The sequence below is a fragment of the Microbulbifer regidiadema (SeqCode) genome (genome assembly GCF_052467605.1).
Genome location: NZ_CP174316.1, coordinates 4,607,501 through 4,722,843, shown reverse-complemented (window position 1 = coordinate 4,722,843; position 115,343 = coordinate 4,607,501). Strand labels below are relative to the sequence as shown.

The window sequence follows — 115,343 nt, the reverse complement described above, 5'->3', positions numbered from 1 at the left end:
TCTCTCGCATATATAGCTTTTTTACTCCTAGTTTGGAGATAGACATTCCTAGCCAATTTATTGGTGAAGACTGTCCGCTGTATGCGGTTATATACACTAGATTTTTACTTCGGCTTATATTTTCAATAGTTAGCTCTTGATAATCTTTCTCTATAGATCTTCTAGACAGACTATTTATGGTTTTATAGAAATCATATTCATTGCTCTTTGCTGCCGACTTCATGTTTTTAGCGAATACCTTTGCTTCGCTATCGCTTTTCATCTCCGCTTCTACACTAACATTAATTTCTGTCATTCATCCATTTCCATATCTATGAGTTCAGCTCGGTCAAATAACGTCGCTAGCAAGGGCAGCCGAAGCAACGCATAGGCTGTCCAGCCCAGCCCCGAAGGGGTTGGGCGAGCTTGACTGGCCTGGTTATGGCTGGCGCACTCGGGACTACCTACTGGCACTTTGCCAGCCATGGTTTGGCTGGCCGCTGCCCAATATTTAAGAGGGAAGAATACTGCACTTTCCCCGACCAATTCCTCTCTTACTGGCAATCCGAGAAATTGCAGCGGACTGCCTCTTTTTACAGCACCCGAGCGAACACTCTAGGAACGAAACTGCTTGAATAGTAATCAATAAAATTGCTCAACACCGGATGCTATTTAGTGGCACTAAACCTTCAGTTACCACGAAAAATCAATAAACCGACTGTCACAATAACGCAAAGCTTAGGGGCCGAAGCGACAGAACGGAGGTCCTAGCTGTGCTTTTTGCAGCGACTACAGCGTATTGTTATGTGATTTAGTGGCACGGTTTTAACTACGCCTCTGGCAGCGCTTCGAATTCTTTTCTTTTTGACTCCTGCCAGTTACTCATTTCTTCTGGATTTTTCATCAGTTCAGCTATCTTTTGCATCGCTTCTAAATGAGCAGAGTCTTGTGCCTTATGCATATCCATACCGTGCTGCTTGCTCAATTCAGCCATTTCTTCAAAGGTATCGGCACGGAACTCCAAATCACATGCGCCACCTAGTTGCTTACAGGTCATTATTTTCATCAGAATTAGACTCCTATCATGATTGGATTCACATAACGCCGCTAGCGAGGGCAGCCGAAGCAACGCGTAGGCTGTCCAGCCCAGCCCCGAAGGGGTTGGGCGAGCTTGCCTAGCCTGGTTATGGCTGGCGCACTCGGGACCGACTACTAGCACTTTGCCAGCCATAGCTTGGCTGGCCGCTGCCTAATATTCACGAGGAAAAAATACCGCACTTTCCCCAACCAATTCCTATCTTACTGGCACTCCGCGAAATTGTAGCGGACTGCCTTACAACACCTGAACGAACACTCTAGGAGCGAAACCACTTGAATAGCAATCAGTAAAATTGCTCAACACTGGATGCTATTTAGTGGCACTAGACCTTCAGTTACCACGAAAAATCAATTAAGCCTACCGCCACAATAACGCCGCTAGCAAGGGCAGCCGAAGCAACGCGTAGGCTGTCCAGCCCAGCCCCGAAGGGGTTGGGCGAGCTTGCCTAGCCTGGTTATGGCTGGCGCGCTCAGGACTACCTACTAGCACTTTGCCAGCCACAGTTTGGCTGGCCACTGCCCAATATTCACGAGGAAAGAATACCGCACCTCCCCCAACCAATTCCTATCTTATTGGCAATCCGCGAAATTGCAGCGGACTGCCACTTTTTACAGCACCTGAGCGAACACTCTAGGAACGAAACTGCTCAAATAGCAGTCAGTAAAGTTGCTCAATACTGGGTGCTATTTAGTAGCACTAAATCTTTACTTACCACGAAAAATCAATAAAGCCGACCGCCACAATAACATTTATATAGTGGTCATCATGACCATTATTATTTTGACTACTATTTCTGATGCAAATTTACGCCAACACGCCATCTTCTTCAATTAAATCAATAGATTACGACCACTTGGCACTATCGACCCACCTAGAAAAATGATCATCATGACCACTATCCCCAATTTCAGCCGCCCTTTCAATCCACTGATTTTAAAGCATTTTCCCGTAAGTTTGAGCAACTCAAAAAAATAACAATCACAATGATCATAAATCCTGCGCTGACCTACCCACTCAGGCTACCCATCCGCCGCCAGCCGCTTACGCACTCTATACTCCACACCACCCAGCGCAATCACCGCCCCTGAGTTGTAAGTACCCACTTCACTCACCAGCAGGCTCAACTCAACACCCCCTACCCGCAGCCGCTCATCTTCCTCAAACTCATCGATCTCCCGCTCAAAGACCACCCGGCAATCAATAGGCTCAGCGCCGCTACCGTCGTCATAGGTAGCGGCCCTGCCCCATTTGCAGAGCGCGTGTTCTGCGACTCTCTAGTCCAGGTCCATGAGTCACCTAGGCCTTAACGGTGCCCGGTACGCCGGTAAACTTGACGGCAAAACTAGTGACGCCATCCCCGGCAGCTTCGGCGGCGAAGGCCGTGGAGCCGGTGATATCACCAGTGGCGGCGTTATCATCGAATGAGCTGGAGGCGACCACCCAGGTGAGGGATTCACCCTGATTGATCTCTGCTGCAGATACCTTGGGCACGGTGAATACGCCATCAATGGCGAGCACGCCGGGCTCAGACTGAGGCGCTTAATACCCTCACCTTCCTGCACTACCACCCTGTAGCTTTGTACCGAGGTTGGGGTTTGACTACCGAGGGCTTCAAGCAGTTTATCTTTGGCTTTTCGGCGATGCAGTCCATATCATCCAGACGCGATTGCATTACCGTATTGTGCGCTTCGAAGCCTTTAAACACGGCCTTAATATCGTCTTTGCACTTTGGCATCGACAGTGATCTGCGCTTTCATTTCTGGGGTATCCCCGGCAAGGGCGATCACACTGCCCATACTGGCTGCGATGCCTTCAACCCAGGTTTCTACTTCAGCTGGCCGTTCTTTTCCAGAACATTAACTGATGCACTTCAGAGTTGAATGCAGGAGTTAAAGAAGCAAAGGCATTACCATGGCTCACCGACGCCCAGCTTAAAGAGCTGACCAAGAAGAAGCGGACAAGGAATCAAGCTGAGGAACTTAGGAAAACGGAAATACGATTCAGGATGATTCGGGACCGCCCTGTTGTTCTTACCCAGAGCTTAGCCCCCATATTTCCCGCAACCAACGATTACAACACTTCGGACAATTTTAGCCCAGTAACCCTGCGGCTTACAGCCATACAGGTCAGTTATCGGCAGCTCTGGGCCACCCTAAGACCTTTGATAAAGTAAGCCTCGGTAAGCTGTAATCTCATAAGTTAAGAGCACAAGCTTTCTAAAACTGTCCGAAGTGTTGAAAAATAAATAGCGCCCTTTAGCCAAGTGTACGAACGCTACGAACACCGACATACGGACGGCAAGCTAGCACTCAACATTCTCAAGCAATACCAGAGCATGCGCCCTCGCATTGAATATGGGTTTTCAGACTTCATGGCCGATATCAATCCTGCCGTTGGTATCAAACGATTTGAAGAGAAAAAGCGGGATCGCTATCTCACCGACGGTGGGCTTAAGGCAATTAGCTCCAAGGCCAACCCAACCATTAAGTTGGTGATGGATATGTGCTATCTGACAACCCAGCGCATATCAGAGGTGCTGGCAATCCAGCTACAGCGACATCAGCAAAGAGAACATTAAGCTCCAGCAAGGGAAGACGGGCAAACGGTTATTAGTGCAGGTGGAGCCCGAGCTGGAGCGGATTATTACTGAGGCCAAACAGCTGCATAAAGTGATGTGCCTCTACTTGTTCCACCCTCGTGGCAAGAGCACTCTATACAGCTATCGAGGTATTCGAGATGCTTGCGACAGGGGCAGAGCTAAAGCCGGGGTTGAGGACACCACTATCCACGATATCCGGGCCAAATCTCTGACTGATGCCGGGCGCGCAGGCATCGACTCTCAAGTGCTGGCCGGCCATGCCAGCCCGGCAATAACAGAGCGCTACATTCGCCTGCGCGAAACTGATAATGTAGCCGGCCCCAGCCTTAGACAGCTTTTAGACAACAGGCAGAAAATTGACGAAAAGTGTAGATAAATCAAAGACTTCCGCTCTCACTCCGATGATGCAACAGTACATGGGCATCAAAGCTCAGCACCCCCAAGAACTGGTGTTCTACCGTATGGGGGACTTTTACGAGCTGTTCTTCGATGATGCCAAGAAGGCCGCTGAGCTGCTGGACGTTACCCTCACCGCACGGGGGAAATCCGGGGGTGAGCCGATTCCGATGGCGGGTATCCCCTACCACGCGGCCGAGGGCTACTTGGCACGGCTGATTAAGGCCGGGGTGTCCGTGGCTATCTGTGAGCAAATCGGCGATCCGGCCACCAGCAAGGGGCCGGTTGAGCGGCAGGTGGTGCGCATCGTTACCCCGGGCACGGTCACCGATGAGGCCCTCCTTAACGATCGCCGCGACAATCTGTTGGCCGCGATTGCACATCTGGGCGATGTCTTCGGCTTGGCACTGCTGGACCTGGCCACCGGCCGCTTTGTGGTGCAAGAGACCGATACGCTGGAAGCCCTGGCCGAGCAGATACAGCGCCACAACCCCACCGAGCTGCTCGCACCGGAAGACCTCGCCCTGCCCGTAGAAATCGAGCGCCGCGCCGGTGTGCGCCGCCGCGCGCCCTGGGAGTTCGAGCTGGAAAGCGCTCTGCGCCTGCTCAACCAACAGTTCGGCACTATGAATCTGGAGGCCTTTGGTTGCAGCCATATGCACGGTGCGGTTGTCGCCGCCGGCTGTCTACTTCAGTACGCGCGGGACACCCAGCGTACCGAGCTGCCCCATATTCGCGGCCTGCTGACAGAGAGCGGGGATGAGACAGTTGCTCTGGATGGCGCCAGTCGCCGCAACCTGGAAATTGACCTGAACCTGAACGGCGGTGACGACAATACCCTGCTATCGGTCTTTGATAGCTGTAAAACCGCTATGGGTAGCCGCTTGCTGCGCCGCTGGCTGAACAATCCCCTGCGCCAGCTCACAACCCTGCGCAACCGCCAGGATGCTATCGCCACATTGATCGGCGACTACAGTTTTGAGCCCCTGCGTGATGCCCTCAAGCCTGTGGGCGATATGGAGAGAATCCTGGGCCGCCTGGCGCTGCGCTCTGCCCGCCCTCGGGATTTGGCCCGCCTGGGCCAGTCCCTGGCGCAGTTCCCGGAAATTCAGCAGCAGTTGGCGGAATCTGACGCAACACTGGTAAATGAGCTGTGCAACCAGATCGGCGAGTGGCCGGAAACGGTAGAGCTGCTGCAAGACGCAATTATTGAAAACCCTCCGGTCGTGATTCGCGATGGCGGGGTTATCGCTACCGGTTACGACAAAGAGCTGGATGAGCTGCGCGCTATCAGTGAAAACGCCGGCGACTACTTGGTGCAACTGGAGCAGCGGGAGAAAGAGCGCACCGGTATCCCCACACTCAAGGTGGGCTACAACCGGGTACACGGCTACTTTATTGAGATCAGCCGCGGGCAGAGCGACAAGGCGCCGGCCGAGTATATTCGCCGCCAGACCCTGAAGAATGCCGAGCGCTTTATCACCCCCGAGCTGAAGGAGTTTGAAGACAAGGCGCTCTCTGCCAAGAGCCGCGCTCTGGCTCGTGAGAAGGCGCTGTACGAGGAGCTGATCAACCAGCTAAATGAGTCCCTGGCTGAGCTGCAAGCGGCGGCGGCGGGTATCTCCGAGTTGGATGTGTTGGCCTGCTTGGCCGAGCGCGCTGACGATTTGCGCCTGTGCCGCCCGGAACTGGGCACTGAGCCGGGCCTGCATATTAGCGGCGGACGCCACCCGGTAGTTGAGCAGGTATTGGATGAGCCCTTTGTGGCCAACGATATCGAGCTGCACAACGACCGCCGTATGCTGGTGATTACCGGTCCGAACATGGGCGGTAAGTCTACTTATATGCGCCAGACTGCATTGATCGCTCTGCTGGCGCACTGCGGCAGCTATGTACCCGCAGACAGTGCCCAAATCGGCTTGCTGGATCGTATCTTCACCCGTATCGGCAGCGCCGATGACCTGGCCGGCGGTCGCTCCACCTTCATGGTGGAAATGACCGAGACCGCCAATATCCTGCGCAATGCCACCGAGCACAGCCTGGTGCTGATGGATGAGATTGGCCGTGGTACCAGTACCTACGACGGTCTCTCCCTGGCCTGGGCCTGTGCCCACTACCTGGCCGCTGAAGTGCGCGCTTTTACACTCTTCGCCACTCACTACTTTGAGCTGACCGACCTGCCCAACCAGTGCTCTGAAGCCGCCAATATCCACTTGGATGCCACCGAGCACGGCGAGGGTATTGTCTTCCTGCACCGCATCCAGGAAGGGCCGGCGTCAAAGAGCTATGGGTTGCAGGTGGCCCAGCTGGCAGGTATTCCCGGCGATGTGTTGACCGAGGCCCGCTCTCGCCTGGCAGCACTGGAGGCCGGTGCCCAGTCGGTAGATGTGCCGGCGCCCATGGCCAAACCGGCACCGGTGCCCCAGCAGGAGCCGGAAGAAGTCGCTGTACTAGTGGCCGCAGCCCCCGTCTCTCCCCAGCAGGTAGATTTGTTCGGCAGCCCCAGCCACCCCGCCGTGGATGCCCTGGAAGAGCTAAACCCGGACGATATGACTCCGCGCCAGGCACTGGAAGCACTCTACTCGCTGCACAAATTATTGAAGTAAAAGAGCGGGCGGCTCCGGTCGCCCAATACATCCTGTTATAAATAGTGAACTAAATCGACTGAAAAGCCACTACAATTCGCGCCAGTAATTGATAAAATCCGCTACACGAAGAATTCAGTGGCACTATCGAGGGACAAACATGACATTCGTAATTGGGGAAAACTGCATTAAGTGTAAATACACCGACTGTGTAGAGGTTTGCCCGGTAGACTGTTTTTACGAAGGCCCCAACTTCCTGGTCATTCACCCAGACGAGTGTATCGACTGCGCCCTGTGCGAGCCGGAGTGCCCCGCCAATGCGATTTTCTCGGAGGATGAGGTCCCCGACGATCAGCAGGAATTTATTGAGCTGAACGCAGAACTCGCCGAGGTTTGGCCCAATATTACCGAGAAAAAAGACCCATTGCCGGATGCCGAGGAGTGGGATGGCAAGCCGGGCAAGCTGGACCAGCTGGAGCGCTAAGTCAGTACAGAAAAAAAGCCGTCGATGACGGCTTTTTTTCTGTCTATAAGAAACCCAAAAATGAAAATAATAATTAGTACTATTTGCATTTGTTTATTTATTTTTTCAAGCTGGGCACAGGCGACAGCGGAAAAGAGTAAGTGGGTGGCACTTATTTTCGATAAGGGGCCCTCTGCGGATAAAACCGAGCCGCTGTTAGAGCGGCTTGAATCTCTCCAGATAACCGCCACTTTCTTTCCCTCGGGGCGGGAAATGGAACAGCTTCCCGAACAAACCCAAGCGATCATTCGAGCCGGGCACCAACTGGGCAATCGCGGTTACTCCCATCGGGACCTCGCCCAAATGCCTTTAAGCAGTGCCAAAGAGGAGATCAAGAAAACCTGCCACTTATTGCAAAGCAATGGCTATACCGATAAACCGATGTTCCTCCCCTCTCACGGAAAAGTCTCTGAAGAATTGGGCTCACTACTGAGTAAGCATCAGTTCAAGATCGCTCACTGGGATATCGATCCCAGCGAACAGCTGCAAACCGAAGGCGCTCAAGCCGCAGCAGACTACATATCCCAAAATGCCAAAGATGGGAGTGTGGTGTTACTCCAGCCGATGTATGACCAGCACCACCAGGTAATGGAGGCGCTCCCGCTGATTACTGCCCAGCTCAGACAACAGGGCTTCCAGTTTGCCACACTGGAGCAGTTAACCCTGATGACAGCGGGCGATCACTAGCAGCCCGCGCAATAGGTCGCAATTACATCACTATGCGAGGGGCCTCCGTGTCGGGTCCAAACTGAGCGCTTCGGCCAGGTGATTGAAACCGAGCACCAGCTCCATCACCCCCAGAGCCTCTAAGATTTCATCGTCACCGGCACCGAGCTTTCGCGCAGAGGCGATCAGGTGGCCTCGATGGTCATCCGGTGTCGTGTTTGCGTTGCGCGCCAGATCAAACAGGGCGTGCTCTTTTTCGGAGAAGTGCACATGCTTGGGGTCGGTGCGAATGCGCATTACCTCATCTGTATCCACACCGAGTACCTGCAAAGAGATACTGTGATGGTAGATACCGTAGTCGCAGCGATTATCAGCAGAGACCGCCAGGCCAATAGCTTCTTTTAGCTGTACCGATAAGCACCCGTGAATCATCACGGCCTTAAACTTGTACCAATTGGCCTCAAGCAGCCCTGGATGCTGGGCATAGACCCGAAACAAACTGGGAACTCCTCCCAGTTCATCCTCAATTTCAGTAAAAACCCTGGCCACATCACCGGAAGCCGGGCTCTCCACCAACGGAATACTGCTCATTGTTTACCTACCTATCATCACCAGATGCCCTAGTGACACAAATTACTTCCTGGCGCGGTAGAACACTGTATATAATCACAGCATGAGAAAGATTATCCACTGTGATTGCGATTGCTTCTACGCCTCGGTCGAAATGCGTGACGATCCCAATCTCCGTGGGCGCCCCTTAGCCGTAGGCGGCAGCAGCGATCGGCGCGGGGTTATCTCTACCTGTAACTACGAGGCCCGTAGTTACGGGGTGCGTTCTGCCATGCCCACCGCTCAGGCCAAAAAACTGTGCCCTGATTTGATTGTAGTACCCGGCAATATGGCCAAGTATCGGGAGGTCAGTGGGCAGATACGGGAAATTTTCCTCGACTACTGCGACGATATTGAGCCCCTGTCCCTGGATGAGGCCTTCCTCGATGTCAGCGACAGTGGCCGCTGCCACGGCAGTGCCACCCTGATCGCTCAAGAGATCCGACAGCGGGTGCGGGACACTCTGGGTATCACGATTTCCGCCGGGGTGGCCCCAAATAAATTCCTGGCCAAGATAGCCAGTGATTGGCAAAAACCAGACGGACTGACAGTCATCACGCCCAGCGAAGTCGATCAATTTGTTGTGCGCCTGCCCGTCAACAAGATACACGGCGTGGGGCGGGTCACCGCCGAGAAAATGCACCGTCAGGGCATTCGCACCTGCGCAGATCTACGCAACTTTTCACAAGTTGAGTTGAGCAAGCAATTTGGCAAGTTTGGCCGCCGCCTCTACGATCTCTGCCGTGGTATTGACGATCGCCCGGTGAGCGGCGATGGCTCCCGCAAGAGTGTCAGTGTCGAGCGCACTTTTCACGAGGATTTAGCCAATTTTGATGAGTGGTTAGAGCAACTAACCGAGCTCTATATGCGCCTACTGGAACGCCGGGAAAAACTCGGCGATCGCTACGAAGTAAACGGCGCCAGCGTAAAAGTGAAGTATGCAGATTTTACTACCAGCACTCACGAGCGCAGCAGTCGCGCCGGGCGAATCTCAGAATTCCGCCAGCTGCTGCAAGAGTGTCGTGAAAAACGTCCAGCGCCTATCCGCCTCTTAGGGGTCGGTTTGCGACTGACCGATCTGCGTGCGGAAAAAGGGCCCGTTCAACTACCGCTGCCCCTGCCGGAACAAGCCTCCTTCTGACTCACCCTGCTTTTATTTGTCACCCGAATGCAACCTGAGAAATCTGGCGCTGCCCCTTACCCCAAGGCAGTTTTCCCAATTTTGCGGCAACTATACTTCGGCCCGTAGATTCATATCTGTGGCGGGCTGACATCGGAAGTATTGACCTAAAAATAATTGCGACACAGAAGCAGACTACAATCATTCTTAATTGACGCGGTATAAACCAAATCCTCGGTCTGTGGCACGAGAATGAATAATTTGCGTACGGAGGCTTAAGGCTTTGTCTCGGAAAGAATTATGTCATCTATCTGATGAAGTGCTGTTCCAGCATTATAAGGATACGCGCAATCCCTCTGTGTTCCGCCTGCTTTACGATCGCCACAAGGATTCGTTATATCGCTACTGCCTGCAAATGGCACCCTCTTCCACCACACCGCTGCTGCAACAACTCTGGCGGGGCCTGCTGGAAAACCCGCCAGAACTTCACGGGCGCAGACTTAAAAATTGGCTTTTTATCCATATTAACAAACGCCTCAAGCAGGAATACTTTTCCAATCTCAAGGTGGCGGAGGAGGAAGTCCAAAGTCACAACCGCGTATTATTCGCTATACAAAAGTTACCGACACAATTGCGTAACGTGCTACTCCTACATATGGAGTGCAAACTGCCACTAGTCACCGTAGCCGATATCGAGCGCCTATCTCTACACAAGTGTCGCAGCCTGTATTACCAGGCCCGTGCCATGCTGGAAGAATATATTGACGGGGCTGAGCGCAAGCCCTGGCAAGTGGAAGTTATCGAAGAGTCGTCGAGGTAATGATATGAACAACTGGGAAAATCAGTATTTTGAGGAAGCCAAAAAGCTGACCTCCCCACAACAACTCGATGAGGCCATTTTCAAAGAGGCACAAGGCTACAAGCCCAGGATCAATTTTAACCGCCTCCTTTCCCGCGCAACGGTTAGTTGCAGTGTGGTGACGGCTATTTTACTGTTAATTCATCCCGCTCAACACTTGGGCGCACTGACGCACAAGAGCAGCAGTGCAGAAATTCTGTATGAGCCGGCACTCAGGGACTGGAAGGATATCGCCGAGTCAGCCGCTCTAAAGCCCGATCCCTGGCTACAGCTGCGCAGTCAGGTCGATCGGGGCGAGTACCTTGCTCTGTGCCACTACTGGCGCGCGGAACAACAAGCCGAGAGTGAAACGCCCCTGCCCGATACCCTGCGCAAAAGTGCCAAACGCCACTGTCGTATCTTATCGAGTAGCAATTCACAGCGTTAAACAGCACCCCCAGATAAGTACACTCGGGGCTTTACGGTTTTCCCGGGGAAATTATCGCCGATAAATAATCAACACCTGGAGTCCAGGGCGGATATTGAACGAGCTATTCGATCAGAGTCAAAGAGAGCGCTTGCACCCGGATCGCTGTATTGTGGCGGGTATTTACGGGGCCGGCGGCCCCTCGGCTGGAGATAATCCTACATTGAGGTCAGCTATTCAGCTGCTTCACGGCCGACTGTTCTATTCCTTCCAAAAAACCGCAATTAGCCACTATTTGATCGATGGGGTAGAACGCGGCAAGGCGGCCATACTCTTCGGCTATAGTCGGGGCGGTAGCATCGCAATCAAAATTGCCAACACCTTGGGACGCGCAAATATTCCAATACAACAGTTGGTAACTTTTGATGCCTACAGTTTGATTGACAGCCGTATTTTCAATCTCGAGTATGACAATATCCGCCGGGCATACAATTTCTTTCAGCGAAATCCGAGAACCGCAGGAAGATATGGCTGGTGGGGAACAAACCCCTATTGGGGCACGGCTGTACACTCAGCATTTATCAATGTTCAACAGTTTGACTTTACCGGCACAGACTACGAGAAGGGGATGGAGGTTTCCCATTTAAACATTGTCCGTATGGGGCTGAAATCTCTGCAAACAATAGAGCGATAAACAGGCCACTTGGCTTCAGGCTTTCAGCACAAGTGGCACTGGAAGCTTGCAATACGAATTCACGTCATTTGCAAGAAAATACATTCCGCCACAAGGGCGGGCTTCTGCTCTCCCTGAATTTCCATAGTCAGCAACAATTTTATTTGGTATTGAGCCTCTGCCTTTTCGACAATATCCAATATTTTCCCATAGACTCGCACCTTGCTGCCGGTTTTGACCGGATTCAGGAAACGCACCTTATCCAGTCCATAATTCACCGCCATATGGGCCCCCGCCACCGCTACCTGTAAAGAACCGACAAAATAAGGCAGCAGTGATAAAGAGAGGAATCCATGGGCGATTGTTCCTCCAAACGGCGTTTTAGCCGCAGCCTCGGGATCGATATGGATAAACTGTCGATCCAGGGTACACTCGGCGAAACTGTCCACTCTCTGTTGATCGATCTCAAGCCAGGCGGTGGGCGCGGTTTCAAAGCCGATATAGTGGCTGAGGTTATCAGGTGAAATCTCTATAGGCATCGAAGACTCCCTTTCGATTTTCCATGGGCATTTTCAGCAGTTGCCAATCTCAATAGGCCGAGAGGCCGCCATCTACCGCCAGTGCCTGCCCGGTAATGTAAGTCATTTTGGGGGACACCAGCATCAACATGGCCGCGACCACCTCTTCCGGTTTGCCCAGGCGTTTCATCGGACACCCCTCGGCGAGAAAGGCCTGAATCTGTTCCGGGCTGGCCTCTGCCGTTGCAATCTTTGTAACCATGGGGGTCAGGCAGTAGAAGGGGCAAATCGCATTTACACGAATACCGTACTTGGCATTTTCTATCGCCGCCGTTTTAGTCAGGCCAATTACACCGTGCTTTGCCGCTGCGTAGGAAGCGATTTTGGGAGCGCCACCGAGACCCGCCATAGAGGAAACATTGAGCACCACCCCGCCCGTATTTTGCATTAGGGGCAACTGGTATTTAAGCCCGAGGAAAACGCCTTTCAGGTTAACGTTGTACTGCTGATCCAGCATGGCCTCCTCTGTTTGCTTGAGAGACATCATCGGCGGCGCGATTCCGGCATTGTTAACCGCGATATCCAGCTGGCCAAACTCAGACTGGGCCCGCTGGGCCAGGGCAGCACAATCAGATGCCTGGGAAACATCGCAGCGCTGGGCGCGCACGACAATATCCTGGTTGCCCAGGTTATCCGCCAACTGCATCAGGGCCTCTTCATTGATATCGCCCAATACCAGGCGGGCGCCGCGAGCGCCGAGCTCCCGCGCCAGCAGCTCTCCAAAGCCACTGGCCGCACCGGTAATCAGCGCCACCTGACCGCTAAAATCGAGCATTGGATCCTGCATGGTCAAATCCCCCCACAAGAGGTCAAACCGCCATCCACCACAACACATTCACCGGTCGTATAACTGGACGCATCGGAGACCAGGTACAAAACGGTACCGGCCATTTCTTCCGGCTCCGCATGGCGGTGCATGGGAATATGGCCAACGGCGGTTTTATAAATATCCTCGTGGGAAAACAGCGCACCGGCGAATTTGGTTTTGGTGAGGCCTGGCAGCAGAGCATTCACGCGGATATTAAATTGCGCGCACTCTTTGGCAAATGCTTTGGTCATATTGACCACCGCCGCCTTGGTAATGGAATAGATCCCCTGTCCGACCCCCGGCTGCAAGGCATTCACCGAGGCGGTATTTACAATAACGCCGCCCCCCTGCTCGCGCATCAGCTTGCCGGCCTCTACCGACATAAAGAAATAGCCGCGTATATTGACCTCTACGGTTTTATCAAAGGCCGCTAAATCCGTATCGAGAATATGACCAAAATAGGGGTTGGTTGCCGCGTTGTTAACCAGAATATCCAAGCGCCCAAACCGCTGGCGAATATCGCCGATAACCTGTTGGATATTCTCCATATTGCCAATATGACAGGGGACCGCATCGGCAGTGCCGCCGGCGTCCACGATAGCATCCGCGACCGCCTGGCACCCCTCAATTTTTCTGCTGGAAACCAACACATGGGCGCCCTGCTCCGCCAGAAGCTTTGCTATGGCCTCGCCAATACCCCGACTGGCACCGGTCACCAGAGCAATTTTCCCCGAGAGATCAAAAATATTCTTCGCCATTTTTTATCCTTATACTTTCAAAAATTAACCTTTAGCGGCAATATCCAGTGCGGCCTGTGCCAGGGGCTCCACCAGAGCGCCCAGTTTCGCCGCATTTTTATTCGATGCATTGCCCTCTTTTGCCCGTTTCGCCACCCCCTGGACAATAGCCGCCAGGCGGAAAAAGCTAAATGCCAAATAAAACGGCCAATTATCGATCCCGTCGATACCCACCCGCTGGCAATATTTAGCGACGTATTCACTTTCCGAGGGGATGCCCAGAGCGTCGATATCCAGACCCAAAAGACCGGACATTTTGTCCTTGCCGGCGGGCATTCGCATCTGCATACACTGATAGGCCAGATCGGCAAAGGGATGCCCCAGGGTGGAAAGCTCCCAGTCCAAAAGCGCAATGACCTTGGGCTGCTGTGGGTGGAAAACCATATTGTCCAGACGGTAATCACCGTGCACCAAGGCGATACGCCCATCATCTTCCGGCAGAACCTCTCCCAACCAGGCCATCAACTCATCCATCGCGGCAATGGGCTCCAGCTCCGAGGCCCGATATTGGGTACTCCAGCGGTCCAGCTGCCGCTGAAAGTAATTACCTGGGCGGCCGTAATCCGCAAGACCCACGGCATTGATATCCAAGCTGTGCATGGCCGCTAATACGCGATTCATTTCATCGTACATAGCGCTGCGCTGCGCGGCGTCCACTTCCGGCAACGCGGCATTCCAGAATATTCGGCCCTCACAGTATTCCATCAGATAGAACATAGAGCCGATCAGCTCCCGGTCCTCGCAGAGGTGTAAGACCCTGGGCACGGGCACATTAGTCTCGGCGAGCGCCGACATTACCCGGTATTCCCGATCCACAGCGTGGGCAGATTTCAATAGTTTGCCCGGTGGCTGGCGGCGCAAAACATAGGTTTGCGTTGGGGTTTGCAATTTAAAGGTGGGATTGGATTGGCCGCCGGGAAATTTGCTGACCGTCACAGGCCCATTAAAGCCCTCAATCTTGCCTGACAAATATTCTTGCAGTTGCTCAAGCGGTAGCTCTTCCACCGAGCTGCGCATCGTATTTACCGTTTCAGTCACTGTGTCCTCCCTGATTTTCCGCAGCGGCATAGTGAGCAGCCAGGTTTCTACCCAGTTGCATCATATGGACTTGGTCGGGACCATCGGCCAGGCGGATAGTCCGCGCATAGGCATAGTGGTGGGCGAGACTGTAATCCTGCCCCAATCCTGCGGCGCCGTGAATCTGTATGGCGCGATCTATCACCTTACAAGCCATCTGTGGCGCAACAATTTTTATCATCGCAATCAAATCTTTGGCTGCTTTATTCCCCAGCCGATCCATTTGTGCGGCGGCCTTTAGGGTCAACAGGCGAGCCTGTTCGATTTCACAGGCGGATTTGGCAATATCTTCCCGCACAGATCCCTGCTTGCTCATCGGCCGGCCAAAAACAATGCGCTGCTCGGCGCGCGCCGACATCATTTCCAGTGCCCTTTGCGCCTGGCCAATCAAGCGCATACAGTGGTGTATCCTGCCCGGGCCCAAGCGCCCCTGGGCAATTTCAAAACCGCGCCCCTCACCGAGAATTAAATGGCTGGCGGGAACACGAACATTGTCAAAAATAACTTCTGCGTGCCCCTCCGGTGCATCGTCATAACCAAACACCGTCATCGGGCGAACAATTTTGACTCCAGGCGTATCGGTGGGTACCAGGATTTGCGATTGCTGCTGGTGGCGATTGGGATTGTCGGGATCGGTTTTACCCATCACGATCATCACTTTGCAGCGTTTATTCATCAGGCCACTGATATAAAACTTGTGTCCGTTAATAACGTAGCTGTCGCCATCGCGAACAATGGAGGTTTCGATATTGGTGGCATCAGAAGAGGCGACGCGGGGCTCGGTCATGGCAAAGGCAGAGCGAATTTTTCCATCCAGAAGCGGTTTTAACCACTGTTCGCACTGGGCCTCAGAACCGTATTGAGTTAAAACCTCCATATTGCCGGTATCCGGGGCATTGCAGTTAAATACCTCCGATGCAAAAAGCACCTTGCCCATTTCCTCGGCCAGGGGCGCATATTCCAAATTGCTGAGTCCGGCGCCATAGCGGGAATCCGGCAAAAACAAATTCCAGAGTTCCGCTTCCCGGGCTTTGATCTTTAACTCCGCCAGCACCGCCGGCTCACCCCAGCGATCCTCCTGCAACTGCTGCATAAATAGCGTTTCAGCGGGATAGATATGGGCCTGCATAAAGTTTTGCAGGCGCTCCAGTAGCCCTTTTACTTTGTCCGAGTATTCAAATTCCATCGCTAGCTGCCTTATCAACTGTAAGTGATATATTCGCGGCGCCCATCCCAATCCAGGTGTGGCACATGATTGAAGCTGTGCAGACTGATATTTTCTGCACTGAAAAATAAACGGCTAACAGCGGTGTTTTGGATTTGCATATTGAGATTGGCCACGGTGGAAACCGGGCCGCCCAATATTTGCGTCAACATCATGGCAATGGCACCGCCGGAGCTGACAACCAGAGTCCGGCTACCCTTGGGGCTATCGCAAATACTTTTAAGCGCATCTGCGATTCTGGCTTCAAAGTGCAACCAGGATTCCACCGGACTGATCTCGCCTGCGGCCCAGGCCAACATCCCCTGCTTGAGGAAGCGATAAAAATCGGCGCGACTGGCATGCGCCCCCGGCGCCCGCTGTGGATATCGCTCGCGATAGCACTGGGTCACCGCCAGAAAATCAAATTCGTTGAGTTGGGGGAGCACAGTGTGGGAATTTTCACTAGAGTTTCCGAGGCCCTGGCAAATACCATCCAGGGTTTGCCGGTGCCGGGTTAAGTTGCCGCATATCAGCCGGTCGAAATAAATCCCCTTATCTCGCCAGTACTCCCCCAGCCAGCGCGACTGCTGCCAGCCGGTATCAGAGAGGTTGTCATAGTCCTCAGCCCCAAACGAAGCCTGTCCGTGACGCACCAGGATAAATTCAGCCACCGAGCTTCCTCCCTTTTTAAGGCCCTAACCCTATCCCCCCCATTTGAATCATCAAAGTTTATTATGCGAATATCGAATCATTCATAAGGGTGATGATGGTGGCAGGAATGCAATTACAGCGAATCGATATGAACCTGTTTCCCGTGCTGGAGGCGATCTACACAACCCGAAACCTGACCCGCGCTGCCGAACAACTACATATCACCCAGCCCGCCGTCAGCAATGCCCTGGCGCGGCTGCGCCGCACTTTGGATGACCCGCTATTCACTAGAAGTCCCACCGGCATGGCGCCGACACCACTGACCGAAAGTATTATGCCGAGAGTTCAGGAAGCCCTGTCTCTATTGGGGGCCAGCCTCAGTGAACAGCGCCATTTTGTCCCCTGGGAGGCCCGTAAAACCCTGCGTCTCTCTATGAACGATATGGCGGAGACCCTCCTTTTACCCCGACTTTTAGAAGTACTGGAGCGGGAGGCCCCGGGGATTGCGGTCGAGTCCTTCCAAATCCCAAGGGAACAGCTGGTCAAAGAGCTCGCCGCCAACACCCTGGATTTCGCTCTGGATGTTCCCATCCCGACCTCCGCCCATATCCGGCAACAGCGGCTGATGAACGATCGCTACCTGTGTATGCTGCGCCAAGATCACCCCCTGGCAGATTCCGCCAGCCTGACCCTGGAGCAGTACCTGAAGCTTGAGCATATTCACGTATCCAGCCGCCGCAGCGGTCCGGGCCTGGAGGATATCGCCCTGAACAAGCTGGGGCGTCGCCGCAACATCAAGCTACGGGTCCAGCACTATAGAGTCGCGCCCCTGGTGGTTTTGAGAACCGATCTCGCCTTGACAGCCCCCGCCAGTTTGGCGCGGCAGTACTCGGCGCGATTGTTTGAACTTCCGTTCCAGATCCCCCAGCTGGACTGGCATCTGCTTTGGCACAAAAATCAACACGATGATCCGGCCAATCAGTGGCTGAGGAGCAAGTTGGTCAACTTGATCGAGGCGTAAATAAAGAAGGATTGGGAGATCGACAAAAACACTTTATTTATAGATGAGAATGGGACGCATCCAGGTTAAATAGAGCCCGTAATTGATCACTGATTTCGACCGGTTAAGTCACTGTTTCACCGTGGGCCCTCTTGTTATCCTGCGAGACAACGATATGCACCTTTTTGCATATACATAAATGAACCCGAAAGGTTACAAGAAGAGAAATTTGCCATGTCCCAAGCCTACCCTAATATGCTTGCCCCCCTGGACCTGGGCTTCACCACCCTGAAAAACCGGGTGCTGATGGGCTCCATGCACACCAACCTGGAAGAACACCCCAATGGCTTCACCCGTTTGGCGGCCTTTTTTGCCGAACGCGCCCGTGGTGGCGTTGGCCTGATTGTAACCGGTGGTATTGCCCCCAATGAAGAGAGTGGTGTATTCCAGGGCTCCTCGAAGATGACCACCCCGGAAGAAGCCCAGCAGCACCGACAAGTCACCGATGCTGTACACGCTGAGGGCGGCAAGATCTGTATGCAGATCCTGCACACCGGCCGCTACGCCTACAACGAAAAGCTGATTGCACCCTCTCCCATCCAGGCACCGATCAACCCCTTCACCCCGCGCGAATTGACCAGCGAGGAAATCGAAGGTCAGATCGACGACTATGTGCGCTGCGCCACCCTGGCCCGCGAAGCCGGCTACGACGGCGTGGAGATTATGGGCTCCGAGGGGTACTTTATTAACCAGTTCATCGTGAAACGCACCAACAAGCGTACCGATGAATGGGGTGGCTCCTTCGAAAACCGTATCCGCCTGCCGATCGAAGTCGTCCGCCGTGTGCGGGAAGCCGTCGGTGAGGACTTTATTATTATCTACCGCCTGTCCATGCTGGATCTGGTGGAAGACGGCAGTGATTTCGATGAAGTTGTGGCCCTCGGCCAGGCAATCGAAAAAGCCGGTGCCACGATTATCAATACCGGTATCGGCTGGCACGAAGCGCGCGTTCCCACAATTGCCACCAATGTGCCCCGCGCGGCATTTACCGAGATCACCGCCAAGGTGAAAAAGCACCTGTCGATCCCGGTCATTGCCAGTAACCGTATCAATATGCCGGAAGTGGCCGAAGAAGTGCTGTCTTCCGGCCAGGCGGACATGATCTCCATGGCGCGCCCCTTCCTGGCAGACTCTGACTTCGTCAACAAAGCCGCCGAAGGCCGCGCCGACGAAATCAATACCTGCATCGGTTGTAACCAAGCGTGTCTGGACCACACTTTCCAGCTGAAACTAACCTCCTGCCTGGTAAACCCCCGCGCTTGTCACGAAACCGAACTGAACTACCTGCCTACCGACAAGGTGAAAAAGGTCGCCGTAATCGGTGCCGGCCCTGCGGGCATGGCCGCCTCTACGGTTGCTGCAGAGCGCGGGCATGAAGTAACCCTATTTGAAGGCAGCGATAAAATTGGCGGCCAGTTCAATATCGCCAAACAGATTCCCGGCAAGGCGGAGTTCCAGGAAACCCTGCGCTACTTTAAGCGCCGTCTGGAAGTCACCGGCGTTACCGTAAAACTCAATACCATCGCCACAGCGGAAACCCTGCAATCATTCGATGAAGTAATTATTGCTACCGGTATCGAACCGCGCACGCCACCGATTCCCGGCATTGAGAGCGATAAAGTCCTGGGTTATCTGGATGTGCTCAAGCACAAGAAGCCGGTTGGCGAGAAAGTGGCAATTATCGGTGCCGGCGGTATCGGCTTCGATGTGGCTGAGTATCTGACCCACGATGGCCCCCACTCTACGGAAGACAAAGTGGTCGCCAGCGATAAAGAGGAGTTCTTCAACGAGTGGGGTGTCGATATTGCCCTGGAAAATCGCTCCGGCTTGAAGCCTCGCGAAGCAGTCAGCACCCCGCGCCAGGTCTACCTGTTACAGCGCAAAACCACCAAGGTCGGTGCCGGCCTGGGCAAAACCACCGGCTGGATTCATCGCGGTAGCCTGCAACACCGCAAGGTAGAGATGATTGCCGGTGCCCTTTACGACAAAATTGACGATAAAGGCCTGCATATCCGCATTGGCGAAGAAGAAAGAGTACTGGAAGTCGACAATATTATTGTCTGCGCCGGTCAGGAGCCCGCTCGCAAGCTATACGAAGCTCTGCAAGAGCGCGGCGTAACCACCCACCTGATCGGTGGTGCTGACGAAGCCGCAGAGCTCGATGCCAAGCGCGCTATCGACCAGGGCTCACGCCTCGCCGCTGAAATCTAAACTCCCGGCGATCTCTAGATAAAATACCCCCGTCAACTCCCGTTGGCGGGGGTATTTTTTTACCGCTGATTTCTATATCTCCCGCTAGGGTACATTGGCGACCCTGTCCACAACCACGGTTCCCTCGGGCTCGGGCCACTCGGGGCGAGACAGATATTCTGTAAGACGATAGAGCGCAAACACAATGCCACACAGCACCATCAACAAACCGTATAGCGCCGGGCCACTCCACCACTGAATAATCACTCCGCCAATTAATGGCGCCATCGACCAACCAATGGCATAAAAGGAAGCCGCTCCAAAGTAAGTGCCGCGCAAATGAGACGGTGCCAGGCGGTCAATTTGAATACTCATGGTGGGAAACAAAATTGCCTCAGCCAGACTCAGAATGAAAGTGGCTCCGAGCCAACCCCAAAACCAATCTACCGGGTTTAACCCATACCAAAGCTGGGACACCGACAAAATACCCAAGCCAATCACAATACGGGTATTAATCGCCAGGGACCCTATTAACTTCATAATAGGGAACTGCAATAACACTATCGTTGCCGCATTGACAAAGATCATACTGGATATCAGTTCCACCAACCGCGGCGCCTCGGTCCGGGTGAGGTATTGCACCAGGCTTGAATCCATATGCGCATAGATAAACAGCGTCAGAATATTCGCAATAATCACCACCAGGAATACCTGATCGCGGCGCAATACCGAAAGTGTATTCCCCAGTGACGCGCCTGCATCTTTTTGCTTATTGGCTAACCGGCCACTCTCGGTTTTGGCAAAGCCCCAAACAAAAGCCAGGGCCAAGAGTGCGTAGCTGAGAGAGGTCAAGCCAAAAGTGGACTGCTGCGCATTCAGCCCGGCCCAGACACCGATAATCGGCCCCAGTGCAGCCCCTACATTAATCAGAAAGTAGCGAAATTGCAGTGCCAGTTCACGGCTGGCCTGGTCGTCAATCAAATCGCCGATCAGGGCACTGGCCGGCGGCTCCCACACGGCGCGGCCGATGGCGCACAGAGTCATCGCACCGATAAACCCTGCCAGGGTCTGTGTTACAGCCAAAAGGGCAAAGGCAGTAACGCTCACTAAACAGCCCAGCAACATCATATTGCGACGCCCATAGCGGTCCGATAGCGCACCGGTAAAAAACCCCAATACGGCAGCGCCAACCGCAGATGCACTCAAGATCAAACCGATTTCAGCGGCATCCAACTGGAACTTTTCAAATAGCAGAATGGCCAGGAATGGCCAGACCATAAAGTAGGTTCCCCGGCTAAAAAAACTGCCAATTAAAATAATCCAAACTAACGGGGGAAAGCTCTTCAAGCTTCTCCACCACTTCCCGCTCATAGTTAACACTCCTATAGATTCACTGCCAATAAAATCGCTAGAGACACCTGCCCCTTACGTTTTAAATTGGCTTTTTCTCAAGAAAAAAGTGACGCAAAGGCCACTCGCTGAGTGCCCGCAGGATATTGCACCGATACAAACCCGGGAGTTTCTTACAGCCAAGGCGCTCCACTTTCCAGAGAGGACGTGTCAGCCGCCCCAGCAAAGGACAGGGCAGATAAATAGCAATTTAAGCTAAGCAAGCTGGAGTTGAGACAAACAACCTGTATTCACCGACAAAAACCCGGGGCAAAAACCCCGGGTTTCCTCGCTGGCAGGGAAAGCTCCTGCCCTATCGCTAAAGAGCCTCACGCAATTATCTAGAGACTCTAAACCTTGGCATTAACCCAAACGGCTAATAGTGGGGCAACAAAGAATAATTTAAGTGTATTGCACAGCAATCATTCTGAACGCGGTTCCCCAATACTATCTGAGAAGGTTTTATTTGAAAACCCAAACAGACAGATAAAATAAAAATATTTACCGCCTACCTATCCCCAGCGCAAGTGGGAAAAAGCAGAATCTTTCCCCGCGTCTATACTCCTTCAGGGAAGGTATCCAAGTCCTTCAGCAGGAAAAACACTGCTACTCTGTTTTAAATTTGAGAGATAAGTTGCGACATGTCCCTATCCAACATGCTCGTTCAGGTGCGCCCTCAAGTAGAGCAAGCACTGGAAAAGTTGCCGCCCCCCTACACCCTATTTTTCTCTATCACTGACGCCAAACAGCGCGCTATTGTCAAACATATAACCGCTCCGGATTTTCAGCAAACCTGGAAAGCTTTAGTGAAAGCGATACAGAGGGCGGAGAAATCCAGCAAGATAAACACTTGCTGGTTGCGGGTGGATTGGGTAACGCAAAAAAGTACCATGACGTTTGCGGGCCTTGAGGAAACACTTAAAGACACTAAAAGGTCTTATTTCCGCTACGGTCTCGCTCTGGATAGTGACTGTGAAATAGCATTTCTGGAGCAAGAGCTCAATGCTAACGCCATGCTCTATGGTGGAAGCCAGATCGACCATGCCGTTATCAACAAGAAAAACTTTATCCGCTACGCCAAGCAGCGCTTCGGTACCAATACAAAATTGGACTTTTCCGAGGATAAACCCGTTATCCTGTTATCGACAGAGGGGCTTTTTTGTGAACCTAAACGCAACCCCATTCGCCTGTATGGCCCGGGCCCCAATACTGGGCGGCGGGTGGTCGACAAGCTGGACAGCGTCAATGTCAGTAAGTTAATTAAAACCAGCAGCCGCTATTTAGGTTCTCAGGTCAAAAAAAGTGGCTCCTTCTACTATGGCTGGCACGCCTGTTTCGACCGGCAAATTAATACTTATAACAACCTGCGCCACGCCAGCAGCACCTACGCCATGATTGAAGCCTGGGAGGTGAGCGGGGACAAGTCGCTTGCGGGGGCCATACTCCGGTCGCTGAAGTATCTGATAACACAGCTTATCAAAACAGTGCGGCTTCCCTCCGGCGCGGTCGCAGCCTTTTTGGTAGAGGCCAATAATGAGATAAAGCTTGGGGGTAACGCCGTATCCCTGCTCGCTCTGGTCAAATACTCCGAGGTCGCCAAGAGCGATAAATATGCCGAGATCATGGAGCAGCTGGCGCTTGGCATCGAGTATATGCAGGACTCAACTAGCGGGCAGTTTTCCCATGTTCTCAACTACCCCGAGCTTACCGTCAAAGATAAGTACCGGGTTATCTATTATGACGGTGAGGCGGCCTTTGGCCTGATACGACTTTACAGCCACAGCAAAGATGACCGCTGGCTAACCTTGGTAGAGAGGGCTTTTAAATACTTTATCCGCGCCAATCACTGGCGCGCGCACGACCACTGGCTGAGCTACTGTGTCAATGAGCTAACGCGCTATCGCCCTAAAGGGGAATATTTCCAATTTGGCATTCGAAACTTTGCTAAATACCTGGATTTTGCCGAAAACAGAATCACCACATTCCCCACCCTACTCGAACTGATGATGGCTGCTGAGAAGATGGTCTCCCGCCTACGGGGCAAGCCTGAGTTTCAGTATTTACTCGATCAAGTGGATTTGGAGCACTTCTACTGCGCCTTACACAAACGCGCAATGTATCTATTAAATGGATACTTTTGGCCAGAATTCGCCATGTATTTCCGCAACCCCAGGCGAATTGTCGGAAGCTTCTTTATCCGGCACCAGGCTTTTAGAGTGCGCATTGATGACGTCGAACACTATCTATCCGGATTTATCGCCTACAGAAAATACCTCCTCAGCCAGAAAAATACCTTATCGGCAACAGCAGAAACAGGCCCTGAACTGGAAAACGAATCCTCTAACAAGCCGTATAAGTCTCTACCGGTATTGGCTTGGGGGGGCGATGTTAACCTATCCTGTAGGCAGCATTACCGCACCGCTCAATTGGGCGCAGACAAGGTACTCGATTCTATCACGGCGTTAAAAAATGCCGACCTCAGTGTCGTTAACCTGGAGTGCGTGGTCGCCACTGAGGGCGAACAGGGAATCAGTAAGGGAGAGGCGGCCCCCTATTACTACCGGGCTCGCCCTGAAATGCTGTCGATTCTGATGGAAGCGGGTATAGATATTGTTGCCACAGCAAATAACCATAGCGGCGACTACGGCCCTACAGCCCTTATGGAGCAACATCGCTGGCTCAACTCAACAGGTATCGGCCACAGCGGATCGGGAGTTAATATCGAAGCGGCCCTAACGCCAATTATTAGATCCGCAGGCCATCTAAATGTTGCCCTGTTCTCTATAGATGCAACCCAACCGCGCTTTGCTGCAGGCCCCAATACACCGGGCTGTGCCCACCTGCCCCTCACAATACCCAATCTCTGGTTTGATAATTTGAAACCCCGTATCGCCGCCGCCAGGGAGAAGGCACAGCTCGTGTTTGTCGCTGTACACTGGGGTAACAACAACGAGCCGGCACCGGGAGAGGATGAAATAGCCACCGGCCATGCCATTATCGATGCTGGTGCCGACGCTGTATTAGGCACCAGCGCGCACAATTTGCAAGGCGTTGAGGTCTATCGAGACAGGCCAATTATCCACGATGCCGGAGATTTACTGTCTGATACTATTCGCCAAGACTTTGCCGACAGCGGTATTTTTCGCCTCCATCTAAGCGAAAAAGGTGTCGAGCAAATCACATTTGTTCCCGTCGGAGTAGGCTTTGGCTTTAGTAAACAATTGAGTGGGGATAGCGCTAAAGAACTCACCCAGCGCTTTAGCGAAGCTTGTTCGGCCCAGGGCACAAAACTCAGCCTAAACCCGGATGCTAGTGGCACTATTGTACTCTCGCCTCCCGGCAGGCAGCAGCGCGAGCTTCCCCCCGTACTCAAAACCCAATACAAACGGGACCCAATCAAGGAGTTGCGGCCGTTAAACCCTGGCTGGACAGTCAATCAGGTTCCTGTAGACGCCCGTATTCCACCGGTTCAATGCGGGCCACTTAAATTGGTAGGGGTCAGATATTACCCCCGCGAGATCAAGTCCAGGCAGATGTTGTGGGTAGAATCCTTCTGGAGCGCCGATAAAAAAGTAACGGAAGATTTCCGACTCGATTTTCGAGCGATTCCCACTCGGCAAACTTCAATGCCCTATTGGGGCAAGTCGATGGATCACGACCCCTGTGACTGGCAGGTACCTACGACCCAGTGGCAACCCGGTGTCATTTACCGGGATCTCTATGGGCTGAGGGCACCGGCTAAAAGTGAACTGCAGCCGGTTCACCTTCATTTGGCGGTCGGGCTAATTTCAAATACCACACAAATCAAGCCAACGCCCGTCGGCGGAATGATTGCTCACTTGAACCTCGCCAAGAAAAAACCTGCAGTCCGTCCTAAGGTACCGGTCTACACAACAGACTTTCCTCCTGTTGCACATCAGAACCACCCAGGACAAACTTGGAATGCCAAGCAAATCGAAGCCATTTCTGGTGGAAAATGGCTGGTAGCCCCCCCGAAAGGCTGGTTCGTGCGCAGTGTTATCTCGGGAAGCAGTTTTATTGAAGAGTCACTTGATCCGATTCTCTTTGTTGCCTGCACCAGCCTCGATCGGGCCTATCATGAACAAAGCACCAAAAAACCGACTAAGCTGTGGGATTTACACCCCAAAATTCCACAGTTTGCCGATCAAATTGCCGGTGTGGTTGTGGCAAAACCCGTGGCTGGACTCCCCAAAGACCTTCCGGTCCTCCTGGTAGCCGACCCTATCAAACTGATCGTCGAGCTGGGACTAGCCGCTAGGCAGCGCTTTAGCGGTGATGTCATTGCTGTCACCGGTAGCGCAGGAAAATCAACCACCGTTAAAATGATCGCGCAGATGCTGGGATCGAAGGAAAAAGTCTTATCCAGTTTGGGAAATTACAACTCTCGGGTCGGCGCCCCCTCAATGATGGCCAGCCTGAATCGGGACCATGAAGCCGCAGTAATAGAAGTAGCGCAAAGCGCCCTGTGGATGAAGCGCGGCCCAATTACCCAACAAATAAAACCAACCGTAGCGCTAATCACCGAAGTGGGGATGTCTCAAACCAGCCACCACGTAAAGTGCCTGGAAGATACCGCCAGGTGGAAATCCCGAATTTACGATGGCCTCAGCGGTCCGGCAATTGCCATTGCCGGCGAACATTTAAAATGTTTTGAGCATGTCCTGGAAAAAGCGCAGCAACATGCAAAAAGAGTCATTGTCTTTGGAGAAAGCAGCAATGCTGAAGTGCGTATTTTACGGGTACGGACAGACGAATCAGGCAGTTGGGTTCAACTGAAATTCCCCAAACGAGAACTGGAATTGCGCGTTCCCGCTCCAAGTACCGGTATGTTACACAATGCAATCGCTTCCATCTGTGCGGTATATGCCCTCGGCCGAGACCTGGATGAAGCGGCATTGCGCCTGCAGGAATTCCAACTGGATGAAGGTCACTTACAGCGCACCAATATAAAAATACAGGGTAAATCCGTCAACCTTATTGATGACAGCTGGAATGCTACGGTCAGCTCAATGCTCAACGCCTTCTCGGTGTTTGCGCAAACAGAGGCTGAGGATAAAGGGCGAAAAATTGCTGTACTGGGCAGAATTGTACACCTGGGCGAGAAGAGCAAAGAGCTCCATGAAAGTCTCGCCGAGCCCCTTATGCAAAGTCGGGTCAACTGGGTAGTCACCCACGGAGAAGAAATGAAATATCTCCGCAAGATACTACCGAAGAAAATACTGGGGCCGCACTTTTCCAAGGCTCAACCCCTGGTAAGTTATTTAGAGGAATTCTGCCAAGACTCAGACCTGATTCTTTTAAAAGGCTCAAGGAGTAACTCAGATTTTGGCTCAATTCCCGCACTATTAGACAAACTCCAAAAGACTGATCAGACTATTGAAACTGATTAAAACCCAAAGTCCAACCATAGTCCCTATCGCCCCACTGGATAGGGACTATATACTTATCAAAACATTAAAACAGAAGGGGCATTTAGAAGGATGAGCATTTTTCCATCATACAAATTGCGTAATAAAAAACACTAGCTCCTCTCTCGCACGGCCTCGCCAACCCTATTTCTGGGCCGCTGAATAATTTTGCGATATCCCCAACTTAAAACTTCACCTCGAACCTGTTCGCGACTAGATTCACCAATACAGCAATCTGCAAATATTCTATAAGAAAAATCAGTAACACAATAATCCTCTTACCAGCACTACCTTTGTATGAATACGACTTAAAGTCTTTTAAGAGAGCGTTAAAAAACGGCAGAAGAAGGACGGCTTTTACATTAACTTCAGAGAGATTGGAAAGTTACAAATGACTATAGGCCCGAAGATCAAAAACGCCTTAAAATCGGACTCCACTCCCGTTGTTGATACACCTGCCGGGCCTATTATTGGAACCATCGACGAAGACACCGGCGTCTACAAATTTCTGGGGATACCATACGCCCAACCTCCCAGCGGAAATTTGCGCTGGCTTCCCCCGCAAAAACTAGAACGCTGGAAATCCCCTTTGCAGGCACACAACTTTGGCTCTCCCGCTGCACAAAATCCATCAACCCTGATAGAGGTGCGTGATCAAAGTGGAAATTTCCCTGAAAAAGAGGAGTGCCTCTATTTAAATATCTTCTCTCCTACAACCTCGCAGAATAATAGATTACCGGTGATGCTTTGGATTCATGGTGGGTCTTTCTACATGGGGTCGGGGTGTCAAGCTATCTATAATGGCCGATACTTAGCGGCCAGTGGTCGGGCTATTGTAGTCACTATTAACTATCGACTGGGCGCACTAGGCTTTTTACGCTTAAAAGATATCAGTGATATCCCTGCCACCGGCAATGAAGGCCTTTTAGATCAAATAGCCGCTCTACAATGGATTCAAGAAAATATTTCTGCCTTTGGTGGGGACCCTCAAAATATCACCCTCTTTGGTGAATCCGCCGGCGCCATGAGTATTGTCTCACTGCTTGAGATGCCACAATATAGAGGGCTTATACGACGCGCAATCGTTCAAAGTGGACACCCCAGAGCCTCACACTCCCCAAAAAGTGCCAATCATTTTGCGCAAAAATTTGTTTATCAGTTTGAGCAAATCTCCCATGGCGCCTCATTAAAGGACTGCTCAGCCAAGCTGTTACTTAAAACCCAAAAGGAAATACTCTCTAACACTACAATGGCCGCCAAATGGGGGCAACTGCCATTTAAACCTGTGGCAGATACAGAGCTCTTCCCCTCAAATAAAAATCCGAATCCTTCGCAAAACCACCCTTTACTACTGGGCAACAACCTGGAAGAGTGGAACCTATTTAGTGTTATAAATCCTGAAATTTTCACCATCAGCTATCGGGAAATCTGCACTCAACTGGAGTGGCTTATTCCCGAATCCGAACTGACTCCTCTGCTCAAGCACTACCATCAATTAGCAAAGACGATGGCAGCCAATCCCTGGCCAGAATGGAGTCGAGCCTGGAACCTGCTGCTCACCGATATGGTATTTACCTTGCCGGGACTGCGCTATCTACAACGGCACCAGGGACAGGCTTTCCACTATCACTTTGCTCAACCTCTTGCCGCACAGCCACTACTGGGAGCCTGCCACGGCATTGAGCTTGGCTATGTATTTGGGACCCATAGCGACCAGTCGCTACAAACCTTGTATGGCAAAGAAGAAAACCCCCACTTATTAAGTGCCACCATGCAGCAGGCCTGGCTGAGTTTTTCTGAAACAGGACAACCCGGAAGGAATTGGCCAGAATTTTCGGGCAAACATAGCAAACGATTTGGCAACCATTCCTCAGCCAGGGCATTTGACTCAGCGGAACTTCTCAGTTTGTGGCAACATATACCCGATGATAGGTTGAATGGTTATCTTTAGGGCCGAATAAATGGCAAGAATTCTTTTAATCAGGCATGGAGAAGCCGCCAAAGGGACATATATCTCTGACCCAACACTCACAGATAGGGGCTATAGACAAGCCAAAGAGCTAGCTCTCAAGCTCTCCACCCTCGATAGAGGGCAATTAATCAGTAGCCCCAAGTTACGGGCCCAGCAAACAGCCGAGCCTCTAGCCGAAGCCTGGAAACAGGAAGTCATTATTGAAAGTACAGTAACAGAGATACCGACACCCAAAGGCATAGCTCAAACACAGCGCCTATCCTGGATACGCACACTCCTTGACGGCAACTGGGACAGCTCTGACAAAACACAAAAGAACTGGCGCGACGGCATTATTAAATACCTGGAAAGTCGCTCTGAAGACACCATTATATTTTGTCACTTTATGGTCATCAATTCAGTGGTAGCTCACCTGCAAAAACAGCAAAAAGTGCGTCAATTTAACCCTGACTATACGTCAATCACAGAAATCCACAATCGGGGCGGGCAGCTACATTTGGTGGCACTGGGAGATGAAAAGAGCAGCGAAATTCTGTAAATATTGGGGCATGTATGACATGCCCCATGTCAATAATCGTGTTACAGCAAACTTTTGCTGACCACCTCAAATAAATCCTTGGACAATCCCCCCGAGTCAGAAACCCTTTGTAGCGCGCCTCTCATTTTTTCAGCCAAATCTCCGGAATATTTTTTCCAGCGTGTAATGGGTATCACTAGCCTTGCCGCTATTTGTGGATTGAGCTTATCCAAAGCAAGAACTTGATCGGCAACAAATTCAAATCCACTGCCATCACTCTTATGGAACTGTTTAAAGTTTCGATTGGCAAATCCACCGATAACAGATCTCACTTTATTAGGATTTTTCATCTCAAAAGCGGGATGCTGCATAAGTGCAATAATATTCTCCAACGTACCGCGCTTGGGGCTGCAACTCTGCTGGCTCAACCACAGCTCAACCACTTGCGTATCAGACTCCCAGCGCTGATAAAATTGGCTGATCGAATCCTCAGCCAATCTATCCTCCCCATAATTAATAATAACAGCAAGAGCGGCTGCGCTATCAGTCATATTCGCGGCCACTTCAAACTGACTCTTTGCCGACTCCAGGGCTTCTTCAGTCTCAGTCACACACATATAAGACAGACAGGTATTTTTAAGGCGCCGCTGAGCAATATCTATAGCATTGGGACTGTAGGGTTTGCTTAGATTCAGCTTCAAATAACGCTTGCGGAACTCTGCAAATAGCTCAACTGCAATGGCCTTACGCACAAACTCTCGAGCGACAATAATTGCTTCGGCATCGACAGCAACAGACTCCTCCGCAACAAATTGCTCACTTGGCAACTGCAAGATTTCCGCAACTAATGCCGGATCGAGGTCCGTATCCTGTAGAACCTCACGGTAGGCATTGATTAAGCTGGGCTGAACTTTCAGCGCTTCACCTTTACGGAAAGCCGCCTGAAGATCGCACAAAGCATTGAGTGCCAAACGCTGGCTTGCATCCCAGCGATTAAAGGTATCAGCATCCTTCCGCATTAAGAATAGAAGCTGCTCATTACTATAGTTGTAACGAACTTTTACCGGGGCAGAAAAGCCTCTCAGCAAGGAGGGCAAAGGTTTCTCTGCAAGTCCGCTAAATTCAAATACCTGCTCTGTCTCTTTAAGCTGCAAGACAATTTCAGTATCCCCCTGCTCATTGAGTGCTAAATCTGTACCATCATTCCCCAGCAGCCCCACTCTGACTGGGATATGGAACGGCAGCTTCTCAGTTTGTCCCGGGGAGGGTAAGCAGGATTGGCGAATAGTCAGCCTATAGATACCTTCAGATTGATCGAAGCTATCTGTCACATCAAGAACCGGTGTACCCGCCTGACTGTACCAACGGCGGAATTGCTGTAGATCAACCTGATTAGCATCCTCCATGGCCTTGACAAAATCTTCACAAGTTACCGCACAGCCATCGTGACGCTCAAAGTAGAGATCGCTGCCTTTACGGAATCCCTCAGCCCCCAATAGGGTATGAATCATCCTGACAACTTCTGCACCCTTTTCATATATCGTCAGAGTGTAGAAATTTGAAATTTCTATATAGGAGTCCGGTCTGATCGGGTGGGCCATAGGGCCGGCATCTTCAGCAAATTGGGTAGTGCGTAATAGCGACACATCCTCAATGCGCTTGACCGCCCGGGAGTTAAGATCTGCGGAAAACTCCGCATCGCGAAATACAGTGAACCCCTCTTTCAGACTTAGCTGAAACCAGTCACGACAAGTGACCCGATTGCCAGACCAGTTATGAAAGTACTCATGCCCCACAATAGATTCGATTCTCTGAAAAGCAGTATCCGTTGCGGTCTCCGGGCTAGCGAGCACACAGGCTGAATTGAAGATATTTAACCCTTTATTTTCCATAGCCCCCATATTGAAGTGATCAACCGCAACCACCATAAAAATGTCGAGGTCATACTCCCTTCCGTAAACCTCTTCATCCCAGCGCATCGCATTCTTAAGAGAGCGCATAGCGTGATCGCACTTGCCAATATTCTTTGCTTCCGTAAAGATCTGTAACTTTACGTTGCGTCCTGAGGCGGTTGTAAAGCTATCTTCAACCTGCTCCAAGTCCCCGGCCACCAGTGCAAAAAGATAGGCCGGCTTGGCAAAGGGATCTTCCCAGGTGACAAATTGGCGACCATCCTCACTCCTGCCCCGTTCAATTTCGTTGCCATTAGACAGCAATACCGGATGGTCCATCGGGGCTACAATCGTAGTTGTAAATTTGGACATAACATCTGGTCTATCGGGGTAGAAAGTGATTTTTCTAAACCCTTCAGCTTCACATTGGGTGCAATACATATCATTAGAGAGATATAGTCCCTCCAGTGAAGTATTGTCCTCTGGATTAATACGGTTCTGAATTTCCAGAAGAAATTCCGCCTTGCTGACAGGGATCGATAGCCCCTCGGGCAAAACTTGGTAATCTTCCGCAGAAAGCGGCACCCCATCCACAGCAACAGAGAGCAATTCCAATTCAACGCCATCGAGCACTAGCGGGGGCAAACCTGCACCCGCTTGCGGATTCCTGCGTATACTTAAGCGAGACTTTACCAGCGTCGCCTTTGGCTCCAGCTCAAAATGTAACTTGGTAGTATCCACCAGGTAATCTGGTACTTGATAATCTTTGAGGTAAATGGTCTTTGGCTGGCTATCTTTCATTATTGAAACATCCTCAGTCATTCTGTGCCTCTGTAGGGCAGTATGAATTCAATTGTTTGAACTGACACTGTCAGCTCCCAGGTTAATGCGACTTGCTACTGGATCAGAGGGACAGAATACACTGCACTGGAGATGCACTGCGAATACCCCCTGTAAGCTCGCACTCGGCAGCCATACGGCCCCGAGTGCAGGGTGCTTTCCTTCCGCCTTTTAGTATCACCCGGCTAAAAACTGGACTATAGCTGGCCTACACAATTGGCGCTACGCATAAGGGCCAAGGGGCCTCTGGCATATCTATTTCCGCCAGACAGGCAAGGTAACATATACGACCAAAAGCTATTACAGCAAACTCGACAATAGAGCATAGCTATACCAGGTTGGGTGAGCCCTTCTTCGCAGAAGTACAAATTACTCACTATTCACCCTCAGCAGAAGCTTTGAGCGAGCCACTGATAACCGGCAATCAGTATTATTTATCCAGTCTGATAAACTCGACTCTAAGCGATCTTATGGGGCCTCAACTTGGCCGAGAAAGCTTTTCACGAAGAACAATAGATGTAAATTCAAGCTAGCCTCCCACGGGAGTTCTGAGGTTCAGTGTGCGCAAACTCCGTATCAGTATAATGTCTCTGGCTTGCTTATTAGCCGTTCTTATTGCTGCCAGCTGGTGGAAAAAAGATATTGTTATCTCTCAGCTGGTCAATCTCTTCTCCGGTGAGGTCGTTATTCAAGAGCTGACGGGCTTGCGATTGGGCTTCAAACAGGTTTCCATTGAGGAAGTGCGCCTAAAATCCACTGTCAACAGCAACCTACTCCTTGAAGGCGTAACCATTGTATATCCTTTCCATATTATTTATGACCGAGACAACACTCAAAAAGTTGAGCTTTCCATACAAAAGCTAACTCGAAGTATGGACGTTGCAGAGACTTCAAACGAAAGCTCTGCGGATAAACAGCGCCGGGTAAATAATGCAACAAAAAATGTGGGACTATCGTTAAATGCTCTAAACCAAAATTTAACTCGCTTTTTGCCCGGTAAAGTATCAGTTAGGGAGGTCGTGTTCGATGGTCTATTGACCGCAGGCCCCCTGAGCATAGTGCGCAATAATGTCAACATTTACGCTCAAAGCCCTTTCCAACACCCCCAGCTTGGCGAGCTGAACTTAGATTTTCAGGCCGATTTAACCCCATCTGTCATTAAGCTAAATCCAAGAATACTATCGAGCGCTTCAAGAGTTCTGTCTGAAGCCAATATAACACTTAATAAAAAATCGACAGATACATGGGCCATCAATAGTAAAGTCGTATCAGACCTGGAAACGCTAGCCCCGTTTATAGACATCATTAATGCCCAAAACAATAGTAAGTCTAAGCTAACAGCATTTGGTCAAGTGCTAGCAACCGCCACCATGGCCGTACCCGACAACCTGCTGTCGACCCCAAACTACCGCGATATTAGTATTCAAGTTAGCGGACGCGAGTTAAAGGCTTCAACTTCTTACCCACCACTAAAGTCCGAGATAGAAGCCCGTCTATCCACAGACAAGCCTATTGAAATATATGCTAAAACCCTATTTCCATTTAAAGCTCAATCTATCAAAGGCAATGGCCAGCTCGAAATATTCTTAAGAGAAAATGGAGCCAATAGTAGCCCGCTAATTGATATAAAATTTGACTCAAGCACACCGGGAGCAAGCCCCGAACTGGCAATCGAAGGCATCCTCTATCTCAACACTGCAAACACCGTACTTCACTCACCGGAATTTCTCAGACACTTTCCAGCCCTACCGCTAAACATCACGAAAGGGAAAGTCGCATTCCAGGGGCATCTTCAATCGAGCTCGCTTAGCAGTATATCCACCCCAAGGTTAAATCGCTTTCGTCTAGATTTGACATCGAGTGAAACACTTTATCTGGATATTTCACTACCTATATCGCAAGAAGATTCACTACTGCACACTACCGGTTTACACCACAGCCGGGCTCAAGTAAATATTACAGAAGCCATCTCTATCACCGGCGATCTAACTGATTCAAGTCGCAGAGAGATTAAAGTTAGCAAAGGGGCTATAACTGGAAAAATAGAGGCTATTAACACGGAGTCTTCGGCCTTAATAACCGCTAGCGATATCCAGTGCCGCCACGCCAATACCACCAGCTGCCATTTTGAACTAGAGACAAGAGTCCCCAGGTTTATTGATCACACCAAAGAATTAACCGCTACCAATCTTTACTCAAGCGCCAAGGTGCAAATCCTAAGCGATCGTGTAGATAGGAATTTAAAGTTAGAAAACATCAAACTATCTGCCGGGAAAATAGATACTTCGACATTAGAGGTTAGCGATATTACCTTGGAAGCACCATCGGCATACTGTGAAATAGCAGGGCCTCTGACTTGTACCATCCGCACAATAAACAGTCAGCTCGGAACTGTTACTTCAGAACAAGCTTCCCTCTCTGGGACGCTTAACTTTATCGACAGCAAGGTTGCGCTCAACAATGAACTCATAAGCTTCGACAGCGCCTTTGAAACAAGCCACTTAGAGCTAGAGACTCCAGAAAAATACTCTGTTAGCGCTGCGGCCAAAGGCAAATTATCCCTGCAAAACAACCAGCTAGTCAGTCACAGTCAAATTGTGGCTGGCCCAGTGGAAATTGAGCTGAACGGCCATTACGACCTGTTAACCTCTTCAGGGAAACTAAAGTTCTCAATTCCCGACGTCACTTTCAATACTGGCAAAACGCTGAGCGAAACGCTTCAGGGCCTCCCTGCCGACATAGTGTCTGGCACTCTATCCGCCGGTGGCTCTTTGTCATTCCCCCCCCAGTCTGGGGATAATTTTTACATTAACCTGTTAGATATCGCCGTCATTTATAAAGAGAGTTTTGCCACGGGGATTGTGGGCAAGCTAGAGATAGAAAACAAAGATGGGCACTGGATCACACCAGTGCCCTCTCCCCTATCAATAGCATCCATTAATGCGGGATTACCGCTGGAAAAAATTCAGCTATCGCTACAACTAGATAAACAAAAGGATATTACTCTACAGCAATTTTCTGCTGATTTTTTGCGCGGCAGGGTCACTTCAGAGGCTCTTGTTTGGAATCTCAATCAAGAAAGCCGAAAAAGTACCTTGAGCGCTCAGGGGGTTTCTCTAGAGGCTTTGACTGAAGTAACCCATTCAGAGAATTTTGCAGCCAGCGGACATATCGATCTGACAATCCCCCTGGTGACGGGTGCGGAAGGTATCACCGTAGAGGCGGGCCATCTGCGCGGCGAAGCTCCAGGTGGTCAACTGCGTTACTACGGGGCCTTTTCTCCCCAGATGCTGGCAAGTAACCCACAGCTTAAATTGATAGCCAATGCGCTGGAAGATTATGAGTTCCGCACCCTCGAAGGCAGAGTAGACTACCCCGCCAGTGGGGACCTCCAGCTACAGCTCAAGCTGGTAGGGCGCAGCGATGCCATTGATTCCGACCGGGACCTGGTCATCAACCTTAATCTCGAAAACAATATCCCAGATATGCTGCGCTCACTTCAGGCCAGTCGTGACTTAACCAAAACACTAGAAAAGCAACTGGACCAATAGGTCTGGTGTGGAGTAGCCTTTATTTGCATATATATCCCTACCTGGTTCATCACCGGTTAAGGTTGACCCAATAGAATACTTGTGTCTGCCGCCATCCACTCTCTGGATGAACCAGGCTGGTAACGTAGATTAAAGGACTTCTGATTGCTCTATGCTGCCCCAGAGAGCCGCTATAGGCCCGCAGAGAGATTATGGGGTTAATCAGAGGCTTCTTGATACCCGGGTTCCAAAAAGTAAAAGGGTACCAAAGAGGTACTGTGAGGAGTGTCAAATGAAAGCCAGCCGACTGGTTCCTATAGGGCTGCTATACGCTATGGTTGCTACAGGGTGTACACCTACCGTAGCGGTAAAAGCGCCCAGCGAACCAATTACAGTAAACCTGAATGTAAAAATCGAGCACGAGATTCGGGTCAAGGTCGATAAAGACCTGGACAGCCTATTTGAAGACAAAGAAGGGATTTTCTGAGGAAGCGAGATATGAAGACATTAATCAACGTCTTTTTGACACTGAGCCTGGTCATCGCCCTTCCGGCAATGGCAATTTCCCTGAATGAAGCCAAAAATAAAGGGCTGGTTGGGGAGGCCAATAGTGGCTATATAGCGATTGTAGGTACCAGCTCACCAGAGTTGAAAAAGCTGGTTAAGGAAGTAAATACCAAGCGAAAAGCCGCTTACACCCGAATTGCTGAGCGCAATAAAATTGATATTGCCCAAGTGGCTACACGTGCAGCAGAAAAGCTGGAGGCCCGCCTGTCCCCTGGGGAGTACTACCAGAATAACCGGGGACGCTGGGTGCGAAAATAAGCAGCCCTCTTGCCGGAATCTAGGCTGAACAAAGCTAAATAACAAAACCCCGCAACCAGAAACTGGCTGCGGGGTTTTGTGGAGAGAAAACACTATAAGCCGCCAAACAGGGATTGACCGTCGAGCCCTTGCTTCTCCATTACTTCTCTTAACCGCTTGAGCGCATCCACCTGTATCTGTCTTACCCGCTCCCTGGTGAGGCCGATTTCCCGCCCCACTTCTTCCAGGGTGCTCGCTTCAAAACCACGTAAACCAAACCGCCTGGACACCACCTCGCACTGCTTATCGGGAAGTTCTCCCAACCAGCGGTTGATACTGTCAAACAGGTCACTGTCCTGGAGCAACTCTGCGGGATCGGACTCCTGCTGATCGGGAATGGTATCTACCAGGGTCTTCTCAGAGGAGGGCCCTATGGGGGTATCCACTGAGGTAACCCGCTCGTTGAGTCCGAGCATCCGCTCAACATCTTCGACCGGCTTCTCCAGCAGGTTGGCTATCTCTTCTGCCGAGGGCTCGTGATCCAGCTTCTGGGCCAATTCTCGCGAAGCGCGCAGATAGACATTCAGCTCCTTCACTACATGGATAGGCAGGCGGATAGTTCGGGTCTGGTTCATAATAGCCCGCTCTATCGTCTGACGTATCCACCAGGTAGCGTAGGTGGAAAAGCGAAAGCCTCGCTCTGGATCAAACTTCTCGACTGCTCGAATCAGGCCCAGATTGCCCTCCTCGATCAGGTCCAGCAGCGCCAGGCCTCGACTGACGTAGCGACGAGCAATCTTTACTACCAGGCGAAGATTGCTCTCGATCATTCGTTTTCGCGCCGCAGCATCTCCGCGCAGTGCCTTGCGCGCGTAATACACCTCTTCTTCTGCGGTCAACAGGGGGGAGAATCCGATTTCATTGAGATAGAGCTGAGTAGCGTCGAGATTTTTCTGCAAATGGCCATCGCCATCCAATCTGCAAACCCTACTTTTCTCTGCCTGGGAGGGTGCGGAAGTCTTTTTTGCTGTAGATTTCCGCTTGCGACTAACACCTGCTTCAGTTGAACCTAATTTCTGCTCATCATTTTCAACGTCTAACTCAGGAGGAAAGTCTTCTGCCTGGCCAGTCATAGACTGGTCTTGCCGTTGTGCTTCCATTTCCCCTGCTCCTTGTACTTTGCCAATTTCAGCCGCACGGCATACCCGAACACCGATAACACAACAATCAACGCCTCAGGTATGTGGCGACAGCCACTGAATCGGCTGACCCTGGGATGGCCACGATTACAGTGACTACCTCAAGTGGTATAGTTAAAAGTCCATTTTTATTTGCAGAGCTCCGCTGCCGCCGTGAACTTACGGTAAGTAGGCAAGAGGGTCTACTGGCTGACCGTTTTTACGAATCTCAAAGTGAAGCTTATCGCGGTCGGTACCACTAGAACCCAACTCCGCTATCCTTTGCCCCGCTTTTACCCTGCTGCCCTCCTTTACAAGCAACCGGTGATTGTGTGCATAGGCACTAAGGTAAACCTCATTGTGCTTGACGATCAGCAGCTTTCCATAACCTCTCAAGGCGCTTCCTGCGTAGATCACGGTGCCATCAGCCGCTGCCAGTACAGCCTCTCCCTTTTCTCCCGCGATATCAACTCCCTTGCGCAAGGGGTCTCCAGAGCGAAAGTGACTAATTACTTTCCCCTTGGCGGGCCAGCGCCAGCGAACCGACCCCTTCTGGCTGGATGATGCCGTTTGGCGTTTAACCTTAGGTGTTAAAGATTTTTTAGCAGTGGTCGTTTGTGTCGCTGCCGGCTTCGCCTTCGCAACTGGCGCTTTTTGCTTCTTGGCTGCACTGGTAACACTCTTGCTTGGCGCGGAGCCTGACAGCTTGATTCTCTGCCCCGGATAAATTTTATAGGGAGAGGGAATACCATTTATCGCCGCCAGCTGGCGAAAATTCTTGCCGTAACGCCACGCGATAGCATAGAGGGTATCCCCCTTGCTCACCGTGTGGTGGGTAATCTTGATGCCGGGGGGTTGGCGCAGGGAGCTTGATGGGGCCTTGTGGCTGGAACAGGAGGAAAGGGCCTGCATCAGTATGAGCAAGCCTAATATTTTAAACAGCCTCCACAAGCCATGACCCGTTTTAGAGAGCTTGTTCCGCCAATATTGGCGCTCAGAAGCTTGTAAGAAATGACATTTCATTATTCTCTTTTTACATCAGATCACGGCATTTATGGAAAAAGTGTCTAAAGAAAATCTCCAAAAATCCATGTAATCGCTTGATAAAAAGCTGCCATACCGAGATTTTCCAGACCTTATTGCTGTGTGGCGCAAGGCTTTTCTCTATGTCCCCTGCCAAAGAAGTCTACAGCGAGAACCAGGAGTATTGCCACTAGCGCTGCGCCGATAGCGCTGCCCAGATGCGCATTATCACCAGTTTGCTCCAAAAAAGTTAGCGGAGAAGTATTGGATAACAGGGGTGCCAACTTGCTGGAGGCCTCGATTTCCCCTGACGCCGGCAGCTTCCAGGGCCAGATAATCTTTAAACTCCCGAGCAGAACCCCGGCCAGAAATGCCAGCGTTCGGGCCATATAGTTGCGCATCAACCAGGACAACAAGCGGCTAAAAAGCATCAGCCCTATTGCCGCCCCTGCGGCAAAGCACAGCAGGTTTGCGATTTGCAAATTGTGAACTGCGGCCAAAACCTTGGGGTAGATACCGATAAGGAGCAGCAGGAAAGCACCGGAAATCCCCGGCAGGGCCATGGCGCATATGGCCAAAGCACCCGATAAAAACAGCGTTAGGGGGGTTGCCGGTATCTCTGAAGGTCGCATCTCACTCACGGTCACTGCAAGCGCGATACCCAGCACTAGAAATACCAGTACCGATGGCGACCACCGGGGAATATTTCTCACAATGGGAACAATTGAAGCGAGAACCAAACCGAAAAAGAAAGACCACACAACAATGGGATAATTTTGCAGTAAACCGCTAATCAGGTGGGCCAAGCTAAAAACGCTCAACAATACCCCGAGGAAAAGAGAGAGTAGAAAGCTCCCATTGATATAGCGCCAAGTGGATTGAAACCCCTCCTTCCGCCACACTGTAATACAGTGCGGGCCAATTCTACTGAGGGAGTCCAGAAGCTCCTGGTAAATGCCGGTAATAAAGGCAATAGTTCCCCCAGAAACACCGGGCACCACATCCGCAGCCCCCATCGCCATTCCCCGCAGTACCACCCCCGGGTAACGACTTTTTAGAACCTCAGAAAATTTCATCGAACCACACCACTGAGCAAAGGCACAAAGCGCACCGCTTCCAATTTTTCCACATCAAACTTATTACTGTCCTCACGGCGCGTCACCATCGTCAGGTATTGCTGCTCAGCACCCACCGGAATTACCAGAACCCCATTGGGAGCCAGCTGCTCTCGCAGCTCATCGGGAATCATTGCCGGTGCTGCGGCAGCCAGGATTGCATCGTAAGGCCCCTCTTCCTTCCAACCAAAACCCCCACTGCTGAGTTTGTACTCTATATTGTTGTAACCCAGCTCCCCCAAACGCTGACGAGCTGTTTGCAATAGGGGTTGGACACGCTCAACGGAATAAAGTTGTTCCACCAAACGGGCGAGAATGGCTGTCTGATAACCCGAACCGGTACCCACTTCTAAAACTCGCTGTAAAGACTTGGCTCTACTCAGCAAAAGCTCCGTCATACGGGCGACAATATAGGGCTGGGAAATAGTCTGGCCATACCCTATGGGCAGGGCAGTATCTTCGTAGGCTCGAATAGCTAAGGCTTCATCCAAAAAAAGGTGTCGAGGGGTGGATGCCATTACATCCAGTACTTCCTCGTTGGCAATCCCCTCTTCCCGCAAACGCTGGATCAAGCGGTTGCGGGTTCGCTGGGAAGTCATTCCCAGGCCTTCTTGTCTCAAGCGATCCATATTCTTTTTCTTGTCCATGGTTTGTACAACAGCGCCAGTTATCTAAGGAGCCTCTGACTTACAGAGCGGTTCACAATCAGGGCGCGGCTTCGCAGGAATGTCTAGACCTTTCAAGAAGTCGCAACGCGAAGTGTGAATCGCTCTGCAAGCCCCGCAGAGGTATTACGGAGTTGTTCAAAGGCTCCTTAACTTTATGTGCGCTGTTTAACATTGACCAGCTGCGCTATCTCCCGTAGCAAAGCTGTCGCAAAAGTACCCGGGGGCAAGGCAAACTCAACGATTAAATGATCACCTTCCCATTCATAGCGAAACGCCTCCGGGGATAAAATCATGGCCCGTCGCTCCTGACTGAGCCCGCAGTGCTCCAGCCAATTGCACCAGGGCTGCCACGGAGACAACACCTGCATCTCCAGTTCTCCCTGGGCATCTGTAGCCAGGTTTCTACCCCGCCCCCACAGAGGCCCAGTGGGGTAATCTTCCGGTTCGCCGGCAAGAGGGCCCCGCCAGGTTCCAGCGTTGACGCGTTCAGCGAGAACCTGATTGAACAGCCAGCTGCGAGCAGCGGACATGGCAAAAGCTTTTTCACTCTTGCGACAACGGCCGTCCTCTTCAGCGAGATTTTTCACCAGACTCAGATTGTTACCATCAATTCCAAAGCGCTGCTCACCGAAGTAATTGGGCACCCCTTCAGGAATCCGCTGAAGCACTTCCTCAGCTTTGTCCCTGTCACCTTCTACATTGCGCAGGCGAATCTTAAAGCGGTTCCCCATATGTTCGCCGCGACGCAGCTTGCGCGGTCCGCGAAATGTTTGCAGCAGCGAAATCTCATCGCTGTTAATTTGCGACCAGTCTGCTTCAGGCTTTTGCCCTAGCCATACGCTGAACCACTGAGTAGTCACTGCGTGCCGGTCTTTTAAACCATAAAAACTGACATCGCGGCTCTGCACCCCGGCCAATTTCGCCAGTTCCTTAGCGACCCAGGCAGTATTTGCCCCTCGCTTTTTAATCAGAAAATAAACGTGCTCACCGCTATTATCAGCCGGTGGCATAGCCAATTCATCGACAATAAAATCTTCCGGCTCAGTGCGGAAATCGCCAGAGATTACCGCACCCCCGAGCGCTCGGGGCCAATCCAGATTCCAAACTTCAGACATCTTTGCGCTCTAATAAAACAATCGCTTGCGCGGCGATACCCTCACCGCGACCAGTAAATCCAAGCTTTTCTGTGGTGGTGGCTTTGACACTGACCGCATCGCAATCAACACCACAGTCAGCGGCAATATTGGCTCGCATTCCATCGATATGCGGAGCCATCTTGGGCGCCTGGGCAATCAGGGTCATGTCCGCATTCACCAGGCGATACCCTTTGCTATCGATTAAGCCAACGACATGGCGAAGCAGTTTTCTGCTATCGGCGCCGGCAAATTGCTCGTCGTTATCGGGAAAGTGCTTACCGATATCTCCCAGGGCCAAAGCCCCCAGTAGGGCATCTGCGAGGGCGTGCAATAAAACATCCCCGTCAGAATGGGCTACCAGACCCTGCCCATGGGGGATTTGTACTCCGCCGAGCACTACATGATCGCCGGGGCCAAATGCGTGTACATCAAAGCCCTGGCCTATTCGAAAAGTCACTATCGCTTATCCTCAGTGGGGGAGTAGCGCAGACGTAAAATCGTTTCTGCAATTATGATATCGGCGGGGTGCGTCACTTTAATATTGTCACTATCACCCGCAACCAATTGCGGTGAATGGCCAAAAAGTTCCAGGGCACTGGCCTCATCGGTAACAGCCCCACCCTGCTCCAAAGCCTTGCCGAGGCAGGCGTGCAGAGTACTGAGAGGGGCCCGCTGCGGGGTTTGCGCCAGCCAAATAGTTTCCCGATCAACGGTCTCTTGCACACAGGCTACGCCATCAACCGGGTGACTGCGTTTTAATGTGTCACTGGCGGGGCGTGCCAAAAGCGCCATCGGCGATACATCTTCACCGAGCAGAGCGCAGATATCGCGCTCAGACACACAGGGCCGTGCCGCATCGTGGACTAAAACCGGAGTATCACCACTTTCGCGCTCCGCGAGGAAATCCAGTGCCGACAGGACCGAATCCGCTCTCTCTGCACCACCGGTCACCGTGTGTAGCAGGGGGTGACTCGCTTCTTTCAGGTGGGAGAAGTAACTGTCCTGCGCAGAAATCGATACGACCACACCGGCCAAACCCGGCCAGCCGAGAATATTTTTTAACGTCAGGGATAGCAGTGGTCGTCCGAGCAGCGGTAGGTACTGTTTGGGACGGTCGGCCCCCATACGTTTGCCCACACCGGCAGCGGGTACAATGACCCAATAATCCTTAATCAATTTTCAGCCTCTTCCTTATCCAGGAAGATAAACAGTGTTTCCCCTTCCTTGATCAGTCCCAAGTCATAACGGGCTTTGGCTTCCACACCATCGGTGCCAACTTTCAAACTGCGAACTTCCCTAAACAGTTGACGATTTTCCCGCACCAGCGCGATATTTTTTTCTTGCTGTTGGGCTAATTGATACTTGAGACGGGTAACTTCGGCGAGACTACCTTCACCAACCCAAAGTCGATACTGGGTGGCGAGGAGCATAGTGGTGAGTATTGCCAGCAGCCATTTCATACGAGATTACGATATTTCGCTTGTTCGTATTAATAGTACTACAAAGAGGGGCTGGCCCCTCCTTGTAGTGCTTGCACGCTAATTCAAATAATGGATTACTTGAATTCAGCGCGGCCGCGATAAGGCGCGGAACCATTCAGTTCGGCTTCGATGCGCAGCAGACGGTTGTACTTGGCTACGCGGTCAGAGCGGCAGAGGGAGCCGGTCTTGATTTGACCTGCGGCAGTAGCAACTGCCAGATCTGCGATAGTGGTGTCTTCAGTCTCACCGGAGCGGTGGGAGATCACAGCGGTATAGCCGGCATCTTTAGCCATTTTGATCGCGTCCAGAGTCTCGGACAGGGAGCCGATCTGGTTGAACTTGATCAAGATAGAGTTACCGACACCTTTTTCGATACCTTCTTTCAGGATTTTGGTGTTGGTTACGAACAGGTCGTCACCTACCAGCTGTACTTTGTCGCCAATCTTGTCGGTGAGAATTTTCCAGCCGTCCCAATCGCTCTCGTCCATACCGTCTTCGATAGACAGGATCGGGTAGTTGGCGGACAGCTCGGCCAGATAGCTGGCAAAACCTTCGCTATCGAACTGCTTGCCTTCGCCAGACAGGTCGTACTTGTCATCTTTGTAGAACTCGGAAGAAGCGCAGTCCAGAGCCAGGGTAATGTCATCACCCAGGGTGTAACCGGCCTTTTCTACCGCCTCGGCAATCACTTTCAGTGCCGCTTCGTTGGAGGGCAGGTTCGGAGCGAAGCCACCTTCATCGCCAACCGCAGTGTTCAGGCTGTTGCTGGACAGTACTTTTTTCAGCGCGTGGAAAATTTCAGCACCCTGGCGCAGAGCTTCGGCAAAAGACTCAGCTTTAACCGGCTGCACCATAAATTCCTGGATATCCACATTGTTATCGGCGTGTTCGCCACCATTGAGGATATTCATCATTGGCACCGGCATGGAGTACTCGCCCGGAGTGCCGTTTACCTCAGCAATGTGCTGGTACAAGGGGATTTTTTTGGAAGCGGCAGCTGCTTTAGCGGCAGCCAGGGAAACGGCCAAAATAGCGTTGGCGCCCAGATTGGCTTTGTTTTCAGTGCCGTCGGCATCGATCATCGCCTTGTCCAGGGCGCGCTGATCGGTAGCGTCCATACCTTTGAGCAGGTCGGCGATAGTGGTATTGATATTTTCAACCGCTTTCAGGACACCCTTGCCCAGGTAACGGCTTTTATCGCCATCGCGAAGTTCCAGCGCTTCACGAGAGCCAGTAGAGGCACCGGAGGGCGCGCAGGCAGAGCCAATAGATCCATCCTCCAGAATCACATCGGCCTCAACGGTTGGGTTACCGCGAGAATCCAGTACTTCAAAGGCTTTAACAGCGACAATCTTGCTCATTTACAATGGGCTCCGTATTGGTACTTACTGAAAGTAGGTAATTGGTCAATCAGACGTTATGCACTTTTTTCTACCGCGCTCAGTTAAATCACTGAGGGGGAAAGTGCCGCGCGCCCAGTCAGGGCGCGCAAAGGTCTCTCTTTTTTATTTCGTATCCAGCGGCTCAAAACCTTTGATCAGGTCATCTACCGCTTTCATTTGCGCCAGGAACGGCTCCAGCTTTTCCAGGGGCAGTGCACTGGGGCCATCACACAGCGCCTTGTCTGGATTCGGGTGCGCTTCCAGGAACAGGCCGGCAATGCCGATCGCCAAACCTGCGCGGCCCAGCTCAGTAACCTGTGCACGGCGACCACCAGAGGCTGCACCGGAGGGATCGCGCATTTGCAGTGAATGGGTGACATCAAAAATCAGCGGCGCACCGCCGGAGGCATTGATCATGGTGCTAAAGCCCAGCATATCGACAACCAGGTTGTCGTAGCCAAAGCAAGCACCGCGCTCACACAAAAGAATATTTTCGTTGCCACACTCAGCAAATTTCTCCACCACATTTTTTACTTGCGGCGGGCTCATAAACTGGGGCTTTTTGACGTTGATCACTGCACCCGTCGCCGCCATAGCAGCGACCAGATCAGTCTGGCGGGCCAGGAAGGCCGGCAGCTGAATAATATCCACGACCTCGGCAACCGGAGCGGCCTGGTGTATTTCGTGGACATCGGTAATCAGGGGAACCTTAAAAGTGTCTTTGATTTCCTGGAAAATCTTCAGGCCCTCTTCCATTCCCGGTCCGCGATAGGAATTGATGGAAGAGCGATTAGCCTTGTCAAAAGACGCTTTAAAAATATAGGGAATACCCAGTTTTTCGGTGACTGTCACATAGTGCTCGGCCACCTGCATCGCCAGGTCGCGGGACTCCAGTACATTCATACCGCCAAACAGCACAAAAGGCTTATCGTTGGCGACCTGGACATTTCCAACTTCAATTGTTTTCACAGCTTACTCCCTGTTATCTCCGCCTCAACTAACTTAGAGCTGAGGCGGAATTATTTTTTAGCCCTGGTTTTCACGCTGCTTCATTGCAGCGGCAACAAAGCTTTCGAACAGCGGGTGGCCGTCGCGCGGCGTTGACGTAAATTCCGGGTGGAACTGACAGGCAACGAACCAGGGGTGGTTCGGCAATTCAACCATTTCTACCAGGGTATCGTCTGCTGACCAGCCGCCAATTTTCAAACCGGCTTGTTGCAGGCGATCAACGTAGTTGTTGTTCACTTCGTAGCGGTGGCGGTGACGCTCTACGATGACGTCTGCACCGTAGATATCGCGAGCCTTGGTGTCTTTCGCCAAGCGACACTCCTGGCCGCCCAAACGCATGGTGCCACCCAGGTCGGACTGCTCGTCGCGCTTCTCGATATTGCCTTCGCTATCGATCCACTCGGTAATCAGGCCGATAACAGGGTGCGGGGTTTTAGTATTGAATTCAGTACTGTTGGCACCTTCGAGGCCGAGCACATTGCGCGCGAACTCGATAACCACAGACTGTAAACCGAGGCAGATGCCCAGGTAAGGAATATTGTTTTCGCGAGCGTAACGAACAGATTCAAGCTTGCCCTCTAAACCGCGCTCACCAAATCCACCGGGAACCAGGATTGCATCGGCATCCTTGATCAGGTCAATGCCGTTCTCACCTTCAACGTCTTCAGCGTTGATAAAGTCGATATCCACTTTGCAGCGATGCTTGATACCCGCATGGGTCAGGGACTCAATCAGGGACTTATAGGCATCCAGCAACTCCATGTATTTGCCAACCATGGCAATTTTCACTTCGTGCTGAGGATTCAGCTTGCCATCGACCACTTCATCCCACTCGGACAAATCGGGCGCCCGGCATTCCAGCTGCAGTTTTTCCACAACGATATCGTCGAGGCCGTAACTGTGCAGCAAGCGCGGTACACCGTAGATAGTCTTGGCATCGGGCAGCGGTACAACTGCACGCTCTTCAACATTGGTGAACAGTGCGATCTTGCGGCGGGAGTCCTCATCGATCTCACGCTCGGAACGGCACAGCAGGATATCCGGCTGCAAGCCGATAGAACGCAACTCTTTAACAGAGTGCTGAGTCGGCTTGGTCTTGGTTTCGCCAGCAGTGGCAAGGAAAGGCACATAGCTCAGGTGGATCAACAGGGCGCGGTTGGTGCCCATTTCCACACGCAGCTGACGCACAGATTCCAGGAACGGTTGGGATTCGATATCACCTACGGTGCCACCGATTTCAACAATAGCGACGTCGACATCGCGGCCACCTTCTACAACGCGGCGTTTGATCTCGTCGGTAATATGGGGGATCACCTGTACGGTGCCACCCAGATAGTCACCACGGCGCTCTTTGCGCAGTACGGTCTCGTACACGCGGCCGGTGGTGAAGTTGTTACGCTTGGACATCCGGGTACGGATAAAGCGTTCGTAGTGACCCAGATCCAGGTCAGTCTCGGCACCATCCTCGGTGACATACACCTCGCCGTGCTGGAAGGGACTCATGGTACCCGGGTCTACGTTGATGTAGGGGTCCAGTTTGAGGATGGTAACCTTGAGGCCACGGGCCTCGAGAATGGCGGCCAGAGAGGCGGAGGCGATACCTTTCCCCAACGAGGAAACCACGCCACCAGTTACAAAAATATAGCGCGTCATGCAAAACCTTGGTCAGTTGAGCGCTCGATGAATGTCGAGCTTACAGGGCTGGCCCGGGCGGATAATCCAGCTTCTCCCGGTGCCTTTGAGACGGGGCGCCAGGGTAGCAGAAAGCCCCCCAACACTCAATCGAAAAACCGCCAGCTGGGCGGTTTGTCCGGGATGGCGCGGCTTGCCTTACACGAAAAGAGCCCCGCGACAGCCACCAAATTCCCCTCCAAGAATACTAGTGGAACACGGTCCCTGAGCCAGGGCTCAAGGGCCCACTCCTGCAAAAGCTTCTTGAGCGCCTGTGACTTTGGGCGGCTTATTGGGTGGGCGCGCTCCCCTCCCCGGCGATAACAAACCTTATAGTCAGCCAGCGGCCAACCCGCTGGCGACTGAAGGACGCTGCCCCCGGGCAGTGGTAGATCGGCGCGGCCATCCCAGTGCCAGCAGTTATCGGTGCCACTGGCGACCGGCGCCAACTCAGGTGTCAGATAGAGACGATTGCGAAAACGCCGCACCACACGCCCACCCAAGTTGACTTCAAGCTGCGCATCCTCCGCCGCACAGGCCACCTGGCAGAGCGCCTGCTTTAGCAAATTAGACTCCGGCGACCGCCCCCCCTGACGCAGCACCCAGTGTCGCATCAGATTTTTACGGCGCCCCTCACTGAGGCTAAAAAAGTGTGGCAGGGCCAGACTTTCACCGAAACGCTCTTCCCTTAAGTTCGCCGCCACAAGGTCAGTAAGCGCCAACTCCGACAGCAGCTCTGCGGACTCCCTCAGGTTCTCCGCTGCCCGCGCAACCTGGCGACTCACCCCCCAGCGCTGATTGAGTAGCGGCATCACTCGATGCCGTAAAAAATTGCGCTCCAGGGCTTCATCCGCATTGCTATCATCCTCAATCCAATCGAGGCCGTGCATCTCCGCCCACTGCTCCAACTCTGCTCGCCCAACCTTGAGCAGGGGCCGCAGCAAGTGTTTGTCACGCCCGATAAGCCGGCTCTCTGACATACTGGCCAACCCCAGCACACCCGCGCCCCGCATCAGGCGCAGCAGGAAAGTCTCCGCCTGATCATCCGCATGATGGCCGAGCAGAATTTGATCTCCTGCAGACATCGCCTGGTCAAAGGCTCGGTACCTGGCGCGGCGGGCACCCTGCTCCAAACCGCCGTCCTTGCGATCAACCTCGACCTGAATTGCAGTAAAGGGTACCGCCAGACTTTCAGCAAACGCCTTGCAGTGAGCCCGCCAGACCTCCGCATTGGCATTTAGGCCGTGATGAATATGCAGTGCGCACACGGGGATCTGGCAGCTAGCCAGGAGATGTAAGAGCACCGTGGAGTCCAGCCCACCTGAAAATCCCACCCAGCGCTGCCCCCTGAGCGGGTGAGATTGCAGTGCATGCTTTAACAGGGTGGGGAGTTTTTCGGTAGGGCTTACATTTTTCACAGGGCATCGGGCAAGATCTGAGTTTCCGCCAGTATACCTCTTATCGCTAAAGAGGCAGATAAGCCGCCACCCCCAGCACTTGCGCACCGACTTGCTCGCGCAGACACAGCCTCAGACTTTGATGCCGAAAAAAGAGTCAGGCTTATTTGTCAGCGTATATATTTTTAATCGCCCAGAGACATCAAATAATATTGAAATCAAACCCGAGTGCTTCTTGCAGCAATAACCCTGTGGCAAGCAGCGCCCAGGAAGCAAATAGCACTCAATAAAATTTCGGCTGAGAAAATCTCCTACAGGAAATTAGCGGGGCGAAATAAATAGCGGAGATAAAATAGAAGCGCCAGGCAGGCAAAGAAATACCAACGGGAAAGAACATCTCGTTGGCACTGTTCCTGTGAGAACAAATTGTTTCAGCCTCCAACCGGCATCAAGCGTGATTGACGCCGGCTGGTGGCCCAGGTAATTACCCCTGTTATAACTTAGCCGTCACAACGAATATCAGCAGAAACTCCCGCCTCTGGGGTCAGCTTAACGTTGGCAACTGCAATGGCCATTGGCGCCTCACTCTCCAGACCGAAGGCACTAAACACCTTGCCAAAATCCGCACCCGCTTTTGCGAAGCACTGCAAGTCTACAGAAATCCGGGTCCAACTCTTCTGCTCCATGGATTTCAGTGCGGACTCCAACGGCACCTTGGCAGAACAACCATCACCACAGTTCATCGTGGCCAGTACTGGCTTTTCAACCGGCTGGTCGACACGGATATTCAGGGTCAGCGCAGACTTCTCTTCCAGGTAGACATTCAGGTCTTGCATATATTCAGCCGACAGCTGAACCGCACCGGAACGCAGGCCTTTCCAGGTAATCAGGCGGGCATCTTCCTGAGACGACATGTCGATAGAGCTGACAGTGATATTCTCATCCTCTCCACTCACTGCGTAGTTGCCGTGTACAGAGACAGCCTCGGCTCCGGCTTCAGCGATATTCAGCACCCAGGGAGCCTGCGGGCGGGAGACCAGCAACCAGGCTTCTTCCAGGCCACCACCGGCATGGGATTCGCTGGTTTCCGGCAACTCGCTGCTCACCAGGGACTCCTGCTCGGCAGCCAGGCCATAACCCAGCTCAAACAGTGGCTCGTAATTGTCGTGGTATGGATTCAGGACATTCTGATAGCTGTGCATCGGCCAGCTAAATGGCAGCTTGCCGGTAAAGTCGTAACGGGCTTCCCCATCAGCGCCTTTAATCAGCACATCCGCAACACCCGCCCCTTCAGAGCCAGGCAGCCAGGCGGCGACAAAGGCATCGGATGCATTCAATTCACTGTTAATCCAGAGGGGACGGCCGGACAGGAAAACACTCACTACCGGAACACCCTGCTCACGCAGTTTTTTCAGCAGCGCCAAATCCTTCTTGTTACCGCGCTGGTATTCCAGGTTGGTAATATCGCCGTGCCACTCTGCATAGGGCTCTTCGCCAAATACAACAACAGCAACCTTGGGTGCCTTGCCATTGGTAAAAGTGGACTCTGAGAAGCTGCCATCCGCACTCAACACCGCTTCACCGCCAGCGGCTTTAACCGCCGATGAAATACCTTCAAAGATGGAAGTCGCGCCGGGGAAGTCTGCGCGGGTATTACCGGTACCCTGCCAGGAAATTGTCCAGCCACCGCTCTGCTTGGACAGGTTGTCCGCACCGTCACCGGCAACCAGGATATTCTGGTCCGCAGCCAATGGCAGCAGCTTGTCGTTGTTTTTCAGCAACACCAGGGATTTGCGTACCGCTTCACGGGCGAGGGCGCGGTGCTCCGGGTTACCCAGGATGCCATCCTTACCTGCCAGGGGCATATTGCGATCAAACAGACCCGCACGAATTTTTACTCGCAGGATACGGCGAACAGCATCATCGATACGCTCTGCACCGATTTCACCGCTCTTGGCCTGGGCCAGGGTGTTGTTGTACAGCGCTTTCCAGTCCGCCGGCACCATAAACATATCGAGACCGGCATTAATCGCCGCCGCACAACTCTCTACAGTGCAACCGGGCACAAAGCCGTGACCATTCCAGTCGCCCACAACAAAGCCATCGAAGCCGAGGCGCTCTTTCAAAACGGTGGTCAGCAGGTATTTGTGGCCGTGGAGCTTGTCACCGTTCCAGCTATTGAAAGAAGCCATAACGGTCTGTACCCCCGCCGGCAGAGCCGTCAGGTAACCCGCCGCATGGACCTCTGCCAGTTCTTTTTCCGGAACCGCGTTGTCACCTCGGTCGATACCGCGTGTCGTACCGCCGTCACCGACAAAGTGCTTGGCAGTGGCCACCAGGTTTTCACCGCGCAGGAATTCAGCGCTGGATTTTTCACCCTGGAGCCCCTTCACCATTGCCTCGGCATAATCCGCAACAATCTTGGGATCTTCGGAATAGCTCTCGTAAGTTCTGCCCCAGCGGTCATCGCGAACTACCGCGACGGTGGGAGCGAAAGTCCAGTCGATACCGGTCACCGCCACTTCGCGGGCGGTAGCGCTGCCAATACGCTCGATCAGCTCCGGGTCCTGGGCGGCCCCCAGGCCAATATTGTGCGGGAACAGGGTCGCACCGATCACATTGTTGTGGCCGTGAACCGCATCGGAACCCCAGATCAGCGGAATCGCAACGCCGCCATCGGAAGTATCCATAGAAGCCTTAAAGAAGGCATCGGAGAGCGCGAGCCAGTCTTGCGGCGTGGCAAACTTATCGTTGTTCGGGAAGGCGCCACCGCCATTTAATACGGAACCCAGGTGATAGGTCTTCACATCTTCAGGGGTAACGCTGCGGATTTCCGCCTGGATCATCTGCCCCACTTTCTCTTCCAGAGACATGCGGGACATGATTTCACTAATTTGGGCTTCCAGCTTTCCATCGCGCGGTAAGGCTGGCTTTAGTTCAGGCCAGTTGTCGATACCCTCGGCGGCACTGGTGCCAGTGCCAGCCTGCGCTTTATCGGCTTTTGGCTCAGTTTGTTGACTCTCGGAATGGCACCCGGCGAGCACAGAGGCACAGAGCACAAAGCCCAGCGAAAATCGCTTACTAAAATTCACGAATAACTCCCAAAATTATTCCACGCTTGTTAACCGGCTCTACGGGCAACACCGGGCAAACCTTCGGGGAAAACTCTCCCAAAGCTGTGCATCCAGCGCGACCAACTATCGCCATATTTATTATGCCGCGCATCAACTGCCCTGACAGGCCCACACGGTCTGCTTCCACTGAACTGAAATATTGAGGATTGCCCCAAGCTCCAGCCATTATTGGAATCAAGCTCTAGCAGTGCCACATCACCAAATAGCCACAAAACTAACTTGTGGCTATTCTGTGGGCACAGTTCGCAATGGCAACAAATTGCAGCACTTGCTGCTACAGGCCAAGAGAAATCCGATGGACCGACCCAAATCACAGACGAGGCGGAAGGGAAAAAGGAGCGCTCTACTCCACCGCGCTACCGCGCAGAGTTCGCGAAAAAGCACCGTAGTAAACGATGTAGCAATAGCAAACCAGAGGTACCAAAAATGAATACTGGATGCCGGCACTATCCGCCAGCACGCCCTGGAGCAGAGGAATAATTGCACCGCCGACAATGGCCATACACAGGACACCGCTCCCCTGGCTGGTATGCCTACCCAGCCCGCGCAGGGCCAGACTAAATATGGTCGGGAACATAATCGAATTGCACAGCCCCACCGCAACAATGGACCAGACCGCAATTGGACCAGAAGCCATCATCGCAACGGCAATAAGTACCACCGAGCCCAGACCACACACCGCTAATGTTTTCCCTGCTGAGACACAGCGCAGCAAAAAGGCCCCGGCAAAGCGCCCGATCATCGCCCCGCCCCAGTAGTAGGAGACGTATTTTGATGCCTCAAAAGGGGCCATCCGCGCCACTGAAGGCTCGCCGAAGAAACTGACCAGGAAGCTGCCAATAGCCACCTCTGCGCCCACATAGGCAAAAATACCCACAGCCCCCAGAGTCAAGCGGGGGAAACGCCACAGGGAAAACACATCGTGACCACTCGCGCCCCCCTGCTGGTGCTCGGGAACCGCCGGCAGCCTGATCCAGGAGAAGAAAGCCACCATCACCAGGAGAAGTACTGACAGCCAGAAATACGGGGTCTCTACCAACGCCGCTTCGCGGGCCCTAAATTCGATGATACTCGCCGCCGTATCCGGATCTGCTGCAACGGTGAGCCCGGCAAAGAAGACTGCACCGCCAATCACCGGTGCCAGCGTGGTGCCCAGAGAGTTAAAAGCCTGGGTGAGATTGAGCCGGCTGGGGGCTGTGCGGGCACTGCCCAGCCCAATAACGTAGGGGTTCGCGGAGACTTGCAGCAGGGTAATACCGGAGGCGAGAACAAACAGGCCCAGTAAAAAGACTTCATAGATTTGCAAGCGGGCAGCGGGAATAAAGACCAGACAACCCGCACAGGCCACCAACAGCCCCAATACCAACCCAAGCTGGTAGCCAACCCGCCTTAACAGCATGCCCGCCGGCACAGACACGAGGAAATAGGCGGCAAAAAAGTAAAACTGCACCAAGACCGCCTTGGTGTAGCTCAGCTCAAAAACGTTTTTCAGGTGCGGCACCAGCACATCGTTTAGGCCGGTAATAAATCCCCAGATCAGGAACAGGGACGTAAGTGCAATTAAATTGATATGGCGCGGCGCAACGCCGGCCGCTGCTCCGGCGCGGGTATCAGTATCATATTTAGCCATCTCGCTCGAGGAAAACCCCGATTCCGGCAACATCTGGCTCATCGGAAACCGATCCCCAAAACTAAACTATTTCTAACCAGTGGCTATTACATTCACCCGGGATTTGTACGCCACCACATACTGCTCAGCAGAAGTCTGTTTCACTCCCGCGATTGTGGGCACATCAACACATCAAATAGGCATCGGGCACTGTATATTTTTACCACAATTAACGACAACTACCTATCTGCCCTGCCAAATTCCAAATTACTGTCATTGACCAGATAGACAACCTAATAGTATCCAACCGAACAAACAGAAGTACCACTGAAATTTGATATCGTAGAAAGCCAGGCCGATTAAATCGCCCTTAAAAAAGAGGGGGGAGTTGTCTTCTGAATCGAGATTGCCGAAAATTACTCGACTATTCACCCCGGAATCAGATAAAAAGGACTTTCCCAGGGGTAAGCCGGATGTATGGCGCTCTCCCCTCTGGCGGGTCACGTTTCAGCAGGGTAATATTTCGCGGATAATAATGAACGCGACGATGAGCGTCTATCCCGTCCTTTTCACAATACCAAATATGCGGGACACCATGCAGTACTCGACCCGTCTAGACACGAGACAGAACACTGAAATTCAGTCTACCCGCTGGTTTTGGAAACTACAGCTGGTCAGCTGGATTGGCATACTGCTGGTCACTTTTCTCTCCCTGACACTGTGGCACTCCCCTACCGAGTGGCCCCACTTCGAGCCAGTCAACACCCTGTTCCAGTGTGCTATTGCATTTTTGCTATCCCTGTTTTTAAAACCGATTTTTGATGTTGCCTGGGAGTCGGAGCTTGCCTTCCGCACCGTTATTTACCTGTTGGCGGTCGCGGTTATCTCGGGAATATGGACGCTAGTTCGCATGGAGGCCTATATACGCCTCAGCGGCGAACACTCAATCTGGTCCGAATTCGGCGGCTGGTATTACGCCTCTCTATTTGTATTTTTATTCTGGAGTGCCCTGTACTGCGGGGTAAAATATCACTTCCTATTGAATATAGAACACAAAAAAATGCTAGAGGTCGCGGCGGTACACGAACGGGAGCAGCTCCGCAGACTTCAGGCTGAGGCTATTGCCAATGAAGCGCAGCTCAAAATGCTGCGCTACCAGCTCAACCCACATTTTCTATTCAATACACTCAACTCCATTAACGCGCTAATTCGCTTTCAGCAAGCCGACGAAGCGCGGGAAATGGTTGTGCGCCTCAGCGACTTCTTAAGGCTCTCACTCAAGGAAGACCCGATGCAGAAAGTTGAGCTTGAGCGCGAGATCGAAGCGGTACTGCTCTACCTGGAGATCGAGAAAACCCGCTTTGCCGACAGGCTGTCTGTCGAGCTATCGATCGATGAAACCGTGCGCCGCGCACAAGTGCCCAGCATGTTGCTGCAACCACTGGTAGAAAACTCAGTGAAATATGCCATAGCCCCCAATGAAATGGGGGGCACTATCGGTATTTATGCACACAGCACCGATCATCGCCTGATACTGGAGGTCTGCGACACCGGCTGCCCAGACCAGTTGACGAGCGATTGTGACCCGGAAGCCTCCTCAACGGGGGTGGGCCTCAAAAATGTGCGCGAACGCTTATCCACGCTCTATCCGCAAGATTTTAAGATAGAGCAAAACCAAAATTCTGATGGCGGAATGCAAGTACTTATTAATATTCCACTGGAACTGTCCAATCAAACCACCCACCTGACACAGGGAGAAGTTCAATGAGCAAGCTCAGCGTCGTACTGGTGGACGACGAACCCCTGGCCTTACGGCTGCTAAAAAGTATGCTCGAAGAACGCAAGGATCTGGATATCCTCGCCTGCTGTCGCAATGGCCGGGAAGCGGTTCAGGCCGTCTCGGAGCACAGCCCGGACCTTCTTATTCTCGATGTGCAAATGCCGGGTATGAATGGCTTCGATGTGGTGCGCAACCTACAGGCCGACACCATGCCCCTGGTGATCTTCGCCACAGCTTACGACCAATACGCCCTCAAGGCATTTGAGGTCCACGCGGTTGACTATGTACTCAAACCCCTGGACCCGCGCCGGCTGGACACCGCCCTGGAGCGGGCGCAACAACGCCAGGCGCAGCTGTTGTCCAAGGGCGAAGATGGCCACCAGGAAGAAAAAAACCGCCTGCTGCGCTCCTTCGAAAACAGTGCCAAGCCAACCCCAAGCGGCGACAGCAGCGCCCCTGTGACCAATCAGCGCCTCGCCATTAAAGACCGGGGCAGTATTACCATGGTCAACCAGCCGGATATCGAGTGGATCGATGCCGCCGGGGACTATATGTGCGTACATGCCAAAGGGGAAACCCATGTTATGCGCAGCACCATTAAAGATCTGCAAAAACAGCTCTGCCCGGACACCTTTAAACGCATCCACAGATCCACACTGGTCAACCTGAACTTTATTGTCCATATCAAAGTTCTGACCAAAGGCGAATACTTCCTCACCCTGAGCAGCGGTGCAAAGCTGAAAGTCAGCCGCAATTACCGCCTGCCGATTAAAGAGTTTCTCGACACCAATAAGCAATCCGACTTGACCGCCCCCCAAGCCTCCTAACCCTTCTAATACTGGCAGGGATCGCCAGTACCTCCTCTCCCTACACCCCAGCACCCAGCACCCAGCACCCAGCACCCAGCACCCAGCACCCAGCAAGCTGACCCTTTTCTTGCGGGCATAAAAAAGCCGGCATAAAAATGCCGGCAAACGAGCTCAGAAGAGAAGATGAGAAAACTTAAGCGCGCTTATCTGTACGGTGTCCTGCGAGACCGTAGTAGAGAATATAGAGGTAGCAGAAGATCGGCAGAATAAACGCCAACTGGATACCAATTTGGTCAGCCAAGAGACCCTGCAACAGCGGCACAATGGCACCGCCCACAATGGCTAGGCATAAGATTCCGGAACCCTGACTGGTTGAGCGGCCCAGCTTGGCCAGCGCCAAGCTAAAGATAGTCGGGAACATAATCGAGTTGCACAGGCCCACCGCCAGCACCGCCCACATCGCCAGGTAGCCGCTACCCATAACGGTAATCAGCAGCAGAACACAGGAGCCGATAGAGCAGATTGCGAGCACCTTGCCGGCAGAAATAAAGCGCATGACCAAGGCGCCAGCAAAACGACCGACCATTGCGCCCCCCCAATACAGGGAGATATAGAAGGCAGCTTCAGACTCCTCCAAACCGGCGATGGAATCTTCCGCGATAAAGTTCACCAGGAAGCTGCCGATAGAAACCTCGGCACCTACGTAGACAAAAATAGCGATCGCGCCCAACACCAGGTGACGGTGGCTCCAGGCGGAAGCAGCTTCAGTGTTGGCAACAGACTCAGAAGTTGCACTGCTGACAATTGCCGGCAAATTCAAAAAAGCAAAAACGATAGCCAGGACCGCCAGCGCAGAGGCCAGGATCAGGTAAGGCACTTCAATCACGGCGGCACTGGCAGCACCCGCTGCAACGCCGGCAGCAGGTAAAATCAGCAATGCGCCAAATTGCGGGGCGATAGTGGTGCCCAGGGAGTTAAAGCCTTGGGTCAGGGTCAGGCGACTGGGCGCCGTGCGCTCATCACCCAACGCAGTCACATAAGGGTTGGCAGAAACCTGCAAAATAGTAATACCAGAAGCCAAAATAAATAGGGCACCGAGAAACAGTGCGTAGACTTCCATTCTTTCTGCGGGAATAAACAACAGGCAGCCCACTACCGCAATGCTCAGGCCAGTCACAATCCCTTTCTGGTAACCAATTTTACTGACCAGGGCGCCGGCGGGCAGAGAAACGAGAAAATAGGCACCGAAAAAGCAGAACTGTACCAGCATTGCCTGGGCATAGTTCAGGTCGAAAATCCCTTTCAAGTAGGGGATCAAAATATCGTTCAGACAGGTGATAAAGCCCCACATAAAAAATAGTGAGGTCAGCGCCACCAGGGCAAATCTGTGCCCCGACTGGTCACCGGTCGGTATCTGGGCAGCATCCGTTGCTGTATTACTCTGCATTATTGCCATAATTATTAATCCTGAGACTTCAACTCACCGGCGGATATTTTTATCCGGGCAAGCCTATGCCTATTGCACCAATCTTTATTGTCGGTACTTTCTATCACGGAGGCAGCGCCGCCTCAGAGGGCTTTTCGATAAGGGGGTTCAAAATGGGGGCAGCGTGGACACACCACTGCCGGCAAGCGCCAGACCAGCCACTGTTAGAATAGTCGGGCGTAAAAAAATTGGGGAAGCTTACCCCACAAAAGCACCCACTTTTTTGAGGCTTTATTTCCACTGGAACGCTTTCAACGAGCCTAAAATCTCACTTGTCAGGCGAACCGAACAACATCAACAATCGGTTTTCCAGCGCAGAAATGGCAAAAGAGCGCGCGCGGGTACAAATCGAATAAGAGGGGAAACTGCAACCGCAGCCGAGAGAATTAAAATTCATATTCTCGGCGCGGTTCGGGAAACTACTGCGGCAAAAAAGACCGTTTAAGAAATGATGTTGCCGTAGCTCATCAGGCGCTGGTAGCGTTTCTCCAGCAGCTCATCAATGGGGATGCCGCTCAGCTGATCCAGCTGCTCGCTGAGGCGATCTTTAAGGCTGTTGGCCATTGCATCCAGATCCCGGTGGGCACCGCCGAGCGGTTCGGGAATGGTCTCATCCACAATGCCCAGCTCTTCCAACACGCTGGAAGTCACCCCCATCGCCTCGGCGGCCAGGGGCGCCTTCTCGACTGTTTTCCAGATAATGTTGGCGCAGCCCTCGGGGGAGATCACAAAGTAGGTGGAGTACTGCAACATGTTTAGCTGGTCACCCACACCGATCGCCAGTGCGCCACCGGAGGAACCCTCCCCAATCACGGTGCAAATAATCGGCGTGCGCAGGCGGGACATCACCGCCAGGTTCTGGGCGATGGCTTCACTGATGCCGCGCTCTTCACTGTCGATACCCGGGTAGGCTCCCGGGGTGTCGATCAGGGTCAGCACCGGCATCTTAAAGCGCTCGGCCATCTCCATAACGCGCAGGGCTTTGCGATAGCCCTCCGGCTTCGGCATACCAAAGTTGCGCGCAACCTTCTCGTTAACGGAGCGGCCTTTTTCTTCACCGATCACCGCCACCGGCTTGCCGTTTAAGCGCGCAATACCGGCAATAATCGCCTTGTCGTCACCGAAGTGGCGGTCGCCGTGTAGCTCGTCCCAATCGGTAAACAGGCGCTCGATATAGTCCTTGGAGTAGGGGCGCTGCGGATGGCGAGCCACCTGTACCACCTGCCACGGGCTCAGGTTGGAATAGATGGACTCAGTCAGAGACCGACTCTTCTCCCGCAGCCGGGTAACTTCATCGGCGATATTCAGCTCGTTGTCATCGCCCACAAGCTGTAGCTCTTTTATCTTGCCTTCCAGCTCCGCAATTGGCTGCTCAAACTCGAGAAAATTGAAATTCATGAAATCTGCGCCTTTAACTCTTTTTAATGCCACCGGGCTATCACAGCCGCATAGCTTAACTGTACAGAACCAACCAGTCGAGCCCGGTGAACTTTAACGCCGTTGTGCGTATTGAAGCGCCACCTGCTCACGCCCCAGCAGCTCCCTGAGGGACTGGACCATCTGGTCATTCGGTTCTACATTCCACTGCTGCGGCAGTCGGTACAGGCCCCGGGCGTCGTGACGGGAAACCTCAAGGCTGACCCCACACTGACCACCGGTATAGGGCTGCAGGCAGGCGGCCAGCCGCTTGGCCAGCCCCGGCGCCACACCGCCGCTATCCACTCGCAAGTGCACCCCGGTCACCCGGCTCTGGCGCAACTCATCGAGCGTAGAAACACCGTTCACTGTCATCTTCAGGCCGCCACTGTAATCGTCAGTGGCAACCGGTCCATCCAATACCAGCAGTGCATCTTTGGCCAACTTATCGCGGTGTTCGCCAAAGGCCTCGCTGAACATGGCCGCCTCAATACGGCCGCTGCGGTCATCCAGGGTAACAATCGCCATGGAATCACCGCGTTTTGTTTTCATCACCCGCATCGCCACCACCAGGCCCGCAACTTTTTGCGCTTCGCGGCCGGGTTTCAGATCGGCGATTCGCGCCTTCACCAGGTGTTTTAACTCGCCGGCATACTCATCGATCGGGTGCCCGGTGAGATACAGACCCAGGGTGTTCTTTTCACCTTCCAGGCGCTCGCGGATACTCCAGCAGCGCGTGCGGCGGAAATCCTCGTACACATCGCCTTCAGATGCTTGAGGCACCACCTCGCCAAACAGGTCCATCATGCCCGCATTGGCATTGGCCTTTTGCTGCTCCGCCGCTTTTACCGCTTCATCCAGCGCGTTAAACAGCACAGCGCGGGAGTAATCCAGGCCGTCGGCACCATTGGTATCCGGGCCTATGCTGTCCAGTGCCCCTGAGCGCACCAGCGCCTCCAGCGCGCGCTTGTTCACCTTGCGCGGGTCAACCCGCGAACAGAAGTCGAACAAGTCGGTAAAGGGACCGCCCTCTTCCCGCGCCGCAATAATATTTTCAATCGGACCTTCACCCAGGCCCTTAATCGCACCGAGACCGTAAATAATGCGATTGTCGATATCCACCGAGAACTGGAAGCTACCCAGGTTCACATCCGGCGGCACCAGCACCAGCTCCATGGCTCGGCACTCTTCGATAAAGGTCACCACCTTATCGGTCTTATCCATGTCCGAAGACATGGTCGCCGCCATAAACTGGGCGGGATAGTGCGCTTTCAGCCAAGCGGTCTGGTATGACACCAGTGCGTAAGCCGCAGAGTGCGATTTGTTAAAACCATAGCCTGCGAACTTCTCTACCAGGTCGAAGATCTTAATCGCAAGTTCGGGGTCAATTCCTTGCTCTTTTGCCCCATTTTCAAAAGTGGCCCTCTGTTTGGCCATTTCCTCCGGTTTCTTTTTACCCATCGCCCGGCGCAACAGGTCGGCGCCACCGAGGGTATAGCCCGCCAGCTCCTGGGCGATCTGCATCACCTGTTCCTGGTAGACAATAACCCCGTAAGTGGGCTCCAGGATCGGTTGCAGTTTTTCGTGCTGGTATTTGGCATCCGGGTAGGCCACCTGGGCGCGACCGTGCTTACGGTTAATAAAGTCATCAACCATGCCCGATTGCAGCGGACCCGGACGGAACAGGGCCACCAGGGCGATCATATCTTCCAGGTTGTCCGGCTGTAGGCGCTTGATCAGGTCCTTCATACCCCGGGATTCCAGCTGGAATACCGCCGTGGTCTCTGCCCTCTTGAGCATTTTGAAGGTTTCTTCATCGTCCAGCGGCAGCGCGGCAATATCCAGGGGGGCCTCACCCTCGCGCGCACGGGTCTCGTCCACCATGCGCTTGGCCCAGTCGATAATGGTCAGCGTCCGCAGACCGAGGAAGTCGAACTTCACTAGGCCCGCATCTTCCACATCATTCTTATCGAACTGGGTTACCAGGCCCGCGCCGGTCTCGTCACAGTAGAGCGGTGCAAAGTCGGTGAGCTTGGTGGGGGCGATTACCACACCACCGGCGTGCTTGCCCACGTTACGGGACACACCTTCGAGTTGCAGGGCCATCTCCCAGATTTCCTGGCCCTCATCATCGTGATCGAGGAATTCCCGCAGGATCTCTTCCTGGTCGAAGGCCTTTTGCAGGGTCATGCCCACATCGGGGGGAATCATTTTGGACAGCTTGTCGGCGAGGCCGTAGGACTTGCCCTGCACCCGCGCCACATCTCGCACCACCGCCTTCGCGGCCATGGTCCCGAAGGTGATAATCTGGCTCACCGCCTGGCGGCCATAGTTATCCGCAACATAGCCAATTACCCGGTCGCGCTTCTCCATACAGAAGTCGATATCGAAGTCGGGCATCGACACCCGCTCCGGGTTCAGGAATCGTTCGAACAGCAGATCGTATTGCAGCGGGTCCAGATCGGTAATATCCAGCGAGTAGGCCACCAGGGAGCCGGCACCGGAACCCCGCCCCGGGCCCACCGGAATATCGTGGTCTTTGGCCCACTGGATAAAGTCCATTACGATCAGGAAGTAACCGGGGAATCCCATCTGGATAATGATATCCAGCTCAAAGCGCAGGCGGTCTTCGTAGACCTGGCGGCGCTCGGCATAGTCCGCAGCGGATTTGTCGAGGATAGTCGCGAGGCGCCGCTCCATACCTTCATAGGAGACCTTTTCGAAGAATTGGTCTTCGGTCATACCCTCGGGAATCGGGTATTCCGGCAGGAAGTACTTACCCAGCTGGATCGGTGCGGAGCAGCGCTTGGCGATCTCCACAGTGTTTTCCAGGGCTTCGGGAATATCGCCAAACAGCTCCCACATCTCTTCCGGTGTGCGGAAATACTGCTGCGCAGAATAACGGCGTTCGCGACGGGGGTCATCGAGAGCGCGGCCTTCGTGAATACAGACGCGCACCTCGTGGGCCTCGAACTCGCTCTCGTCCATAAAGCGCACGTCGTTAGTGGCGACCACTGGCAAGTTCAGGTTCTGGGCCAACTTCACCGCCGAATGCAGGTAGTCCTCATCGCCGGCGCGACCGGTGCGCTGTAGCTCCAGGTAGTAGCGGCCGGGGAATAACTCCGCCCACTCCCGTGCCAGCTCCTCCGCCTGGGCGCGGCGCCCCGCCACCAGTGCACGGCCCACATCGCCGTACTTGGCACCGGACAGCATCAGCACCCCCTCGCTGTACTCCTTAACCCATTCGCGCTTGATATAGGCGTTACCGTGGTACTGCCCCTCCATCCAGGCGCGGGAAATCAGCTCGGTAATATTGCGATAGCCATCGGCGTTCATCGCATAGAGCGTGATCAGCGTTGGCTTGCCCTCACCGCCTTCGCTGAGCCAAAAATCCGCTGCGGTAATCGGCTTGATACCGGAGCCCAAACAGGCCCGGTAGAATTTAATCTGCCCATAGAGGTTGCACTGGTCGGTAATCGCCAGGGCCGGCATTTCCAGCTCCTGGGCGCGGGCGATGGCCGGCTTGATTCTTACCAGGCCATCGATCAGGGAAAATTCTGAGTGAATTCTTAGGTGGACAAAGGGTTGGGTCATAGTCGCATTTAGTTCCGGGCCCTGCGAGGCCCGGCCCCGACAAAGCGCTATCGATTGTTTACCAGATTCGGCCCATTTGCCGCGCGCGCTCGGTGCAGAGCTTTAACACTGCACGGCGCTCATCATTGTTCATGGAGCCCCAGCGGCTGATTTCGTTACCACTGCGAAAACAGCCCTCGCACAGGTCCTGCTCATTCAGGGCACATACGGAGATACAGGGGGATTTCACCGGGCGCTCTTTCGGCTGCACGGTTTTTACCGGTTGTTCAGACATCTTTAGCCTCAAGCGGGACCAGCTCACTGGCGAAATGTTTGCCGTTGGCCGCATAGTGATCGCTGCTGGCTTTGAGCAGCTCGTAGGTGGCGGGATCGAGAGATTTTACTACCTTGCCGGGAGAGCCCAGCACCATAGAGTAATCGGGGATTTCTGTACCCTCGGTCACCAGCGCATTGGCGCCAATGATACAGCACTTGCCGATTTTGGCCCGGTTTAAGATCACGGCATTGATACCAATCAGGCTGTAATCACCAATGTCACAGCCGTGCAGCATCACTTTATGGCCTACGGTGACACCGGTGCCGATGGTTAATGGCACACCCACATCGGCATGCAATACCGAGCCATCCTGTACATTGCTGTATTCACCGATAGTGATCGGCGCACAGTCACCGCGCACCACCGCGTTAAACCATACGGAACTGTGCGCAAGCATACGCACATCTCCAATCACATGGGCACCGGGCGCAACATAGTGGCCCTCACCTTCCAGTTGTGGCTGCTTATCCCCCAATCTGTACAGCATTTGGCCTCCGGTTCAATATGGCTTTGAACCGCTTATTATCTCGCGCCAAAGAGGCCGTGGCTAGGGAGAGATGATTGCGCTTTTCCCAATATGACCCGCTAGAGCAGCTCGCCCTGCTGGACAAAGTTGGCACCCTCAAGGGTGAGCAAGCGCGCTTTCAAAGACAGGCCGCCGGCGTAGCCGGTAAGGCTGCCATTGGCTCCGATTACACGGTGGCAGGGAATAACGATAGCAATTGGATTCGCACCATTGGCCCGCGCCACCGCGCGAATAGCCCGTGGCTGGCCCAGCCACTGGGCTTGCTGGCTGTAACTGCGGGTTTCGCCAAAGGGAATTTGCAACAGCGCATCCCAAACCCGGCGCTGGAATTCAGTGCCCTTTGGCGCCAGAGGCAAATCAAAGCTTTTGCGCTGGCCAGTGATATATTCCCGCAACTGCTGGGCGGCCAAATCCGTCAGCTCCGAGGCTCCCCGCTGCCAACCGGCCCCCAAACGCAATGGCCGTTCATCGTCATAAAACTGGAGTGCAACTATACCTCGGGAAAGCCCCTCTCCCGCCTGCTCGCAGGCCGCGATGGCAACATCCCCCAATTCCGTGGTGTAACTCTCATAGACAATCATTTTTTCTCTCCAGATTTCAGGGACTGCCACAACAAAATGGCTCCATATGCCCGCCAGGGCCGCCACTGCTCTGCCCGCTCCAGGGCCTGCTTGGGTTTTGCCTTTTCACCATCACTGCCCAGGGCTTGTAGAATACCCAAATCCGACGCAGGGAAAGCATCCGGCATCGACAGGCCGCGCATAGCAATATAATGCGCTGTCCAATCGCCAATACCCGGCAGTGCCGTGGCTTGGCTGCACCAATCCTCCAGGGACTGATCGGCAAAACTCACACGGCCATCCAAAGTTGCGGCGACAAACTCCTGTAGGGTTTTCATCCGAACCCGGGTCAAGCCCAGATCGGCAAAGTCTGCCTCAGCGAGACGCTCCGCCGTTGGGAATAAAAACCGCTCTCTGCCAGCATCATCCACAAAAGACTCCCCGTAGCGGGCCACGATACGTCCGGCAATAGTGGTCGCCGCCGCGACACTGATCTGCTGACCGAGAATCGCCCGCAGTGCATATTCGAATGGGTCCCAGGCACCGGGCAAGCGCAGGCCCGGATTCTTCGCCAACTGATCTGCCAGCAGTGGATCTTCATTTAATACCGTCTGGATCTCTTCAATATCCGCATCCAGATCAAACAGCCGGCGCAGGCGCTGGTTCAGTAGATATAACCCTGCCCCACCTTCCTGGCCAAATATCTCCACCACCAGGCGATTGCGTTGCGGATCGTGGGAGACCTCCATCACGCCGCGACAGGCATCCAGCTCGAAACTGCGTGAATAGACCTCCCCCTCCACCTGCTCTACTCCGGCCAAAGCGCGGGTTCCCAAAAAAGCCAGGAGTTGTTGCCAATCTAATGGCGGGCGGTAATCCAGGTACAACCGTACCCGTGTGGCACTCGCCTTTTCCGCGCGCGCTGCGTGTGCCTCCCTGCGCACCTCGGATGGAGTGCGCTGATAGATCTGTTTGAATACGCCGTTAAAGCGTCTCAAGCTGTTAAAACCAGACTCGTAGGCAATTTCAGCAATAGGCAGGTCCGTATCTCGCAGTAAGCGAAAAGCAAACAGTGCCCGCTCGGTTTGCCAAACCGCCAAGGGGCTTACCCCCAGATGCTCAGAGAACAGACGGCGCAAGTAGCGGCTGCTGACTCCGAGACGCTCTGCCAGCCGCTCTACAGATTGAGGCTCGCGCTCACTGCGCATCAGTTTCAAAGCGCGCTGCACGGTGGTCGAAACCAACCCCCAAGCTGGGCTGCCCGGCGCAGAATCGGGGCGACAGCGCAGGCAGGGCCTAAAGCCCGCATTGGCCGCCTCCGCCGCAGTCTCAAAATAAGTGACATTGCGCTCCAGCGGTGGCCGAGCGGGACAGATCGGGCGGCAGAAAATGCCGGTTGTTTTCACTGCGGTATAGAAGCGCCCATCAAAGCGCCGGTCTCGGGCCAATCGCGCACTGGAGCAAACTGCTGCATCAATCTTCATAAGTCTCTCTCGTTTCTGACTACCAGTGTATGGATTGGACGGTATCGGAACTAGTCATAAACGGAACTGACCATTTTGGGCTGTAGACTTATAAGTCAGGAAAGTGGGGGCCAGAGGGAATGAGGCCAATTGGGCTCGCTTTAAATATCTCTCTAAGAATGCCTTGGTTGAGAAGTCGCACATAAGGAACCTCTGAGCAACTCCTTGATGCCTCTGACTTACAGAACAGTTCACAGTCAAGGCGCAGCTACGCAGAAATGTCTAGATCTTTAAGGAAGTCGCAATGCGGAGTTGAATCGCTCTGTAAGCCAGAGGCACCATGAAATCATTCAGTGGCTCTTTAGTTTTGCAAACAGCCAGGCCGTTGCTTTGCTCAACACCAGCTCTATATGTGTTAGCCCCGGCAAGTAATAAAAAGGCTGCACCGAGATATTTTTGATCAGTTTGACCATTATTTTTTTCAGAACGGCTTTGATAGGTAAAAATTTGTTGAAATATTATTGATTAATAGATGAGTCCATACTTGGGATATGTAACCAAAGTAATCATTTTTACATTTGTTACGATTGACATAAAAGCAGGTAGGTTTTTGATTTGAACAGCAACTTTTAGGCAAGGCGTAAGATTGATTCCAGGATGGTGATGAGGATAATGGTGATCAGAATTATTACTATATAAATGTTATATCACTTAAAAAGGAATGGTGCATTTTGGACATTGGCATAGATAGAACAAAATTAAAAAAACAAGATGTTAATGCAAGTGAGTTAATTGAACATATCTCAACAGGTCAAGCAATATTATTTACAGGGGCTGGCTTCTCTAGCCTGACAAAAAATGTAAATGACGAAGAGCCGTCTGCTGCTAAGGATTTGGCTAATGAAATATGTAAACTGGGAGGCTTCCCGATAGACGATGACCTTCGCTTTGCAACAGACTATTACATTGAAAACCACAATGTATCTAACCTAATTCAGTTCCTTAAAGAAAAGTACACGCTCACACAAACCAATAGAATTCATGACGAGATCTGCAGTGCTAAATGGCGTCGTTTTTATACAACCAATTATGATAAAAGTATCGAGATGGCATCAGCCAAGGCAGGAAACTTAGTTGAATGCATTGACGTTAGCTTCCCAACGGATACTTACTATAAAAAAGAAAGCTTGTGTATACATTTGAATGGTTCAATTGATAGTTTAAATGAAGATAGTATTGAATCCACTTTCAAATTATCCACCTCGTCTTACATTTCCCCTGATTCTTTTACAAAATCAGACTGGCATTATTATTTTAAAAAAGATCTAGATCGGTGTAGTGCAATAGTTTTTGTTGGTTACTCAATGTATGATCTTGAGATTCAAAAAATATTGTTTGAAAATAGTGAACTAAAAGAAAAAACCTATTTTATTACACGTGAGAACCCTAACCCTAAGACATCTTTTACCTTATCCAAATTCGGCAACATTATTCCTATTGGAGTAGAAGGTTTCGCTGAATTAATAAAAGAAAATTCAGAAAGTATTTCTGGGTATGATTCTGAGTATCACCTCCAGTCCCTAGCTCCATATGACTTATCTCACGATAAGATTGATGTCAGAGATGCTGACGTGGAAGCTATGATAATGTTCGGTCATATAAGTTCAGCTTCCATTGATGACGCAGTATTAAGTGAGCAAGTGATTCCTTCTCTTATAGTGAGGGAAAGTTTAGATTTGATTAAAGAGTTTGTAGTCGGTGGTAAAAACGTTGTTTTATATAGTGATATGGGTAATGGTAAAAGTATTTTAACATCTCAACTTCATAGTTATTTAACCGCAAGCTCTTTTGAATGTTATTTCGTAGATGACATCGAAGGTGATTATATTTCTGACATTGATCACCTTTCAAAATTAGGTAAAAAAGTCATAGTGACCTTAGATGGATATGAGCGATATCTTGACCTACTAAAACATTATTCACTTTCATTGCCTGATAACATTAATGTTATCGCTACATCTCGTACAGCAGAACATGAACGACTTCGCCCCCATTTAAAAGAAATAAATTTTGAATATAGTGAAATTTGCCTTGATGAACTAGCCAAGAATGAAATTTTAGCTTTAGTAGATATTATTGATAACTTGGGTATGTGGGGTGATAAAGCGGGGCTATCAAATCATCAAAAAGTCAGGTTTATAAGAACTAAAAATAACTCTCAGCTATCTTTAACCTTACTAAATTTGTTTAACTCCCCGCAATTTAGAGATCGAGTTTCAAACGAACTATTGCCACTAATGGATGACAATGAAATCAAGGATACTATATTTTCTATAGCATTAGCTGAAGTACTTGACATACCTTGTAAAAGCAGCATTATTTCTGATATATCAGGTAATGATAGGATATATTCATCAACCCTAAAAAACAATAAAAACTTCAAAAACTTATTCCATATGAATCGGGATGGGATAAAAACAAAATCTAGTTTGTTTTGTTTATCTCTTATTAGGCATCATTTTTCTCCTTCGTATGTCACATCTACTTTACAGAAGATTGCTAAACGGTTTAATGAATACAGAGTAAAAGATTATGAGCAGCGAACTATATTTCTTGCAACTTTAAGATTCTCCTTTGTTGAAAGATTATTGTCGGATACAAATAAGAAAGGTAACTTAAAGCGATACTATGAGAATTTAAAAGTTTCAGTTAATTGGCTTAAAAGTGACCCTCACTTTTGGCTACAGTACGGAATGGCCAATATAACTTTCAAAGAATACTCAAAAGCTCAGCAATTTCTAGACTCGGCGTATGCCCTTGCAAGGAAGAAAGATAGATACCATACAAGCAACATAGATAATCAACAGGCTAGGTTACACTTATTGGTCACAATGACGAAAAATGAGGCTCATAAAATTTTTGAAGGGTTTTCAAAAGCTCACGCTTTATTAGACAGATTAGATAACGATGTTTATAAATATAGGCAAGTAGATATGTACAGTGATTTCTACAGTTCTTGTTATGAAAAACTATCCAAGGGCAATCAAGTTGCATTTCAACGAGCCTGCCAAAAAATGGAAAAATCTATTGAAACAGCTGTAAGTAATGGTGAGATAGATTTATCTCAACAATTACCTATAAGAAAAACAAAAGAAAAATTAGCGCATATATTATCAAGCATCAAATAGTAACGTAATATAACACACAAATGGGACACCCATGGATCATGCCCAACAGGGTTGGCAACTTATGATTTTTGTTTGATGGGTGTCTAGATCTTTTGTTTAACAAACAACAGCACGATTGCCAGCAGAATTGCAGGCTAGACGGCCTCCGCTTTGCTTCGGCCGCCCGTGTACTGGGCGCTCAGGCTGTAGAAAAACTAATGTACATCTACGGCCCTTCAAGTATGATCAAAGATTGACCACATATAGTAATTCTACGTGAATTCTGATTTAGTTTTCACTGACGGTAGGCTATTTTTCACGTAGAAGCACAATACGAAAAGAGGACTGAATTTTCTACACCCTCGTCAACCAAAATGGAGCCTCAAAGATGAAAAAATTGTTAATTAGTTTTGTCCTTATTTCTCCTCCAGTGCACTCATCAGGATTTCCTGATGGATCTGAGTTAGGAACACCCGAAATAGCCAAGTGTGCAGCAGCGGCGTTAAAAATTGACATGAAAACGTGGAAGCAATGGTATGCAGGAACACAAATAGGACACCCATGAATCGTGCCCCGGACATGAAGGCCATTATATGATTGAACCAGAAACAACTATGTCTCTCAAAAAATATTTGGGGTTTATTGAGGAGTTCGGGCTTGATCGATCTAAGGTTGTTAAATTAAACGGAAAGGAGATTAAGAATGTCGGATAGAGGGATAAACCCAATTATCAGCGAATATAATATTCTTTGGGAAGCGCTTAAGCACTACGAGGAGCGCCTTGAAAAGATGTCAGAAATGACAACCGATGAAGAGCAGAAGTTAGTCTTCGATGAGAAACTCCAAGATATCGATGGAATTCTAAATTCGATTAAATTTGCAGCAAAGCGGGATTATGATTTGAACTTGTCATAATTGACGGTGAACACAAATAGCACAAATAGGACACCCATTGCACAAATAGGACGCCCATGAATCATGCTCATGAATCATGTAGGAGAGGGAGAAAACGGCAAAATAAAAAGCCATGCTCGCCAGAGGAGCATCGAAGCACGAATATGCGGAGTATTTTGTCTATTTTTGATGTGCAGAGCTTTCAGCACACAGGGCGGACGGGGATCGATCGGCGGGATAAAAAATGATTCAATTGAGTTGAGATGAAGGGTAAGAGAGAAACTTCTGGCAATCATGCACACCTTGGGCCCAGCGTTTATTCAACAAGTTACAGGCTTTCCGTACTGCTTCAACCGACCCGACCAAACCTTTAAATCGGCTTTCAAAATTTCGGTTCAGGTAAAGCCAGTGCTCAGGTGAAATACCCAGGCGTTCAAGGATGGGAGGGGTATTCTCAGCGATAGCGCCGCGCTTTCTGGGATCTAGATGCCGCCCACTCCAATCCACCAATTCGAAATAATGACCCAGCTGAAAAGGTAACCCTTTTGGCATACTTAAGCGCTCATCTCCCACAAACGGCAGTAAACTTTTGGGTTGCTCAGCGGTGATTGCAGAGCGAATACGCAGTTGAATAGAGGTGTAACCAGAGTCTTCTGGCGTTTTGGCAATATTAGCACGGATAGGGTTTAGGTCTACATAGGCCATGCAAGCGGCGAGGGCTTTTTCATCCAGTAAAGCCTGCGACGTAAATCGCCCCTCCCAAAAACGGCCTGTACACTTGTCTTCAGCATTGGCTTGCCGGGCGATAGACTCGTTTAAACAGCGCATAAACCAACTGATATCTGTTAAGCGTTCCCGCCATATAGCAGTGACTTCTTTTAGTTTTTTCAGCTTACAGTGATCGAGGGTATCGCCTTTGAGATAGCGCAGAGCCAGAGAGGGAGCCCGAAACAGCTTCTCCCAGAGGATAATTACCTCCGCAAGAGACCACTTATCAGCAGATTTTTTGTCGATGTAGAGTACTACATGGTAGTGATTGCTCATAACTGCATAGGCGGCAATATCCAGCGCAAAAATCCCGGCTAATTGCCGCATATGATTTTCAATCCATTCACGCCGATGTTCGTAATCTCTCCCTGATTCAGTATCCCGACCACAAAGGAATGCTCGCCGCACACAGCGGGATACGCAGTGGTAATAAGGGGTTGCATTAAGAGATATCTGACTGCTTCGGGGTAGAGTCATCAGCTGAACATACATTTATCTGGATTAATATCCAGTATTCTGTAGTGTTTTCGCCCTTTGTCAATAGGGCTGGCGGCTTATACCTTCTGTTCAGTGGGCGTCTAGATCAACTCGGGTGTCTAGATCAACTCGACAGTTTCACAGTAGCAAGCTAAACAGATCTCCCTAGATAAGAACGTGAACTTTCGCTACACAACTGCATCATTTACTCTACCCGTTAGACCACATGGCTTCGGTATCCTTGACTACCTCGCCTCCAGGCTAAGCCTTATATCATGTTTCTGTTTGTCAGCTCGTAGCTTTGCTAGTGGCTTCCTCCCCACAATACTTCACGGTCTTGCAGTTGCCATTCACGAGTAGTTAGCATTTAATGGAACCCATTAAATGGTGATCTTCCTACAGAGGACTTTCACCCCATTAGTTCACGCCCATGCTGGGCGTACCAACGCAAGGCATGGGACACAGTGATGCGTACTTCGCTCATACTCGCGGAATTATGCGTCATTAAACATAGAGTATTGATTGAAGAATGAGTAAAGAACAACCAAAAAATCTGCTACATGGTATTACTCTTGAGAAAGTTGTTACACGTTTGCAGGAGCATTATGGCTGGGATGGTTTGGCAGATAGGATTAATATCAATTGCTTTAAGAGCGACCCATCAATTAAGTCTTCGCTCAAGTTTTTACGCAAAACCCAGTGGGCGCGCGATAAAGTTGAGAGCCTGTATATCTCAACTTTTGAAAATAAATCTCCGTGGGCTAGCCGTAAATAAGTACTATTTGGTAACCACATAGATGTCGCTGTGATTAGGCAGGGACAGGCGCATAAATTGAGTAGCCGGTAGTTTCTAGCTATCGGCCCCCACACCACCCATCGTGCCAGTCCACAATGGCCGATTCCCCATCCGTTGAACCCCTACCCAACAATAGTGTCGAGCGGCTGCTCATCTGTAGCGCCATGACAGTGTGCTGCCTTAACTTTATCCGACTGGAAACATACCGGTAGGCAAACCCAGTCCTTTAACTCGTGGCAATAGGATATAGGACATCCATGAATCATAGGACTGTTATTCTGTAGAACAGCTTTATCAGACAAAAATCTGATGAAATACAATAAGTTACAAAGGCAGCCTTTATTTGAAATGGATAATAGTCAAAGTGACTATTTTTATACTTGGCACAGTCGACCCAATATTGGGCAAATTTTTTAGCTAAGCAATGTTTTCTAATCACGGCGTCGGATTGATTCCAGAATAGCAATCAGGATAATAGTGATCACGATGATTACTATATAGCTGTTAAGTCCCACAAGGTAGCCCCGTGTATAAATTAATTTTAACAATACTTTTTCTCGCCTCTTCTAGTGCACTTGCCAATAAAGCAAGTATTCATGATGAGCTGACACTTACCCTAGAAAATATTCGGATAAAAAATGATATCCCATCTATGTCCGTAGCAGTAATCACATCTGGCGAAGTAACTTACATTAAAGGTTTCGGCTTTATTGATGAAGAGCAGAAAAAAGCTACAAATTCAGAGTCACTGTTTCGCACAGCTTCAATTTCCAAGCTATTTACTGCTCAAGCCATAATGCAGTTAGTAGAAAAAAACGAGATAGACCTAAATGAAAAAGTAGGCCGATATTTGCCAGACTTTACAGATAGCAATATTACTGTTAAGCAGCTGCTTACTCATTCTTCAGGGTTAGATGACGCAATAAAGCCGGTGAATTTTGAAAAGCAAAGAACAATAAGCTCATACTTAGACACCGTCAAACAATCCTTACCAAAAAATACTGAAACCCAGGGTTTTGAATATAGTGACACCAATTATAATATTTTAGGTGCGATCATAAGTGCTGCTTCTGGAGAGAGTTATGAAAAGTATCTGCATGCCAATATTTTGATACCTGCAAAAATGAATAAAAGTGGTTATTTTAATGGTGCAAATACTTATTTTTCTGAAGCAGAACCAACATACAAGGGCAAATTAATAGATAAATTAGACCAGAGACCTTATGACTTATCTTTTAACCCAAGCGAAGGATTAATTTCAAGTGTACACGATCTAAGCCTGTGGCTTACATTAACACTTAGTGGCAATTCGTCTCTTTTGAGTAAACAAACATACAAAGATATGTTAGAGCCTCAAGTAAAAACCTCTTGGGGGGAAATATATATGGGGCTGGGGTGGCAAGTATATAAAAGCTCAAATGATAAAATCGCCAGACACCCAGGTAGCATTAGAGGCTATAAATCACTTATCCTTACTTACCCTGATAGTCAAAATGCGTTAATTCTCCTTACTAACTCAAGCAATACTCCACGATGGGAAATTGCACAATCCATTACAAAAATTTTAAAACAGAATGCTGAGTGGTAGTGGAACCTTGTAGTGGTCTAATACTTCCGGATACTTCGCTAAGATGGTAAAACCACCAAACGAGGTAAAGTATGACAACAAAAGGTACACGCCGGAACTGTTTTCCTACAGCCTCGTTAGCTAAAAACATAACCCAAATACCTACAAAAGGAAATATAATGAAACGGGTACATATCACAATGAACAAGCTTGGAGAAGGGTCACTGGAGTGCAGAGGGTACAAAACGTTTAGGTGCCTCGGTGAAAAAAATTAAAATATCCTGTAGACATGACCATTGATCCAAACAAGAAAGGAACAAAGGTTAATCCTTACTTTAGCCAGGAATATGTTTGTGATTATGACGGCGTTACTCTCCCTTGCCGCATGAATTATTCAATTCTGATATGGGGGCAAAGAGGGATTTTTATTCATGAGTGGCCTAATCCGGCTACCTACGCTGGCAATGGTGGTCCAACGGGAGGTTGCATCCACACCGAAATTGGTGACGCAAAACTCATCTACGATTGGGTAGACCAAAAAACAAGAATTACTATAGATTATCCTTGGTGAATAAAATGAGCTTTAAATATCTATCATTAATAGCTTTAACACTTTCTGTGCTGGCATGCACAAACACTAAAAATGAAGCGGATGTTGTTGGTGTATACAAACCCTCTTCTAAAAATTGCCTCGGAAACTCTTATGAAAAATCCTCCTGCGAGGAAATTAAGCTAATAGAAATTACAAAAGGTAATTTCTATAAAATAGAAGATCACGAGTATGCATTCGTTATTTGGAGTGGCGAGTCGAACTTAAATTACAATGCCAGAAAACTAGACGGACTTAGAAGCACCACCCAGCTACCATTAAAGCTATTTATTGAGAATAGCGAGAACTTTATTGAAAGTGTCGAATTTATTTCCGCTAAAAATGGTAAATACGAGTTTGGAAACCCTTCTTCACTATCAACGATTAACTTTGTTAAGGCTGACTTAAAAGATTTAAACAAATATACTAAGGATTATCCGGGTAACAATTAGCTAAATCGGATAGCCGGTAGTTTCTAACTACCGGCTATCACACCACCCATCGTATGGGTCCGCAATGGGCCGTTCCCTATCCGTAATGAATTTCTACCCAACGATAGTGTCGAGTAGGTCTTTATCTAAGCTAAGTGTCATGGCAGTGCCTCACCTCAAGTTTATCCGACAGGAAACATATCAGTAGGATAGCCCTACTAATGAGTCAGCGGCCACACTGACAGATTCACAGTAACAAGTTAAACCAATCTCCCCAGATAAGAACGTGAACTTTCACTACACAATTGCATCATTTGCTCTACCGTTACGAAGTTCTGGCCACCTCACCTCCAGGCTAAGCCTTATAGGATGTTTCTGTTCGTCAGCTCATAGCTTTGCTAGCGGCTTCCTCCCATAAGACCTCACGGTCTTGCAGTTGCCATTTGCTAGTAGTTAGCATTTAATGGAGACCATTAAACGGTGATCCTCCTACAGGAGGCTTTCGCCCCATTTGAAGATGGCCTTATTACAAAACAGGGCCAAGAAATTAATGCCCTCTTTTACTTTAGATCAGGCAAGGCATAATAAGTTTAGACAGGCAGACCTACCTGATCAGCGAGCCTAGCTAAAGGCGCGTGTAGCAGGCATGACTTTTAAGTAAATATCCCCCGGGGGCTTTAATTGTAAACCGCTCAAAGCGGTCTGTACGGAACTACGTTCCTCCCCCCCAAGGGGGCTACTTGTGTCTTTAAACTAAACTCAGCTGGTCTATTCGCTGATCTTCCTTTTCCTGATTACGAATATACTCTCTGATCACCTTTTCATCCCGGCCTACAGTAGAAGCAAAGTAGCCCCTAGCCCCAAAATACTGGCCTACGTAGTTCCTCTGCTTTCCTATAAATGTCCTCATTATACAGATTGCACTCTTTCCCTTTATATATCCCACTACCTGAGATACTGTATATTTCGGTGGGATAGAAATCATCACATACCCCTCCTCAATCAGACTCTTTTTCTGACGAGCCAACTAATGGAATACCGCAGGCGATTCTCTTCGTATCTGCCCAAATAAAGCTCTCCTGCGGAACTTGGAAATAAAGACTATATGGTACTTACACTCCCATTTCGTGTGACTTAAACTATCCACCTGTCTCATGGTAACTCCTTGTGTGTTGCTTGGCGGCTCACACATTGGAGTTACTATGAGACTTCCGGAACTGTCAAACTATGCGTGCCTCCCCGGCAAAGCCGGGGGGCTTCCTTTTGGACTAGGTACGCTAACTTTGGAGGGTATCAGCTTTACCAACGGCCATCAGGATGTATATCTGACCTGCACAAAAACTATTAACTAAGCGCACGCTAAAAAAGTAAAAGCCCCGCCCTCACAGAGCCTTTACGCTTGCCCAAATTCATAAATGAAAAGAGACTGTCTAGAACATGATAAAATGCGCCTACGTTTATGGCGCAAAACAAAGAGTGACTAGCACATAAAGCGCTCTAATGGACTACATTTTTTGCCTATATCAACTTAAAAGCCAAGTAGTTCCTGATTAAGCCATTGAACAAGACCAGCGAACCCAATTTCCACTACCTCTCCTATGCCCTGACAGCTGTCAGCTATATGACGCTGATGCTATCCATGCCTTTGAGCGATACCATCGCTAACAGCCTGCAAGTTAAGGTCAGCCAAGTTCACTTAGGTATCAGCACCCTCTACTTGATGTTCTCAATTTCTGCCATTGTGCTGAGTATGTTATCCGATATTTTTAGTGCTGAGCGTGTCCTAAAATACGCCCAAATGATGTCAATTGCGGGGCTTTTTACTATAGCCAATTCTCATAGCCTCAGCATATTTCATCTGGGTTGCGCTCTGGTGGGAGGTGGTACGGGCTGCTACTCATCTGTCGGCCGCTCTGTGATGCTGCGCCACTCAAACTCCCCTGCAACCATTAAAAAAAGGACTTCATTTATATCGCTGACCGTTATTGTCGCTCCAATTCTATCTTCCATTTTAGCCCGCACCTTTATCCCTATTGATTGGAGAATTGCCTACTACATAATGATTACCGTAGAAGCGGTCACACTGGTTATCTCGCAACTGGTTTTAAGGCGAGACCAACAGCCCTTATTGGCGTTAAACACCATTTTAAAAGTATGGAAACAGTGTCTGACCACAAAAACCTGCATGCTCAATATGCTTTCAACAGGCGCTGGCTACGCCCTCGTGATGCAGACCATTATCGGAAATATCCACGGAATACTGAAGCATGCAGCAACACTTTCCTACGCACAAATGAATCTGGTGGTTTCCGGATTGAGCGTTACCTATATCCTCGGCATATTCACCTTCCGGGCACTCGTTAACTCCGACAAGCTGCCAACACTGAGGCTATTGATAACACTATTTATCCCCCTAACCACCTTTATATTTTCGCAGTACCACAGCGACCTATTTCCCCTGCTAAGCTCTCTCTACCTATGCTGCTTTGTTGTAGGATTCCTCAACCCCTTGTCAAGCAGTTTTGCCATGGCAGATATAAAGGCGGGCCACGGAATGGCATCTGCATTGCTCACTTTTTCCTTCGCCTTTATTTCAGCCATTTATAGTTTCACCCAGGGATATCTGGAAATAGCGCCTATTCAATTTACCACTCTCTCAATGATTTTTTCTTTCAGCTTCCTTTTTATCCTGGCCATCGCCTTACGCTACAAAAAGTTCTAAGCCTATATTTCTACGTTTTTACCCCAACCTTAGCCCAAATGGAAAATCGCCAATTACTGCAAGAATCCACCAAAGAGGCAGCTACAATAGCTAGATTGAGTCAATCTCAGGCCGGTATGCATCCAACCGACACGACGTCATAGACCCCAAAAGCCAAGGAAGTCAGAGCATGGCTAGCCTGTCAGAATTTATTCTCTCGCGCCTTTCCACTATTGGCATTCAACATATATTTGGTATTCCTGGCGATTATGTGCTGCCCTTCTTTGAAACAATGGTAAAAGATGAAAGCCCAGTTACCCATATCGGCACATGTAATGAGCTAAATGCCGCCTACCTGGCCGACGGCTATGCCCGCATAAAAGGCCTGGGCGTTGTTGCCGCCACCTACGGCCCCGGAGCTTTTAACACAGTCAATGCCGTGGCAGGCGCCTTTAGCGAGCAGGTTCCACTACTGATCTTAGTAGGCGCCCCCAAAGAGATAGACTTAAACAGCCGGAAGCTGCTGCACCACGCTGTAGGTACTGATTTTGACGCCAGCCTGAGAGTATTTGCTCCCATTACTGCAAGCAGCGTGCGACTGCGGGAAGGCGACCCGCTTATCGAAGTGATTGACTCCAGCATTAAAACTGCGCTAACCGAGCTCAGGCCGGTCTACCTGGAAATCCCCTTTAACCTACAAACTCGACAACTAACGGATATTCCCCCCTGGCACTACTCCCCCCCAAGCAGCGATCCCAAGCAATTAATTAGAGCCCTGGATCACATTACACAAGCACTACATAACGCCAATAACCCCTGCGCACTTGCCGGCACTCTTATTGACAGAAATCAACAGGAAACCATCGCTGAAATTTTTCTGGCAAGCACTCGCATCCCTTTCGTAACTACTTTCGACGCCAAAGCGGGCTACCTGGAGTATCTACCCAACTGTATAGGATTTTATCAGGGCTGCATGTCTGAAAAGAGCGTAAGGGATAAAGTCGAAAATGCAGATCTACTGTTAAATCTCGGCATGCCGCTAACAGAATTCAACACCGGGGTATTCTCAGCTAAAATATCCCCCGAGAGCAATATTGCTTTAAATCAAGATTCCGTATCCGTTTTTACCAAAGAATTCCCCAACGTCTACTTTCGGGATCTACTTCCGGCACTTGTCGAGCGAGTGGCTGAAGTAGGCTTTCAAATGCCAGAGCGCAGCTATGCAGAAACCTTCCCCTTTACCTATACCAAGCCGCTAAAAATAGAGCGTAAGCTACCGATAACTATCAATAGTCTGTACCAGCAATTGGCACACTTTATTAACGATAACGACATAATAACGGGAAATACCGGAGGTTATATTAATCTCACGCGGATGCGTTTGCGCAAAGGTAATACTACCGCTGGGCTGGGCAACTGGGCCTCACTGGGCTCTGCATTCCCGGCAGCCGCAGGCATGGCTATTGCCAACCCGGAGAGACGTGTGATCTGTATTGATGGCGACGGATCTTTTCAAATGACCGGCCAGGAGCTTTCAACGCTAGTTCGCTTTAAAATTAAACTACTCCTTATTATTCTTAACAATGCAGAATACGGTTGTGAGCGCGCTATACACCCGGGGATTAAAGACCCCTACAATGATATCCAGCCTTGGAATTACCATCTTCTTCCCGAGGCTTTTGGTGGTAATAAAGCGCTAAATGGCTACGAGGTTCGTACCGAGCAAGATTTCGGTGACGCCTTAAAGGCCTTCTCTAGATTTGACGGACCGCTGATTCTCAATGTTCACTTAGAACAATCTGAGCCGGCAGCATTTTTTAAAAAACTCAGCCAAGCGATGCAGCATTGATGGGATTGCCCAATAAAAAACCATCAATATGGTCTTTTAGATATTACCAAGCTTCATTAAGCTCAGAGTAAAACATCAAATAGGCTATTAAAACTTTCGTGAAGACCATCCCCACAGTAGTCGCAGAGATTCGCTATTCACTTGACTGTATCAATCTCAGTGGTCGTTGGCAGTATTTTACTCCGCGACATTCGATTAACTACCGATATCTATACGTCAACCAATAAACTTAACCCTTATCTAGAACCCTTTGCACATCCCCCCTCTACAGAATCTTTTAACGTCAATAGAGTCATCTGGCTCAGAAATCTATTCAGATTTCGCTATACACGCGCCAGCGCAGGATTCGAATACAAGCTTGTCGATCAAGCCTTGTACTTCACTATTGCTAGCTGCACTAACTTCTAGCGACTTACAAACCCCATATAGACAAAAAATTTCGGCAATATATTTTAGTTAACATATACAATTTTGATTTCATCTTCGATATCCCTACCCTATTACTTTTATAGAATTTACGGTAATCTCATCTAATTGACTTCAGAGCCCGGTATCATCCGGCGACACTGGGCTCCCAGCTTTAAAAATTCAAACAAAGAGGGAAGTCTAAACGTTAGTATTCCATTAGCTTTAATAGAAAATCACTAACAATTCTAAAAATCGAATTTAATCGACACCAATACTTACTTAAAACAATCACACACTTACAGTCAAGTGAATCATGTTTTTAGAAGCCCTTATAAAAATAAGTTAAATCAACAGGTCGCCCAAGTCATTTATAGTTGCCCAGCACCCTCAGTTTGTCATGTATTTAGCCAGGTTATCCCTAAACGTGAATACTTAAGGAAATACAATGCTGATAAATATTGAAGATAAACAAGGTATTCAGTACGAAGTCCGTATGGGCTGGGCATCTCAAACTGGTACTCCCATCCAAGCCGATGCCGGCCATTTGCTTTCGATGTTTGACGATGCAGCAATCGAGAAAATTTACCAGCACTTTTTCGACCCGGGATCTAATTCCTATAACCTGCTCACTGCAAGTACCCCAGCTGACACCTCGGGCGCTCTTTCTCTGGGCCCCGCATCTGAGCCCCCGAGCCATTTATCCATCTATGGACGGGAAATTCACCGCGCCCTAATACAGAATCGGCTGATTATCGAGCAGGTGTCCAACGTAGCGACAGCTAGAGGCGGCCAGCAACAACAGGCATCCAACAGTGATGGCGCCAATTTCTTCGACTTTAGTTCCCTTGAGGTTGATATACAAGAGAGTTTAAGGAACGACGCTACCTCTTCAAGTAGCCTCGATATTTCGAATATTACTACCTCAAACTCCAATGAACACAGCAGCGACTCAAATGAAGCGCAAAATAACCCGGCGGACAATACTAACGAACCAGACAACGCCACTGGCGCACTGGGACAGACACCTGAAGGTGACGCCACACAGAGTGCTGAAGACTCCTATCACAGCGGTGACCCAATTAACTTAAAAACCGGGGAGGAGTTTTTATCCCTGGTGGATGCGGTGCTGGATGGCCCGCTGCCATTAACCCTGACCCGATCTTATCGCAGTAGTAATAGCGAAGATTTTGGTCTGGGCCACGGCTGGGCGCACACCTTAAACGAGCGCCTGGTCCCGGGTAATAAAACCGTAAAGTTTTATGATGCCGAGGGTCGGGTAATTAGTTTGCCGACACCGGGCAATAGCGGGCGCAGCCACAATGTGGTGGAAAAACTCTCCCTCACCCAAGTAAGCGATGAGCACTGGGTGCTAAGCCCCTACGGCGCCTTAAATGGCGTACAAAAACACTTTAAAGCGATAGGCGAGAGTGGCACTCTAAAACTCTCTGAAATTCGCGATGGCTACGGTAACTACTACCTGTTCCACTATATCGGCGAACGCCTGATTTGTATCGAGAGCAGTCTCGGCGAAGCCCTACATATCAGCCCACCGGAAGGGCAGCGCAACAGCCTGCGCATGGGTGAGCTAAAGAAAGAAACTCGCGATGGCCGCATTAAAATACTGGCTCAGTACGAATACAGTGACGAAGGCGACCTGATAAAAGCCACCGATGTGGATGGCTACAGTGAGCACTATGAATATCACCAGCATGTTATTACTAAGCGCACTTTAAAAACCGGCTACCGCTTTTACTTTGAATGGGATAGAGAGGGTCCCTCGGCCCGCTGTATACGCCAGTGGGGCGATCCCATCAATGGTCAGGCTACCTACAACTATACGTTTGCCTGGGACGAGGATGGCCACGGAGTTACGGTGACCGATACCCGTGGCGGGCAGGAACGCTACCGTTTTAATGAGCGCGCCCTACCCATTTATCACCGCGACCCCGAAGGCGCAGAGACCCTCTACAGCTACAACGAACTGGGCCAGGTGACCAAGGTCCAGCTGCCCAGCGATGATGGCAGCCTGCGTGAAGAGGTCTATCAGTACGACAATCAGGGGCGCCTGACCCAAAAGACCGATGCCGCCGGCAATAGCCACCGCATTGAATACAACAGCGAAGGCTTGCCTGGCAAAGTCACCGACCCATCTGGCAATACCTGGCAGCGCGAATACAACAAAAACGGCCAGATCGTTGCCACCACCAACGCCCTCGGCAACAGCACCCGCTACAGCTATAACCCGGTCGGCCTGATCGGCAGTGTTACCGACCCCCTCGGCAATGCCACCCGCTACCTGTGGAACCCGGAAGGTCGGCTCGCAGCAATCCAAGACCCCATGGGCCGCAGCCAGCACTATCGCTATGATATGGCCCGCCGCCTGCAAGAAGTACAACACGCCCCCGGCCAAGTCACCCGCTACGAATACGACAGCCAAGATCGTATCCATGCGGTTATTACCCCAGATGGTGCCCGCACCCAGTACAGCTACAACGCCCAAGGATTGCTTGCCGAAATTACTGACTCCGAAGGCCGCAGCACCTGCTACGCCTACGACGGGCTCAGCCAGGTTAAGGCGCGCACCAATCCAGATGGCAGCCGCCTGGAATACCACTACGATGGCGAGCGCAACTTAATCGGACTCACCAATGAAAATGGCGAGCGCTACCAGCTTAAATATGACCTCAACGAACGCCTTATCGAAGAAGTGGGCTTCGACGGCCGCGTAACCCGCTACGCTTACAACCGCGCCGGCCATCTGATCGCCTCAAGAGCGATCACGGATACAGAAACCGGCAAGGGTATCGATACGATCTTTGAACGCGACCCCTTCGGGCGTATGTTGGAGGAAGTGACTCCAGATGGGATTACCAATTTCCGCTACAACCGCAGCGGCCAGTTAATCGAAGCGGAAAATAGCCAGCGCAAACTGCGCTGGGAGTACGATGCCAATGGCCGCGTCACTGCGGACTGGCAGGGCAAAGAGAAGCTTACCCATCAATACGATGCCGCCGGCAACCGTATCGCCACAACCTTGCCCGATGGCGAAGTGCTCAACTTCGCCTTCAACCCCGCCGGCCAATTCCAGAGCCTGCACCGCCGCCCAGTGGGTGGTGACACCGATCAGCTGATCACCAGCATCAGTCACGATGAACAGGGCCGGGAGAGTCAGCGCCAGCACGGCAATGGGTTGGAGAGTCAGCGGGATTATGATCCTCAGGGACGGCTGCAAAAGTTGCGTCTAAACAAAGCCAGCGGCCCAGTCTCTGAACCAACCCAAAGTGCAAACTCCATATTGGAGCGCGGCTATCAATACAACAAAGCTGGCCAGATTTCTAAAATTGAGGATAGCCTGCGTGGCACACGCAGCTACCACTACGACGCCCTGGATCGCCTCACCCAGGTAGATGGCCCCAACCCCGAGTATTTTGTACACGATCCTGCACACAATATTCTGGCCGCCGCCAACTCAAAGGATGGAGCGAAACAGCAAGCCAGTGCCACTCAAGCCAAAGGCAATCGCTTAGCTTTCCGTGGCGATACCTACTACCGCTACGATATTCACGGCAACCGTATCGCCGAATTGCGCGGCAAAGGGCAGAAGCTGCAAACCCGCTATCACTACAACTGTCGCCAACAGTTGGTGCGAGTAGAAAAACTCAAACTGGAAGAAGGGGCAGAACAGCTTCAGCAGGAGATTCACTACCAGTACGATCCGCTGGGCCGTCGTATTGGTAAGAGCAGCAATAGTGAACACACCAATTTCCTCTGGGATGGGAATATCCTGCTTCGTGAAAATAAAGCTGATATCCACACCCAGCAAGACCTGAATACTCGGACTTACTACTTTGAACCGGGTACCTTCAAGCCGGTTGCACTAAAGGAAGGCAAGCAAGAGAAGGAACAGGTTTACCACTACCACCTGGATCATCTGGGAACGCCTGATACCCTTACCAATCAGGAAGGTGAAGTAGTTTGGAGTGTTGCCTATAAGAGCTATGGCAATATTGCCCTAGCCCACAAGAATCAGATAGAACAGCCGATCCGCTTTCAGGGGCAGTATTTTGATGAAGAGACCGGGCTGCACTACAATCGGTTTAGGTACTATGATCCACAGGTGGGGGAGTTTACTCAGCAGGACCCGGTTGGATTGTTGGGTGGGTCGAATAGCTATCAGTATGTGCCTAATCCGGTTGGGTGGGTGGACCCGTCGGGGTTAACTGCAACGAAGGAAGGTCCATATAGGCAAGTTAATGCGATTGCTCGGCCACAAGTACAGAAGGCTGCTGTTCCAAACGAAATACCTGAAACAAATTATGTGTATTTTAATAAGACGCATAAGGATTCCTTACCAAAGCCAAAAGGGAGAGGTCCGAATGATGGAAGGCTACAGTCACATCATGGGTTACAGCAGCAATGGGCTAAGGAAAATCTTACTGAGTTCGGGTATGACGCTGATTTAGCCCCATCAATCACCCTAGAAACTGGTAAAGATTTACCACATACAATCATCAGCAATGGACAAAATGCCCGTAGAAATGCTCGTGTAGATGCAGGGCAAGGAAAATGGAGTTCCAGTTTGCAAGATGAGTTGCAGTACATTGTCGACGATATGTCTCAAGCTGGTTTTCAGCCGAAAACCATAAATCAGGTACTTGAACAACAATATAAAATGTTAGAAAAGTTAAATGTGCCTTACCAAAAGTTGAATCAGTAACAGGTTATTTATGAGCATGCTTGGAAACTTAAATTCACGCTTAAAAATTGAAGCTAGTGAGGAAGCGGCAAGTTCGAATGATATTAATTCATTAAAAGAATTTAGTAGCATTGAATTACCATTGGATTATTGTGAAATAGTTGCTGAAATGACAGAGGTTGAGATTCTTGTCGATAGTGATAGATATTTTAGGATATGGAGCCCTGATGGTTGTATTGAGATGAATGAGGAATATCAAATACAAGAATATATTCCACAGTCGTTAGCTATTGGTGATGATGAAGGAGGGGGGGGCTTAATCATGATGACTGGGGCAAAAGGATTTGGGCTTTATAAAGTTGATTTTGGTGATTTAGATGTTGAAGATGCAGAGTATATTTCGGATTCTTTGAGGACTTTATTAGTCGATGGCATTGGGTTAGAAAGAATATAGTTTGTTGTTCCAAACAGCTCACTTGCAAATGTTGCAGATGATGTTCGTTTGTTGTCTGGTTCAGAAGGAGTAGTTACCGGCGGTAATTCGAGGATTCTAGGCCAAAATCTTCTTGAGTCTATGGGGGTTGATAAGAATCTCAAATGGACTGGCTATCAAGCGCAACACATAATTCCAAGCCAATTGAAAAGTCATCCTGTTTTACAGAAAGTAGGAATCAATTTGGATGAAGCTTCAAATGGCATTTTTCTACGTATCCCTGATGAAGGTATTAGTCCTATGGCTCGCCATAGGGGATTCCACTCCGTCTATAACCAAGTAGTTAAGAATCGTCTGGATTCAATTGATACAAACAGTTCTGGACACCCACGATAACACCTTGGTAAATCTTCTAGCGGACACGAAACTGGACAGGACACGAAACTGGACACCCACAGATTGGAAAGCGAAACTGGACGGAAAGCGTGGAGACAGTTCTGGACACCCACGGAGACGCCCACGGAGACGGAGACAGTTCTGCGGAGACAGTTCTGGACACCCATAGTTTGGAAAAGGGTTCTGACTTTCCACGAAACGGCAATAACATTTCTGGACACCCATAGATCAGGATCACGAAACTGGACACCCAAAGATTGGCAATCCTTGGACACTCTTCTGGAGAACAACAAAACAGGACATCCAAAGAATGGAGAATCGAAATCTAGGGGCAGCTGATAAGCGGATTTCTGTAATTTAGCAAGGGGTGGGGCTAAGAAAGCGCTGGCAATCGCGCAGCCCGTGCACCCAGCGTTTATTTTGCTGCGCACAGACCTGGCGTACCGCTTCCGCCGAGCCCACCAAGCGTTTAAAGCGGCTTTCAAAATTGCGGTTTAGATAGAGCCAGTGTTTTGGCGAAATACCCAGCCGATTTAAAATAGGTGGGATGTTTTCGGAAATAGCGCCGCGCTTTTTAGGATGAAGCTGCCGGCCACTCCAGTCTACCAGCTCTAAATAGTGATCCAGCTGAAAAGGCAAGCCTTTAGGCATATCCTGGCGCTCCCCGCCCACCAGTGGCAGTAGGCTTTTGGGCTGCTGGCCTGAGATGGCTGTGTGTATGCGTTGCTGGATCGAAGTGTAATCGGATTCTTCTGGAGTTTTAGCGATACCGGCACGGATAGGGTTGAGGTCCACGTAAGCGAGGCAGGCGGCAAGGGCTCTTTCATCCAGCAAGGCCTGAGATTTGAAACGCCCTTCCCAGAAACGACCGGTGCAGTTGTCCTCGGCATTGGCCTGGCGGGCGATGGACTCGTTCAGGCAGCGCATAAACCAGCTGATATCGACCAGGCGCTCGCGCCAAAGGGATGTCACCTCCTGAAGTTTTTCCAGCTCGGCGGCATCCAGGGCTTCACCGCGAAGATAACGTTGGCTCAGCGCAGAACCTTTGAAAAGTTGTTGCCAGCGTTCAATTATCTCGATAGTGGACCAGGAGTTTGCTGTGGAGGTATCGATATAGAGCACAATATGGGTGTGATTACTCATTACCGCATAGGCAGCGATATCGAGAGCAAAAATTGAGGCCAGCTTATGCATCCTGGCCTCAATCCACCGGCGCCGGTGCTCATAGTCTTTTCCGGATTTCGCATCCCTACCGCAAAGGAACGCTCTACGCACACAGCGGGAGACACAGTGATAATAGGGGGTCGCATCAAGAGAGATTTGCGTGCTGCGCGGAAGAGTCATGGACTTTCACCTTTTACTGTGTTTATATCCAGAATTTTGATCATTCTGCCTGTGCTGTGTCAATTGGCTTGACCCTTTAAGCTTCTACTTTGGTGGATGTCCAGAATTACTACTGTTTGATGTCCAGAATTACTACTGCCCATTTGACGGCCAGACTTACTCCAATTTGCTCAATTCAATGTAGAAGAAATGGATTAAGGGCTCTTTACGCAACACATCACTCAAACTTGAAGCATTAACAATATAAGCCGCGCACTTAAAAACTTGGAACCAATTAAGAAGCTGCTACTCTATTGCTCTGCAACAAATCACATCATCAAGGATTAATGAGTGAAACATACAATCTCTTTAATATTAACCTCCCTGCTCTGCGCCTCATGTGCCACCGTCAAGACAGTTAACCCAAGGGACAATCAGGTAGATATCGCCCATAGAGGCCACAAAAGCTATTGTGAAAGTATTCCAAGAGTTTACAGCGGCACCTCTTATTCCTTCTGTCTGCTAAATAGCGAGCCCAGCAAAACCACAAATACTGGATCAACACTCAATCGTGTTCCCCTAGTCGCCATAGACGCCGCCTTTTCTGTGGCAGCAGATACAATTATTTTACCCTATACCGTAGTGACTCAGGCACAACACGGCAACATCAAAGTAAATTGATAAAGCCCAGCTGTGAATTTAGGGCTCTGGAGCAGCTGTCGACAAAGCCTCCCTGAACACAATCCCTTTATTTACAAACAATCTATACCTTAAAAGGCCGAGATCACCGCCCCCATGGTCCGGCCTTCAGTAGAGCCCCAAAGAAAAATCAAATAATATCGTATACTGGGCAATAAAAATAACCTTGAATACCCCACCTGCACCACCGTTCCAACAAGATTCAATCCGAGCATTAGAAAGCAATTTCCACCTGCGGAATATAGATACAATATAGAGGGAAGCCAGCCCCCAGTAACAAGAGATAATGACCGAGAGAGATAGTATTAACAGCGCGCAATCGCCATACATGGCTCATACAGCCCAGAACGCAGTGTACTCTTTCCCTCTCCCTTCTCGGCAACCCCGATGCAAAATAAAAATCTCTCTATAAGGACACTTGAATATGAGCGAGTACGCTGAATTTAGAGACAAAAATTTTAGACTGTTAGTACTGGAAAAATTGATCTACGACTACAAAATAATACAACCTGAATTCGATATTTTTCAATTTACTGAAACTTACACGGAAAGAGAGATAGATATCGAAGAGGAGGGTTACGACCCCATCCCTGAAGCCCTACACTATTTCAACTCCATTCAAATCAGAAAAGAATGGCTAACGGACATCACCAACCTCCATCAGGAAGGCGGCAACCCTATTTGGCTACAAATCATTCCCTTCTGGTGTGGCACTACCGACGACTTTGACATTCAATCCAGCGATGACGCCGACCTCCTACCCAATCTGGAAGAGTTAACTATTTTTTATAATGAGAAAAACCCAGAAATCTTAGAAGAGTTCAAAGCAAAAGGCATTAAAGCCAAGTGGCCCTAGCTCAAGAAAAGCCTTATTGAAGGGGATGTTCAGGGCCCACGCCCAGATAGGGCTGTATGTAATAGCCGCCACTAAGTTGGGGCGACATACTCAAGATGCACCAAAAGAAACTACAAATTTCAATCGGAAGGGCGCAGCTTGAGCGCCGTATATTCTCTCCCTGCGGTATTCCACAGAAGAACCTCTCTCCAAAGGCTAGCTTTCTGTAACCCGTACTATGGAAAAACAAAACTAGCTTACTTGCACCATCGTTCCTTCATTACTCAGCCATACCCGTAAAAACCCATTGGTCACCTACACAATATAGGTACAATACAGAGGGACGCCAGCCTCTTTATCCTCAAGCAACAATAAACAACGGCCGAGAGAGATAATATTTATAGCTCGCCTTCTTATTCCACCAAGCCAATTTCAAGGCGGTCAAACCCTATAGAGGGGCAAGCCCTATAAAGTTCACTTACTGTGGAGATACCAACTTGCGATATCCGGCAATAGACATCACTAGAGGTATATTGGTGATCATTATGGCTCTCGACCATACTCGAGATTTTTGGACTTCAACTCAGTTTGACCCTTTAGATTTATCCCAATCATCCCTCGCTTTATTTTTAACCCGCTGGATTACACATATATGTGCCCCGGGCTTTATCTTCCTGACGGGATTAAGCGCATACTTCCACGGCAAGAAACTTAATTCCAAATCCGAGCTGGCAAAATTTCTGCTACTTCGCGGGATAGTACTCGTTATCTTCGAGCTAACCCTGGTCAATATCTCTTGGCAATTTGCCTATAATTTCGCTTTTGTGCAGGTCATTTGGGCTCTCGGAGTATCCATGATCATACTCGCTGGCCTAATCTATCTGCCAATGATAGGGACCACTATCGCCTGCCTAGCCATAGTCTCCTTGCACGGCTACCTAAATGACGACTTCATACGTCAACTACTCGGGGGCTATGAATGGCTTTGGATTCTTGCGCATGTGCGCACTGGTTTTAGGGTTTTTAACTTCGATATAGAGATCTTTGCTATTTACAGTATCATTCCTCTCTTTGCACTTATGTACCTGGGTTACGCCTTTGGACTGCTCTATGAGATGGCAAATAAGCAAAGAGAGCGTCTGCTTATGCTAACGGCGGCCGTCTTATCTTTGATATTTATTGCAGTCAGAATGATCGGCTTTGGAGATCCCAATGATTGGAACCCACAGCAGGGATTCCTGGGCTTTATCAATACCGCCAAATACCCCATGTCATTCAGTTACATCTTGATGACCATGAGTATCGTTCTGCTGATTATGGCGATCGTTGAAAAGCGACAAAATCGAATGCTGGATATCTTACTTCTTTTTGGCCAGGCCTCTTTATTCTTTTATTTACTACACATACCGCTTATCAATCTGTCCGCGCACTTATGGAGCTACTTGGAGTTCGGTGTTGCAACCAATTTCTTCAACGGCTCCAAAGTATGGCCTGAAGGCTATGAGCCTAATTTACTAAGAACTTATGCCTATTGGGTTGTTCTGATTGCGATACTCTACTACCCCTGTAAAAAATATCTTAAAAAGAAGAAAGAGAGCAGTTCAGTGATCTACTCCTACGTCTAGAGAGCGATACCTCTTTACTATATAGAATGGTCACCATCAGCCTGGAGGGGGCGCCCTCCAGGTTAATCGAAAGGAAATATAATAGATGTTAGAAAAGATAAACCAATGGATCGATCAGACACTTATTGACTTCAAGGACAAAAGGCAATCCTGCGATCGGTTCAGAGGAGAGTTTGCCGGGTATTACAGTGAAAGTTTTCTCTGCCGCAGCTACTTTGTTGTAGTTAATGATATCCCAAAACCAAAGTTCCCCGAATTGTACCAAATGGGCCTGGGCGATTTTGTCGATATGCAAGCAGCGGGTATCACCTATAAAGATACCTACTTTGTTAAAGCGCCCTATGCAGGGGATAGCTCCCTCCATTTTCACGAGCTGGTTCATGTCCACCAGTGGTCGCTATTGGGGGCAGAGGCGTTTATCAAGCGCTATATCACTGAAATCCAAACTTATGGCTACAATGATGCCCCCCTGGAACAAATGGCCTATAGACTGCAAGATAGATTTGAAGAGAGTACTGCGCCCACCGATGTTTTAAATTACGTGCAGAAGCACTTGTAAATAGTTTAGAGCCGCAGAGTTACTGTGTTCTAAAGTTAACTACCCTTAAAACCACTTAGGTTAGTAGTCTTTCTTCCACTGTAACTCTACACTGCCGGAACCACTATCGCCGTCATCGGCACTTTGGAACTCCAGATTGAGTTTATCCCGCAGCTCTATTTGCATTTCCGCTTGCCAGGGGCTGAGGGGATCGGTACTTCTCTGCAATTCGATATAAATTCGATTGGTAATATATTTACCCAAACTCAATGCGTACTCATCGCCTTCATCCCCCTCCTCCTGCTCGATATTGAGCGTATCCAAGTGCAATAATTCGCGCGTCTTGGCAATGGGGTCCAACACTGCGCGGCCTGACTGCAAACTGCGCACAACGCTGACTAGGCGAACAGCCTGTAGTGGTGAAATATCGGATAGCGACTTACCAAATAGCAGCTGCGCCAGTATCTCATCTTGGGAAGCCGAGGGATCAGAGCTAAATGTAATATCGAGGTCGGCAGCAGTACCGGATATCTCAGCCGTTATCTCACCATCGCTATATTCATAGATGCCCTTTACCAGAATTGCGACTTCATTATTTTCGAAACGCACTTCTCCATCGTCTAAATCGAACTTCTTACCGAACAAATCAAAACTGCCACGCACGATGGTCAATTCACCAGAGGCTTTTGGCTTGGCAGCAGTGCCCCGAATATCGATTTGCCCGTGCAATTGCGAATTTAACCCAAGCCCTCGCACATAGGATTGCTGGTCCAGTACAACCTCGACATCCAGTTCAATTGCACTGAACAGCGGGGGAGATTGCTGTACTTGCACGCCATCGGTTTGAACTTCCACTACCTGGATTTCCGGCACACTACTGCCAATCCACTGCTCGATCTGTACCGCCAGTGGCTGCAAAGTGAAGCGCCCGGTAATTTTACTATCCCGGGCAGAGCCCGACAGGCGGGCATCACCGGATATGGCACCGCGCACACCTGGGGAGTTAAGCAAGTGGGCCTTGCTGAGGCTTAACACCAGATCAAGACTGGGGGCGCTGTCTGGAGGCAAGAAAACGGCGCCCTCCAAATTGATGCTACCCCCATCACCGTCCGTAGCGCTCCCCTGTACAATTCGCCACTCCTGCGGAGATAGCTGTGCAGAGAAATTAATATCGTCGATACGAGTGTGGCTGGGGCGGTGTTCATAACTGCCATCACTCAATTCGATCCCCCCCACTAAAAGGGGGCGCTGCCAGTTGCCGCTACCTTTGACATTAAAACTGAGCAAGCCGCGCATTCGGTGGACACGGGGATCGATATATTCCGCAATCACTGACAAATCGGCAGTGCCGTGACCCTGCAACTGTAAGGGCACATTTTGCAGGCCGCCCTTGCGCTTACTGTCGGCAAATAACTGTGTGAGCAGTGGCGCGATCAATAGATTAATCTGGCTATTCACCGCATTGCTGCCACCGTGCTGGGCAAGCAGGGAGGTACGCAATTCCCCCTTGTCGGTTTGCCAGTCGAGCACTATCGATAGCGGTTGAACCTGAATCCCCCCCTGTCCTCGCCCCAGGGCTTCCCCGCTAATCCGCAGCTCACCGTCGAGTTCAGGCTGTTTTGGGCTACCGCCAATGCTCGCATAGAGGCTGACATCGCCATTGCTCGCCCTACCGCTGGAAAAATGCTTGGCCAGATCCGACAGATCCCCCTGACCGCGCAACTCTAAATCCAGACGCTCGGCATTCAGACTACCCAGTATCGACAACTGATTGCGACCGGCCCAGAGTAGTTCAATACTATCGGTTACCAGGCTCTTATCGCTGTAATCTACACTGCCCTGCAACTGCCAGGGTTCCTGGCGAAAATTGCCCTTGGCGACCAGATTGACCTTGATTTGTGGATTTGAAATTGCGCCATCAACCCTGCCATCCAGGCTCAATTCCCCCTCCAGCGAGTCGGGCAGTGAAACACCGGCGAGGTCAGCCAGAAACAGCGGCAGGTTGCGTGCCCCCATATCGATTTGCAATCGATCCTGTCGCGGCTCAATCGAGCCGTCGGCCTGTAGCAGTGCCACCCCCACCCGACCCAGCTGTTGGGCATCTTCGGCGAGGGCTGTCAGGCGGCTCTGGCTTTGCAGGGGTTTTGTCTCCCCTTTATCAAAACCCGAAGCAATCAGCGGAGACTGGGGGCCCCGATTAACGGGGGGGCCAAATAGATTGCCGTGACCATTGGTAAACAATTCCAGACGCAGATCGCTGACGGTAATTAGATCCATATCCCCACTGGCTTCCCCTTTCAAGTTAAAAGGGTAATCCTGCGCGACACCGTCGGACTCCAGGTGAATCTTGAGCTGGGGGTTACTCCACGCCCCCTGCGCCGTTACTGCGGACGATAAGCCCAGGCTCACCCCCTCAGCATCGGTCATTCCCAGATCATCCCGCAAGCTGATATCTCTGCCATCAAGCTGCCCGCGTACATCCAGCTGCTTCTGCTCAATATCGAGCTGACCGGCGATATCCAGCTTGAGTTTTTCCCCGCTAAGCTGCATCTCATCGATTGTCAGCGTATGCAGATCTCCACTGAGTGCTGCCGTCAACTCACCCTGCAAGTCGTGGTAAGCGCCCTCTGCACTCAAAGACAGCTTGAGATTGGGATTTTTCCAAGGGCCGCTAGCCTGCAAGTGCAACTGGTGCAGGCTGCCGGACAGGGCGGTGGGAATCACCACACTACCGCCCTCGGGTAGTGCAGCCGTTAGCCGGCGAATTTCTTCAATATCCAGCTCGTCAATCTTGCCGCGCAAATCCAGAGCCTTCAAATGGGTATCTACAGTGCCGAGCACCTCGACCCGAGCAGCGGCAAAGTGCAAAGACAGGGCTTGCAGATCGATCACCCTCGCCCGGGTAGCTACCCGTCCCTCCAGTTGCAGGGGCTGCTGCCGATAGCGGCTCTCCGCTTGTAAGCGGCCATTGATACTGGGCTGTTGCAGGGTACCCTGCACGGTAAGGTCGGCACTGAGCCAACCGCTGTCGAGAACCTCCTGCCAGGGGCGGGAGAGGCTTAGCGGGATCTGATTGAGGTTAGCCGTCACATTAACGCCGTCAGCGCTAACACTGCCTTTAAGGGTACTGCGCCGCTCATCCACCCGCAGCCCAATCCCTGTTGAAGAGAGGCGCCAGGGATTGATATCCACTTCGATACGTCCGCTGAGATCCAGTTGATGCTCCGCCAGTGGGGCCGCGATCGAATCGATATCCAGCAGTAGTTGCTGTCCCTGCCGGTACAAGGATACTGTGCCGCGAGCATCCAGCAGCTGATTTTCCGGCAGCTGCAACCAGCGGCTGGCAAAACCCTGGCTCAGCTCACTGGTGGAGAAGGCGATCACAAAACGTTCACCCTGTGTCTCTCCATTGACGACGAAATTAAACCCGGAATCGTCCAGCTCACTGATATCGATAAATAATTGTGCCGGTTTATTCTGCCAGCGGTATAGAGCATTGGCTTGAATGGAGAGCGGGGGAATATTCCCCAGCTGGCTATCCACTAATTGCAGACGCGCTATATCCAGTTCCATCAACTGAAAAGCAGGTATGAGCAACTCCCACTGAGTCGGTGCCGGCCCCTCAGCGACAACTTCACTTCCCTCTGCGCTGGACTCTGCCAGTGCAGCGATAAGCTCATTGAGAGTATCCAGGTTGAGCAGTAGATCCCGGACCCCTACTCTCTCGATATCAATGGGATCGCGGGACAGGCTGTTGAGCCTGATCTCCAAGTCCCGGGCTCTGGCCAGCGTATTGTCTCGATAATCAATTCTCAGGTGCTCAAAAAACCAAGCCCCTAACTTTTCACTGCGAATTCCATCCGCTTCAATATCGAGGTCCGCCACCCATTGCTCAGCGAGATAAAAAGCCCCTCGGGTAAGGCTCACACGCCCCGCCTCAGTGCTGAGAAAATAAATAGCAGACATCAGGAGCAACAGGCAGATGCCCGTTAGCAGGGAACCCCTGGCACCGAGGGAATGCCAAAACCCGCGCAGGAAAACCGCAAACCAATGGGCAAAGCCCTGTGCTAATAGGCTCAATCTGCGCATCAAAATGCCTGCCCCAAGCTCACATATACCTGATAGCGGTCGTCGATGCCCTCACGGCGATCGAGGGGAAAGGCGATATCCATGCGAATGGGCGCAAAGGAAGTGATATAGCGCACGCCAAAGCCCGCCCCCCAAAACAGGTCGGAAAACTTCGGCGATGGGTCCTCATAGGCATTGCCGCCATCGAAAAAAATCACCCCACCCCAGGTATCGGTAAAGCGAAAACGACCCTCCAGGGAAATTTCACTGAGCCCTCGGCCACCGATGGCGTCGGAAAGGGACTCCTCACCATCATCATCAATTTCCACCAGTCGCGGCCCCAACTCCTGGTAGCCATAACCCCGTACAGAACCACCACCACCGGCATAAAAGCGTTCATCTGCGGGCAGCTCAAGATTCGACTCCCCAATAATTGCCCCCGCCCTTAATCTGAGCGCCAAGGTGGGCTGGTAGCGCCACTCACTGGCGGTCTTGTACGCGGTGAGCTGTAGGGTATTTTTGATAAAGGTGGTATTGGTATTTCTCAGGTCAATATAGGGTTTTACTTCCAGTGCAGAAGTTGCCCCGCGACGGGCGTCCAGGGGTTTGTCGGTTGTATTTAATTTAAAACCCAGGGGGAAAGCCAGCAGGGTGTAGTTTTCATCGGGGTCATCTTCATCAACCGCCCCTTCCACCTTCTCATCCACCTCACTGAACTTCAGTTCAATACCGCCACTCAGTGTGCGATGCGTGCTAATTTTTCGCGAGACCAGAGCGCTAAATGTCAGGGACTCTGAACTATAGGAATCGACATCTTCCCCCTCCAGAGCAATACTCCCGGTTAGGCGCTGCTTGTCATGGAAGAAACGCGGGATCGTCAGCTTGCCCTCCAGAGTTTGTTTCACCTCGTTCAGCTTGCTTTCAACCTCAATTTTCTCCCCGCGATGAAAAGCATTGCGATGCTCCCACGCGGCCGAAATACCCGCCCCCTCATCGGAGGTATACCCCACCCCCAAAGTGATTGTGCGGTGATTGCGCTCCTGAATAACAAAGGTGACATCCACCAAGCCATTGTAGGGCTCAGAAACCTCAGTATTCACATTGGCAACCAAGTTGGTGCGCAGCAGACGCAGCTGGGCCGCATCCAGTTGCGTGCGCCTGAAGCAATCCCCGGGTTTGACCTTCACCTTGTCCAATAGGTAATCCGCCTCAATGGAACTGGCTCCCTCAATGCGAACTTCGCCAATATGAACTTCAGGGCTGGGGGCCACCCGATACTCCAATCGCGCGGCGGCCTCCCGGTGAATCACGGTTGCCTGGTAACTGACATCAACGTTCAGCAGGCAGGCATTTTCATTGAGGTACTGGGTGATCTTCTCCGAACCCTCGAGCACTTTGCTGGCAATCAGAGGGTTTCCCATATGAATAGGCAAGCCGCTAAAACCCGCTCGCAAGCCGCTGGGCATTTCAATATCCAAACTCTTGATATGGTATTGAGGGCCGGGGGTTACTTTATAAGAGACCTGGTTATCGGCGACAGATTCATACACAGTGGCATCGTAATATCCCTGTGCACGCAGTAGTTTTTCCAGGTTGCCCCGCTCATAGTGGGCAATATCGGCCGGCTCTTCGTAGCTTTCCAGCACACTACTGTTTTTGCGCAGCTCATTGAGTTCGGTGGTCAATTTTTGTTGTAGCTGGGGGTCGCCCTGTAGCGACAGGGTAAAATCCGGTAGGCGATCCCAAAACGGGATAGCCGCTGCCAGGTGAGTTGGCAGTGCGCTCAGGGTAACAAGTAGGGAGACAAGGAGAATTCGCAAAGTCTTTATCCAGTGTCAGTAGCGGCTATTCCATAAAAATCCGGGCATCCCTCCCTTTCGCAAGCTTGTGTACCCAGCTGATCGCTACAGCTGGGATCGATCAATCGGCCTATTAAACGCCCAATAAGCCGATTGAGATATTTAGGGCTGGGCCGCTGTTTGGCTGGGCAGCAGTGGGTTACAGTTTTGGATAATCACCCGCCCCTCCAGAATATTGCCCTTGGAATACTCGGTGAAAATACACTGATTTGTTTTCGGGTTATAATTTTCGATCCACAAATTATCCTCCTTCCAGGTAGCACCAATGTGCCGGTAACCATCGGGCACAGAGATACGCATAACCCCGCCGAAGCGCTTCACAAACACCTGCTCATAGTGAAAATAGTACGCAAGCCAGCCGCCCAAAAAGAAAACCGCAGCCACGATTGCGCCAACCTTAAGGCTGCCCATACGACTGCCGACAAAAAGGGCGGTGATAACCAGGGCAATAATTGCTGCCCAGTAAAGATAAGTAACCATAAATCTCTTTCTACCGTGAATTGTTACTGTTGTTTATAGGGGCAAGGGTAGCGCAGAACCGCAACAAACAAAATGGTGCCGGGTTACGCTCTCTTACCGCTCACTCAACTTCAGTTCTGTGCCAACTCCGGCAATTTTTCAAACAGCGCCAGGGCCTCAGGGTTGGCCAGGGCCTCCTTATTTTTTACCGGCTTACCCTCCACTACATTGCGCACAGCCAGTTCCACAATTTTACCGCTGATGGTTCTGGGAATATCCGCCACCTGGACCACCTTGGCCGGCACATGTCGCGGGGTGGTATTAGCGCGAATAGTGGTGCGAATTTTCTGGGTCAGCACTTCATCCAGCTCAATCCCCTCGCGCAGCACCACAAACAGTACTACCCGCACATCGTCCTGCCAGGGCTGGCCGATACAGATACTATCGAGCACTTCCTCGACCTTCTCCACCTGGCGGTAAATCTCTGCGGTGCCAATGCGCACACCACCGGGGTTCAGTACCGCATCGGAGCGACCATAAATCACCACGCCGCCGTGTGCGGTAATCTCGGCATAGTCGCCGTGGGCCCAGACACCGGGCCAATTTTCAAAGTAGGCCCCGCGATACTTGGCTCCATCGGGGTCGTTCCAGAAGCCTATCGGCATACAGGGGAAGGATTTAGAGCAGACCAGCTCACCTTTCTCTGCGAGCACGGCACTGCCCGCATCACTCCAAACCTCTACCGCCATACCCAGACCGCGACACTGTAACTCACCAGCGTAGACCGGCAGTGTAGGGTTGCCCAGGGCGAAACAGGACACAATATCGGTGCCGCCGGAAATGGAGGACAGGCAGAGATCCGCCTTTATATCCCGATAGACATAGCGGAAGCCCTCGTGGGCCAGCGGGGAGCCGGTGGAGAGCAGCGCGCGCAGTCTTTCCAGCTTGTGGCTCTCACGCGGCTTACAGCCACTCTTTTCCAGCGCGGCAATATATTTGGCACTGGTACCAAACACACTGATACCCTCTTCATCGGCCATATCCCAGAGACTTTGCGATGCGGGATAAAACGGTGAGCCATCAAACAGCACCAATGTCGCGCCACAAGCCAAGCCGCTCACCAGCCAGTTCCACATCATCCAGCCGCAGGTGGTGAAGTAAAACAGGGTGTCTTCGCGGCGCAGATCGCAGTGCAGGCGGTGCTCCTTCAGGTGCTGGAGCAAAGTGCCCCCCGCGCCATGCACAATACACTTGGGCACACCGGTAGTGCCGGAGGAGTACATGATATACAGCGGGTGATTAAACGCCGTTGGTACAAAGGAGAGCTCGCGAGCGGGCGCCGCATCTTCGAAAGCTGGCAGTAGTACCGCTTTATCCAGCGGTTCTGCCGCTAGTACCTGAGCGGTTTCCTCCTCCGAACGCGCAACCGGCACCACCACCAGGGCCTCTATCGACTCGATGCGCTGCACGATCTCACGCAGGCGCGGCAGTGAATCGATAACCTTACCGTTATAGAAATAGCCCTCACAGGCAAATAATACTTTCGGCTGCACCTGACCAAAGCGGTCAAAGACCCCGTTGATACCGAAGTCCGGCGAGCAGGAGGTCCAGATAGCACCGAGACTGGTGGTGGCCAACATGGCCACGACGGTGTCGATCACATTGGGCATAAAGCCCGCTACCCGGTCTCCCTCAACAACGCCCTGGGCAACAAGGGCTGCTGACAGGCGCTCCACCCGATCGTACAGCTCCCTGTAGCTCAGCTCGCGGCGGCTGCCGTTTTCCAGCCGCTCGACCAGAGCCGCTTTGTCATCGCGATAGCGCAGCAGGTTCTCGGCAAAGTTCAGGCGTGCCTGTGGGAACCACTGGGCCCCCGGCATAGTATCGCCACTGAGGGTCGTATCGCCCCTATCTGCGGCAATCACCCCGGTGTAATCCCACAACTCCGCCCAGAAAGCTTCCCGGTTATCGACGGACCATTGGTACAGGGCCGCGTAATCAGTGAGGTTCAGCGAGTACTGCTGATTGATCCTGCGACGAAATTCATCCATCTGGGTGGCGGCAATGGCCTCTGCGCTGGGCTGCCAGAGCGGTTGGGGATTGTCTTTCATTTCAACAGACCTTGTGCTCATTATTGTGTTGTCGAATCGCCCTCGCGGGCGCAAGGAGAGCAATCATGCCCTGCCCCACGACTTAAAACTATTTTAATCTTTTTTAGATTTATTAAATAAAAGTTAATATAGCGCGACCGAGCCATCCCCAGGAGCCAGCCGCTGTGAGTGCCACAATTAAACAACTGCGCGCCTTTGTCACTGTGGCCCGCAGCCGCAGTCTGGCCCAGGCCAGCGCCCAGTTGCACACGTCTCAGCCAGCCCTGTCGATTGCCATCCGCAATCTGGAGGATGCCACTGGCGGCCCGCTTTTCAGTCGCGAAGCCCGCCAGCTCACACTCACGCCAGAGGGCAGCGAATTCCTCACCCGCGCCGAACAACTATTGCACAGCTGGGATCAATCCCTGGATGCGGTACAGCAAGCCTTTCGCCTGGAGCGGGGGCAGCTGCGCCTGGCGGTGATTCCCGCCTATGCACTCAACCAACTGCCGCAGTTGTTAGCCGGCTTCCACCGCCAGCACCCGCAAATCAATATTCTGTTGGAAGATGTGGTAATGGAGCGGGTAACCCAAGCCGTACAGGATGGCAGGGCGGAGCTGGGTATCAGTTTTCGCCCGGACGATTTGGGCGGACTGGAATTTGTGCCCCTGCACCGGGATCGTTTTATCGCAGTTATGCCACCCCGGCACCCACTGGCGGATAAAGCCAAGGTGCGCTGGAGCGATCTGGCCGACTTTCCGTTTATTGCGATGAATCGCGGCTCAGCGGTAAGGCGCTGGGCCGATGAGGCCTTTCAACAAAGCGGTAAAGCTGTCCACTATACCTGCGAAGCCAACCAGCTCAGTACAATCGGCCAGCTGGTGCGCACGGGCATGGGAATCAGCGCGCTACCCAGCTTGTGCGAAGTCCAAGTGCAAGAATATAGACTGGAATGCCGACCACTATCCGCGCCCGTAGTCAGTCAGGAGGTGGGGGTGTTATTAAAGAGCCGTGGCGCCTTGTCCGCACCGGCAACCGCGTTTTTATCTGCGCTCGCCGGCTGAGGCTGCTGGGCAGCCGCACTCCTTGTTAGAGTGGTTACTGACCGCTGGTTGCGCGCAACATCCAGGCCGTTTTTTCGTGAACCCGCATACGGTCAGATACCAGGGCAACGGTGGACTCATCTTCACCCGCCTGGGCATCCTTTAAAACATCACGACAGGTTTTGATAACCTGCTCATGCCCTGCGGTAAGGATTTTTACCATTTCTTCCGCCGGTGGCACCTCAACAATTTCCTTAATGGAGCTGAGCTGGGCAAAAGCCTGATAAGTACCGGGTGCGGAAACTCCGAGGGTACGAATACGCTCGGCAATATCATCCACCGCAGTGGCCAACTCGTTGTAATGCTCTTCAAACATCAGGTGCAATTCGCGGAACAGAGGCCCTGTGACATTCCAGTGAAAGTTGTGGGTTTGCAGGTACAAGGTGTAACTATCTGCCAGCAAGTGCTTTAAACCGGCAGCAATTTTTTCCCGATCATTTTCACTGATACCAATATCAATTTTTTGCATAGTACAAATCCCTCGTCCAAAACTGTTGTCACCGAAATGGTTATAGGGTCATTTTGGTGGCTTTATACGCTTCTCACAAGCTATCGAGTCAATAGCCTATCTATATAGACAAGCCAGGTTTGCAGGGCACGAAAATGGCATAAAAATTTACCTGACCATTGCAGGGGAGGTTTATGGCAGTTTTTTGCCGATAAGAGGCTGCCAAAATAAAATTATTTATCGCCCCCCAATTGAAAGCAGCAATCTCAGACGCCACAAACTGAGCAATGGCTGTGGCTCGGCAGCTGTAAAGCTTGCAAAGCAAAGGCTTCCGTTTCTATTAAGTGCAATTTATTCAAACTCGATACCGGCATATCCAGTAGGTATTTAATTGCCTCTAGGGCCTGCATACTGCCCACCACCCCCAGGGCTGGGCCAATCACACCTGTAGTAGAGCAGTTTTGGACTTCCGCCTCTCCCTGCGGGGGGAATAGGCAGGCATAACAGGGGCCCTTGCCCTCAGAGAAATCAAAACTAATCAGCTGGCCGGAAAACCCCTGCACCGAGGCCATTACCACCGGGCGCCCGGCCCGATAGCAGACCCGGTTAATTGTGTGGCGAATTTCCAGGTTATCAGTGCAGTCCAACACCAAATCCACCTGTTTTACCCGCTCACGCAACCAGGGCTCGCTCGCCATTTGACAGTGGGGGTAAATACGAATGGCGGGGTTGGCCGCGGCCAGTTGCTGAGCCGCCACCACGGCTTTAGATTTGCCCTGATGATTGGTTTTGTACAGCACCTGGCGCTGTAAGTTGGAGAGATCAATATGATCACCGTCCACCAGGTGTAACTCGCCAATACCGGCAGCAGCTAAATACAGTGCAGCCGGGCTGCCGAGCCCACCCAAGCCAACAATCATAACCCGTGCAGACGCCAGTTTTTGCTGTCCCTCCTCACCCACTTGGGGCAGCATAACCTGGCGACTGTAACGCTGTAATTCCTTACTACTTAACACGGCTCTACTTCCGCATGCTTACCTTTCAATAGGACATTAAATTCAGCAATTGCCTGCTTGTAATCTTCCGCTTTAGTAATAGCGCTGACCACGGCGATACTACCAACGCCGGTAGCGATAACCTCAGCGGCCCGCTGCACATTAATACCGCCAATAGCCACAAGTGGATAATCGGGCAATAGTGCCGCCATCCGCGCGAGTTTTTGTGCGCCCTGCAACTGATCCGACATATCCTTGGTGCTGGTCGCATAAATGGCACCAATCGCCAGATAACTGGGGCGGTAACGGTAGGCCAACAATAATTCGTAGAAACCGTGGGTACTGATACCCAGTTTCAAGCCCACCGCTTGAATTGCCTGCAAATCAGCAGTCTGTAAATCCTCCTGCCCCAAATGCACACCATAGGCGCCACACTCGATCGCCAGCTGCCAGTAATCATTGATAAACAGGCGCAGATTATAAGTTCTGCCGATAGCCACTGCCCGCTCAATCTGCTCGCGCAGGTCCTCTCCCGGATTTTTTATCCGCAGCTGTAAAGTGCGCACTCCCCGCTCTGCCAGGCGCTGCAACCACTCCACAGTATCCACGACCGGATATAAACCCAATGCCCGAGAGTCTGTGGCAGCAAACCCCTGAACAGGGGCGCGAGCCGTATCCAGGCCATAATCCTCCGCCCGCTCTTCACCGGGTAGCAATACCTCCGGGAAGTCCATTAAATCCAAAGGCCAGCCGCAGTGACCTACAGGGCCGGCGCCAGTGCCGATATGTGCATTACTGGCGAGGCGCAGACCGCGCTGCACATAGGCCTTGCCCACAACACAGGCATCCCGCAACGGATAGCCCAGAGCGCGGCAGGCGGCAATAGCGGAAGACAGGGTGCAGCCAGTGCCATGTATATCGGTACTCGGTACTTCCCGGCCAATAAACCAGTCGGCCTTGTCGCCGTCCCACAGTAAATCGGCCACTTCGCCCGGCCGCAGCTGCCTGTGGCCACCGGTCACCAGCACCGCAGTATTAGCCCGGGCGTACAACTGGCGCGCAGCCTGTACGATAGATTTCGCACCCGCGACACGGGTCCCGCTAAGCCACTCCAGTTCATGTAAATTGGGGGTGATCAGATCGCACTGTGGCAGCAACTGGGCCAACACGGTTGCGGTAATATCCCCATCTGTAAGCCCCGCTCCGCTGCTGGCAACCGCAACCGGGTCGTAAATAACCGGAACCGGCTGTACCCTTTTCAGCTGGCGCAGGAAATCTGCCACGGCCACAACTTGCTCGGCATTGGCCAGCAGCCCGATTTTTATTGCGGCGGGGAATAGGTCTCGCTGTAAAGCCTGTAATTGGGAGGCCAAAACCTCTAGGGCGACAGTGTTAATCGCAGCCACTTCCTGCGTATTCTGTGCGGTATTAGCCGTAATCGCACTGCAACCGTGGCAGCCGAGATCGGCAAAAGTCAGCAGGTCCGCTTGTATACCCGCACCGCCGCCAGAGTCGCTGCCGGCAATGGTCCAGACAATCGGTTTTTCCATTTGAAATTGATCGCGCATAAAAATCCTAATCTTGCAGCATGGTCTCTGCCTGCTGCCAGAACGGCATATCCAGGGTGGGGGTGCTGGGGCTGGCTGTCTGACGCCTGAGCATCAAGCCGGCATTAAAGGCGGCGCGCCCGGACTCCACGGCCAGTTTAAAAGCATTAGCCATCAGTACCGGGTGCTGAGCTTTGGCAATAGCGGTATTTAATAACACGGCATCAAAACCCAGCTCCAGCGCTTCTGCCGCCTGTGATGGCGCACCGATGCCGGCGTCGATAATTAACGGTACATCGCTCAAGCGCTCGCGCAGTGTTTGCAGGTTGTATTTATTCAGCAGGCCCTGGCCGGTTCCGATAGGGGCACCCCAGGGCATTAATACCTCGCAGCCCACATCCAAAAGTTTGCGACACAGTACCAGATCATCAGTGCAGTAAGGTAAAACTTTGAAACCGAGTTGAATTAATTCCCGCGCGGCTTCCACCAAACCGAAGGGGTCTGGCTGCAAATTGTAGTCATCGCCGATCACTTCCAATTTGAGCCAATCGGTCTGGAAAATTTCCCGGGACATTTTTGCCAGCTCCACCGCTTCTCGCGGCGATTTGCAGCCGGCGGTATTGGGCAGTAACTGACAACCGGACGCGCGAATATAATCCCAAAATCGATTATCCTGCTGCTGTGCGGGATTTTGCCGGCGCAGGGACAGGGTAATAATTTCTGATGCTGAGGCCTGTATCGATTCGCGCATAATCGCAGGGGATGGGTACAGAGCCGTACCCACTAAAAGCCGGCTGTTAAAGGTTTTTCCGTAAAGCGTTAAAAGATCGTTCACGTTTAACCTCCCACTACTGGGGCAACAATGTCGAGACTATCGCCATTATTGATCTCGGTATTGCGGTATTCTGTCCGGGCGACAAATCCACCATTGAGCGCAACGGCAAACGCCTCTCCGCAATAGCCCAGCTGCTGTAAAAGCGCGGCAAGCTTTATTGGGGACTCATAATTTTGAGTTTCACCATTAATTAATATCTGCATCAAACCACCTGTAACAGTTGTTGTGCCACTTGATTCTCCACCTGCGCCACCACTGCCGGAGCTAAAAGGTAGCCGTGACGGTAGAGGCCATTTACCCGAATTAGCCCATCTTCTCCGTGGATATAAGGCATATTATCCATAGTGGCGGGGCGACAATTTACCCGGGTCTCAATAATACGCGCCTCGGCAAAAGCCGGATTGAGGGAGTAAAGCGCCGAGGAGAGTTCCATACTGGAGCGCACGGAAATGGGCGACAGGTCTTCGCTCTCAATTTCCGTGGCACCAATCACCGTGCGACCATCGCTGCGGGGCACCGCGTAGAGCTTATAGCGCGGGTGGAGCAGACGCACCGGGCGCTGCAAAACCACCTCCTGGGATTCCACCACCATCACCTCGCCGCGAACACCGCGCAAGCCTTCAATCTGCCCCTTGGCACCGAGACCACGACAGTCGATCACGCAATCAAATTGTTCGCGCTGCGGGGGTAGAGAAATCTGCCCAACTTCGCAACTTACCCTGCTGTTCTCCCGCAAGGTGACGCCACCTCGGCGCAATGCGCTGAGTAACGCGGGCAACAGGCGCTGGTTATCGATATCCGCCTCACCGCGCAGGTAAAGCCCCTGCTCAAAGCTGTGCAGGGCAGGTTCTAAGTTCGCCAGTGCACGGCTATCCAACGGCTGCACCTGCTCCCTAACGGACTCGCCCAATTTCCCCTGTAGCTCCCGCAGGAACTGTAATAGCTCACTTCTGTCCTTGCCGTGGGCCACCAGGATCGAACCCGCTCTGCGGTACTCCACTTGCTGCCCGCTCTGCTGCTCCAACTGCCGGGACCATTCAGACCAAAGCTCCAGGCTCTTCAGTCCCTGGGTGTAAACCTGTTTATCGCAGTGGGCAAGTTCAGACAGCGGCGAGATCATACCTGCTGCCGTCCAACAGGCCCCTTCTCCCGCTGCCGACAAGTCGCCAGCTTCAAACAGGGTGATATCCAGTTCCCGCTGGCAGAGCCGCCAGGCGAGCAAGCGCCCCAGCAGGCCGCCACCGGCAATCGCTATTTTGGCTTTGCTTGCGCTTGTCACAGACCACCTATCTTCGCAAATCCAAATCGGCACCGAGCGCTAAGCACTATTGACCCAGCGCAGCTGTGCTTCCCGACTTTTGGGGGAGGGCAATCTCCCCCAAAATACTTATTAGCCCTTGTGATAAATCTCGCTGCCCATATCCTTAAATTTAATCGACATTTCCTCCATGCCCTGTGCCGCTTCCTGCTTGGCGGCATAATCGCGCACGTCCTGGGTAATTTTCATCGAGCAGAATTTCGGGCCGCACATGGAACAGAAGTGGGCTACCTTGCCGGATTCCTTCGGCAGGGTTTCATCGTGATAGGCGCGCGCCCGCTCCGGGTCCAAACCGAGATTAAATTGGTCTTCCCAGCGGAATTCAAAGCGGGCCTTTGACAGGGCGTCATCGCGTTTCTGTGCCCGAGGATGCCCCTTGGCCAAGTCTGCTGCATGAGCCGCAATCTTATAGGCCATCAGCCCCTCTTTAACATCCTCTTTGTTGGGCAGACCCAGGTGCTCTTTCGGCGTGACATAGCAGAGCATGGCGCAACCGTAGGTGCCGATCAGCGCGGCACCGATACCGGAGGTAATATGGTCGTAACCGGGGGCGATATCTGTGGTCAATGGGCCGAGGGTGTAGAAAGGAGCGCCGTGGCAGTGCTTCAGCTGCTCATCCATATTCTCTTTAATCTTGTGGATCGCCACATGGCCGGGGCCTTCGATCATGGTCTGAACATCGTGCTTCCAGGCGATTTCGGTCAGTTCGCCAAGCGTGTGCAGTTCGCCAAACTGAGCATCATCATTGGCGTCGGCAATAGAGCCCGGGCGCAGGCCATCACCGAGACTAAAGCTCACATCATAGGCTTTCATAATTTCACAGATTTCCTCAAAGTGGGTGTAGAGGAAATTCTCTTTGTGGTGGGCGAGGCACCACTTGGCCATGATGGAACCACCGCGAGACACAATCCCGGTCATGCGTTTGGCGGTGAGCGGCACATAGCGCAACAGCACACCCGCATGGATGGTAAAGTAATCCACCCCCTGCTCCGCCTGCTCGATCAAGGTATCTCGGAAAACATCCCAGTTAAGATCTTCGGCAATTCCGTTGACCTTCTCCAGCGCTTGGTAAATTGGCACAGTACCGATGGGCACCGGCGAGTTGCGCAGAATCCATTCGCGGGTTTCATGGATATTGGCACCGGTAGACAGATCCATCACCGTATCCGCCCCCCACTTGGTAGACCAAACCAGCTTTTCCACTTCCTCTTCAATGGAAGAAGTCACAGCGGAATTACCAATATTTGCATTCACTTTGCACAGGAAGTTGCGCCCGATAATCATCGGCTCCACTTCCGGGTGATTAATATTCGCAGGGATAATCGCCCGCCCTTCGGCCACTTCCCGGCGCACAAATTCCGGGGTGATTTGCTCGGGAATATAAATACCATCACGTACCTTCTGGTATTCACTCTCACCCATTTCCGCCGCCACTTTGGCCCGCCCCATATTCTCGCGCACTGCGACAAATTCCATCTCTGGGGTAATAATGCCACGGCGGGCATAGTGCATCTGCGATACATTCTGCCCCTGCTTGGCCCGGCGAGGACTGGGTAGGTTTTCAAAGCGAATATGGTCCAGCCCCTGATCCGCCATGCGTTTCTGGCTGTAGGCCGCCTGGCGAGAGTCCAATTTCTCAGTATCTTCGCGAGCCTCTACCCAACCCTGGCGCAGCTTGGGCAGTCCCTCGCGGACATCCACGTTGAAATTGGGCTCGGAGTAAGGGCCCGAAGTATCGTAAATGGTGAGGGGCTCATTGGGTTCCAACAGCGGATTCTCTGCGTCCCCGCCAACCACACTGTCCCCCAGACAAATCTGGCGGGCACCCACCTGAATACCGGGTGTTTCACCGGGTAAATACACCTTACTCGAATTGGGGAAAGACTGAACAGTGAGGTTCTCAAGGAACTCTTTCGCGGAATCGCGACTGGCAGCGCGGGAAGATTTTCCGACTTTACTGGATTGTTCAATGATCTCGGACATGCGTAACCTTAAAGCTTGAGAATTTAAAGGTCGCAGCGTCCAGGGCGCACACAAAGAGAAAAGCCGCCAAACTGTAAAAACAGGCGACTTCAGATCTTGTTCCCTACGCGGGGGTTACCCCGATCAGGTTCAACGGATCTCGCAACAGCGATCTCAGCCCACAGGCACTCCGACAAGCAGAGCGCAGTATAGTGGAAGCTTCAAAGGATGAACAGGCGGCGTAAAAGTCCTATAAAAAATTAGGCCGTTGTGAGGCTACAAAAAATAGAGCGATGTTATTGACGTCAAAACTCCGACGGACTTCAACTTATTGAAATCTGACCAGGAAGTCTAAAGCATTCACTGCTCATAATTTCTGAGCGCGTCCTACACTCCCTCACGTTTACCGTAGCAGCGAAAAAAATGATAACAATTTACGGCGAAAGTCGGTGTGGGAGAAAATAGCGTGTGGAATAAATATAGAGTTTTAGTAACCTTAAGTTTTTTGTGTATTCTGCCAATACAGACAGTGATGGCGGGCCCCTCTAAGTCTGTCGCTGCTGGCGACAGTATTACCATGGCATTCGGTGCAGACTGTACCCGCAATAAGTATTTCTGGGATCTATTTTGCCTTCTCGGCGGCGACCAGCCCGAGCACTCCTGGTTTGATGGCGATGATGAGTCAGTGGAGAGTGTCTATGATAAATATATGATCAACTCCCTCAGTATGATTGCCAATAAAAATGCTGCGGAATCCGGTGCAGAAATGCGTGATGGAGGAGACAATTTCTCGGCCCAAGCCGATCGGATTCTCTCCCAGAAAAATTTGGCCGATCATGTCGAAGTGATACTGGGAGGTAATGATATCTGCAATCGGGAGTGCGTCGACCCAGCTAACTGTAAAGATCCACTCTATACCGATAGTGAGTGGCGATCGGCAGTTCGCGCGGGGCTGGATAAGCTGGTCGATGGGCTCCCCAACGGCTCAACCATTGTTCTCGGCTCGGTACCCCGTGTACACGATCTCCGTGCCGCTGGCCTGGATAAGCAGAGCGAGGATTCCCGGGTAGACTGCGAGAGCGTCTGGTCAACCTTCGGGATCTGTCGCATCGCAACTAACGGCGGCAGTATGAATGGGGAGAGTTACGCAACCCGCTATAACGCTATAGGCGCAGCCCAACAGCGCTATAACGAAATCCTTGCTGAGGAGGCGCATAGCTACAATGGCACAAATGGCGTCGAAGTTGTTGCTGAATATACCGGCGAAAATAAATTAAATGCTGGCACTTTCCAATTTAACAAAGATGATATCGACGGAGGCGACTGCTTCCATCCCAGTATTCAAGGGCAAAATATCGTTGCCGACCTGTTGTGGCAGGGAAACCCAGATAAATAATTAATTTTTTCTGCTCGGTAAATTGGGGCCCGCAATAAAATTATAGCGGGCCCAGCTTAAATTACTCCTCGGAGTTCTCTTCAAAGTAACCAAGCTCTTCAACCACATACTGCAATCGATGTGGCAAACCTTTTCTCATAAAAGCGACATCAATAACCTTACCACTGGTAAGGGCATTCCACAGCTCATTCTGACCACTGTGAACCCAGCTATCGTTAACTCTCAACAGTACATCATTTTCCTCAAAGCCAAGTGCAGTAAAGAACTCATTGTCAGCCACGCCCTCCAAGCGCATCAAATGATGCCCCTCAACCTCCAGCTCCGCTTTAATAAACTTAGCCTCAAGGGCCTCACGCTGCTCCAGCTGCTGCGCTAACCACGCTTGCCCAAGGGTCAATACCCCATCTGGATCAATAAGCTTTTTACCCTGTGCACCTTGAGGCTGTTCAATACGCTGGCGCAGTGACTCATCGTGCTGGAGGGAAGAAGTTAAAGGAATAACATTTTGACCTTCACCCTTCAGAGGTAAACGTTCAACCGTGCCTCGATTATCAATAACGGCATACCCCTCCTGTAAACGCTTTAAACTAACCTCCTTAAGAAGTGCTTGTCCCGGGAAGAAATACTGAGCCCTCTGCCCCTCCACCTCAATTAAAGCCCTGGACTTACTCTCCACACTCGACTTGCTAATGCCCACCAGAGCAAGGGGAAGATTTGTTACGGGCAACCTGTCTTTATTATTTTTTGTCTGTGTCCATGCATGATCTTGTTTGGGGTCTATATCGAGTTTGACCAACTCCTTTTCTATCCAATAAGCATACTGCTTAAAAGGTCGCTTTCCTTTTAGATACAGTCCATTTATAAACACAATCGGTACATTTTGAAGGCCCAGCTGTAAGGCTATATCCTGGTCTTTTAGTACTAAATCTCTGTAGCCGCCCTCTTCTATACAGCTCACAAAGCGATTGCCATCCATTAATAAATGCCTGGCTGTCTGAGAGTAGGATTCAGCGCCCAAATCGGGAGTTTTTGTATATAGAGCATCGTGATATTCCCAGAAAATACCCTGCTCAGCGGCACATCGTGCAGAAGCCGCAGCCCTGATACCCTCCCGATGAAACTTCAATGGAAAATCAAAATTTACCTGGCGTACCCAGCCGGGATATTTATTTAATAACTGTCTCAGCATAGGCTGAAAAGACTTGCAGTGGGGGGATTGGTAGGAGCAAAAAACCGCAATAGTTACCGGTGCTTCGGGGTTACCCCTGACACTCCTACCCTCGTAGGGGAGCTCTATACGCGGTGGTTCAGGAACAGGCAAAAGAATCTCAATATCTTTACCTGCCTCTGTGGTTTTCGCAATTATTTCCTGTAATTTGTTGAGACGCAGTTTATGCTCCATTTCCGCAATATCGTGTAAAACAAACTGAAGGTTGCCATCTAGCTCTCCTACAGTAATTTCCTCACCATCAATCCTTGCAGCAATACTTTTCTGAGCAACTTTTTCTGCCCCTACAGTAACTTTTCCTGCCACCCTAGTAACTTCCACATCCTTGGAGCAACCACTAATGACACCCAGGCTCCCAACAGCCATTAATATGATTAAAGTACGCCCTATCCCACTCACAGGTAATTCTCCTTTTACCGGTTTTGACCAATCTTACCCGCCATTTCTCATTTCAGCCGCTTACAGTACGCTTTGCCCAAGCTCCATTCAAAAAATGAGAACCAGGCAAGTTTTTTTGGCAGCTAAGCTAACCCCTATTCCAGAGAAGAAATCCCCCCAGACTAACCGTGAATGATTTAGCAAATCCATTCAATCCTGAACTTACTGCCCCTCCCACATAGACTTACCTTTAGCCGCCCACGGACGAAGTTATAAAAGCAAGCGAATGACTAGATCATATCGAAATATGTAAAAAGAGCTGTTGATAAAAAATACCCACACAAGAAACGACAAATCGCCTACAAGAAGCAGCTGGCTGGACAAAATCAAGCCGCTATCCGTGATGATTGGAAATACTTGTAGAAGCGACAGCAAGAGCAGGGAATCAACTGTCAACTTGTAGGTAAGCAACTTAGCTGTACTACAATTAATCAATGGTGCTCGACTAGAAACTTATTGTTTGAGTTACTGATACAACTACGGCAACAGATGAGAACACCGCGATATCGCTACTGTTTAATACCGTTATCTGAATTTACCGCCAGCTTACTGGCCTTAGAAAATAGATGGACAGATTAAGCACACTAATTACAGGCATTCTCAACAAAAAACCCTCACCAGGTCACTTTTTTACATTCCGCAACAAAAGATCTAACCAATTAAAAGTGACCCCGGAGAGGGTGTTGACTTTTACTTCCCGAAATACACCTCCATCTCATTGCCATAAATGTCTGCTGTGAATTAATGAAGCAAAACCAACATACCTTTAAAAAATTATCTGAAATACAAGAGCTACAACAAATACAACTCGTTGTTGGCGGCTTTGGCTTTATAGGCCAATACTTGACCTGGGGACTATTAAAAAAAGGGTTTAATGTAGTTTTGATCGCTCGCAATGAAACCTATAATCGAGTCGAGCAACTAAAGCAGAACAACAGCATAGTCAACCCCCTCTATAAGGTTTCAAAGAGTGATTTTGATCGACTCACAGTCATATTAGGTGATCTGAATAAGCCAAACTTTGGTTTATCTGCGAAACCTTATAGACAGCTATGTTCTCTGCATATTGGCGCCATATGGAATAGTGCCGCTGACATGCACTATAGCTATAGTAATTTGCAGCAAAGCATAAATACTAATGTTATCGGTGTAAATCGGTTAATCGACATTGCTACAACAGCTAAATGTCGGCTCAATCAAATATCAACCGCCTTTATTGCCGGCAAGGCTTATGCCAATGGAGTAGCTATAGAGGAAACCCTCTATCGACCGAACAAATTTTTTAATGCTTATGATTATACAAAAAACATCGCAGAGAATTTAATCGCAGAGTCAAAAAACCTGGAATACACCATCTACAGACCAACCATTGTCTTAGGGGATTCTGTGAGCGGTTACACAAATTCTCAGTTGGGCTACTATGAGTATGTGAGACTGCTAAATCAATTAAAAGAGCAAAACATACAAACTCCCATCCACCTAAAATATCTTTCAGGCAGTTTTATCAATGTCATACCTGTTGATATCTGCTGTGAAGCCATATTAAAAATTTCAGGCAATCATGAAAGCACAAAAAACCAGTACTTTAACATTGCCGACTCAAACCCGATGACAGTCGATAACTTCATTAAATTCAATCGTGATTACTTTAAACTAGACCTAAGACAATCTCCACATGAGCGCAAAGTATTAAACAATCTATCTGAAAAGGAAAAAAATGTACTTGAGAGTATTAGCGCTGCGCAAAATGCACCCTTTCTAAACAGTGACTTCAGGTTTTGCAGCAGTAACAGTCAAAGAGTGTTAGGTCGCCCTATCCAGAACCAATGGCGCAATAGCAAGAGCTATCTAAGCAAAATTGTAGATTATTTTTTAACCCAAGCAAGCTAGCAGTAAAAGCAGTCCAACCAAACATATCATGAACAAACCCAATGACATATTACTTTCTGATTACGCAGAAAGGATTAGTTACTCAGGGCCAAATGAAGATTCCAGATCCGAATTGAAGGCCCTGAATATCAATGAGAACGATAGTGTTTTATGTATTACTGGCGGTGGAGATCGTGTCTTAAGCCTCCTATTGGGCAAACCCAAAAAAATAACCGCTATTGACTTAAACCCCTGCCAAAACTACCTTTTGGAACTAAAAATAGCCGGGATACAGGCACTAAATCATGAGGAATTTTTGAGCTTCTCAGGCATCCTCCCATGCCAGGAAAGGCAAAACACTTATAACGAAATAAAACACCTACTATCAAAAAAAGCAGAACTATTTTGGGCAGAGAACAAAGCCATCATTGAAAAAGGCTTTATCTATGAGGGCGCTTTCGAAAAGCACTTCAAACTAATCAGTGTAATTATTAAAGCTATTCGCCCCAACAAAATAAAAACCCTAACCAGCCTAAACAATATTGAAGATCAACGTGAATTTGTTAGGAGCCAGTGGAACACCCCTGCATGGAAAACATTTTTACAGTTTCTTACCAACAAGTATTTCTTTAAGTTTTTTCTTAAAGATCCAGGATTCTACCAACACACCCCTCAAGCAATATCGGTTTCCGAATACCTATTGGGCAGAATGGATCACTCGCTAATGAACCATCTAGTCCTTGATAATTTCTTTATGACATTTCTGCTAACCGGAAAATATAACCCCGAGCAAGGATTGCCCCTATACTTAGAAAAAAACAACTACCCCCTAATTAAGGGTGCACTAGATAACACGACCATAGAAATGGTAACGTCGCCACTAGAGCAACATTTATACAACTCAAAAAGCAAAATTGATAAATTTTCCATTTCTGATGTTTCCGCTTACCTCAATGAAGAGAGCTTTGTTTCGCTACTGGATTCAATATATTTAGCCGGCAGTGAGAATAGCATCTTATGCATGCGCCACTTCATCACGAAAAGAGAAATTCCAGACACTATAAGAAATAAATTTTCCTTCAATTCAGCTCTCGAAAAAGAGCTAAACCATAGCGATATATCCTTTGTTTATAGCTTTAATGTTGGGGTGAAATGTGAGCGCCAATTTACCTAACGTCTTATCGGTGAATCCCACTAAGGGAGCTAGTGTTGCTCCTCAGCCTATAAAGCTCTTAAACGTAACAAGCTAATACCTAGGGGGCAGTGTATAACTCAGATAGCAACAAAGGCCCTGTATGCTAGAAAAAATATTTATCGATATTTTTCAGGTGGAAAAAAGGGCCACCCTGTTAGATGAGCCTTTTGGGAATTGGAAGCCTGGTAAACCCCTGCACCGATTTAGACTGTCACAGGCACAGCTATCCTACCTCCAATCCAACGAGTTATCGGCTACAGCTGACCTACACTGTATGGCGAGCAGTGCTCGCCACCCTGCGGGCGCCTTCGGCGTACCAAGCTGGCACCTTCGGTGCACCGCTTATCACATGGCAGCGCAGGCGCTGCGAGGTAGTAAAAATATTTCACCGTATCCAAAAAAACAAAACCCCCGCAGGTTTCCCTGCGGGGGTTTCTTTTTTAGAAGCCTGACGATGACCTACTCTCACATGGGGAAGCCCCACACTACCATCGGCGATGTTGCGTTTCACTTCTGAGTTCGGCAAGGGATCAGGTGGTTCCACAACTCTATGGTCGTCAGGCAAACTGGCTTGGGTTGGCGTTGGTCTTATAAGCAATCTGCTTGGCCTGCCGCGTTATCGCTGTTTGCCTCGGTCATGTTGGTGACCGGCGATAACCCCAAATAAGTCGGTAAAACAATCTGTAGTAATACACCGCAAGCGATTATTGTGTGTCTTTCATTCCACAATCCGCTAGCTTGCGCTAGTCGTTAGTAACCATCTCTGTTGTATGGTCAAGCCGCACGGGCAATTAGTACTGGTTAGCTCAACGCCTCACAACGCTTCCACACCCAGCCTATCAACGTGGTAGTCTTCCACGGCCCTTCAGGAGGCTCAAGGCCTCAGGGAGATCTTATCTTGAAGGAGGCTTCCCGCTTAGATGCTTTCAGCGGTTATCCCGTCCGAACATAGCTACCCGGCAATGCCACTGGCGTGACAACCGGAACACCAGAGGTTCGTTCACTCCGGTCCTCTCGTACTAGGAGCAACTCTTCTCAAATCTCCAACGCCCACGGCAGATAGGGACCGAACTGTCTCACGACGTTCTAAACCCAGCTCGCGTACCACTTTAAATGGCGAACAGCCATACCCTTGGGACCGGCTTCAGCCCCAGGATGTGATGAGCCGACATCGAGGTGCCAAACACCGCCGTCGATGTGAACTCTTGGGCGGTATCAGCCTGTTATCCCCGGAGTACCTTTTATCCGTTGAGCGATGGCCCTTCCATACAGAACCACCGGATCACTATGACCTACTTTCGTACCTGCTCGACATGTCTGTCTCGCAGTCAAGCGCACTTATACCATTATGCTCATTGCATGATTTCCGACCATGCTGAGTGCACCTTCGTACTCCTCCGTTACTCTTTGGGAGGAGACCGCCCCAGTCAAACTACCCACCATACACTGTCCTCGATCCGGATAACGGACCAGAGTTAGAACCTCAAACATACCAGGGTGGTATTTCAAGGACGGCTCCACAGTAACTAGCGTTACTGCTTCAAAGCCTCCCACCTATCCTACACAAGTAGGCTCAAAGTTCAGTGCAAAGCTGTAGTAAAGGTTCACGGGGTCTTTCCGTCTAGCCGCGGGTACACTGCATCTTAACAGCGATTTCAATTTCACTGAGTCTCTGGTGGAGACAGCGTGGCCATCGTTACGCCATTCGTGCAGGTCGGAACTTACCCGACAAGGAATTTCGCTACCTTAGGACCGTTATAGTTACGGCCGCCGTTTACCGGGGCTTCGATCAAGAGCTTCGCCGAAGCTAACCCCATCAATTAACCTTCCGGCACCGGGCAGGCGTCACACCGTATACGTCCTCTTACGAGTTTGCACAGTGCTATGTTTTTAATAAACAGTCGCAGCCACCTGGTCACTTCGACCGGCCTCAGCTTAGGGAGCAAGTCCCATCACCAAAACCGGCGTACCTTCTCCCGAAGTTACGGTACCATTTTGCCTAGTTCCTTCACCAGAGTTCTCTCAAGCGCCTTGGTATTCTCTACCTGACCACCTGTGTCGGTTTAGAGTACGATTCACTATTACCTGAAGCTTAGAAGTTTTTCCTGGAAGCAGGGCATCAACCACTTCACCCACTAAGTGGGCTTCGTCATCAGTTCTCAGCCTTCTCATTAAAGAGTATGACCCGGATTTGCCTAAGTCATAAGCCTACAACCTTAAACATGGACAACCAATCGCCATGCCGGCCTAGCCTTCTCCGTCACTCCGTCGCAGTAATAGCGAGTACAGGAATATTAACCTGTTTCCCATCGACTACGGCTTTCGCCCTCGCCTTAGGGGTCGACTAACCCTGTCCCGATTAGCGTTGGACAGGAACCCTTGGTCTTCCGGCGGGGAGGTTTTTCACCTCCCTTATCGTTACTCATGTCAGCATTCGCACTTGTGATACCTCCAGCAGACCTCCCGATCCACCTTCAACGGCTTACACAACGCTCCTCTACCATGCTAATAAATTAGCATCCGCAGCTTCGGTTATCAGTTTGAGCCCCGGTATATCTTCCGCGCAGGCCGACTCGACTAGTGAGCTATTACGCTTTCTTTAAAGGATGGCTGCTTCTAAGCCAACCTCCTAGCTGTCTGGGCCTTCCCACATCGTTTCCCACTTAACTGATATTTGGGACCTTAGCTGGCGGTCTGGGTTGTTTCCCTTTCCACGACGGACGTTAGCACCCGCCGTGTGTCTCCCGCGATTGCACTCCTCGGTATTCGGAGTTTGCATGGGGTTGGTAAGTCGGGATGACCCCCTAGCCCAAACAGTGCTCTACCCCCGAGGGTGAGACGCGAGGCGCTACCTAAATAGCTTTCGAGGAGAACCAGCTATCTCCCGGCTTGATTAGCCTTTCACTCCGATCCACAGGTCATCCCCTAATTTTTCAACATTAGTGGGTTCGGTCCTCCAGTTGATGTTACTCAACCTTCAACCTGCCCATGGATAGATCGCCGGGTTTCGGGTCTATTGCCTGCAACTAAACGCCCTATTAAGACTCGATTTCTCTACGGCTCCCCTAAGCGGTTAACCTTGCTACAGACAATAAGTCGCTGACCCATTATACAAAAGGTACGCAGTCACCCCGAAGGGCTCCTACTGCTTGTACGTATACGGTTTCAGGTTCTATTTCACTCCCCTCTCCGGGGTTCTTTTCGCCTTTCCCTCACGGTACTGGTTCACTATCGGTCAGCTGGGAGTATTTAGCCTTGGAGGATGGTCCCCCCATGTTCAGTCAAGATAACACGTGTCCCGACCTACTCGATTTCACTCTAAATGCCTTTTCGTGTA

At 50.8% G+C, this 115,343-nt stretch carries 86 protein-coding genes, 2 rRNA genes, 3 pseudogenes and 1 riboswitch (2 of these 92 running past the window's edge); of the genes and pseudogenes, 40 read left to right on the top strand and 51 right to left on the bottom strand.

The window, feature by feature from the left end:
* From ACJJIF_RS21270 to ACJJIF_RS21255, 4 genes and pseudogenes are all read right to left on the bottom strand, one after another.
* A protein-coding gene (locus ACJJIF_RS21270) for a hypothetical protein (RefSeq protein ID WP_444930247.1) crosses the window boundary here: on the bottom strand, positions 1-295 show its beginning. It extends 539 nt beyond the left edge of the window; the window shows 295 of its 834 coding nt (coding positions 1-295); its start codon is at positions 293-295; its stop codon lies off the left edge, out of view.
* 513 nt (positions 296-808) lie between these two features.
* Positions 809-1,045, bottom strand: coding sequence for a DUF1059 domain-containing protein (locus ACJJIF_RS21265; protein WP_444930246.1), 237 nt, complete (start codon positions 1,043-1,045; stop codon positions 809-811).
* Positions 1,046-2,097: 1,052 nt separating this feature from the next.
* Positions 2,098-2,316: pseudogene (locus ACJJIF_RS21260) on the bottom strand (head-tail joining protein); the annotation flags it as partial.
* A 58-nt stretch (positions 2,317-2,374) separates the two neighbouring features.
* Positions 2,375-2,602: pseudogene (locus ACJJIF_RS21255) on the bottom strand (capsid cement protein); the annotation flags it as partial.
* An 811-nt stretch (positions 2,603-3,413) separates the two neighbouring features.
* On the opposite strand from ACJJIF_RS21255, the gene ACJJIF_RS21250 reads away from it, so the two are divergent.
* From ACJJIF_RS21250 to ACJJIF_RS21230, 5 genes are all read left to right on the top strand, one after another.
* Positions 3,414-3,656 carry a site-specific integrase gene (locus ACJJIF_RS21250; RefSeq protein ID WP_444930245.1) on the top strand — a complete coding sequence of 81 codons (243 nt, stop codon included), beginning with the start codon at positions 3,414-3,416 and terminating at the stop codon, positions 3,654-3,656.
* A 34-nt stretch (positions 3,657-3,690) separates the two neighbouring features.
* Positions 3,691-4,053: a site-specific integrase gene (locus ACJJIF_RS21245; RefSeq protein WP_444930244.1), complete on the top strand. Its 363-nt coding sequence runs from the start codon at positions 3,691-3,693 to the stop codon at positions 4,051-4,053.
* 40 nt (positions 4,054-4,093) lie between these two features.
* Positions 4,094-6,679 (top strand): DNA mismatch repair protein MutS, encoded by a 2,586-nt coding sequence (gene mutS, locus ACJJIF_RS21240; RefSeq protein WP_444932396.1) that lies wholly within the window; start codon positions 4,094-4,096, stop codon positions 6,677-6,679.
* Between the two features lie 139 nt (positions 6,680-6,818).
* Positions 6,819-7,142: a ferredoxin FdxA gene (fdxA, locus tag ACJJIF_RS21235; protein ID WP_444930243.1), complete on the top strand. Its 324-nt coding sequence runs from the start codon at positions 6,819-6,821 to the stop codon at positions 7,140-7,142.
* 60 nt (positions 7,143-7,202) lie between these two features.
* Positions 7,203-7,868, top strand: a complete 666-nt coding sequence (locus ACJJIF_RS21230; RefSeq protein WP_444930242.1) for a polysaccharide deacetylase family protein — start codon at positions 7,203-7,205, stop codon at positions 7,866-7,868.
* 30 nt (positions 7,869-7,898) lie between these two features.
* On the opposite strand, the gene ACJJIF_RS21225 is transcribed toward ACJJIF_RS21230, so the two are convergent.
* Positions 7,899-8,438, bottom strand: a complete 540-nt coding sequence (locus ACJJIF_RS21225) for a carboxymuconolactone decarboxylase family protein (protein WP_444930241.1) — start codon at positions 8,436-8,438, stop codon at positions 7,899-7,901.
* A gap of 82 nt (positions 8,439-8,520) precedes the next feature.
* On the opposite strand from ACJJIF_RS21225, the gene dinB reads away from it, so the two are divergent.
* From dinB to ACJJIF_RS21205, 4 genes are all read left to right on the top strand, one after another.
* Entirely contained in the window at positions 8,521-9,597 is a 1,077-nt protein-coding gene (dinB, locus tag ACJJIF_RS21220) for a DNA polymerase IV (protein WP_444930240.1), read from the top strand.
* A gap of 262 nt (positions 9,598-9,859) precedes the next feature.
* Entirely contained in the window at positions 9,860-10,396 is a 537-nt protein-coding gene (locus ACJJIF_RS21215; protein WP_444930239.1) for an RNA polymerase sigma factor, read from the top strand.
* Between the two features lie 4 nt (positions 10,397-10,400).
* Positions 10,401-10,862, top strand: coding sequence for a hypothetical protein (locus tag ACJJIF_RS21210; RefSeq protein ID WP_444930238.1), 462 nt, complete (start codon positions 10,401-10,403; stop codon positions 10,860-10,862).
* Positions 10,863-10,956: 94 nt separating this feature from the next.
* Positions 10,957-11,535, top strand: coding sequence for a hypothetical protein (locus tag ACJJIF_RS21205; protein ID WP_444930237.1), 579 nt, complete (start codon positions 10,957-10,959; stop codon positions 11,533-11,535).
* A 59-nt stretch (positions 11,536-11,594) separates the two neighbouring features.
* Here the strand turns inward: ACJJIF_RS21205 and ACJJIF_RS21200 are convergent, their stop codons facing one another.
* From ACJJIF_RS21200 to ACJJIF_RS21175, 6 genes are read right to left on the bottom strand one after another with little or no spacing between them, the layout of a single operon-like run.
* Complete coding sequence (locus ACJJIF_RS21200) at positions 11,595-12,053, bottom strand: MaoC family dehydratase (RefSeq protein WP_444930236.1); 459 nt, start codon at positions 12,051-12,053, stop codon at positions 11,595-11,597.
* 49 nt (positions 12,054-12,102) lie between these two features.
* Positions 12,103-12,879 carry an SDR family NAD(P)-dependent oxidoreductase gene (locus ACJJIF_RS21195; protein ID WP_444930235.1) on the bottom strand — a complete coding sequence of 259 codons (777 nt, stop codon included), beginning with the start codon at positions 12,877-12,879 and terminating at the stop codon, positions 12,103-12,105.
* A 2-nt stretch (positions 12,880-12,881) separates the two neighbouring features.
* A complete protein-coding gene (locus ACJJIF_RS21190) occupies positions 12,882-13,658 on the bottom strand; it encodes an SDR family oxidoreductase (RefSeq protein ID WP_444930234.1) in 777 nt (258 codons plus the stop codon).
* Positions 13,659-13,682: 24 nt separating this feature from the next.
* Complete coding sequence (locus ACJJIF_RS21185; RefSeq protein WP_444932395.1) at positions 13,683-14,714, bottom strand: phosphotransferase; 1,032 nt, start codon at positions 14,712-14,714, stop codon at positions 13,683-13,685.
* 13 nt (positions 14,715-14,727) lie between these two features.
* Entirely contained in the window at positions 14,728-15,960 is a 1,233-nt protein-coding gene (locus tag ACJJIF_RS21180; protein WP_444930233.1) for an acyl-CoA dehydrogenase family protein, read from the bottom strand.
* Positions 15,961-15,974: 14 nt separating this feature from the next.
* Positions 15,975-16,649 (bottom strand): histidine phosphatase family protein, encoded by a 675-nt coding sequence (locus tag ACJJIF_RS21175; protein ID WP_444930232.1) that lies wholly within the window; start codon positions 16,647-16,649, stop codon positions 15,975-15,977.
* A gap of 107 nt (positions 16,650-16,756) precedes the next feature.
* Between ACJJIF_RS21175 and ACJJIF_RS21170 the strand changes: the two genes are divergently transcribed.
* The gene (locus tag ACJJIF_RS21170; RefSeq protein ID WP_444930231.1) at positions 16,757-17,650 is read left to right on the top strand and encodes a LysR family transcriptional regulator; all 894 of its coding nucleotides are present in this window, start codon (positions 16,757-16,759) and stop codon (positions 17,648-17,650) included.
* Between the two features lie 213 nt (positions 17,651-17,863).
* Positions 17,864-19,900, top strand: a complete 2,037-nt coding sequence (locus tag ACJJIF_RS21165) for an oxidoreductase (protein WP_444930230.1) — start codon at positions 17,864-17,866, stop codon at positions 19,898-19,900.
* A gap of 84 nt (positions 19,901-19,984) precedes the next feature.
* Here the strand turns inward: ACJJIF_RS21165 and ACJJIF_RS21160 are convergent, their stop codons facing one another.
* Entirely contained in the window at positions 19,985-21,157 is a 1,173-nt protein-coding gene (locus tag ACJJIF_RS21160; RefSeq protein ID WP_444930229.1) for an MFS transporter, read from the bottom strand.
* Between the two features lie 752 nt (positions 21,158-21,909).
* On the opposite strand from ACJJIF_RS21160, the gene ACJJIF_RS21155 reads away from it, so the two are divergent.
* The 3 genes from ACJJIF_RS21155 to ACJJIF_RS21145 all read left to right on the top strand — a co-directional run bounded on the left by ACJJIF_RS21155 (position 21,910) and on the right by ACJJIF_RS21145 (position 29,207).
* Positions 21,910-26,679: a CapA family protein gene (locus ACJJIF_RS21155; RefSeq protein WP_444930228.1), complete on the top strand. Its 4,770-nt coding sequence runs from the start codon at positions 21,910-21,912 to the stop codon at positions 26,677-26,679.
* 409 nt (positions 26,680-27,088) lie between these two features.
* On the top strand, positions 27,089-28,648 hold the full coding sequence (locus ACJJIF_RS21150) for a carboxylesterase/lipase family protein (protein ID WP_444930227.1): 1,560 nt from the start codon (positions 27,089-27,091) through the stop codon (positions 28,646-28,648).
* Positions 28,649-28,658: 10 nt separating this feature from the next.
* Positions 28,659-29,207 (top strand): histidine phosphatase family protein, encoded by a 549-nt coding sequence (locus ACJJIF_RS21145; RefSeq protein WP_444930226.1) that lies wholly within the window; start codon positions 28,659-28,661, stop codon positions 29,205-29,207.
* 41 nt (positions 29,208-29,248) lie between these two features.
* On the opposite strand, the gene pepN is transcribed toward ACJJIF_RS21145, so the two are convergent.
* Entirely contained in the window at positions 29,249-31,879 is a 2,631-nt protein-coding gene (gene pepN, locus ACJJIF_RS21140) for an aminopeptidase N (RefSeq protein ID WP_444932394.1), read from the bottom strand.
* Positions 31,880-32,502: 623 nt separating this feature from the next.
* Between pepN and ACJJIF_RS21135 the strand changes: the two genes are divergently transcribed.
* From ACJJIF_RS21135 to ACJJIF_RS21125, 3 genes are all read left to right on the top strand, one after another.
* Positions 32,503-35,469: an intermembrane phospholipid transport protein YdbH family protein gene (locus ACJJIF_RS21135; protein ID WP_444932393.1), complete on the top strand. Its 2,967-nt coding sequence runs from the start codon at positions 32,503-32,505 to the stop codon at positions 35,467-35,469.
* 271 nt (positions 35,470-35,740) lie between these two features.
* The gene (locus ACJJIF_RS21130; RefSeq protein WP_444930225.1) at positions 35,741-35,935 is read left to right on the top strand and encodes a YnbE family lipoprotein; all 195 of its coding nucleotides are present in this window, start codon (positions 35,741-35,743) and stop codon (positions 35,933-35,935) included.
* A gap of 11 nt (positions 35,936-35,946) precedes the next feature.
* A complete protein-coding gene (locus tag ACJJIF_RS21125) occupies positions 35,947-36,273 on the top strand; it encodes a YdbL family probable chaperone protein (protein WP_444930224.1) in 327 nt (108 codons plus the stop codon).
* Between the two features lie 92 nt (positions 36,274-36,365).
* Here ACJJIF_RS21125 and rpoS read toward each other — a convergent pair whose 3' ends face one another.
* The 14 genes from rpoS to ACJJIF_RS21055 all read right to left on the bottom strand — a co-directional run bounded on the left by rpoS (position 36,366) and on the right by ACJJIF_RS21055 (position 53,117).
* A complete protein-coding gene (gene rpoS, locus ACJJIF_RS21120) occupies positions 36,366-37,412 on the bottom strand; it encodes an RNA polymerase sigma factor RpoS (protein WP_444930223.1) in 1,047 nt (348 codons plus the stop codon).
* A 198-nt stretch (positions 37,413-37,610) separates the two neighbouring features.
* Positions 37,611-38,342, bottom strand: coding sequence for a peptidoglycan DD-metalloendopeptidase family protein (locus ACJJIF_RS21115; protein WP_444930222.1), 732 nt, complete (start codon positions 38,340-38,342; stop codon positions 37,611-37,613).
* A 224-nt stretch (positions 38,343-38,566) separates the two neighbouring features.
* Positions 38,567-39,529 (bottom strand): DUF368 domain-containing protein, encoded by a 963-nt coding sequence (locus ACJJIF_RS21110; RefSeq protein WP_444930221.1) that lies wholly within the window; start codon positions 39,527-39,529, stop codon positions 38,567-38,569.
* Complete coding sequence (locus ACJJIF_RS21105; protein ID WP_444930220.1) at positions 39,526-40,197, bottom strand: protein-L-isoaspartate(D-aspartate) O-methyltransferase; 672 nt, start codon at positions 40,195-40,197, stop codon at positions 39,526-39,528. Before ACJJIF_RS21105 ends, ACJJIF_RS21110 begins: the two co-directional genes overlap by 4 nt.
* A 191-nt stretch (positions 40,198-40,388) precedes the next feature.
* Positions 40,389-41,351: a tRNA pseudouridine(13) synthase TruD gene (gene truD / locus ACJJIF_RS21100; protein ID WP_444930219.1), complete on the bottom strand. Its 963-nt coding sequence runs from the start codon at positions 41,349-41,351 to the stop codon at positions 40,389-40,391.
* Positions 41,344-41,829 (bottom strand): 2-C-methyl-D-erythritol 2,4-cyclodiphosphate synthase, encoded by a 486-nt coding sequence (gene ispF, locus ACJJIF_RS21095; protein ID WP_444930218.1) that lies wholly within the window; start codon positions 41,827-41,829, stop codon positions 41,344-41,346. The genes truD and ispF overlap by 8 nt, the downstream gene beginning before the upstream one ends.
* Entirely contained in the window at positions 41,829-42,548 is a 720-nt protein-coding gene (gene ispD / locus ACJJIF_RS21090) for a 2-C-methyl-D-erythritol 4-phosphate cytidylyltransferase (protein ID WP_444930217.1), read from the bottom strand. Before ispD ends, ispF begins: the two co-directional genes overlap by 1 nt.
* Positions 42,545-42,832: a septum formation initiator family protein gene (locus tag ACJJIF_RS21085; RefSeq protein WP_444930216.1), complete on the bottom strand. Its 288-nt coding sequence runs from the start codon at positions 42,830-42,832 to the stop codon at positions 42,545-42,547. Before ACJJIF_RS21085 ends, ispD begins: the two co-directional genes overlap by 4 nt.
* Before the next feature lie 95 nt (positions 42,833-42,927).
* Complete coding sequence (gene eno, locus ACJJIF_RS21080; RefSeq protein ID WP_444930215.1) at positions 42,928-44,214, bottom strand: phosphopyruvate hydratase; 1,287 nt, start codon at positions 44,212-44,214, stop codon at positions 42,928-42,930.
* A gap of 144 nt (positions 44,215-44,358) precedes the next feature.
* Entirely contained in the window at positions 44,359-45,204 is an 846-nt protein-coding gene (gene kdsA / locus ACJJIF_RS21075; protein ID WP_444930214.1) for a 3-deoxy-8-phosphooctulonate synthase, read from the bottom strand.
* A 57-nt stretch (positions 45,205-45,261) separates the two neighbouring features.
* Positions 45,262-46,896, bottom strand: coding sequence for a CTP synthase (gene pyrG, locus ACJJIF_RS21070; protein ID WP_444930213.1), 1,635 nt, complete (start codon positions 46,894-46,896; stop codon positions 45,262-45,264).
* A 125-nt stretch (positions 46,897-47,021) separates the two neighbouring features.
* The gene (gene tilS / locus ACJJIF_RS21065) at positions 47,022-48,332 is read right to left on the bottom strand and encodes a tRNA lysidine(34) synthetase TilS (RefSeq protein ID WP_444930212.1); all 1,311 of its coding nucleotides are present in this window, start codon (positions 48,330-48,332) and stop codon (positions 47,022-47,024) included.
* A 479-nt stretch (positions 48,333-48,811) separates the two neighbouring features.
* Complete coding sequence (locus tag ACJJIF_RS21060; RefSeq protein WP_444930211.1) at positions 48,812-51,403, bottom strand: glycoside hydrolase family 3 protein; 2,592 nt, start codon at positions 51,401-51,403, stop codon at positions 48,812-48,814.
* A gap of 385 nt (positions 51,404-51,788) precedes the next feature.
* Positions 51,789-53,117: a sugar MFS transporter gene (locus ACJJIF_RS21055; protein ID WP_444930210.1), complete on the bottom strand. Its 1,329-nt coding sequence runs from the start codon at positions 53,115-53,117 to the stop codon at positions 51,789-51,791.
* 532 nt (positions 53,118-53,649) lie between these two features.
* On the opposite strand from ACJJIF_RS21055, the gene ACJJIF_RS21050 reads away from it, so the two are divergent.
* Both ACJJIF_RS21050 and ACJJIF_RS21045 read left to right on the top strand, forming a co-directional pair.
* Complete coding sequence (locus ACJJIF_RS21050; protein WP_444930209.1) at positions 53,650-54,822, top strand: sensor histidine kinase; 1,173 nt, start codon at positions 53,650-53,652, stop codon at positions 54,820-54,822.
* Positions 54,819-55,661 carry a LytR/AlgR family response regulator transcription factor gene (locus tag ACJJIF_RS21045; RefSeq protein ID WP_444930208.1) on the top strand — a complete coding sequence of 281 codons (843 nt, stop codon included), beginning with the start codon at positions 54,819-54,821 and terminating at the stop codon, positions 55,659-55,661. The genes ACJJIF_RS21050 and ACJJIF_RS21045 overlap by 4 nt, the downstream gene beginning before the upstream one ends.
* Positions 55,662-55,836: 175 nt before the next feature.
* Here the strand turns inward: ACJJIF_RS21045 and ACJJIF_RS21040 are convergent, their stop codons facing one another.
* Entirely contained in the window at positions 55,837-57,099 is a 1,263-nt protein-coding gene (locus ACJJIF_RS21040) for a sugar MFS transporter (protein WP_444930207.1), read from the bottom strand.
* Between the two features lie 154 nt (positions 57,100-57,253).
* On the opposite strand from ACJJIF_RS21040, the gene ACJJIF_RS21035 reads away from it, so the two are divergent.
* Positions 57,254-57,574 carry a hypothetical protein gene (locus tag ACJJIF_RS21035; RefSeq protein WP_444930206.1) on the top strand — a complete coding sequence of 107 codons (321 nt, stop codon included), beginning with the start codon at positions 57,254-57,256 and terminating at the stop codon, positions 57,572-57,574.
* Here the strand turns inward: ACJJIF_RS21035 and ACJJIF_RS21030 are convergent.
* The 6 genes from ACJJIF_RS21030 to ACJJIF_RS21005 all read right to left on the bottom strand — a co-directional run bounded on the left by ACJJIF_RS21030 (position 57,571) and on the right by ACJJIF_RS21005 (position 65,025).
* Positions 57,571-58,527, bottom strand: coding sequence for an acetyl-CoA carboxylase carboxyltransferase subunit alpha (locus ACJJIF_RS21030; RefSeq protein WP_444930205.1), 957 nt, complete (start codon positions 58,525-58,527; stop codon positions 57,571-57,573). The two genes, ACJJIF_RS21035 and ACJJIF_RS21030, sit on opposite strands and share 4 nt — an antisense overlap.
* Before the next feature lie 93 nt (positions 58,528-58,620).
* Complete coding sequence (dnaE, locus tag ACJJIF_RS21025) at positions 58,621-62,139, bottom strand: DNA polymerase III subunit alpha (RefSeq protein ID WP_444930204.1); 3,519 nt, start codon at positions 62,137-62,139, stop codon at positions 58,621-58,623.
* 58 nt (positions 62,140-62,197) lie between these two features.
* A complete protein-coding gene (locus tag ACJJIF_RS21020) occupies positions 62,198-62,413 on the bottom strand; it encodes a DUF1289 domain-containing protein (protein ID WP_226646208.1) in 216 nt (71 codons plus the stop codon).
* Positions 62,406-62,942 carry a gamma carbonic anhydrase family protein gene (locus ACJJIF_RS21015; RefSeq protein ID WP_444930203.1) on the bottom strand — a complete coding sequence of 179 codons (537 nt, stop codon included), beginning with the start codon at positions 62,940-62,942 and terminating at the stop codon, positions 62,406-62,408. Before ACJJIF_RS21015 ends, ACJJIF_RS21020 begins: the two co-directional genes overlap by 8 nt.
* Positions 62,943-63,040: 98 nt before the next feature.
* Positions 63,041-63,562 (bottom strand): methylated-DNA--[protein]-cysteine S-methyltransferase, encoded by a 522-nt coding sequence (locus tag ACJJIF_RS21010; protein WP_444930202.1) that lies wholly within the window; start codon positions 63,560-63,562, stop codon positions 63,041-63,043.
* The gene (locus tag ACJJIF_RS21005) at positions 63,559-65,025 is read right to left on the bottom strand and encodes an AlkA N-terminal domain-containing protein (RefSeq protein WP_444930201.1); all 1,467 of its coding nucleotides are present in this window, start codon (positions 65,023-65,025) and stop codon (positions 63,559-63,561) included. Before ACJJIF_RS21005 ends, ACJJIF_RS21010 begins: the two co-directional genes overlap by 4 nt.
* 710 nt (positions 65,026-65,735) lie before the next feature.
* Between ACJJIF_RS21005 and ACJJIF_RS21000 the strand changes: the two genes are divergently transcribed.
* The 3 genes from ACJJIF_RS21000 (at position 65,736) to ACJJIF_RS20990 (ending at position 69,086) form a co-directional block, all read left to right on the top strand.
* Positions 65,736-68,192 carry an SIR2 family protein gene (locus tag ACJJIF_RS21000; RefSeq protein ID WP_444930200.1) on the top strand — a complete coding sequence of 819 codons (2,457 nt, stop codon included), beginning with the start codon at positions 65,736-65,738 and terminating at the stop codon, positions 68,190-68,192.
* 367 nt (positions 68,193-68,559) lie between these two features.
* A complete protein-coding gene (locus ACJJIF_RS20995) occupies positions 68,560-68,736 on the top strand; it encodes a hypothetical protein (protein ID WP_444930199.1) in 177 nt (58 codons plus the stop codon).
* A 137-nt stretch (positions 68,737-68,873) separates the two neighbouring features.
* Positions 68,874-69,086, top strand: coding sequence for a hypothetical protein (locus tag ACJJIF_RS20990; protein ID WP_444930198.1), 213 nt, complete (start codon positions 68,874-68,876; stop codon positions 69,084-69,086).
* Between the two features lie 228 nt (positions 69,087-69,314).
* Here ACJJIF_RS20990 and ACJJIF_RS20985 read toward each other — a convergent pair whose 3' ends face one another.
* Positions 69,315-70,160, bottom strand: coding sequence for a transposase (locus ACJJIF_RS20985; protein ID WP_444930197.1), 846 nt, complete (start codon positions 70,158-70,160; stop codon positions 69,315-69,317).
* Positions 70,161-70,839: 679 nt separating this feature from the next.
* Between ACJJIF_RS20985 and ACJJIF_RS20980 the strand changes: the two genes are divergently transcribed.
* The 4 genes from ACJJIF_RS20980 to ACJJIF_RS20965 all read left to right on the top strand — a co-directional run bounded on the left by ACJJIF_RS20980 (position 70,840) and on the right by ACJJIF_RS20965 (position 73,714).
* A complete protein-coding gene (locus tag ACJJIF_RS20980; protein ID WP_444930196.1) occupies positions 70,840-71,085 on the top strand; it encodes a VF530 family protein in 246 nt (81 codons plus the stop codon).
* 547 nt (positions 71,086-71,632) lie between these two features.
* Positions 71,633-72,694 carry a serine hydrolase domain-containing protein gene (locus tag ACJJIF_RS20975; protein WP_444930195.1) on the top strand — a complete coding sequence of 354 codons (1,062 nt, stop codon included), beginning with the start codon at positions 71,633-71,635 and terminating at the stop codon, positions 72,692-72,694.
* A gap of 268 nt (positions 72,695-72,962) precedes the next feature.
* Entirely contained in the window at positions 72,963-73,244 is a 282-nt protein-coding gene (locus ACJJIF_RS20970; protein ID WP_444930194.1) for a L,D-transpeptidase family protein, read from the top strand.
* 5 nt (positions 73,245-73,249) lie between these two features.
* Positions 73,250-73,714, top strand: a complete 465-nt coding sequence (locus tag ACJJIF_RS20965; protein WP_444930193.1) for a hypothetical protein — start codon at positions 73,250-73,252, stop codon at positions 73,712-73,714.
* Positions 73,715-74,441: 727 nt separating this feature from the next.
* Here ACJJIF_RS20965 and tnpA read toward each other — a convergent pair.
* Positions 74,442-74,849 (bottom strand): annotated as a pseudogene (tnpA, locus tag ACJJIF_RS20960) (IS200/IS605 family transposase).
* 402 nt (positions 74,850-75,251) lie between these two features.
* Between tnpA and ACJJIF_RS20955 the strand changes: the two are divergent.
* The 5 genes from ACJJIF_RS20955 to ACJJIF_RS20935 all read left to right on the top strand — a co-directional run bounded on the left by ACJJIF_RS20955 (position 75,252) and on the right by ACJJIF_RS20935 (position 84,176).
* Positions 75,252-76,415 (top strand): MFS transporter, encoded by a 1,164-nt coding sequence (locus ACJJIF_RS20955; protein WP_444930192.1) that lies wholly within the window; start codon positions 75,252-75,254, stop codon positions 76,413-76,415.
* A gap of 169 nt (positions 76,416-76,584) precedes the next feature.
* A complete protein-coding gene (locus tag ACJJIF_RS20950; protein WP_444930191.1) occupies positions 76,585-78,243 on the top strand; it encodes an alpha-keto acid decarboxylase family protein in 1,659 nt (552 codons plus the stop codon).
* Positions 78,244-79,096: 853 nt separating this feature from the next.
* Positions 79,097-83,368, top strand: coding sequence for an RHS repeat-associated core domain-containing protein (locus tag ACJJIF_RS20945; protein ID WP_444930190.1), 4,272 nt, complete (start codon positions 79,097-79,099; stop codon positions 83,366-83,368).
* A gap of 16 nt (positions 83,369-83,384) precedes the next feature.
* On the top strand, positions 83,385-83,801 hold the full coding sequence (locus ACJJIF_RS20940; protein ID WP_444930189.1) for an SMI1/KNR4 family protein: 417 nt from the start codon (positions 83,385-83,387) through the stop codon (positions 83,799-83,801).
* A gap of 51 nt (positions 83,802-83,852) precedes the next feature.
* Positions 83,853-84,176 carry an AHH domain-containing protein gene (locus tag ACJJIF_RS20935; protein ID WP_444930188.1) on the top strand — a complete coding sequence of 108 codons (324 nt, stop codon included), beginning with the start codon at positions 83,853-83,855 and terminating at the stop codon, positions 84,174-84,176.
* A gap of 357 nt (positions 84,177-84,533) precedes the next feature.
* On the opposite strand, the gene ACJJIF_RS20930 is transcribed toward ACJJIF_RS20935, so the two are convergent.
* Positions 84,534-85,520 carry a transposase gene (locus tag ACJJIF_RS20930; protein WP_444930187.1) on the bottom strand — a complete coding sequence of 329 codons (987 nt, stop codon included), beginning with the start codon at positions 85,518-85,520 and terminating at the stop codon, positions 84,534-84,536.
* Between the two features lie 330 nt (positions 85,521-85,850).
* Between ACJJIF_RS20930 and ACJJIF_RS20925 the strand changes: the two genes are divergently transcribed.
* The 4 genes from ACJJIF_RS20925 (at position 85,851) to ACJJIF_RS20910 (ending at position 89,217) form a co-directional block, all read left to right on the top strand.
* A complete protein-coding gene (locus tag ACJJIF_RS20925; protein ID WP_444930186.1) occupies positions 85,851-86,180 on the top strand; it encodes a YceK/YidQ family lipoprotein in 330 nt (109 codons plus the stop codon).
* A 442-nt stretch (positions 86,181-86,622) separates the two neighbouring features.
* Positions 86,623-87,054 carry a DUF6892 domain-containing protein gene (locus ACJJIF_RS20920; protein WP_444930185.1) on the top strand — a complete coding sequence of 144 codons (432 nt, stop codon included), beginning with the start codon at positions 86,623-86,625 and terminating at the stop codon, positions 87,052-87,054.
* A gap of 476 nt (positions 87,055-87,530) precedes the next feature.
* A complete protein-coding gene (locus ACJJIF_RS20915; RefSeq protein WP_444930184.1) occupies positions 87,531-88,658 on the top strand; it encodes an acetyltransferase domain-containing protein in 1,128 nt (375 codons plus the stop codon).
* Between the two features lie 85 nt (positions 88,659-88,743).
* Positions 88,744-89,217, top strand: a complete 474-nt coding sequence (locus tag ACJJIF_RS20910) for a hypothetical protein (RefSeq protein ID WP_444930183.1) — start codon at positions 88,744-88,746, stop codon at positions 89,215-89,217.
* 60 nt (positions 89,218-89,277) lie between these two features.
* Here the strand turns inward: ACJJIF_RS20910 and ACJJIF_RS20905 are convergent, their stop codons facing one another.
* The 4 genes from ACJJIF_RS20905 to ACJJIF_RS20890 form a co-directional block, all read right to left on the bottom strand.
* A complete protein-coding gene (locus ACJJIF_RS20905) occupies positions 89,278-93,285 on the bottom strand; it encodes a translocation/assembly module TamB domain-containing protein (protein WP_444930182.1) in 4,008 nt (1,335 codons plus the stop codon).
* Positions 93,285-95,084 (bottom strand): autotransporter assembly complex protein TamA, encoded by a 1,800-nt coding sequence (locus ACJJIF_RS20900; protein ID WP_444930181.1) that lies wholly within the window; start codon positions 95,082-95,084, stop codon positions 93,285-93,287. The genes ACJJIF_RS20905 and ACJJIF_RS20900 overlap by 1 nt, the downstream gene beginning before the upstream one ends.
* Before the next feature lie 141 nt (positions 95,085-95,225).
* Positions 95,226-95,603, bottom strand: coding sequence for a hypothetical protein (locus tag ACJJIF_RS20895; RefSeq protein ID WP_444930180.1), 378 nt, complete (start codon positions 95,601-95,603; stop codon positions 95,226-95,228).
* 110 nt (positions 95,604-95,713) lie between these two features.
* Entirely contained in the window at positions 95,714-97,693 is a 1,980-nt protein-coding gene (locus ACJJIF_RS20890) for an acetoacetate--CoA ligase (protein ID WP_444930179.1), read from the bottom strand.
* A 164-nt stretch (positions 97,694-97,857) separates the two neighbouring features.
* On the opposite strand from ACJJIF_RS20890, the gene ACJJIF_RS20885 reads away from it, so the two are divergent.
* A complete protein-coding gene (locus ACJJIF_RS20885) occupies positions 97,858-98,736 on the top strand; it encodes a LysR family transcriptional regulator (RefSeq protein ID WP_444930178.1) in 879 nt (292 codons plus the stop codon).
* Between the two features lie 34 nt (positions 98,737-98,770).
* Here ACJJIF_RS20885 and ACJJIF_RS20880 read toward each other — a convergent pair whose 3' ends face one another.
* The 7 genes from ACJJIF_RS20880 to thiC all read right to left on the bottom strand — a co-directional run bounded on the left by ACJJIF_RS20880 (position 98,771) and on the right by thiC (position 105,901).
* The gene (locus ACJJIF_RS20880) at positions 98,771-99,244 is read right to left on the bottom strand and encodes a Dps family protein (protein ID WP_444930177.1); all 474 of its coding nucleotides are present in this window, start codon (positions 99,242-99,244) and stop codon (positions 98,771-98,773) included.
* 245 nt (positions 99,245-99,489) lie between these two features.
* Positions 99,490-100,239 carry a HesA/MoeB/ThiF family protein gene (locus ACJJIF_RS20875; protein WP_444930176.1) on the bottom strand — a complete coding sequence of 250 codons (750 nt, stop codon included), beginning with the start codon at positions 100,237-100,239 and terminating at the stop codon, positions 99,490-99,492.
* The gene (gene thiE, locus ACJJIF_RS20870) at positions 100,233-101,786 is read right to left on the bottom strand and encodes a thiamine phosphate synthase (RefSeq protein WP_444930175.1); all 1,554 of its coding nucleotides are present in this window, start codon (positions 101,784-101,786) and stop codon (positions 100,233-100,235) included. The genes ACJJIF_RS20875 and thiE overlap by 7 nt, the downstream gene beginning before the upstream one ends.
* A gap of 7 nt (positions 101,787-101,793) precedes the next feature.
* Entirely contained in the window at positions 101,794-102,600 is an 807-nt protein-coding gene (locus ACJJIF_RS20865) for a thiazole synthase (RefSeq protein ID WP_444930174.1), read from the bottom strand.
* Positions 102,601-102,602: 2 nt separating this feature from the next.
* Complete coding sequence (gene thiS, locus ACJJIF_RS20860; RefSeq protein WP_444930173.1) at positions 102,603-102,803, bottom strand: sulfur carrier protein ThiS; 201 nt, start codon at positions 102,801-102,803, stop codon at positions 102,603-102,605.
* Positions 102,803-103,879 (bottom strand): glycine oxidase ThiO, encoded by a 1,077-nt coding sequence (gene thiO, locus ACJJIF_RS20855; RefSeq protein WP_444930172.1) that lies wholly within the window; start codon positions 103,877-103,879, stop codon positions 102,803-102,805. Before thiO ends, thiS begins: the two co-directional genes overlap by 1 nt.
* 111 nt (positions 103,880-103,990) lie before the next feature.
* Positions 103,991-105,901, bottom strand: a complete 1,911-nt coding sequence (gene thiC, locus ACJJIF_RS20850) for a phosphomethylpyrimidine synthase ThiC (protein WP_444930171.1) — start codon at positions 105,899-105,901, stop codon at positions 103,991-103,993.
* Positions 105,902-105,984: 83 nt separating this feature from the next.
* Positions 105,985-106,083, bottom strand: a riboswitch (TPP riboswitch).
* A gap of 329 nt (positions 106,084-106,412) precedes the next feature.
* Between thiC and ACJJIF_RS20845 the strand changes: the two genes are divergently transcribed.
* A complete protein-coding gene (locus ACJJIF_RS20845; protein WP_444930170.1) occupies positions 106,413-107,276 on the top strand; it encodes an SGNH/GDSL hydrolase family protein in 864 nt (287 codons plus the stop codon).
* A 61-nt stretch (positions 107,277-107,337) separates the two neighbouring features.
* Here ACJJIF_RS20845 and ACJJIF_RS20840 read toward each other — a convergent pair whose 3' ends face one another.
* Positions 107,338-108,810, bottom strand: a complete 1,473-nt coding sequence (locus ACJJIF_RS20840) for a thioredoxin domain-containing protein (protein WP_444930169.1) — start codon at positions 108,808-108,810, stop codon at positions 107,338-107,340.
* A gap of 876 nt (positions 108,811-109,686) precedes the next feature.
* On the opposite strand from ACJJIF_RS20840, the gene ACJJIF_RS20835 reads away from it, so the two are divergent.
* The gene (locus ACJJIF_RS20835; RefSeq protein ID WP_444930168.1) at positions 109,687-110,832 is read left to right on the top strand and encodes an SDR family oxidoreductase; all 1,146 of its coding nucleotides are present in this window, start codon (positions 109,687-109,689) and stop codon (positions 110,830-110,832) included.
* Between the two features lie 28 nt (positions 110,833-110,860).
* On the top strand, positions 110,861-111,985 hold the full coding sequence (locus tag ACJJIF_RS20830) for a DUF3419 family protein (protein WP_444930167.1): 1,125 nt from the start codon (positions 110,861-110,863) through the stop codon (positions 111,983-111,985).
* A gap of 467 nt (positions 111,986-112,452) precedes the next feature.
* Here ACJJIF_RS20830 and rrf read toward each other — a convergent pair.
* Together rrf and ACJJIF_RS20820 are read right to left on the bottom strand one after the other, a co-directional pair.
* Positions 112,453-112,568, bottom strand: a 5S ribosomal RNA gene (gene rrf / locus ACJJIF_RS20825).
* A 208-nt stretch (positions 112,569-112,776) separates the two neighbouring features.
* A 23S ribosomal RNA gene (locus tag ACJJIF_RS20820) occupies positions 112,777-115,343 on the bottom strand; it runs 329 nt beyond the window's last position.

Excerpts from the sequence above, each read along its gene's own strand:
- ACJJIF_RS21125 (WP_444930224.1), top strand. The coding sequence starts at position 35,947 with ATGAAGACATTAATCAACGTCTTTTTGACACTGAGCCTGGTCATCGCC.
- fdxA (WP_444930243.1), top strand. The coding sequence starts at position 6,819 with ATGACATTCGTAATTGGGGAAAACTGCATTAAGTGTAAATACACCGAC.
- ACJJIF_RS21150 (WP_444930227.1), top strand. The coding sequence starts at position 27,089 with ATGACTATAGGCCCGAAGATCAAAAACGCCTTAAAATCGGACTCCACT.
- ACJJIF_RS21055 (WP_444930210.1), bottom strand. The coding sequence starts at position 53,117 with ATGAGCCAGATGTTGCCGGAATCGGGGTTTTCCTCGAGCGAGATGGCT.
- thiS (WP_444930173.1), bottom strand. The coding sequence starts at position 102,803 with ATGCAGATATTAATTAATGGTGAAACTCAAAATTATGAGTCCCCAATA.
- ACJJIF_RS20890 (WP_444930179.1), bottom strand. The coding sequence starts at position 97,693 with ATGAAAGACAATCCCCAACCGCTCTGGCAGCCCAGCGCAGAGGCCATT.
- ACJJIF_RS20845 (WP_444930170.1), top strand. The coding sequence starts at position 106,413 with ATGGCGGGCCCCTCTAAGTCTGTCGCTGCTGGCGACAGTATTACCATG.
- ACJJIF_RS21110 (WP_444930221.1), bottom strand. The coding sequence starts at position 39,529 with ATGAAATTTTCTGAGGTTCTAAAAAGTCGTTACCCGGGGGTGGTACTG.
- ACJJIF_RS21210 (WP_444930238.1), top strand. The coding sequence starts at position 10,401 with ATGAACAACTGGGAAAATCAGTATTTTGAGGAAGCCAAAAAGCTGACC.
- ACJJIF_RS21040 (WP_444930207.1), bottom strand. The coding sequence starts at position 57,099 with ATGGCAATAATGCAGAGTAATACAGCAACGGATGCTGCCCAGATACCG.
- ACJJIF_RS21130 (WP_444930225.1), top strand. The coding sequence starts at position 35,741 with ATGAAAGCCAGCCGACTGGTTCCTATAGGGCTGCTATACGCTATGGTT.
- ACJJIF_RS20985 (WP_444930197.1), bottom strand. The coding sequence starts at position 70,160 with ATGCGGCAATTAGCCGGGATTTTTGCGCTGGATATTGCCGCCTATGCA.
- ACJJIF_RS20930 (WP_444930187.1), bottom strand. The coding sequence starts at position 85,520 with ATGACTCTTCCGCGCAGCACGCAAATCTCTCTTGATGCGACCCCCTAT.
- ACJJIF_RS21045 (WP_444930208.1), top strand. The coding sequence starts at position 54,819 with ATGAGCAAGCTCAGCGTCGTACTGGTGGACGACGAACCCCTGGCCTTA.
- thiC (WP_444930171.1), bottom strand. The coding sequence starts at position 105,901 with ATGTCCGAGATCATTGAACAATCCAGTAAAGTCGGAAAATCTTCCCGC.
- ACJJIF_RS21180 (WP_444930233.1), bottom strand. The coding sequence starts at position 15,960 with ATGGAATTTGAATACTCGGACAAAGTAAAAGGGCTACTGGAGCGCCTG.
- ACJJIF_RS21005 (WP_444930201.1), bottom strand. The coding sequence starts at position 65,025 with ATGAAGATTGATGCAGCAGTTTGCTCCAGTGCGCGATTGGCCCGAGAC.
- thiE (WP_444930175.1), bottom strand. The coding sequence starts at position 101,786 with ATGCGCGATCAATTTCAAATGGAAAAACCGATTGTCTGGACCATTGCC.
- ACJJIF_RS21015 (WP_444930203.1), bottom strand. The coding sequence starts at position 62,942 with ATGCTGTACAGATTGGGGGATAAGCAGCCACAACTGGAAGGTGAGGGC.
- ACJJIF_RS21160 (WP_444930229.1), bottom strand. The coding sequence starts at position 21,157 with ATGGTCTGGCCATTCCTGGCCATTCTGCTATTTGAAAAGTTCCAGTTG.
- ACJJIF_RS21170 (WP_444930231.1), top strand. The coding sequence starts at position 16,757 with ATGCAATTACAGCGAATCGATATGAACCTGTTTCCCGTGCTGGAGGCG.
- ACJJIF_RS20990 (WP_444930198.1), top strand. The coding sequence starts at position 68,874 with ATGTCGGATAGAGGGATAAACCCAATTATCAGCGAATATAATATTCTT.
- ACJJIF_RS21135 (WP_444932393.1), top strand. The coding sequence starts at position 32,503 with ATGTCTCTGGCTTGCTTATTAGCCGTTCTTATTGCTGCCAGCTGGTGG.
- ACJJIF_RS20830 (WP_444930167.1), top strand. The coding sequence starts at position 110,861 with ATGAACAAACCCAATGACATATTACTTTCTGATTACGCAGAAAGGATT.
- ACJJIF_RS21085 (WP_444930216.1), bottom strand. The coding sequence starts at position 42,832 with ATGAAATGGCTGCTGGCAATACTCACCACTATGCTCCTCGCCACCCAG.
- ACJJIF_RS21010 (WP_444930202.1), bottom strand. The coding sequence starts at position 63,562 with ATGATTGTCTATGAGAGTTACACCACGGAATTGGGGGATGTTGCCATC.
- ACJJIF_RS21145 (WP_444930226.1), top strand. The coding sequence starts at position 28,659 with ATGGCAAGAATTCTTTTAATCAGGCATGGAGAAGCCGCCAAAGGGACA.
- ACJJIF_RS21020 (WP_226646208.1), bottom strand. The coding sequence starts at position 62,413 with ATGTCTGAACAACCGGTAAAAACCGTGCAGCCGAAAGAGCGCCCGGTG.
- ACJJIF_RS20945 (WP_444930190.1), top strand. The coding sequence starts at position 79,097 with ATGCTGATAAATATTGAAGATAAACAAGGTATTCAGTACGAAGTCCGT.
- ACJJIF_RS20940 (WP_444930189.1), top strand. The coding sequence starts at position 83,385 with ATGCTTGGAAACTTAAATTCACGCTTAAAAATTGAAGCTAGTGAGGAA.
- truD (WP_444930219.1), bottom strand. The coding sequence starts at position 41,351 with ATGTCTGAAGTTTGGAATCTGGATTGGCCCCGAGCGCTCGGGGGTGCG.
- ACJJIF_RS20965 (WP_444930193.1), top strand. The coding sequence starts at position 73,250 with ATGAGCTTTAAATATCTATCATTAATAGCTTTAACACTTTCTGTGCTG.
- ACJJIF_RS21190 (WP_444930234.1), bottom strand. The coding sequence starts at position 13,658 with ATGGCGAAGAATATTTTTGATCTCTCGGGGAAAATTGCTCTGGTGACC.
- ACJJIF_RS21105 (WP_444930220.1), bottom strand. The coding sequence starts at position 40,197 with ATGGATCGCTTGAGACAAGAAGGCCTGGGAATGACTTCCCAGCGAACC.
- ACJJIF_RS20880 (WP_444930177.1), bottom strand. The coding sequence starts at position 99,244 with ATGCAAAAAATTGATATTGGTATCAGTGAAAATGATCGGGAAAAAATT.
- ACJJIF_RS21050 (WP_444930209.1), top strand. The coding sequence starts at position 53,650 with ATGCAGTACTCGACCCGTCTAGACACGAGACAGAACACTGAAATTCAG.
- ACJJIF_RS20920 (WP_444930185.1), top strand. The coding sequence starts at position 86,623 with ATGAGCGAGTACGCTGAATTTAGAGACAAAAATTTTAGACTGTTAGTA.
- mutS (WP_444932396.1), top strand. The coding sequence starts at position 4,094 with ATGGGCATCAAAGCTCAGCACCCCCAAGAACTGGTGTTCTACCGTATG.
- pyrG (WP_444930213.1), bottom strand. The coding sequence starts at position 46,896 with ATGACGCGCTATATTTTTGTAACTGGTGGCGTGGTTTCCTCGTTGGGG.
- ACJJIF_RS21195 (WP_444930235.1), bottom strand. The coding sequence starts at position 12,879 with ATGCAGGATCCAATGCTCGATTTTAGCGGTCAGGTGGCGCTGATTACC.
- dnaE (WP_444930204.1), bottom strand. The coding sequence starts at position 62,139 with ATGACCCAACCCTTTGTCCACCTAAGAATTCACTCAGAATTTTCCCTG.
- ACJJIF_RS21155 (WP_444930228.1), top strand. The coding sequence starts at position 21,910 with ATGTCCCTATCCAACATGCTCGTTCAGGTGCGCCCTCAAGTAGAGCAA.
- ACJJIF_RS21115 (WP_444930222.1), bottom strand. The coding sequence starts at position 38,342 with ATGCAGGCCCTTTCCTCCTGTTCCAGCCACAAGGCCCCATCAAGCTCC.
- ACJJIF_RS21265 (WP_444930246.1), bottom strand. The coding sequence starts at position 1,045 with ATGAAAATAATGACCTGTAAGCAACTAGGTGGCGCATGTGATTTGGAG.
- pepN (WP_444932394.1), bottom strand. The coding sequence starts at position 31,879 with ATGAAAGATAGCCAGCCAAAGACCATTTACCTCAAAGATTATCAAGTA.
- ACJJIF_RS20950 (WP_444930191.1), top strand. The coding sequence starts at position 76,585 with ATGGCTAGCCTGTCAGAATTTATTCTCTCGCGCCTTTCCACTATTGGC.
- ACJJIF_RS21225 (WP_444930241.1), bottom strand. The coding sequence starts at position 8,438 with ATGAGCAGTATTCCGTTGGTGGAGAGCCCGGCTTCCGGTGATGTGGCC.
- ACJJIF_RS20995 (WP_444930199.1), top strand. The coding sequence starts at position 68,560 with ATGAAAAAATTGTTAATTAGTTTTGTCCTTATTTCTCCTCCAGTGCAC.
- eno (WP_444930215.1), bottom strand. The coding sequence starts at position 44,214 with ATGAGCAAGATTGTCGCTGTTAAAGCCTTTGAAGTACTGGATTCTCGC.
- ACJJIF_RS21250 (WP_444930245.1), top strand. The coding sequence starts at position 3,414 with ATGCGCCCTCGCATTGAATATGGGTTTTCAGACTTCATGGCCGATATC.
- ACJJIF_RS20970 (WP_444930194.1), top strand. The coding sequence starts at position 72,963 with ATGACCATTGATCCAAACAAGAAAGGAACAAAGGTTAATCCTTACTTT.
- ACJJIF_RS20835 (WP_444930168.1), top strand. The coding sequence starts at position 109,687 with ATGAAGCAAAACCAACATACCTTTAAAAAATTATCTGAAATACAAGAG.
- dinB (WP_444930240.1), top strand. The coding sequence starts at position 8,521 with ATGAGAAAGATTATCCACTGTGATTGCGATTGCTTCTACGCCTCGGTC.
- ACJJIF_RS21165 (WP_444930230.1), top strand. The coding sequence starts at position 17,864 with ATGTCCCAAGCCTACCCTAATATGCTTGCCCCCCTGGACCTGGGCTTC.
- ACJJIF_RS20910 (WP_444930183.1), top strand. The coding sequence starts at position 88,744 with ATGTTAGAAAAGATAAACCAATGGATCGATCAGACACTTATTGACTTC.
- ACJJIF_RS21230 (WP_444930242.1), top strand. The coding sequence starts at position 7,203 with ATGAAAATAATAATTAGTACTATTTGCATTTGTTTATTTATTTTTTCA.
- ACJJIF_RS20980 (WP_444930196.1), top strand. The coding sequence starts at position 70,840 with ATGAGTAAAGAACAACCAAAAAATCTGCTACATGGTATTACTCTTGAG.
- ACJJIF_RS21185 (WP_444932395.1), bottom strand. The coding sequence starts at position 14,714 with ATGCGCAGCTCGGTGGAAGAGCTACCGCTTGAGCAACTGCAAGAATAT.
- ACJJIF_RS20905 (WP_444930182.1), bottom strand. The coding sequence starts at position 93,285 with ATGCGCAGATTGAGCCTATTAGCACAGGGCTTTGCCCATTGGTTTGCG.
- rpoS (WP_444930223.1), bottom strand. The coding sequence starts at position 37,412 with ATGGAAGCACAACGGCAAGACCAGTCTATGACTGGCCAGGCAGAAGAC.
- ACJJIF_RS20895 (WP_444930180.1), bottom strand. The coding sequence starts at position 95,603 with ATGGTTACTTATCTTTACTGGGCAGCAATTATTGCCCTGGTTATCACC.
- ACJJIF_RS21200 (WP_444930236.1), bottom strand. The coding sequence starts at position 12,053 with ATGCCTATAGAGATTTCACCTGATAACCTCAGCCACTATATCGGCTTT.
- ACJJIF_RS21030 (WP_444930205.1), bottom strand. The coding sequence starts at position 58,527 with ATGAATTTCAATTTTCTCGAGTTTGAGCAGCCAATTGCGGAGCTGGAA.